The sequence below is a fragment of the Thalassotalea sp. PS06 genome (genome assembly GCF_007197775.1).
GTDB lineage: Bacteria > Pseudomonadota > Gammaproteobacteria > Enterobacterales > Alteromonadaceae > Thalassotalea_A.
This window is the reverse complement of sequence record NZ_CP041638.1, coordinates 57,672-173,014: the sequence shown is the minus strand read 5'-3', so window position 1 is coordinate 173,014 and position 115,343 is coordinate 57,672. Positions and strand designations below refer to the sequence as shown.

General features: G+C 44.3%; 102 protein-coding genes, 2 tRNA genes and 1 pseudogene (2 of these 105 cut by a window edge). 48 read left to right on the top strand and 57 right to left on the bottom strand.

The window, feature by feature from the left end; translation table 11 throughout:
- Positions 1-759, top strand: the 3' portion of a protein-coding gene (locus FNC98_RS00765; RefSeq protein WP_143579468.1) for an alpha/beta fold hydrolase. 336 nt of this gene lie to the left of the window's left edge; the window shows 759 of its 1,095 coding nt (coding positions 337-1,095); the start codon falls outside the window, past its left edge; the stop codon is at positions 757-759.
- On the opposite strand, the gene FNC98_RS00760 is transcribed toward FNC98_RS00765, so the two are convergent.
- From FNC98_RS00760 to FNC98_RS00750, 3 genes are read right to left on the bottom strand one after another with little or no spacing between them, the layout of a single operon-like run.
- The gene (locus FNC98_RS00760) at positions 713-1,618 is read right to left on the bottom strand and encodes a cation diffusion facilitator family transporter (protein WP_143579467.1); all 906 of its coding nucleotides are present in this window, start codon (positions 1,616-1,618) and stop codon (positions 713-715) included. The two genes, FNC98_RS00765 and FNC98_RS00760, sit on opposite strands and share 47 nt — an antisense overlap.
- A gap of 4 nt (positions 1,619-1,622) precedes the next feature.
- Entirely contained in the window at positions 1,623-4,691 is a 3,069-nt protein-coding gene (locus FNC98_RS00755) for an efflux RND transporter permease subunit (RefSeq protein ID WP_143579466.1), read from the bottom strand.
- Positions 4,692-4,694: 3 nt separating this feature from the next.
- Positions 4,695-5,747: an efflux RND transporter periplasmic adaptor subunit gene (locus FNC98_RS00750; protein ID WP_143579465.1), complete on the bottom strand. Its 1,053-nt coding sequence runs from the start codon at positions 5,745-5,747 to the stop codon at positions 4,695-4,697.
- A 185-nt stretch (positions 5,748-5,932) separates the two neighbouring features.
- On the opposite strand from FNC98_RS00750, the gene FNC98_RS00745 reads away from it, so the two are divergent.
- Positions 5,933-6,517 carry a TetR/AcrR family transcriptional regulator gene (locus tag FNC98_RS00745; protein ID WP_143579464.1) on the top strand — a complete coding sequence of 195 codons (585 nt, stop codon included), beginning with the start codon at positions 5,933-5,935 and terminating at the stop codon, positions 6,515-6,517.
- 16 nt (positions 6,518-6,533) lie between these two features.
- Here the strand turns inward: FNC98_RS00745 and trmL are convergent, their stop codons facing one another.
- From trmL to FNC98_RS00720, 5 genes are all read right to left on the bottom strand, one after another.
- Positions 6,534-6,998, bottom strand: a complete 465-nt coding sequence (gene trmL, locus FNC98_RS00740; protein ID WP_143579463.1) for a tRNA (uridine(34)/cytosine(34)/5-carboxymethylaminomethyluridine(34)-2'-O)-methyltransferase TrmL — start codon at positions 6,996-6,998, stop codon at positions 6,534-6,536.
- Between the two features lie 61 nt (positions 6,999-7,059).
- Entirely contained in the window at positions 7,060-8,067 is a 1,008-nt protein-coding gene (gene gpsA, locus FNC98_RS00735; protein ID WP_143579462.1) for an NAD(P)H-dependent glycerol-3-phosphate dehydrogenase, read from the bottom strand.
- Between the two features lie 5 nt (positions 8,068-8,072).
- Positions 8,073-8,588: a protein-export chaperone SecB gene (secB, locus tag FNC98_RS00730; RefSeq protein ID WP_143579461.1), complete on the bottom strand. Its 516-nt coding sequence runs from the start codon at positions 8,586-8,588 to the stop codon at positions 8,073-8,075.
- Between the two features lie 313 nt (positions 8,589-8,901).
- The gene (gene grxC, locus FNC98_RS00725; protein ID WP_143579460.1) at positions 8,902-9,159 is read right to left on the bottom strand and encodes a glutaredoxin 3; all 258 of its coding nucleotides are present in this window, start codon (positions 9,157-9,159) and stop codon (positions 8,902-8,904) included.
- Between the two features lie 10 nt (positions 9,160-9,169).
- Complete coding sequence (locus FNC98_RS00720) at positions 9,170-9,595, bottom strand: rhodanese-like domain-containing protein (protein WP_143579459.1); 426 nt, start codon at positions 9,593-9,595, stop codon at positions 9,170-9,172.
- A gap of 205 nt (positions 9,596-9,800) precedes the next feature.
- On the opposite strand from FNC98_RS00720, the gene gpmI reads away from it, so the two are divergent.
- The 3 genes from gpmI (at position 9,801) to FNC98_RS00705 (ending at position 13,405) form a co-directional block, all read left to right on the top strand.
- Positions 9,801-11,345 (top strand): 2,3-bisphosphoglycerate-independent phosphoglycerate mutase, encoded by a 1,545-nt coding sequence (gene gpmI / locus FNC98_RS00715; protein WP_143579458.1) that lies wholly within the window; start codon positions 9,801-9,803, stop codon positions 11,343-11,345.
- A gap of 43 nt (positions 11,346-11,388) precedes the next feature.
- Positions 11,389-12,495 carry a murein hydrolase activator EnvC family protein gene (locus FNC98_RS00710; protein ID WP_143579457.1) on the top strand — a complete coding sequence of 369 codons (1,107 nt, stop codon included), beginning with the start codon at positions 11,389-11,391 and terminating at the stop codon, positions 12,493-12,495.
- 127 nt (positions 12,496-12,622) lie between these two features.
- Complete coding sequence (locus tag FNC98_RS00705; RefSeq protein WP_260680404.1) at positions 12,623-13,405, top strand: divergent polysaccharide deacetylase family protein; 783 nt, start codon at positions 12,623-12,625, stop codon at positions 13,403-13,405.
- A 29-nt stretch (positions 13,406-13,434) separates the two neighbouring features.
- On the opposite strand, the gene prsT is transcribed toward FNC98_RS00705, so the two are convergent.
- On the bottom strand, positions 13,435-16,194 hold the full coding sequence (gene prsT, locus FNC98_RS00700; protein ID WP_185968020.1) for an XrtA/PEP-CTERM system TPR-repeat protein PrsT: 2,760 nt from the start codon (positions 16,192-16,194) through the stop codon (positions 13,435-13,437).
- Between the two features lie 559 nt (positions 16,195-16,753).
- On the opposite strand from prsT, the gene FNC98_RS00695 reads away from it, so the two are divergent.
- Both FNC98_RS00695 and xrt read left to right on the top strand, forming a co-directional pair.
- Complete coding sequence (locus FNC98_RS00695; protein ID WP_143579454.1) at positions 16,754-17,779, top strand: sulfotransferase family protein; 1,026 nt, start codon at positions 16,754-16,756, stop codon at positions 17,777-17,779.
- A 25-nt stretch (positions 17,780-17,804) separates the two neighbouring features.
- On the top strand, positions 17,805-19,160 hold the full coding sequence (xrt, locus tag FNC98_RS00690) for an exosortase (RefSeq protein WP_143579453.1): 1,356 nt from the start codon (positions 17,805-17,807) through the stop codon (positions 19,158-19,160).
- 20 nt (positions 19,161-19,180) lie between these two features.
- Here xrt and FNC98_RS00685 read toward each other — a convergent pair whose 3' ends face one another.
- The 3 genes from FNC98_RS00685 to FNC98_RS00675 form a co-directional block, all read right to left on the bottom strand.
- The gene (locus FNC98_RS00685; protein ID WP_143579452.1) at positions 19,181-20,011 is read right to left on the bottom strand and encodes a glycosyltransferase family 2 protein; all 831 of its coding nucleotides are present in this window, start codon (positions 20,009-20,011) and stop codon (positions 19,181-19,183) included.
- A gap of 237 nt (positions 20,012-20,248) precedes the next feature.
- Entirely contained in the window at positions 20,249-21,217 is a 969-nt protein-coding gene (locus FNC98_RS00680) for a glycosyltransferase (protein WP_185968018.1), read from the bottom strand.
- The gene (locus tag FNC98_RS00675) at positions 21,205-22,320 is read right to left on the bottom strand and encodes a glycosyltransferase family 4 protein (RefSeq protein WP_143579450.1); all 1,116 of its coding nucleotides are present in this window, start codon (positions 22,318-22,320) and stop codon (positions 21,205-21,207) included. The genes FNC98_RS00680 and FNC98_RS00675 overlap by 13 nt, the downstream gene beginning before the upstream one ends.
- Positions 22,321-22,428: 108 nt before the next feature.
- On the opposite strand from FNC98_RS00675, the gene FNC98_RS00670 reads away from it, so the two are divergent.
- Positions 22,429-23,505, top strand: a complete 1,077-nt coding sequence (locus tag FNC98_RS00670) for a glycosyltransferase family 4 protein (RefSeq protein ID WP_185968017.1) — start codon at positions 22,429-22,431, stop codon at positions 23,503-23,505.
- A 71-nt stretch (positions 23,506-23,576) separates the two neighbouring features.
- On the opposite strand, the gene FNC98_RS00665 is transcribed toward FNC98_RS00670, so the two are convergent.
- Positions 23,577-25,124: a hypothetical protein gene (locus FNC98_RS00665; RefSeq protein WP_143579448.1), complete on the bottom strand. Its 1,548-nt coding sequence runs from the start codon at positions 25,122-25,124 to the stop codon at positions 23,577-23,579.
- Positions 25,125-25,360: 236 nt separating this feature from the next.
- On the opposite strand from FNC98_RS00665, the gene FNC98_RS00660 reads away from it, so the two are divergent.
- Together FNC98_RS00660 and FNC98_RS00655 are read left to right on the top strand one after the other, a co-directional pair.
- Positions 25,361-26,440, top strand: a complete 1,080-nt coding sequence (locus tag FNC98_RS00660) for a GNAT family N-acetyltransferase (RefSeq protein ID WP_185968016.1) — start codon at positions 25,361-25,363, stop codon at positions 26,438-26,440.
- Positions 26,425-27,738, top strand: coding sequence for an O-antigen ligase family protein (locus FNC98_RS00655; protein WP_143579446.1), 1,314 nt, complete (start codon positions 26,425-26,427; stop codon positions 27,736-27,738). The genes FNC98_RS00660 and FNC98_RS00655 overlap by 16 nt, the downstream gene beginning before the upstream one ends.
- A 75-nt stretch (positions 27,739-27,813) precedes the next feature.
- On the opposite strand, the gene FNC98_RS00650 is transcribed toward FNC98_RS00655, so the two are convergent.
- The 8 genes from FNC98_RS00650 to FNC98_RS00615 form a co-directional block, all read right to left on the bottom strand.
- Entirely contained in the window at positions 27,814-28,821 is a 1,008-nt protein-coding gene (locus FNC98_RS00650; protein WP_143579445.1) for a hypothetical protein, read from the bottom strand.
- A gap of 91 nt (positions 28,822-28,912) precedes the next feature.
- On the bottom strand, positions 28,913-29,755 hold the full coding sequence (locus tag FNC98_RS00645; RefSeq protein ID WP_143579444.1) for a hypothetical protein: 843 nt from the start codon (positions 29,753-29,755) through the stop codon (positions 28,913-28,915).
- Between the two features lie 15 nt (positions 29,756-29,770).
- A complete protein-coding gene (locus tag FNC98_RS00640; RefSeq protein ID WP_143579443.1) occupies positions 29,771-30,397 on the bottom strand; it encodes a polysaccharide deacetylase family protein in 627 nt (208 codons plus the stop codon).
- Positions 30,394-31,545 carry a glycosyltransferase family 4 protein gene (locus tag FNC98_RS00635; protein ID WP_143579442.1) on the bottom strand — a complete coding sequence of 384 codons (1,152 nt, stop codon included), beginning with the start codon at positions 31,543-31,545 and terminating at the stop codon, positions 30,394-30,396. The genes FNC98_RS00640 and FNC98_RS00635 overlap by 4 nt, the downstream gene beginning before the upstream one ends.
- Positions 31,545-32,891 carry a phenylacetate--CoA ligase family protein gene (locus FNC98_RS00630; protein WP_143579441.1) on the bottom strand — a complete coding sequence of 449 codons (1,347 nt, stop codon included), beginning with the start codon at positions 32,889-32,891 and terminating at the stop codon, positions 31,545-31,547. The genes FNC98_RS00635 and FNC98_RS00630 overlap by 1 nt, the downstream gene beginning before the upstream one ends.
- Before the next feature lie 126 nt (positions 32,892-33,017).
- Positions 33,018-34,538 (bottom strand): lipopolysaccharide biosynthesis protein, encoded by a 1,521-nt coding sequence (locus FNC98_RS00625; RefSeq protein ID WP_143579440.1) that lies wholly within the window; start codon positions 34,536-34,538, stop codon positions 33,018-33,020.
- A gap of 6 nt (positions 34,539-34,544) precedes the next feature.
- Positions 34,545-36,593 (bottom strand): NAD-dependent epimerase/dehydratase family protein, encoded by a 2,049-nt coding sequence (locus tag FNC98_RS00620; RefSeq protein ID WP_143579439.1) that lies wholly within the window; start codon positions 36,591-36,593, stop codon positions 34,545-34,547.
- Positions 36,593-37,768 carry a glycosyltransferase gene (locus tag FNC98_RS00615; RefSeq protein WP_143579438.1) on the bottom strand — a complete coding sequence of 392 codons (1,176 nt, stop codon included), beginning with the start codon at positions 37,766-37,768 and terminating at the stop codon, positions 36,593-36,595. The genes FNC98_RS00620 and FNC98_RS00615 overlap by 1 nt, the downstream gene beginning before the upstream one ends.
- Positions 37,769-38,157: 389 nt before the next feature.
- Between FNC98_RS00615 and FNC98_RS00610 the strand changes: the two genes are divergently transcribed.
- The 3 genes from FNC98_RS00610 (at position 38,158) to FNC98_RS00600 (ending at position 41,559) form a co-directional block, all read left to right on the top strand.
- A complete protein-coding gene (locus FNC98_RS00610) occupies positions 38,158-39,306 on the top strand; it encodes a glycosyltransferase family 2 protein (protein ID WP_260680403.1) in 1,149 nt (382 codons plus the stop codon).
- A gap of 155 nt (positions 39,307-39,461) precedes the next feature.
- Complete coding sequence (locus FNC98_RS00605; protein ID WP_260680402.1) at positions 39,462-40,511, top strand: hypothetical protein; 1,050 nt, start codon at positions 39,462-39,464, stop codon at positions 40,509-40,511.
- A gap of 1 nt (position 40,512) precedes the next feature.
- Complete coding sequence (locus tag FNC98_RS00600) at positions 40,513-41,559, top strand: polysaccharide deacetylase family protein (RefSeq protein ID WP_143579435.1); 1,047 nt, start codon at positions 40,513-40,515, stop codon at positions 41,557-41,559.
- On the opposite strand, the gene FNC98_RS00595 is transcribed toward FNC98_RS00600, so the two are convergent.
- The gene (locus FNC98_RS00595) at positions 41,506-42,888 is read right to left on the bottom strand and encodes a TIGR03013 family XrtA/PEP-CTERM system glycosyltransferase (protein ID WP_260680401.1); all 1,383 of its coding nucleotides are present in this window, start codon (positions 42,886-42,888) and stop codon (positions 41,506-41,508) included. The two genes, FNC98_RS00600 and FNC98_RS00595, sit on opposite strands and share 54 nt — an antisense overlap.
- A gap of 219 nt (positions 42,889-43,107) precedes the next feature.
- Between FNC98_RS00595 and FNC98_RS00590 the strand changes: the two genes are divergently transcribed.
- From FNC98_RS00590 to FNC98_RS00570, 5 genes are read left to right on the top strand one after another with little or no spacing between them, the layout of a single operon-like run.
- Positions 43,108-43,713, top strand: coding sequence for an XrtA/PEP-CTERM system exopolysaccharide export protein (locus tag FNC98_RS00590; RefSeq protein WP_409574561.1), 606 nt, complete (start codon positions 43,108-43,110; stop codon positions 43,711-43,713).
- Between the two features lie 24 nt (positions 43,714-43,737).
- Positions 43,738-45,342 (top strand): XrtA system polysaccharide chain length determinant, encoded by a 1,605-nt coding sequence (locus FNC98_RS00585; protein WP_143579433.1) that lies wholly within the window; start codon positions 43,738-43,740, stop codon positions 45,340-45,342.
- A 1-nt stretch (position 45,343) separates the two neighbouring features.
- The gene (locus FNC98_RS00580; protein ID WP_143579432.1) at positions 45,344-46,426 is read left to right on the top strand and encodes an XrtA-associated tyrosine autokinase; all 1,083 of its coding nucleotides are present in this window, start codon (positions 45,344-45,346) and stop codon (positions 46,424-46,426) included.
- Entirely contained in the window at positions 46,380-48,002 is a 1,623-nt protein-coding gene (locus FNC98_RS00575; RefSeq protein ID WP_143579431.1) for a TIGR03016 family PEP-CTERM system-associated outer membrane protein, read from the top strand. The genes FNC98_RS00580 and FNC98_RS00575 overlap by 47 nt, the downstream gene beginning before the upstream one ends.
- Before the next feature lies 1 nt (position 48,003).
- A complete protein-coding gene (locus tag FNC98_RS00570; protein ID WP_143579430.1) occupies positions 48,004-49,356 on the top strand; it encodes an ExeA family protein in 1,353 nt (450 codons plus the stop codon).
- Between the two features lie 79 nt (positions 49,357-49,435).
- Here the strand turns inward: FNC98_RS00570 and prsR are convergent, their stop codons facing one another.
- A complete protein-coding gene (gene prsR, locus FNC98_RS00565; RefSeq protein ID WP_143579429.1) occupies positions 49,436-50,797 on the bottom strand; it encodes a PEP-CTERM-box response regulator transcription factor in 1,362 nt (453 codons plus the stop codon).
- A complete protein-coding gene (gene prsK, locus FNC98_RS00560) occupies positions 50,775-52,850 on the bottom strand; it encodes an XrtA/PEP-CTERM system histidine kinase PrsK (protein ID WP_143579428.1) in 2,076 nt (691 codons plus the stop codon). The genes prsR and prsK overlap by 23 nt, the downstream gene beginning before the upstream one ends.
- A 249-nt stretch (positions 52,851-53,099) precedes the next feature.
- Here prsK and FNC98_RS00555 point away from each other — a divergent pair.
- The 4 genes from FNC98_RS00555 (at position 53,100) to FNC98_RS00540 (ending at position 55,389) form a co-directional block, all read left to right on the top strand.
- Positions 53,100-53,176, top strand: a tRNA-Arg gene (locus FNC98_RS00555).
- 436 nt (positions 53,177-53,612) lie between these two features.
- Positions 53,613-54,248, top strand: a complete 636-nt coding sequence (locus FNC98_RS00550; RefSeq protein WP_143579427.1) for a single-stranded DNA-binding protein — start codon at positions 53,613-53,615, stop codon at positions 54,246-54,248.
- Between the two features lie 23 nt (positions 54,249-54,271).
- Positions 54,272-54,724 carry a thermonuclease family protein gene (locus FNC98_RS00545; protein WP_260680400.1) on the top strand — a complete coding sequence of 151 codons (453 nt, stop codon included), beginning with the start codon at positions 54,272-54,274 and terminating at the stop codon, positions 54,722-54,724.
- The gene (locus FNC98_RS00540) at positions 54,706-55,389 is read left to right on the top strand and encodes a TVP38/TMEM64 family protein (protein ID WP_143579426.1); all 684 of its coding nucleotides are present in this window, start codon (positions 54,706-54,708) and stop codon (positions 55,387-55,389) included. Before FNC98_RS00545 ends, FNC98_RS00540 begins: the two co-directional genes overlap by 19 nt.
- Before the next feature lie 87 nt (positions 55,390-55,476).
- Here FNC98_RS00540 and FNC98_RS00535 read toward each other — a convergent pair whose 3' ends face one another.
- The 3 genes from FNC98_RS00535 to ccoG are packed head-to-tail and all read right to left on the bottom strand — an operon-like array spanning position 55,477 to position 58,624.
- Positions 55,477-56,115 carry a thiol:disulfide interchange protein DsbA/DsbL gene (locus FNC98_RS00535; RefSeq protein ID WP_143579425.1) on the bottom strand — a complete coding sequence of 213 codons (639 nt, stop codon included), beginning with the start codon at positions 56,113-56,115 and terminating at the stop codon, positions 55,477-55,479.
- A gap of 44 nt (positions 56,116-56,159) precedes the next feature.
- Positions 56,160-57,134 (bottom strand): serine/threonine protein kinase, encoded by a 975-nt coding sequence (locus tag FNC98_RS00530; protein WP_143579424.1) that lies wholly within the window; start codon positions 57,132-57,134, stop codon positions 56,160-56,162.
- A 44-nt stretch (positions 57,135-57,178) separates the two neighbouring features.
- A complete protein-coding gene (ccoG, locus tag FNC98_RS00525; RefSeq protein ID WP_143579423.1) occupies positions 57,179-58,624 on the bottom strand; it encodes a cytochrome c oxidase accessory protein CcoG in 1,446 nt (481 codons plus the stop codon).
- A 149-nt stretch (positions 58,625-58,773) separates the two neighbouring features.
- Between ccoG and FNC98_RS00520 the strand changes: the two genes are divergently transcribed.
- On the top strand, positions 58,774-59,133 hold the full coding sequence (locus FNC98_RS00520) for a hypothetical protein (protein WP_143579422.1): 360 nt from the start codon (positions 58,774-58,776) through the stop codon (positions 59,131-59,133).
- Here FNC98_RS00520 and fdhD read toward each other — a convergent pair.
- The 3 genes from fdhD to hutG form a co-directional block, all read right to left on the bottom strand.
- Entirely contained in the window at positions 59,130-59,930 is an 801-nt protein-coding gene (gene fdhD, locus FNC98_RS00515; RefSeq protein WP_143579421.1) for a formate dehydrogenase accessory sulfurtransferase FdhD, read from the bottom strand. The genes FNC98_RS00520 and fdhD overlap by 4 nt on opposite strands.
- A gap of 71 nt (positions 59,931-60,001) precedes the next feature.
- Positions 60,002-61,393, bottom strand: a complete 1,392-nt coding sequence (locus FNC98_RS00510) for a formimidoylglutamate deiminase (RefSeq protein WP_143579420.1) — start codon at positions 61,391-61,393, stop codon at positions 60,002-60,004.
- Positions 61,393-62,271: an N-formylglutamate deformylase gene (gene hutG / locus FNC98_RS00505; protein ID WP_143579419.1), complete on the bottom strand. Its 879-nt coding sequence runs from the start codon at positions 62,269-62,271 to the stop codon at positions 61,393-61,395. Before hutG ends, FNC98_RS00510 begins: the two co-directional genes overlap by 1 nt.
- A gap of 259 nt (positions 62,272-62,530) precedes the next feature.
- Between hutG and FNC98_RS00500 the strand changes: the two genes are divergently transcribed.
- The gene (locus FNC98_RS00500; RefSeq protein WP_143579418.1) at positions 62,531-63,304 is read left to right on the top strand and encodes a DeoR/GlpR family DNA-binding transcription regulator; all 774 of its coding nucleotides are present in this window, start codon (positions 62,531-62,533) and stop codon (positions 63,302-63,304) included.
- Positions 63,305-63,343: 39 nt separating this feature from the next.
- A complete protein-coding gene (gene glmS / locus FNC98_RS00495; RefSeq protein ID WP_143579417.1) occupies positions 63,344-65,176 on the top strand; it encodes a glutamine--fructose-6-phosphate transaminase (isomerizing) in 1,833 nt (610 codons plus the stop codon).
- Between the two features lie 451 nt (positions 65,177-65,627).
- On the opposite strand, the gene FNC98_RS00485 is transcribed toward glmS, so the two are convergent.
- The 8 genes from FNC98_RS00485 to FNC98_RS00450 form a co-directional block, all read right to left on the bottom strand.
- A complete protein-coding gene (locus FNC98_RS00485; protein ID WP_143579416.1) occupies positions 65,628-66,506 on the bottom strand; it encodes an XdhC family protein in 879 nt (292 codons plus the stop codon).
- A 7-nt stretch (positions 66,507-66,513) separates the two neighbouring features.
- Positions 66,514-67,725 (bottom strand): vWA domain-containing protein, encoded by a 1,212-nt coding sequence (locus FNC98_RS00480; protein WP_143579415.1) that lies wholly within the window; start codon positions 67,723-67,725, stop codon positions 66,514-66,516.
- Between the two features lie 12 nt (positions 67,726-67,737).
- Entirely contained in the window at positions 67,738-68,625 is an 888-nt protein-coding gene (locus FNC98_RS00475) for an AAA family ATPase (RefSeq protein WP_143579414.1), read from the bottom strand.
- 51 nt (positions 68,626-68,676) lie between these two features.
- The gene (locus FNC98_RS00470) at positions 68,677-69,267 is read right to left on the bottom strand and encodes an SRPBCC family protein (RefSeq protein ID WP_143579413.1); all 591 of its coding nucleotides are present in this window, start codon (positions 69,265-69,267) and stop codon (positions 68,677-68,679) included.
- A 20-nt stretch (positions 69,268-69,287) separates the two neighbouring features.
- On the bottom strand, positions 69,288-71,702 hold the full coding sequence (locus tag FNC98_RS00465; RefSeq protein ID WP_143579412.1) for an aerobic carbon-monoxide dehydrogenase large subunit: 2,415 nt from the start codon (positions 71,700-71,702) through the stop codon (positions 69,288-69,290).
- Positions 71,703-71,713: 11 nt separating this feature from the next.
- Positions 71,714-72,190 carry a (2Fe-2S)-binding protein gene (locus tag FNC98_RS00460; protein WP_143579411.1) on the bottom strand — a complete coding sequence of 159 codons (477 nt, stop codon included), beginning with the start codon at positions 72,188-72,190 and terminating at the stop codon, positions 71,714-71,716.
- A 1-nt stretch (position 72,191) separates the two neighbouring features.
- Positions 72,192-73,055, bottom strand: a complete 864-nt coding sequence (locus tag FNC98_RS00455; protein WP_143579410.1) for an FAD binding domain-containing protein — start codon at positions 73,053-73,055, stop codon at positions 72,192-72,194.
- Positions 73,056-73,544: 489 nt separating this feature from the next.
- The gene (locus tag FNC98_RS00450) at positions 73,545-74,414 is read right to left on the bottom strand and encodes a DUF481 domain-containing protein (RefSeq protein ID WP_143579409.1); all 870 of its coding nucleotides are present in this window, start codon (positions 74,412-74,414) and stop codon (positions 73,545-73,547) included.
- A 307-nt stretch (positions 74,415-74,721) separates the two neighbouring features.
- Between FNC98_RS00450 and FNC98_RS00445 the strand changes: the two genes are divergently transcribed.
- Complete coding sequence (locus tag FNC98_RS00445) at positions 74,722-75,453, top strand: glutathione peroxidase (RefSeq protein WP_143579408.1); 732 nt, start codon at positions 74,722-74,724, stop codon at positions 75,451-75,453.
- A gap of 70 nt (positions 75,454-75,523) precedes the next feature.
- Positions 75,524-75,997, top strand: coding sequence for an LEA type 2 family protein (locus FNC98_RS00440; RefSeq protein ID WP_143579407.1), 474 nt, complete (start codon positions 75,524-75,526; stop codon positions 75,995-75,997).
- Positions 75,998-76,002: 5 nt separating this feature from the next.
- Here FNC98_RS00440 and FNC98_RS00435 read toward each other — a convergent pair whose 3' ends face one another.
- The gene (locus tag FNC98_RS00435) at positions 76,003-76,881 is read right to left on the bottom strand and encodes an EamA family transporter (protein WP_143579406.1); all 879 of its coding nucleotides are present in this window, start codon (positions 76,879-76,881) and stop codon (positions 76,003-76,005) included.
- A gap of 270 nt (positions 76,882-77,151) precedes the next feature.
- Between FNC98_RS00435 and FNC98_RS00430 the strand changes: the two genes are divergently transcribed.
- Positions 77,152-79,281: a hypothetical protein gene (locus tag FNC98_RS00430; protein WP_143579405.1), complete on the top strand. Its 2,130-nt coding sequence runs from the start codon at positions 77,152-77,154 to the stop codon at positions 79,279-79,281.
- Between the two features lie 49 nt (positions 79,282-79,330).
- Here FNC98_RS00430 and FNC98_RS00425 read toward each other — a convergent pair whose 3' ends face one another.
- A complete protein-coding gene (locus FNC98_RS00425) occupies positions 79,331-80,314 on the bottom strand; it encodes a helix-turn-helix domain-containing protein (protein ID WP_143579404.1) in 984 nt (327 codons plus the stop codon).
- A gap of 191 nt (positions 80,315-80,505) precedes the next feature.
- Here FNC98_RS00425 and FNC98_RS00420 point away from each other — a divergent pair, with 191 nt between their 5' ends.
- The 10 genes and pseudogenes from FNC98_RS00420 to FNC98_RS00375 all read left to right on the top strand — a co-directional run bounded on the left by FNC98_RS00420 (position 80,506) and on the right by FNC98_RS00375 (position 88,297).
- Complete coding sequence (locus FNC98_RS00420; RefSeq protein WP_260680399.1) at positions 80,506-81,993, top strand: FAD-binding oxidoreductase; 1,488 nt, start codon at positions 80,506-80,508, stop codon at positions 81,991-81,993.
- The gene (locus FNC98_RS00415; protein ID WP_143579403.1) at positions 81,986-82,669 is read left to right on the top strand and encodes a penicillin-insensitive murein endopeptidase; all 684 of its coding nucleotides are present in this window, start codon (positions 81,986-81,988) and stop codon (positions 82,667-82,669) included. Before FNC98_RS00420 ends, FNC98_RS00415 begins: the two co-directional genes overlap by 8 nt.
- Entirely contained in the window at positions 82,666-83,847 is a 1,182-nt protein-coding gene (locus FNC98_RS00410) for a saccharopine dehydrogenase family protein (protein ID WP_143579402.1), read from the top strand. Before FNC98_RS00415 ends, FNC98_RS00410 begins: the two co-directional genes overlap by 4 nt.
- Positions 83,847-84,320: a DUF2269 family protein gene (locus tag FNC98_RS00405; protein ID WP_143579401.1), complete on the top strand. Its 474-nt coding sequence runs from the start codon at positions 83,847-83,849 to the stop codon at positions 84,318-84,320. Before FNC98_RS00410 ends, FNC98_RS00405 begins: the two co-directional genes overlap by 1 nt.
- 13 nt (positions 84,321-84,333) lie before the next feature.
- The gene (locus FNC98_RS00400) at positions 84,334-84,729 is read left to right on the top strand and encodes a DoxX-like family protein (protein WP_143579400.1); all 396 of its coding nucleotides are present in this window, start codon (positions 84,334-84,336) and stop codon (positions 84,727-84,729) included.
- A 3-nt stretch (positions 84,730-84,732) separates the two neighbouring features.
- Positions 84,733-85,650, top strand: a complete 918-nt coding sequence (locus FNC98_RS16905; RefSeq protein ID WP_260680398.1) for a hypothetical protein — start codon at positions 84,733-84,735, stop codon at positions 85,648-85,650.
- An 88-nt stretch (positions 85,651-85,738) separates the two neighbouring features.
- Positions 85,739-86,419, top strand: coding sequence for a pirin family protein (locus FNC98_RS00390; protein WP_143579399.1), 681 nt, complete (start codon positions 85,739-85,741; stop codon positions 86,417-86,419).
- A gap of 142 nt (positions 86,420-86,561) precedes the next feature.
- A complete protein-coding gene (locus FNC98_RS00385) occupies positions 86,562-87,104 on the top strand; it encodes a redoxin domain-containing protein (RefSeq protein ID WP_143579398.1) in 543 nt (180 codons plus the stop codon).
- A 1-nt stretch (position 87,105) separates the two neighbouring features.
- The gene (locus tag FNC98_RS00380) at positions 87,106-87,744 is read left to right on the top strand and encodes a DsbA family oxidoreductase (protein WP_143579397.1); all 639 of its coding nucleotides are present in this window, start codon (positions 87,106-87,108) and stop codon (positions 87,742-87,744) included.
- Positions 87,745-87,822: 78 nt separating this feature from the next.
- Positions 87,823-88,297, top strand: a pseudogene (locus FNC98_RS00375) (NYN domain-containing protein).
- A gap of 17 nt (positions 88,298-88,314) precedes the next feature.
- Here the strand turns inward: FNC98_RS00375 and FNC98_RS00370 are convergent.
- From FNC98_RS00370 to FNC98_RS00360, 3 genes are all read right to left on the bottom strand, one after another.
- Entirely contained in the window at positions 88,315-89,502 is a 1,188-nt protein-coding gene (locus tag FNC98_RS00370) for an NAD(P)/FAD-dependent oxidoreductase (RefSeq protein WP_144035399.1), read from the bottom strand.
- A 202-nt stretch (positions 89,503-89,704) separates the two neighbouring features.
- Positions 89,705-90,232 (bottom strand): non-heme ferritin, encoded by a 528-nt coding sequence (ftnA, locus tag FNC98_RS00365; RefSeq protein WP_143579396.1) that lies wholly within the window; start codon positions 90,230-90,232, stop codon positions 89,705-89,707.
- Positions 90,233-90,342: 110 nt separating this feature from the next.
- Positions 90,343-90,816: a peroxiredoxin gene (locus FNC98_RS00360; RefSeq protein WP_143579395.1), complete on the bottom strand. Its 474-nt coding sequence runs from the start codon at positions 90,814-90,816 to the stop codon at positions 90,343-90,345.
- A 528-nt stretch (positions 90,817-91,344) separates the two neighbouring features.
- On the opposite strand from FNC98_RS00360, the gene FNC98_RS00355 reads away from it, so the two are divergent.
- On the top strand, positions 91,345-91,842 hold the full coding sequence (locus FNC98_RS00355; protein ID WP_143579394.1) for an NYN domain-containing protein: 498 nt from the start codon (positions 91,345-91,347) through the stop codon (positions 91,840-91,842).
- 43 nt (positions 91,843-91,885) lie between these two features.
- Here FNC98_RS00355 and FNC98_RS00350 read toward each other — a convergent pair whose 3' ends face one another.
- Both FNC98_RS00350 and FNC98_RS00345 read right to left on the bottom strand, forming a co-directional pair.
- Positions 91,886-93,088, bottom strand: a complete 1,203-nt coding sequence (locus FNC98_RS00350) for a carbohydrate porin (protein ID WP_221932905.1) — start codon at positions 93,086-93,088, stop codon at positions 91,886-91,888.
- Positions 93,075-94,466 carry an amidohydrolase family protein gene (locus FNC98_RS00345; protein WP_185968015.1) on the bottom strand — a complete coding sequence of 464 codons (1,392 nt, stop codon included), beginning with the start codon at positions 94,464-94,466 and terminating at the stop codon, positions 93,075-93,077. The genes FNC98_RS00350 and FNC98_RS00345 overlap by 14 nt, the downstream gene beginning before the upstream one ends.
- A 315-nt stretch (positions 94,467-94,781) precedes the next feature.
- On the opposite strand from FNC98_RS00345, the gene FNC98_RS00340 reads away from it, so the two are divergent.
- A complete protein-coding gene (locus FNC98_RS00340) occupies positions 94,782-95,993 on the top strand; it encodes an AraC family transcriptional regulator (RefSeq protein WP_143579392.1) in 1,212 nt (403 codons plus the stop codon).
- Positions 95,994-96,047: 54 nt separating this feature from the next.
- Here FNC98_RS00340 and FNC98_RS00335 read toward each other — a convergent pair whose 3' ends face one another.
- From FNC98_RS00335 to prlC, 5 genes are all read right to left on the bottom strand, one after another.
- Positions 96,048-96,809 carry a class I SAM-dependent methyltransferase gene (locus tag FNC98_RS00335; RefSeq protein WP_144035397.1) on the bottom strand — a complete coding sequence of 254 codons (762 nt, stop codon included), beginning with the start codon at positions 96,807-96,809 and terminating at the stop codon, positions 96,048-96,050.
- Between the two features lie 128 nt (positions 96,810-96,937).
- Complete coding sequence (locus FNC98_RS00330) at positions 96,938-97,306, bottom strand: hypothetical protein (RefSeq protein ID WP_143579391.1); 369 nt, start codon at positions 97,304-97,306, stop codon at positions 96,938-96,940.
- A 46-nt stretch (positions 97,307-97,352) separates the two neighbouring features.
- Positions 97,353-97,550 (bottom strand): hypothetical protein, encoded by a 198-nt coding sequence (locus FNC98_RS00325; protein WP_143579390.1) that lies wholly within the window; start codon positions 97,548-97,550, stop codon positions 97,353-97,355.
- A 193-nt stretch (positions 97,551-97,743) separates the two neighbouring features.
- Positions 97,744-98,451, bottom strand: coding sequence for a DNA-3-methyladenine glycosylase I (locus tag FNC98_RS00320; protein ID WP_143579389.1), 708 nt, complete (start codon positions 98,449-98,451; stop codon positions 97,744-97,746).
- A 21-nt stretch (positions 98,452-98,472) separates the two neighbouring features.
- Positions 98,473-100,542 carry an oligopeptidase A gene (prlC, locus tag FNC98_RS00315; protein WP_143579388.1) on the bottom strand — a complete coding sequence of 690 codons (2,070 nt, stop codon included), beginning with the start codon at positions 100,540-100,542 and terminating at the stop codon, positions 98,473-98,475.
- 240 nt (positions 100,543-100,782) lie between these two features.
- Between prlC and gorA the strand changes: the two genes are divergently transcribed.
- The 5 genes from gorA (at position 100,783) to FNC98_RS00290 (ending at position 107,438) form a co-directional block, all read left to right on the top strand.
- Positions 100,783-102,132 (top strand): glutathione-disulfide reductase, encoded by a 1,350-nt coding sequence (gene gorA / locus FNC98_RS00310; RefSeq protein WP_143579387.1) that lies wholly within the window; start codon positions 100,783-100,785, stop codon positions 102,130-102,132.
- 548 nt (positions 102,133-102,680) lie between these two features.
- Positions 102,681-105,428 (top strand): DNA polymerase I, encoded by a 2,748-nt coding sequence (gene polA, locus FNC98_RS00305; RefSeq protein ID WP_143579386.1) that lies wholly within the window; start codon positions 102,681-102,683, stop codon positions 105,426-105,428.
- A 695-nt stretch (positions 105,429-106,123) separates the two neighbouring features.
- The gene (locus FNC98_RS17035; RefSeq protein WP_185968014.1) at positions 106,124-106,312 is read left to right on the top strand and encodes a DUF3024 domain-containing protein; all 189 of its coding nucleotides are present in this window, start codon (positions 106,124-106,126) and stop codon (positions 106,310-106,312) included.
- A gap of 249 nt (positions 106,313-106,561) precedes the next feature.
- The gene (locus FNC98_RS00295; RefSeq protein WP_143579385.1) at positions 106,562-106,978 is read left to right on the top strand and encodes a hypothetical protein; all 417 of its coding nucleotides are present in this window, start codon (positions 106,562-106,564) and stop codon (positions 106,976-106,978) included.
- A gap of 235 nt (positions 106,979-107,213) precedes the next feature.
- A complete protein-coding gene (locus tag FNC98_RS00290; protein ID WP_143579384.1) occupies positions 107,214-107,438 on the top strand; it encodes a DUF6429 family protein in 225 nt (74 codons plus the stop codon).
- 118 nt (positions 107,439-107,556) lie between these two features.
- Here FNC98_RS00290 and FNC98_RS00285 read toward each other — a convergent pair whose 3' ends face one another.
- Both FNC98_RS00285 and yihA read right to left on the bottom strand, forming a co-directional pair.
- The gene (locus FNC98_RS00285) at positions 107,557-108,108 is read right to left on the bottom strand and encodes a dihydrofolate reductase family protein (RefSeq protein WP_143579383.1); all 552 of its coding nucleotides are present in this window, start codon (positions 108,106-108,108) and stop codon (positions 107,557-107,559) included.
- 57 nt (positions 108,109-108,165) lie between these two features.
- Entirely contained in the window at positions 108,166-108,813 is a 648-nt protein-coding gene (gene yihA, locus FNC98_RS00280) for a ribosome biogenesis GTP-binding protein YihA/YsxC (RefSeq protein ID WP_143579382.1), read from the bottom strand.
- A 287-nt stretch (positions 108,814-109,100) separates the two neighbouring features.
- On the opposite strand from yihA, the gene FNC98_RS16900 reads away from it, so the two are divergent.
- Together FNC98_RS16900 and FNC98_RS00270 are read left to right on the top strand one after the other, a co-directional pair.
- Positions 109,101-110,363, top strand: a complete 1,263-nt coding sequence (locus FNC98_RS16900) for a cytochrome c (protein WP_260680397.1) — start codon at positions 109,101-109,103, stop codon at positions 110,361-110,363.
- Positions 110,364-110,503: 140 nt separating this feature from the next.
- Positions 110,504-111,409 carry a phospholipase A gene (locus FNC98_RS00270; RefSeq protein ID WP_143579381.1) on the top strand — a complete coding sequence of 302 codons (906 nt, stop codon included), beginning with the start codon at positions 110,504-110,506 and terminating at the stop codon, positions 111,407-111,409.
- 577 nt (positions 111,410-111,986) lie between these two features.
- Here FNC98_RS00270 and FNC98_RS00265 read toward each other — a convergent pair.
- A tRNA-His gene (locus tag FNC98_RS00265) sits at positions 111,987-112,062 on the bottom strand.
- A gap of 199 nt (positions 112,063-112,261) precedes the next feature.
- On the opposite strand from FNC98_RS00265, the gene FNC98_RS00260 reads away from it, so the two are divergent.
- Positions 112,262-112,798, top strand: a complete 537-nt coding sequence (locus FNC98_RS00260; RefSeq protein WP_143579380.1) for a DUF1285 domain-containing protein — start codon at positions 112,262-112,264, stop codon at positions 112,796-112,798.
- Between the two features lie 17 nt (positions 112,799-112,815).
- Here FNC98_RS00260 and hemN read toward each other — a convergent pair whose 3' ends face one another.
- The 4 genes from hemN to yihI form a co-directional block, all read right to left on the bottom strand.
- Complete coding sequence (gene hemN, locus FNC98_RS00255; RefSeq protein WP_143579379.1) at positions 112,816-114,186, bottom strand: oxygen-independent coproporphyrinogen III oxidase; 1,371 nt, start codon at positions 114,184-114,186, stop codon at positions 112,816-112,818.
- 88 nt (positions 114,187-114,274) lie between these two features.
- Complete coding sequence (locus tag FNC98_RS00250; RefSeq protein WP_143579378.1) at positions 114,275-114,586, bottom strand: TraR/DksA family transcriptional regulator; 312 nt, start codon at positions 114,584-114,586, stop codon at positions 114,275-114,277.
- A gap of 15 nt (positions 114,587-114,601) precedes the next feature.
- Positions 114,602-115,108, bottom strand: a complete 507-nt coding sequence (locus FNC98_RS00245; protein WP_143579377.1) for a DUF2489 domain-containing protein — start codon at positions 115,106-115,108, stop codon at positions 114,602-114,604.
- Between the two features lie 12 nt (positions 115,109-115,120).
- Positions 115,121-115,343, bottom strand: the 3' end of a protein-coding gene (gene yihI, locus FNC98_RS00240) for a Der GTPase-activating protein YihI (protein WP_143579376.1). 353 nt of this gene lie beyond the right edge of the window; only the last 223 of its 576 coding nucleotides appear in the window; the start codon falls outside the window, past its right edge — the gene reads right to left on this strand; its stop codon occupies positions 115,121-115,123.

Genomic DNA, 115,343 nt, shown 5'->3' with positions numbered 1-115,343 from the left:
TTATCAGAACGGGAACAGGAAGAGCGACACCGCGGATATGTGCAATCCTTTGATCATTATGTTGAGGATTTACAATTGGTGTTGGAGCAGGCGATAGCCCCTAACTGTCAAGGTCCACTATTTTTATTGGGTCATTCCATGGGCGGCACCATCGCCAGTTTATACGGGCAAAAATATCCAGAGCGATTCCAGGCCATTGCCTTGTCAGCACCAATGTTTGGTATCGATACCGGAGGCATCCCAGACTGGTTGGCAACCACTATGGTTGGCCTTGGGAGCGGCCTGAATTCGGTGTTTAGCGATAAGGCCTGGTATTTTTTCGGTCATGGCCCTTATCAGCAAAAGCCATTTGCCGAAAACGAATTAATGCATTCTGAGATTCGCTATCAGATATTCAAAGATACCTGGCAACAACACCCAAAAGCGCAGCTAGGCGGTGTCACCTTTGCCTGGCTCAATGCTGCTATTGATGCCATGGATAACGCGTTAAATAATATTTCTCAGTTTAAAGCCCCGGTGCTGATACTGCAGGCTGAACAGGATACCGTTGTCGATAATCAGGCCCAGCAGGTATTTTGCGAAAAATTAGCGGCGTTGAACAAGACAAGCTGTGTGCAAGACGGGCCTGTCGTTATTAAAGGCGCCAGGCATGAAATATTATTCGAGTCCGATGACATGCGGCAAGAGGGTCTTTCGACCATTTTAGACTTTTTTAATGATTATCTCTCGACTGAGATACAACAGGATCTTGATGAATAATCACCTGGCAGTCGGTAAACTCGGCTTCCAGGGCCGCCTGCACTTTATCACTGATCTCGTGGGCCTGAAGCAAACTCAGCTGCTGATCGATTTCCAGATGAAATTGAATAAATCGATGTTGTCCGGCACGCCGGGTTTTCAGTTGATGATAACCCAGCACGCCATCGCAGTTTAATATCACATTATCGATTCTGGTCAGCTCCGACTCGGGTAACTGATGATCTAACAGTTGCTGAACGCTAGTGTAAATTAACGTTAATGCGCCATAGATCAAATAAACACCAATCACTATCGCCATCAGGCCATCCATAAAGCGCCAATCAAGCTGATAAAAAGCAAGTGCCATAATCACCGCAATATTCAGGAACAGATCGGATTTATAGTGGAGTTGATCGGCGCTAATTGCGACCGAGCCGGTTTGCTCAATCACGTAATGTTGAAAACGAACCAATGCCAAGGTGCAGACGATTGCGACAATACTGACGCCAATGCCCCAACTGGTATGGGCAATTTCTATAGGATTTAGCATCCGTTGCCAGCCAAAGGTTATCAGTAATATTGCCGAGATACTGATAATAACGGACTGGATAACCGCCGCCATATTCTCCGCCTTGCCATGGCCGAATCGGTGTTCTTTATCGGGAGGTTGTAGTGACCAGCGAACGATCAGTAAATTAGTGATGCTGGCGAGTAAATCAAAGCCGGAGTCCAGGGTGGAGCCAAGTAAAGAGGCCGAAGGTGAATGCCACCAGACTAAAATTTTGGTTACCAGCATCAATACAACGAGCGCAACCGCAAGGCGAGCTGCCAGAGTGACAAGGGTTTGGTAACTTCTTCTGTCTCTGGCAAGGTTGGTCATTGGCTTATCCGGTTTTTTCTACCTTAATTCGATATAGAGCGCTGTAAAGCACTGGCACCGCGACCAGAGTCAGAATAGTCGCAAAAGTCAGGCCGCCCATAATGGTTACCGACATGTCGGCGAAGAAAGGATCGAATAATAATGGCGCCATGCCCAGAATGGTGGTTATCGCCGCTAAGGCCACCGGCCGCAAACGGCTGGTACTGGCTTCCACGATTGCCAGAGGCTTATCCTTACCCTCTTCAATCTGCAGATCAATTTCTTCAATCAATACAATAGCATTCTTTATCAACATACCAAACAGACTCAAGAAACCGAGCAACGACATAAAACCAAAAGGCATATCGGTAAGCAGCAATCCAGCAACAACGCCCACCACCGCCATCGGCACAACCAGCCAGATGATCAGAGGCTGTCGTACTCTGGCAAACAGCAATACCGAAATCAGAAACATCACGAAAAAACCCATCGGCAAGCCAGAACCCAGTGCTTGTTGAGCTTCGGCAGAAGATTCAAATTCACCGCCCCACTCCAGATGGTAACCCTCTGGTAGCGGTATTGCCTGTATCGGCGCCATGATACGTGACAGTGCCTGAGCCGCCGTTTCGTCCATACCTGGTTCTGCCATTACAGTAATCGTGCGAATCCGATCACGACGATTAATCAAGACTTCCTCGCTTTCCAGGGTGATGCCCGTAGACAACTGCTGGAAAGGAATATATTTTCGCTGCTCAGAACTCCAGACCTGAACGTTTACAATATTCTCAACATCGCTATTACCCGGCTTATTGAGCTGGGCCAGACCCGGCTGATTAATCTTAGCAACAATCGGATAGCTGTAATCGCCATCCTGAATGGAGCCAAGTTGTAAACCATTACTGGAATACTGAATAGCATCAGAAAAATCAGCGCGGGATACTCCAGCTACCCCAGCGTTGAATTCATCAAAGTTGCTGTTTATCGCCAGGCCTTTTTGACGCCAGTCGTGGCGGATGTCTCGTATCAAAGCATCTTCACGCAAAACCTGTTCCGCCTGTTGGGCTAAATCACGGAGCGTGGAAGCATCAGATCCGGAAAAACGTACCCCAAGTTTGGCACCACCTCCGGGTCCAAACTGCATTCTCTCGAGATAGAAATTGGCACTGATATCAGCAAGGGCGAGCTTATCTGGCAGGGTCTTTAAATACGGCGCGATGAGTTCAGCATCTTCCATGCGTATTAATAATAACCCATAACTTTCGTTTCTGGCCTGGGGATTATAGGTGAGTGTAAAGCGATCAGCGCCAGCACCAATGTAACTGGTAATCGATGTTACCCCCTCATCCTTCATCAGGATCTGTTCTACCTCAGTAATCACCGATTCAGTGCGACGAATATCCTGATCTTGCCCACCCCAATAATGCACAAAGAAAATTGGCGCATTCGATGGCGGGAAGAAACCCTGCTTTACCTTACCGAAACTTGCATAGGCGCCAATGGTGATCAGCACTAACAAAGAAATGGTAATGGCACGATGGCGCAACGCCAGTCGAAGTAGCGATTGATAACGCTGATAAATGCCACCACTTTGTCCCTGCTGTGACCCATCGTTACCCACCTGATAAAAGTAACTGCCGAACAGCGGGGTTACGGTTACCGCCAATAGCCAGCTTAATAGCAAGGAAATCATAATAACGGCGAATAGTGAAAACAGAAATTCACCGGTCGCATCATCGGACAGACCAATGCCGGAAAAGGCGGCAATACCAATAACCGTAGCACCGAGCAATGGCCATTGGGTGCGTTTGACAATAAATGATGCTGCATCCACTGCCGATTTCCCCTGTCGCATTCTTAGCATCATGCCTTCCGCGACTACAATGGCATTATCTACCAGCATCCCCATGGCAATAACCATGGCACCAAGTGATATCCGTTGTAGTTGTAAATCAAACAACCACATCAATAATACCGTACCCATTACCGTAATCAGCAACACACTGCCAACGACCAGGCCAGAGCGCCAGCCCATAAACAGACATAGGGTCAGTGACACCACGGATACTGACAGGACAATATTAAGAATGAAACCATCCACGGCTTCATCGACAATTTGCGCCTGGTTATAAATTGGATTTAATTCAATGCCTAGCGGTAGGGATTCGAGGATTTGGTTAATTTTGGCGTCAACATTGTTACCTACTTCCACAATGTTGATATCATTTAACGCCGATATCGCCAGCGTAATCGCCTGCTGACCATTGTAATGAATGATGCTTGGCTGAATTTCTGTAGGCTCCACCGATAACCGGGCAATATCTTTGACCTTAATCGACTTATTTGAACCCGGTAATACCAGGGTCAGATTGTTGATTTCATTTAGCTGGTTTCGCGACTCTTCAACCAGGATCCTGACCTGCTTGCCTTCCACCAGAATGCGGCCGCCATGAAATGGTCGAAAGTTATCGCTAAATAAACGCACCACATCGGGAAAAGATATTCCTAAACCGGATAGTTGATACGGATCGATATTGGCAACAATCTGCTCTTGCAGGACACCATTAACATTAACCCGGGCAACACCTTCAGAGGTTAATAGCTCGCGGCGGATGATACGAGCAAATTCACGAACTTCCCGCTCGCTAAAATCTGGCGCGGTTAAGGCGTAGTAAAGACCAGCGACATCACCAAAGTCATCGACCACCTGAGGTTTACCCGCGCCTTTTGGCAAACGTCCCACCGCATCTCGTAGACGCTTCCTCAGCTCATCCCAGATCTGCGGTAAGGTATCGGCATCGTAATGGCTTTCGATTTCGACGGTTATTTCCGAAACCCCAGGTTTTGATATTGAGGTAAGCCGTTTAAGTTGCGGCATTTGCTGCAAAGCAATTTCCAGTTGTTCGGTGAGCTCTTCTTCAACCTGTTCGGCACTGGCCCCTTCAAATTGGGTAATCACCTGGGCCATTTTTATGGTAAATGCCGGATCTTCCAGACGACCAATCTTGCTTAGCGCCAGACTACCACCCAACAATAAAATCAGCACCATCAACCAGATATTGACAGGCGTTTTGATCGCATACTTAGCTATGTTCATCAACTACGGCGCCTTGTAAGGCGTGACCTGCTGGCCTTCAACCAATTGATTAACCCCGGCGCTGACAATTCGATCGGAATTTTCCAGACCTGAACCGACAATCACCCGTTTACCAATTACTTTCAGAACGTCCACCGCAACTTTCTGTACCGATTTTTGCTGTTCCTGATAACGCCAGACATAAAAGCCTTTGTCGTTGTCTCCCACTAACGCACTAAGTGGTAACACTAAGCCATTAAGCGGCTGATTATTTTCCAGGCTAACACTAACACGGGCACGGGCACCCGGAGTAATCGCCTGTTTGTCGACCGGTTGCATGGCGAACACTACCTGATAGGTTTGGGTAATAGGATCTGGCTGAGTGCGGTGTTCTACATATTCAATCGGGAATGTCGGCGCATCGCGGGTAAGCAGTGTTGCCGTGGCTGCAAGCAATTCATTATTGGCATTTGCCGAGAGGATCCGCTCAGGCACATTAAAGGTAAAATAAATACGGGATAAATCCTGCAAACGGGCAATCGGCTGACCCGACTGCACATAACTGTTGTTGTCTACCAAACGTTCCGAAACCTGTGCGTCAAATGGTGCCCTTAATTGGGTGTAGCTTAAATCCTGTAACGCATTATTGAGATCAATTTGCGCCAAATCGGTTTGCGTTTCAGCGTTATCAAACATGCTTTGCGAAGCCAGACCTTTATCAAACATGGTCTTGATCCGCCCTAAATCTTTCTCGGCAATGTCTAATCGTAGCTGCTGCTCTTCGACCCGCCGCTCAAATGGTGCGCGGTCGATACTGGCTAAGAGATATCCTGTTTTAATCTTTTTACCCTGTACCAAATCCAGCTGATTCAAACGACCCGAGACTTCAAAGCTAAGCTCGATGGTTTTCACCGCCGATACGGTTGCTGGAAAGGTATATTTATTTTGATGGGGAACCGGTTGTGCTTTGGTAAGTTGCACGACGACAGGTTTGGATACCTGCTCTGTTTGTTGGGCTTCCTGACCACAGGCAACCAGACCCGTCAGTGACAAGAAAAGACAAAATTTTCTGAACATAACCACTCCGATATCTCTGATTAAGATTAGCAGAGACTAAACAATGGCGAGAGGTTAACACATTTACATATTTTGTTAATTAGATAATTTCAATGTTTAATATTTTACTGGGTAATCCGGATAAGTTGATCTAAGATATCGGCAGTATTCGCTTTACCGCAATTAACGTTTTTCTGGTCGCCCCTATGCCAAATTCAACAAACAATCGTAAACAGCAGGTACTCGATGCTGCCCGAACTTGTTTCTTCCAATTTGGATTTAATACCACCAGCATCTCGATGATCAGCCGCTATGCGGATACATCGCGAGTGACCATTCATAAACTGTTTGCAGGAAAAGAAGACATATTCCGCCAGGTGGTTGAACAGCATTTTCACCGCACTCAAGAGAAAGTTAAACAATACCGGAATCAGCTCAACAACATCTGGCAGGTGGTGGAAAATATTGTTATGGCCCTCGGCCAACCGGTTTTTCAAGACATCAAGGACAGGGAAGTACACCAGGATTTAGTGCGATCCTGCTTGCGTTATGCAGAAGATTTAAGCCAAATGCAACGCCAGTTTGTTCGGGAAAACCTCACTGAATCATTAACCCTTGCCGAAAACAATAAGCAAATAAGCCTAGAGCATCTTGATATGAGCTGTGAAGAGTTAGCAGAAAGTATTGAGACAACCGTTTACGGATTATTGCATAGCAACATTGATCTCCAGGCTCACTATGCCCTGCAACAAATGCTAAAAGTGTTTCAGGCGGCAACTCGTCCTTGTTAACAAACAACCGCTGCAATTAAACCGCGTCGATAAACCCCTGTTGGCGCCAGGCTTCATAGCTGATGATGGCGACAGAGTTTGCCAGATTCAAAGAACGAGCATCTTTCATCATCGGAATACGAATACGCTGACCATCGGGCAAATTATCACGGATTTCATCGGGCAAACCATGGGTTTCTGAGCCGAATAGCAATACATCTCCCGCCTCAAACTTTACCTGATGATAGTGAATCGAACCCTTAGTGGTACAGGCAAATATGCGTTTGCCAGGCACCGCCTGTAAAAATGCCTGATAATCTTTGTGGCGTGTTACATTGGTTAGATCATGATAATCCAGACCAGCACGTTTAAGCTTTTTATCGTCAAAATCAAAACCCAATGGTTCGATTAAATGTAATCGACAGCCATTATTTGCCGCTAAGCGAATAATGTTTCCGCAATTTGGAGCAATTCGGGGTTCAAATAAGGCGATTTCAAACATTTACGACCTCAATGTAGAAAGGTTGGATTAGAATCATTGGACCCTGGTAACAGGGTCCAAATTAACATTCGCTGGTTGGGTTGCGACCGAGCAATTGCAAAGCAGCTTCTGATGCTGGTTTACCCTGATACAAAACCTGATAGATTTGCTCAACAATCGGCATCTCAACGTTTTCACGTTTTGCCAGCATATAGACTTCTTTGGTGTTGCGATAACCTTCAACAACCTGCCCTATATTACGCTGCGCTTCTTCTACCGATTCTCCGGCACCTAAAGCCAGACCAAAACGGCGGTTTCGCGACTGATTATCGGTACAGGTAAGCACTAAATCGCCAAGACCCGCCATGCCCATAAAGGTAGCAGGATTCGCACCAAGTTTTACCCCTAATCGGCTCATTTCCGCCAGCCCACGGGTGATTAAGGCGGTACGAGCATTCGCACCAAAACCGATACCATCGGCAATTCCGGCACCAATTGCGATTACGTTCTTAACTGCACCACCGAGTTGTACACCAATAAAGTCGCTGTTCTGATAAACGCGAAACGATTTTTGACAATGCAGTAAATTGGCAAGGCTATCGGCAAATTCCTGATCTTGCGACGACAATGAAATTGCGGTCGGTAATCCAGCTGCCATTTCTTTAGCAAACGTAGGTCCGGAAAGCACCGCTAGCGGGACTTCTTCACCCAGGATCTCACGGGCAACGTCCTGCAATAAACGTCCCTGCTCAGGATCCAAGCCTTTTGTCGCCCAGGCAATTTTCACACCCGGTTGCAGAAATGGTTTGATCTGAACCAGCATTTCCCGAAACGCATGACTTGGCACTACCAGTAACAAAATATCGCTGGCGGTAGCCGCAGTTTCAAGGTCCGCTTCCAAAGACAAAGATTCAGGAAAGGTAAATCCCGGTAGATAGGCTTCGTTGGAGCGGCTTTTTCGCATCGCTTCAACGTGCTCAGAATTACGCCCCCAAAGAAGCGTCTGCTGACCATTTCTGGAAAGACAAAACGCAAGAGCGGTTCCATAGGAACCAGCTCCAAGTACGCTAATATCAACTTGTTGCTTCATAGCAATTAAGCGTCAGTTGCAGTGCCTGCGCCCGCTTCCTGAGCGGCTTTCATGTCTGCTGCACGTTTTTGAACATAAGAAGCAAACAGGGCATCAAAGTTTACTGGTGCAAGGTTTAATTGTGGGAATGTACCACGAGCAACTAAGCTACTGACCACTTCGCGAGCATATGGAAATAGCGTGTTCGGGCAGAAAGAACCTAACGTATGAGCAAGCTGAGGTTCAGGCATGTTACCAACAGTGAAAATACCAGCTTGTTGAACTTCCGCTAAAAACGCTACTTGATCGTCTAATGTAGCGGTTACGGTAATCGCTAAAACCACTTCATAAGTATCTTCTGCTAACTTGTTAGAACGAGTATCCAGGTCAAGTTTTACTTCTGGTTTCCACTCTTTTTGAAAGATTGCTGGAGAGCTTGGCGTTTCAAACGATACATCTTTGGTATATACACGTTGAATCGCAAATGCTGGAGCCTGTTGGTTTTCAGTACCGTTTGCTGCTGCTTGATTCTCTTCTGACATAATTTTACTTCCTAATTTACTAATCTTGTCGTTTTTACGACCTTTATACCAATTACACTAAGTTTGTGCACAACTCAGAGTTAGGGCAGAGGTTCAGTTACAACATAGATTTCATTGGTATAGTCATTCTATATCGATGAAATATAGGGCCGTAAATGGGCCTCTGATAAACTCCCTTTGGGTGAGTTTTAAAGGCATTTATCCTGCGTTACTGATTTTGACAATGGAATAACCATTCTCTGCAATCAAAGCCTTGCCTATAAGCCTTTAAATTCTCACTGAGTGGGCAATAATTTAATGTACTTGGTATCATTTATTCACTCAGTAGTGTGTCCAGTTGCCCCTGATACTCAAGGGCCATTAGATCATCACATCCACCGACATGTTTATTATTTATAAAAATCTGTGGCACCGTATGGCGACCACCGCTTAATTCCATCATTTCAGCCCGACGGCCGGGCTCCATGTCCACACTAATCTCTTCAAAGGCCACCTGTTTGTGGGCCAATAAAGCTTTTGCACGATGGCAGTATGGACAATAGGCACTACTGTAAATAACGACCTTAGTCATAAAAACTCCGCTATTTACTGACAGGTAAATTTGCCGTTTGCCACGCAGACAATCCACCTTTGAGGTAACTCACCTTGGCAAACCCTGCTTTTGCAAGCTGATTTGCCGCTTTAATTGCGGTCATCCCGGCAGCACATACCACAATAATGGGCTTGTCTTTGTATTTTTCAAGGCTTGCCAGGTCATTGGCATTAATTTTTTCTGCCGTTAAGTGTTTTGAGCCGAAAATATGCCCATTACGAAAATCTTTATCGGCACGAATATCGACTACCACGCCCTCTTCGCGATTCACTAGCATGGTTAGTTCCTGAGTACCAATTGCCTGTACTGAAGAAAAGCGATTTTTAACCGTTGTGAAGATTAGTATCGTTGCGATCGCCAACCATGCCATAGTCAGCATTGGGTGATTACTTAAAAACTCGACGTATTGTTCCATAACCTTTGTGTTACCTGTTTCAAAGATGTCGACGCCTGCTATGGCGCCGGTTATACCAGCAAAGGGCACAAGTATACCGTTTGCTTATAAAGAATCCAGTAAATGCATAAATTTGCGGTTGATTCGAGCTTCTCTATGGCTCTATGATACGAGTCCGGTGTACAATTATCCCTCGCATCTGCAGTAAACCAAGATAGGTAAGTCAATGAGTAACAAGAAATCTATGGTATTAATCATCCTTGATGGATGGGGCTATCGAGAAAATCAGGATTCTAATGCGATTTCCCATGCCAATACCCCTGTGATGGACAGTTTAATGAAGGACTATCCAACCATGCTTATTGACACTTCAGGTATGGCTGTTGGTTTGCCAGATGGACAAATGGGTAACTCCGAAGTTGGTCACGTCAATCTGGGCGCCGGTCGAGTGGTTTATCAGGATTTCACCCGCATTACCAAATCTATCGAAGACAACGAGTTTCAGAATAATCCGGTATTAGCCGACACTATCGATAACGCCGTTGCCGCCGACAAAGCCATACACGTATTTGGGCTTTTATCTCCCGGCGGCGTACATAGCCACGAAGAGCATATCTTTGCGCTGCTAAAAATGGCGAAACAAAAAGGCGCGAACAAAGTGTATTTGCACGCATTTCTTGATGGTCGCGATACCCCACCTCGCAGCGCTCTTAGCTCCTTGCAAAAAGCTGAACAGTTATTCACCGAGCTTGGCAATGGTCGCGTAGCTTCTATGGTAGGTCGTTACTATGCAATGGACAGGGATCAACGTTGGGATCGTGTAGAAAAAGCCTATGACCTTATCGTTAGCGGAGAAGGCGAATATACCGCAGCAAACGTTACAGAGGGACTGGAAAATGCTTATCAGCGTGACGAAAATGATGAATTCGTTGCTGCTACTGCCATCCTAGATACCCACGGTAACAGCGTAAAAGTTGAAGACGGCGATGCGATGATTTTTATGAACTTCCGTGCTGACCGTGCCCGTCAATTTACCCGTTGTTTCACTGAAGCCGACTTTTCCGGTTTTGATCGTAAGCAGAAACCTGCGATCAGCGCTTTCGTTATGCTTACCGAGTATGCTGCTGACATCCAGGCTCCTGCAGCCTTCCCGCCAGAGGAGTTAGATAACGTCCTTGGTCAATGGCTAGAAAAGCACAATAAGACGCAATTGCGAATTTCTGAAACCGAAAAATACGCGCATGTTACCTTCTTTTTCAGCGGCGGTCGTGAAGACACCTTTATTGGTGAAGACAGAGAGCTTATTCCGTCACCTCAGGTAGCAACCTATGATCTACAGCCTGAGATGAATTCCGAGTTGTTAACGGATAAACTGGTTGGTGCCATCGAGAGTGGCGATTACGACTTTATCGTTTGTAATTATCCAAACGGCGACATGGTTGGTCACACCGGTAATTTTGATGCCGCGGTAAAAGCTTGTGAAGCGGTAGACAAGTCCATTGGCCGGGTAATCACGGCATTGAACAAAACCGGTGGTGAATGCTTAATTACCGCCGACCATGGTAATGCTGAAATGATGGTAAACAGTGAATCAGGTCAGGCACATACTGCTCACACGTGTGAGCCAGTGCCACTTATTTACGTTGGTCGCCCGGCGCAACCTTTAAATAAAGGTACGCTAAGCGATATCGCACCAACGATTCTTTCCTTAATGGCAATGGAGCAGCCCGAAGAAATGACGGGAACTCCATTGATGCAACTTAGTGACTAAGTTGTTAAGGCGTTTACGCGACACAGCCCCTGGCATATTAACAATGTCAGGGGGGCTCTTATGCCTGCTGTTTTCCAATACTGGTGTTGCTGCACCGGATAAAACTAAGCAGAATCTGGATGATCTCAAACAACAGATTGTCGCTGAAAAACAATCCCTGACCAAAGACAACAAACAGCAGCAACAATTACAGTCGCAACTGAAAAAAGATGATTTGGCCATTGCCAGCAATGCCCAGAAGATCAATGCCATCAGTAAAGATAAAGCTGAGGTTGAAAAACAGCTCGATAAGCTTGGCAAGCAACAAGCTGACCTTAACCGCAAAAGGCAGCAGCAAGAGCAGGTTCTTGCTGAGCAAATCCGCAGTGCCTACTACGCCGGTCATCACGATTACCTGAAATTATTACTAAACCAGCAAGACCCCAATGAGGTTAGTCGTAACCTCACCTACTATCAATATTTAAACGAAGCCCGTGTGGCTAGCATTGATGACTATAAATCAGTGATTAAAGACTTGCTTGATGTGGAGCGAGAGCAGCGTCAACAGGCGGACAAATTATCGCAGTTAATCGACGAACAACAGCAGCAAAAGCAAGCTCTGGAATCAAACCGCAAACAACGTCAGGCAACATTAAAACAAATAAATTCAAAAATATTATCTTCAAAGCAACGACTGACAAAGCTTGAAGAAGAGGAGAAGTCTCTTATTCAGGCGCTTGCACGTTTACAGGCAATGCAGCAGGAAGCCTGGGAGCTCAATGGCCTCGGAAAATTTAAGAATAAATTGCAGTGGCCAGTGCAAGGTCGTATCACCCATGCTTTCGGGCAACGAAAACAGGGTTACCTGCGCTGGAAAGGTGTTTTAATGAGTGCTCCGGTAGGAAAGCCGGTTTACACCATTCACAATGGCACCGTATTGTTCGCCGACTGGCTTAAAGGCTATGGCCTGGTTGTGGTAATCGATCATGGAAAAGGCTACATGAGTTTGTATGGCCATAATCAAACCTTGCTGAAAAAGGTCGGAGATCGGGTTGAAATTGGTGAGCCGATTGCCTTAGTTGGGCAATCTGGTGGTCAAAACAAAGCCGGTGTATATTTCGAAATTCGCCACAAAGGTAAACCTGTCAACCCCAAACACTGGTGTAAATAAACAGACAAAACCTATTAAAACAATAGTTTAAGCGCACTACAAAAAAAGTACCGGGTTTTCATCGATTTTGCCTGACATTATTGTTATCCTGCTGTAAACAAAACATTAAAATAATAAGAATTTTATTTTGCGCTTATACCTTTCCCTATTATTTTTATTGCCTTTTTCTGTTTTGGCTGACCACAAGGTCGCCATCGTCATCGACGATATTGGCTATCGCCATACTGACCGGGCAGCCCTATTACTACCTCGCCAGGTAGCGTTTGCCGTCCTACCTCATACACCACATGGCAAAGATTTAGCAAAGCAAGCCTGGCAGCAACAACGGGAGATCATGTTGCATGTGCCAATGGAATCTATTAAAGGATTAAATCCTGGACCCGGCGCATTAACGTCGACGATGTCAGAGCAACATATCCAGGAAACATTGCAGGCGCAGATTGACGATATCCCCCATGTAATTGGTATCAATAATCATATGGGGAGTAGGTTGACACAAATGTCGATGCCAATGGAATCTACAATGAAATTCCTTAAGGCCAATGATTTGTTTTTCCTGGATTCCAGAACCAGTAAATTTTCTCAAGCAGAGTATATTGCCAGACAACATGGCGTACCGAGTTTACATCGTAAATTATTTCTCGATAACAAACTCGATGAGTCTTACATTGAAAATCAGTTTCAGAAACTAGTAAATCTGAGCAAGCGTGATGGAACAGCCATTGCGATTGCCCATCCTCATCCAAAAACGTTGAAAGTTCTGCATCGCATGTTACCTACGTTAAGCAAACATCAAATCGAGCTAGTACACATTTCTACTTTACTGCAACCGTCAAAACCAGACACTCTTGTGGTTAAACAAAATACAGCGGTCGCCGAAAAAAAGACAAAAGAAAAGGCTACTGAGTAGCCTTTCCAGATTAAATTAATTGAGCCACATTAACTCTTATTGGCCAATAACTTTAACACTCTCTCTTTTTTTTCACTGGTTGCAACGGTTTCTAATACCTGTTCCGATTCACTTATCTTATTCAGATAAATCAAAACTTCAGCATAATGCAACAATATCTCTTCATTGCCCGGCAACGCTTCTTTAGCTTCTATCAGTAAAGTTTCGGCGGTGTCATATTGCCCCATTTTCATATGCGCCACAGCCAGGGTATCCATGACTTGCGGTTGCTGAGGTGCGAGTTGGGCGGCTTTTTTCGCACTGTCCAGGCCCAGTTCGTACTGCTCCGCCTGAATCGCTGACCAGGCAAGGTTGTTCAATACCACAAAACTATTTGGATAACGCTCGGCAATCTCTTTATAAATTGCTAAGGCCTCTGCCGGATTAGATTCACTGGTTAATTCCGCTTTAAGATTTTTCAGAGCCAGGTTTGAAGCGTCTTGCTCCAGGGCACCATTGACAACATCCAAGGCCGTGTCTTTTTCATCGAGACGTTGCAGTATCTGCGCATACAAAAAGCTGTTGGTAGGATCAGGTTGGCGCTGATGTAACGGTTGGGCGTATTCTTTCGCTTCTTCGTTTTCATTGGCCTGAAAGTGGAATTTAGATCTTAATTTAAGGTAACCAATTTCATTGACAGCACTTGGGTCAATGTCTTCGATAACATCTCGGGCACGATCCATGGAGTTTGAAAGCAACAGATAGTTAGCCTCGACCAACTTCAGGTTTTCCTGTTGTGGAAAGCGTTCCTGAGCTTTCTTAACCTGGGTGTATGCCTGCTGATACTTTTTCTGCATCTCTAAGGTGTAAAGATACCCCTGATAGGCTTCAAAATTATCGGCATTATTTTCTATCTGAGCCAGATATAGGTTTTCCGCTCTTTGATATTGTTTTTCGGCAATCGCCATTTTAGCGAAAACACGGTAATAGACGTCAGGGTTAGACTCATTATTTGCCATGCTCGCCAGTAGCTCGAGGCCTTCGCTTCGGCGGCCAACGTTATCTAACGCTTTGGCCTGTGCAATTTTCAGATTTACCTGATCAGGATGCTGTTTCGACAAATCCTGAAGAAAGTCGATAACTTCATTTTTGTTGTCGAGATTACTGGCATTAGTGATGATTAAATCCAGGCCGCCTCTATGATCAGGTTGGTGCGTCAACAATTGTTCAAGCCGCTCATTGGCCTCCTGAGGACGACGATTTTGGATATCAAACAACGCAAGGTTAAATAATGCACCCGGGCTATTTTCAACTTTCGTTAACGCGGTTTTAAATTCCGCCGTAGCTTTATCATTTTCACCCTGGGCTCGATAAACAACACCTCTGGCTAAATAACCCTGATCATCTTCAGGCTTTTGTTTAACCCAGTCTTCAGCAATATCCATTGCTTCGCGATAGTTTTTGCTTTTGACATAGTTAAGCAGCAAGGTTAACCTTGCCCGATCAAAATCCGGGTCAATTTCCAGAGCCCGTTTTAAATCATCAATACCGGTATCATCCTGCACTGATAATTTTAACGCTCCCCGCTGGCCCAGAGTCTGCGAATCATTTACATCCATTTCGTCGAGTTTTTCGATGTATTTACTCGCCTGCGACTTATCGCCTTTGCGGATCAGTGCCTGGGATGTATTAGCGACCAAGGTAAAATCCTGAGCAGTGATCTCGTCTAATTGCTCGATACTTGCAACCGCTTCATCAACATAACCGAGCTTGAGCTTAACCATTGAAAAAATTTTATTGCCGATGTGGTCATTGGGAATATCGTTTTCAATAATACTCAGATGGCGATAGGCGGATTCGTAATTTTGCAGATGATAGTTAGCAACACCAGCAACCAGATTGGATTTCACCAGATTTGGCTGACCGGTTAATGCAACCGTGGCGTATTCAACCGCACTCTTATACTCTCCCCTCAGGGTAAGAAGCTCAGCCTTGTACTCGTTGGCTATAGGCGAGTTAGGATAGATACCCAGCAAACCATCAACCTGAGATTCAGCGACATCCATTTGTCCATCACGGATCAACACATTAATGTAACTGAGCTGAGCTAGATAGTTGAAAGGATACTTGTCAACATAGGTTTTGTAAGTCTCGGCAGATTGCTCAAGCTGTCTATTCATTCTTTGCAGATTGGCAAGCACCAGAGTGGCATCGAGAAATTCCGAATCCTGGCTACGAAGTTCAGAGACAATATCTACGGCCTGAGGAAGTTGTTCATTGTAAGCGGCAAACCAAGCCTGGCTTAATTTGTAATATAGGTCTTTGTTTTGTTCGTTAGTAATAACCTTTGAAAGCAACTCCATGCCGGGTTCTACGTCACCTGCCATAGACATTGAAATACCGGCTAAAGCCTGTATTTCCTGTTGTGTAACCGGTGAAAGTTGAATGGCGGTATCAACATTTTCTTTGATTTCATCAAAATCCAGCAAGAAAACATTGGCTCTTACCAGCAGTGGCATTACCTGGTCAGCGTCATAATTAAGGTCTAGCGCTCGTTGTAATTCCTTTTGAGCCCCCTGTAATGAACCTTCGAGCAGGTACGATTTACCTAGTAACAGCCTTGCCTTGCCACTAGCCGGCGCTACCCGAACCGCATTTTTCAGTTCGATACTGGCGGCCTGATAATCATTGTCAGCCATCAGCTGCAGGGCGCTATCAATATACTCCTGTTCACTCTTATCCGGCTGGCACGCCGCCAGAGGGATGAGACAAATCAACAGGAATAACAGGGAATTTAACTTAGTTTTCATTATTCTTCCTTGCGATTGCTTGTTAAGCATTTGATTTAAAAGCCGAACAACCAATACCAACTAATACCAATCCCATTAAATTATTGCTCACTCAGTGAGAATTTAAAGGCGTTTAGACAAGGCTTCGATTGCAGAGAATGGTCACTCCATTGTCAAAATCAGTAACGCAGGATAAACGCCTTTAAAACTCGCCCGTAGGGAGTTAGTGAGAGGCCCATTTACTGCCCTATATTTCATTAATATAGAATGACTATATCAATAAAATCTATGTTGTAAATGAACCTCGGCCCTAACTCTGAGTTGTGCACAAACTTACTGGGATTGGTATAAGGTTGATATTAATCAGCAAAACTCGAATTTTAGTATAGGTTAAATTTTGCAACATATGAGGTAGATTTCAGATTGCGCTGAATTACCAGCAAGCAGACAGCGGAAAGCGCCTTTGGTGACGATAGTTTTTGCCGTTTAAAAATTCTTCTGCAACACATTCAACAACCTAGATATTTCCCTGATTCTGAACTAGAAATAAGTAGACAGGTAATATCGGACGTTTTTCACGATGAAGGAAAATAACAATAAGGTGAATACTGGCTCAATCCCCACTACCCCAGCATGCAACCCAGTGTTTATCGTTGGCTGCCCGAGATCGGGTACAACTTTGCTACAGGTAAAACTGTCAGCCATTGAAGAACTTGCGATCCCACCGGAAGATGATTTCATTTTGCGCTTTTACTATCTGCTAAACCAGGATTGCAAGAAAACCTTAACCGCCGCCGAAATCGAGTTTTTAATAGAAGATCTTTTTACCCATGACAACAACACCTTTAGTCAGTGGCATGTTGACAGAAAAGCCATTGAAAAGCTGATAGAAATGCGGCCATCAATTAATCTCAGAGGCTTAATTGAATGCATTTACCAGGCTTTCTTAAACCGTCTGGATAATAAACACCGCTGGGGCTGCAAAGTCCCCTATTTCGCCGCGCATATCCCGGTACTTCATAAAATTTTTCCAGAGGCAATATTCATCCATATTGTCAGAGATGGAAGGGCTGCATATCAGTCAATGTTAGAACGGCGATTTCACCCCAACTCGCGCCAATACCCCAAATCACCATTCAATATCGCCTGGCAGTGGCAACGATTTGTAACCTCTGCTCAGCGCGCCGGCATGGCGATCCCCCGCCAGTTTATCTGCATCCATTACGAGGATTTGTTGAAAGATCCCGAAAGCGTTTACTATCGCATAGCCAGGCTTTTAGACGTCGAGGTAGATCAATTGAATCAGGATTACTATCAAAATATCCTCGATAACCAACTGATAAGACAAGACAACATTGAACTGTATGTAAAACCTGAAATTGATGCCAGCAAAGCTCAAAGGTGGCAACAGGAACTCAGTCATTATCAATTAATTTGCTTTGAAGCGGTCGCTGGAAAAACTCTGGAGGCTATGGGCTATGAGCTATCCCGGCCAACGACATTTGTACTAAAACAATGGGGAGTGCGAATCATGGCGTCGGGTTATTTACTCATGAGGCAGAGTAAACAATGGTTGAAAAATACCCTGTTACAACCTGGCATATAAACCAAACAAGGAATTACTATTTCTCATGGAAGCTATTTTGAATCGTCAGTACCGTCCTCTTTACCTGCTCTTGGGTTTAATTGTGCTCATCGCGGCGGTAAATGTACCAATCCTCAAAACATTATGGCGACATAGTTTCGATGATGGTACTTATTCCCATGCTTATCTGATCCCGGTGATTTGTGGGTACCTTTTTTATGATGCAGCCAAACAAGGTAAATTAGAACTTAGAGAGCGGTTCTCATTACTATCATTATTCGTCTTGCTTGGGTCCTGTGCGCTACTAATTTTAACCGTTCGCGCACAAATTAGCCTTGGCTACTGGTTTTCGCTTCTTCTGGTAACAGCCAGTGCCAGCATGATGGTTTTCAATACTCGAATCGCGTTACTTTTTCCCACTGCCTATTTAATCTTTCTGATGCCTATGTGGGGTGCGTTAACGGGCATTTTGCAGGACATGTCGGTTGCGGCCGCTACCTTCATGTTGCAATTTACCAATATCCCGTTTTATGTCGAACAACAATTCATTAGTTTGCCTGCTGGTACATTTGAGGTAGCCAATGGCTGCAGCGGGCTCAGATATTTACTCGTCTCTTTAGCAATTAGCAGCTTATACATATACCTGTACATTCGAAACTGGCGATCAGGTGCAATCTTTTTTGGCTTTGCTATTTTTGGGGCATTATTCACCAATTGGATTCGTATCGTAAGCCTGATTTTAATTGGTCAATACACCAACATGGAAAGTGAATTAATGACTGACCACAACAACTTTGGCTGGTATCTATACATTCCTTTCATGTTTGCTTTGTTTTATCTGGGCAATAAGCTCGCTGACGATAACGAAAAAAGTGCCGATAATAGCGCTTCAGACACTTCGGTGAATAAAGTTTCCGCAATCCTAACCGCATTTCTGGTAGTTTCCAGCTCATCGACATTGTTAATGTCCGGCAGAGACACGGTAGATATTGCAACCGCTAGTGACCAATATCCAAGCGCTGACATCAAGTTTTATTCTCGTTTGCAACAACTACCTTTATCTGGCTTTGAACAAGTCGGTGTTGAACAAATCTATCAGTTTTTCTGTGACGATCTGGATTGTAAGCCGAGCTATTATGACAATGAAGTGTTACCGACTGGCTGGTATGTGGTGCAGTTTCGCGACCATGGAAAGAGTGTTGAATATATCTTGCAAAGAGGTCGCAAACAGGCGCACCTGCAGCTTTGGTATCAACGGAATGATTTTCGAACATCCAATGTCAGAAAGTTTAAGTTAATGCGCATCAAATCGATGTTGGAGTCTTCTGCCGACGACCGACTTGTCTGGCAATTCAGGTATTGTGATATGCAATGCGAACCATTGCTAGCAAATGAAAATTAACCGCTGAAGAGCCGGTACATTTAGCTATTGGTTGCTGAACGTAATGCCGGGAAAACCCAGGTCATGGTCTTGCCAAGGATGAAACAGCTTTTACGCTGCAAACCCTGCATTTTGCCACCGGCTGTCATCAACGAATAATACACAAATCTAGACAGGCTGCCAGGGTACTGGCGATACAAATTCCAATGTTTACGTAGCATCAACCAGGCGCCGGCGATAATCTTATGGCCGCTTGAAGTGGTGTTGCCATGATCCATGCGACGTAGCTTTATTAAGCACTGATTAATAAAGCCAACCTGGTATCCAGCGACAGCAAGGCGAAGTGTTAATTCCTGATCTTGCTTACAACGGAAATTTACATCAAATAGATTAATATCGAGAAGCGCCTGACGACGAATCATAAACGCACTGGGTAAGATATGGGTATCAATCAGCATATCGGCAACATTCAGACTTCCGGGTTTGTTTAGGTAGGTATTTTGAATACCCTGATGATTGAAAGTACATACTCCGGTATGACAACCATCGAAATGAGGATTATCGGTAAGAAACTTAACCTGCATCGCCAGTTTATTTTCCATCCAAACATCATCGGCATCGAGAAAGGCAATCCAGGGACCAACCGCCGCGCTAATGCCAGCATTTCGAGCCGCGGCCGAACCCTGATTTTTGAGTAAGTGGATCACGATAATATCGTCAAATTGACTTAGATACTTTTCCGACTCAGCGTCCTTACCATCATTTACAACAATAATTTCTGCCGCCTGGTGACTTTGCCGCCGGACTGACTCTAAAGCTTCTGGAAAATATTGATAATCCTTGAAAAAAGGAATGACCACGCTGACCTGCATCCTAACTCCTGTAAACTCTCAAACCCTGGTTTAACTGGTAAAGAAAACTCCAGTTGCTATTGTTTTCTTATAAGCTGCAATCTTTAGGCCACTATAAAAATATGAATATAATCAGTGGCTTAGTATTGATAGGCATTATATTCAAATCAGGTATGTAAAAATAACAAACAACCCCTTTAATCCGGTAAAAGCGGTTCTAAAGGGGCTTTGTTAATGAGGCTTTAGGGATGTGAAAAACTAAGGTAAATATCGCTCAGACTTGCTGATAGGATCCTCGAGCGGTTCCCAAACCGGATTGAACAGGTTATACAATCTTGCCGCTGCGCCGGTTAGTTTATTAGCAACCGGAATAGGCAAATACAGCCATCGACAGATTAAAAATACCCGCCGTCTGAATACCCATAAATACATGGCATCTTCTGAATAAAAGTTAAGCCCCCATCGGCGCTCAAATTCCCGTGCTGAATGCCAACACAATTTTTTCGACCAACGATGGAAAAAATAACGCATATCACTTAGTGCCATCCGTGTACCCAGATTATCGAAGATAACCACAGAATTAGGCTGAGATAATACTTTCTTACCCATGCGGTGCAATTGCAGACCAATATCGATGTGCTCTCGGATAACCATATCTGGAATTTCCAGAGTTTTCAGTATATCAGTGCGAAATAGTACGCCATGCAATTCAAACATATCGGATGCACGAATTTCTTTGGGCAATGCCTCAGGTAAACTCCGACGATAGCTCTTTGATTCAATGAGGTACTTAACGCCGGAAACATCGATGCTGCGAATTTCATTGGTATACAAATGGGTCCGCAACATAGCACCGGCATCGACGCCTTCTTTCTCTAACGTTAACGGGTTAACAACTGCAACGTCATCATCCTCAGCAACCTCAAGTAACGGCGGCAACCAGCCGGGTGTTGTCTGGGAATCATTATCCAATAGCATGGTAAATTTGGTATCAATTCGACCGCGAATTCTGGCAATTGCCCGCATAGGTGTCATCAGACCCAAAGAGATAATGGTGGCATTATCGTGAGGAATCAGTAGCTCTTCTATTTGCGCCCGTAACTGTTTGGGATAACCAAGATCCAGGACTATAACCTTGAACGGCATTGGTGTGTGTTCATAAACCAGGCGAATACATTCAAGTACGCCTGAATACCGATCCCGGGGTGAAATAATTATCGTGACCATAGTTTGCTCCATAATGAATCTCTGGAGGTAACCAAATCATTAAATAATAGCTGATATCGATTAATCATGTGCTCGAGCAAAAATTTTTGATGAACTCTGTTAAAGCCATTATCACCAAATGAATTACGAATCGTTTGGTCACCCTGAAGTAGTTCAATCGCAGCGGCCAGTTCTTTTGGCTGCCCGGGTTCCACCAAAAGTCCGGTTTGATTATTTAAGATAATCTCTTTAATGCCCCCAACGCTGGTAGCGATTACTGGCTTGGCAAATGCGCCGGCTTCGATAAAGACCAGGCCAAAAGCCTCCTCTAACGAGGGCTGAATGAAAATATCGCAGGCTTGCATCCATTCATTGGCTATATCGGTCTGGCCAATAAAATGCACACGCTCCTGCAGCTGATGTTGTTCGACGAGTTGCTGTAGCGATTGTTTTTCCTGCTCTTCGCCTGAGCCGGCAATATATAGGTGTACATTTTTATTATCGATATACTGAAGCGCGCGAATGGTGTGGTGATGCCCCTTTATTTCCCCTAGGTGACCGAGACTGAACAACACAAAGACATCGGCAGGAATATTCAGTTTATTGCGCACCATCAGGCGCTGATTTTCCTCTACTCTCTGGGTTTTTTCGACCCCGCCATGGACCACGCAGGTTTTACCAGAAGGAATAGAAAGCTGGTCAATCAGTTTAGTTTGTCGATCTTTAGAAACAGCGACAAACAGGTCGACAATGTAACGCAGACAAAAGTTCAGCAATGATGGCTGATATTTGCTCAGATCAGAACGATGCATGGTCGCAACAATTGGGATCCGGGTGATTTTACAAGCAAGTCCAGCGTAAAACTGGGTATATTCGCAATGAGCATGAACGACATCGATTTGATTACGGCGAATGATATCGACGAGTTGCCAGACTAAAGAAAAGTTATACCCCTGATGACGAGGAATAACACAAATGTCATCGACATTCAGCGCTCTGTCTGGTGATTTGAGAGAAAAAGGAAAGACAGTCATCCCTTTTCTACGCAGCCCTAAAACTGTGTCGACGAACCGCACGGTTCGACCACCTTTATCCAGGGACTGAACGATCTCCAATATATTCATTTTTTATATCCTGAGTGATCCCATAGATAACGAATAGTTGAACAAATTTATTTGTCAAATCTTAGGTTTTTTCTATAGTTAGGTTATGACAAGCAAAGAAGCATGAGCATGCGAAGTAAAACTAATAAGCTATCAGTATTGCACATGGTATCCAGCCTATTAATCGGTGGCGCCGAACGATTTGTACTGGACTTATGCCAGCAGCAGCGAAGCGACGGCATTAAAACCCAGATCTTTTCCTTTGGCCGCAAGGACGACCCTCTCGTCAGCGAATGTGACGCCTTGAATCTCAATGTGATATTTAATCGTGGCCACAAGTTTTTTGCGTTAGCGCGAATCCATCGCATCTTACGTAACGTTGACGTGATACACATCCATTCTCCACACGTTCTCAAGTTTATTGCGCCAATCCTGCCGTTAATTGGTCAACGTAAAATCATCTATACCAGACACGGGGCGGCACCACTTGAGAATCCAAGCTGGCAAGTACTCCATAAGTATTGCGAAAAATACATTCACACTATTACTTTTGTCAGTGAGGAAAGTCAGCAGATATTTAGTACTCATCATGGCTGGCACAACAAACGGAAATGGGTCATCGATAACGCGGTGCTGCTGCCAGAGATTTCTGGTGCGAAACAAGTAAATCCAGACAGATTGTCCCTGGGCTCGGTAGGACGGATGATAGATATCAAAAATCAAATCAATCTTCTCAAAGCGCTGGTCAAATTGTCCCCCGAGGTTCGTGAAAAAATCAGTGTCCATTTTTTTGGTGACGGTCCGTGCCTTGAGCAATTAAAGCAATTTAAGGATGAAAACCTGCCAGAAGCCAATATCGTATTCCATGGCGTTATCAATCAACGCGACCAGATATACTCGACTTTTGATGTATTGGTCGTGACCTCAGAAACCGAGGGCTTATCTCTTGCCATTATTGAGGCAATGGCCAGCCAATGCGCGGTTATTGCTACCGACGTTGGCGGTAACCCAAGGCTGGTATCGCACGAGAACACCGGCTGGTTGTTCGATTACAACGACAGTAATTCATTGGCTAAAATCATCGAAACCTGCATTAACGACAGAAAGACGGTTTCTGAATATGCAAATCGTAGTAAGGCGATGATTGAAGAAAACTTCTCTTTAAAAAATTGTGCCAATAAATACAAACAGCTTTATCTGAATTAATGGCAACGAACATGACGATTAATGAGAATGAGGGCATATGCTCCTCCTTCTTTTTTAATATGCTGATTTTGCTACTTTGCGACGGAGTCGCCGCCACCATTGGAACGTTCAAATTTATCCAGCTCTGCAAGTTTCCAGGACATACTGCCGGTAGAGTTGAACCACCAATTAAACTTGCGTAACGGTTTTATGCGCCAGCTATTCTTTTTCTTATCAACACCCAAATTTGTCCGACAACTATATAAAAGATCTTCCATGGTACCTTTAAAATAGTCACTGTCCTGCTGTTTTAGCATCGCCAGGTAACGGGCACTGACAACAAGCCCAGCTACATCACAGGCATGTTGCATATCCGAATGAGCCATGGGGTCTTCAAATTTTGAACTCTGTGCGAACATCAGGTATTTAGGCACTGTTCGACCTTTAATTTTGCCTTTCGGAGCCAGGTAGGTTCCCTGTTCAACGACATTTTTGCCTAGAGCGACAATCAATGTCGCCGCTTCATCCGAATCCGTAAGTTGCCAAAATTTAAATAATTGATGAGCAAGCAACGCATTCATCCAGGGAGAACACACCAAAACATTGTCAGCTTTGCCTTCATGCACACGATAAGGATGAGCCAAGCAATTAAGCCCGTGTTTTTGTGATTTTTTTAAGGTGTTCATCGAACCTTGAAGCAAAACCTGAATACGTTTTAAACTGTCCTTACTCTGGCTCATTTCCCAATGTGCCAAGGCATTGGCTAACGCTACCGACAGGTTACGCTCAGTCCAAAAATTTAGCCCTAATTGATACTGTGCGGGCCAGCGCAATGAGTTTTGGTAAAACTGTTCAATCAAGTCGATGTTTTTATCATCTGGATAAAACTGATGATCAAGTATCAACCCCGGAGATAGCAGATACTTAATATCATTACCTTTTTTCAAAGAGAAATAGCCAAACTCATTAATAAGGCTACGATAGGTTAAGGCCGACTGGTGAGCCATATGCTTAAAATAAACATCACCGGTTTGAAAGTACAATTGATAAAGCACATATACCCGGTCGTATAACCAGGGTGGCGAAGTAGTAAAATTACGTTTTACTTTCGGATCCTGATTGATCTGATCCATATCACCTAAACTGTATCCCAGTTGGCGATAGGCATAATCAAACCATGACGGTGCACTATCACCCGGAGCTAACATCGGGGTATATAGCGCTTGCTGTAGCCAGCCCGATGTAAAGTTAACATCGACAAAGTTTCCAGCTGGCTCCTCCCACGCGGTTAACCGAGAATCCCTGGAATCAACTAAATCAATCGCAAACTTTTCGCCTTTTCTCAATGGCTTCGCGAAGGTGAGAATCAACGTCCGTATCGAACGGGAATGACCGTCCAACGCAGGCCAAAGCATAGTAAATGATGCTTTAGCATCGTTTCGTTGTTGCGACGATTTTTCGAGTAACTGCCGCACCTTGATTTGGGTAGTTAATTCGATAGTATTTTTGGGGATAGGAATGGCAATATGAATGCCAGGCTTTGAATCGATAATTTCAATTTCCAGACTCTCAGATACCTGTCCCTCGACAGGCAAAAAACTCATTCCGAGAACCAGTAGAAGCAATCGTAAATACGTCATAATCCGTTACTTAATCAATTGTTATTAATAGAAAAGGCGAAGCCAGATAATATTCAGTGTAGTAGAAATTATTAACAAATTTGGGGCTGTAAAATATTTAGACAATTTAGTTGGGGTATTTCGAAAAATGCATCTATAACTATGTAAGGAGATTTAGTCGGATCATGGTTTTGGATTGCAGAATAATAACGACAGAAAAAGGGTTTGATCAGTTACGAGGGACATGGGATGCCCACATGATCAAACAACCCCATTTAAGTTTTTTTCTAGATTTTACCTGGCTCAACACATGGTGGCATACGTACGCGGGTGAAAATGATCACTTGTATATTGTGCTTTTGTTTGAAGGCGATTCACTGCGTGCTATCGCACCGTTTTATATCAAAGACCATACCTTAAGATTAATTGGCACAGGGGAAGCTGAGCAGGAAGAGGTTGCCAGCGAATACCTGGATATCATTTGTTCCCCACAACATTTTGACGTCGTAGGCACAGCGTTAGCCGATGTGATCATGGATTGTCTGTTCCGTCACCATCAAACTTCAGCTCCTTATTGCCAGAAACCGACAACTCAAGCCAAAGATATCGTCCTCAACAATTATCTGGAAAGCAGTTGTCTGGCGCGTTTTGCGAAAAGCATGGGACGATTCTTTTTTCACATCAGCCGATGTGTTGGCACTTCTTATACCTGCCAGCTACCTGCAAGTCAGGATGAGTTTCATCAACAGCTATCACCATCATTCAAGAAAAAATTAAAACGTCATCAGAATCAATGGCGACGAGCTAATTCAGGACAATGGGAAAGATATCGTTATCTCAGTGAATTTGATCAAGGTTTTGCGCATCTTAGTCGCCTTCACCAGCTACGTTGGCAAAGCCAGGGCAAGCAAGGTGTCTTCAGTGAGCCCAGGTTTGTCGACTTTCATCAGCAATTTATGCGCCAGGCACTGATGAACAATTGGTTGGAACTGTGGGTGTTATTTGCCCGTGGCCAAGCAATATCGGCAATCTATGCTATAACCTATAATGAGACGTGTTACTTCTACCAAAGCGGTTTGGATACGGACTTTAAACCCAACCTATCGCCCGGATTTTTGTCTCATTTCCTGCTTATCGAAAACTGTATCGAACGTCAGATAAAGTACTACGACTTTATGAAAGGTGCGCGGGAAAATTCATATAAACAATCTTTTACGAATATTAAACGAGACTTATTCGAATCTCGTCTGGTGCTAAAAAAAGCCAGTAATCTGGGTTTTGTGATGAATAATAAATTAAAGCAAGCTAGGGACTTTTTGTTATGGAAAAATCAGTAGGCCTATACGATAAGAACAATTCGCATCTTGGCTTTTTCTTCCTGTTCCTTTACACCATTGCGCTGTTTATTCGACCGCAGGAATGGTCGTATAACCCAGATCCAACACCATTTGCCCGCTACTTTTTAATGCTGGCGTTCCTGTGCTTTCTCGCTTCCCAACGTCCAAAGCAATGGGGTTACCAATCCTGGTTCTTACTTGGAATGTTATTTGTGATACCGGTCTCCGGGCTCTGGAATGGATGGCTTGGGGGTGGTGTCTTTGCTGCCATTGATTTCTTTATCTATGGATTATTGCCCTTTTTCATGTATGCCAGCCTGGTAAATTCGCCGTCCAAGCAAAATTGGATATTTTTCCTGTTTACCCTGACGTGCGTAATCATGCTGCACCACGGGTTCAGCCAGCGTGCCAATCCTCAGGGAATCGGCTGGTCTGGTGTAAGCCTGATACAGGACACCCGCATTCGTTACGTAGGGATTTTCAACGATCCCAACGATATGAGTATGTTCTTTCTCATGAACTTGCCAATACTCTTTTATCTGCGTTCTAACAGCAATAATTTCATTATGCGCTTCTTTTATCTGGCGTTGGTCGTAGGCCTCCTTTACGGCATATATATGGCCAACTCTCGGGGAGCACTGATCGGTTTAATATTTATGTGCCTGGCATACTGTTTCTTTCAGTTTGGCACCGTCAAAGCCGCATTAATTTCACTGATAACTCTGCCATTAACCTTTGTTGCCATGTCGTTATTTAGGGAAATAAGTACCGACGAAGCGTCAGCATATGGACGAATCGAAGCTTGGTATGAAGGGGTACAGATGTTTAAAAGCAGCCCTTTATTCGGGGTTGGTATGAACCAGTTCATTGAATTACACCGGCGGACTGCTCATAACTCGTATGTACTAATATTCGCCGAACTCGGGGTGATCGGATATACCTTGTGGTTTGCGACAATCGTATTGACCATGTTAATGCTGTTAAAAGTCATCAACGTCGATCGCGAAAAATATAAAGTTAAGCTGGAAAATAATAAAAGCTTGCAGAAAAACCTGATGCTGGCCAAGTGTTACTTTTATTCCATGGTCGGTTTCATGGCAACGTCATTTTTCTTAAGCCGAAGCTACATAGTATTTCTCTATATCTTCCTGGGTTTATCTTACGCCGTTTATACACAAGTCAGAGAAGAGATACCGGAAGTGCGGGTGACAGAAGATCCCAAAGCCGTTGGTAAAATCATTCTACTTGCCCCTCTAAGTATGCTGATCATGTACATGATCATTATCATCCTACTGTAATACCTAATTGAAGCTTCCAGAATATGCCGTTTTCTGGAAGCCTTATTGTCAATAAATTCTGGAAAGTAGCTGCACCTAAAGAATTGAAAAAACAGCGTGAATATCATGTTGTTCGAGATCTAGCTGCCACTCAAACGTCATACTCTGGGTATTAAACAAACAGATTCGAGTTGGCAGGCAACCTTGCCAGCCCTTGGCATAGAATCGATTTTTGAGCCATTCCATACCCATTTGCATTTTCGAGGGGCGAATGCGAGTGAAGCCAACTAAAAATCGGTTGTCATCGATAAAATATAATCCCCGACACCAACCAAGTTGCTTAGGGCCGGCTTGCGCTTTGTTCATATCAAAAACCTGAACCACACGCTGTAAATCCATATCAACTTTTGAAATAAATCCGTTCACATGGGTGAAGTATGCGTACTTACCAACCAGTATGCCATCATGAATGTTTCCGGAATCAAGACTAATAACTTCCCCGGTTTGCAGACACTGGCACTGACTTTTTTTCATATTACTCACCCAATATTTGCCGAGATATTCGAAGCAATGGTTGGGATGGACGGCGTGGGGCTTGGTGGTCAGTACTTTACGATAATCCGTGCGAGGATCAAATCGCTGCCAGATATCCATTTCCGTGCAGCTCCACTCATTTATTTTTTCACCGGATTCTGAAAACTCAAATACCGCATCCAGGCCGGTAGAGGTAATCAACAATGTCTCATCCCGAGTCGGGTAAACATGGTGGACATCATTAAAAACCGGATGGCTAATGCGATGCTGAAGGGAGAAATCCCGGGTAGAAAAACACAAGGCTTCTGTTTGGGTGGCAACCCATAATTTTTGCGAATGGCGAGTACCCGATTTAAACGTTATCGATGCCTCGTCATCATCAGGTAAACAGTCTTTAGGTGACGCATAATCAATGACTTCTTTAACGCTGATATCATCAGCAAAGCTGATTTCCAGGGCTTTGGCCGCAGCGTACCCAGTCCATTCTTTCATATCATAATGGAATCGGCGCTGCATGCCGCCGGTAATGATTAATTTCTCTGGTAATTTTGAATCCAGTTCAGTTCTCATTTACTCAACCTTCTGGTAAAGGGCACCCAAACACGCCAGAAATTTATGCGTGCAAGGCATCTCAGGTTTTCAAAATGCCTCCCTGGCTCGTTTACCGTACCGTCAAATAATGTTGATACGGCGACTCTTTAAGGCGCTGTTCTAATTGCGCATAATCGACAATAACTTTCGATAAATCCGGTTTAATCACTTTGTTAAAACGTGTCGTTACCTGATGCTCAGGTAACCCCAGGTAGCTAAACAGGCGGTTTAACGTATCGGTTTGCTTTTCGGCATCGCTAAGATGTTGTTCGTAGGAAATATCAAAATAGTCAAGCCCGACAAGCGCTTTTTGCTCCGCCGCCTGACATTTTTCACGGAATTTCACCACGCGCTCGACCTCATCGAAATTGATATCAACTAAAGACTGTTTTTTCTCACCCTTAGTGGTGTGATGATAGGTGCCCGTTTTCTCACTGCGTAAATCGGAAATCGCATGTTCCAAAAGATTATCGCGATGCAGGTATACGATTTTCCAGCCTTGCCCGGTAAAGTCCTTTAATACTTTTCCAGGGTCCTGTTTATGCGCCTTTTCCAATTGGTAAACCTTTACCTTAAAACCGACAGCATCGGTCTTGGTAAACGCCGTCAATCCACGGGCATAGCGCACCGGGTCACTGACATTGCGAACAACTGTCGACGCCAGAATTTCGCCGTAACAGAAAATATCAGGGTGAGAATTAATTAAATCTACGAGCACTGTACTGCCGGTTCTACCTTGTGCAAAAATCACGAATTTACAAGCATTTGGTTTTGGTTTACGCAGGTATGATGCGAGATAAATTCCCCAAATTCGCATCCGCTTAGGCATCTTTCTGAATATCGATAAGCCAAGATTGTTAAGAAAAAGTACCTTGCCCGATTTGGTATAAAAGTGCAGTAAACTGTCTTTCATTACTCTCTCCTGAATTCAGCTCAAAGGTTGGAAATTGAATCCCCGTTGCTTCCATACGGGAATCAGGGTTTCCAGCAATTCGAGACATTGATCGTTATCGTCATGAAATAAAATAATATCGCCATCACGGACCGGCATATCCAGTAACCGCTGGCGTAGTTCCTCCGACCCTTTCTGAGAATAATCCTGACTGTCTACAGACCACAAAACAACGGGTATTCTGCGCTTGATAAGTTGCCATAACAGACTGACCCGCCAGCGGCCATGAGGCGGTCTGAATAATATTTGTTCGGGGTTAATTTCAAATTGGCTCATCAGCTCATTGGTCTGAATAATTTCATCGAGCTGATCTTGGGTTGGCATATATTTAAAACCCTTATGATTATAAGAATGGTTTCCTACAACATGCCCTGCCCCCATCGCCGCGCGCACGATATCAGGATTGCGCGCCATGCGCTTACCAATAAAGAAAAACGTTGCCTTGGTTTCATGGCGAGACAATAGGTCCAGTACCCTGGGAGTTACCTTAGGTGTGGGGCCATCATCAAACGTCAGATACAAACACTTTTCACCTGATTTTCGCTTCGTATAGATTTTGTCATTAGGAAATAAACGCTGAATGATGCGCGATTTTAAACTCATATCGATACCACCGATTTATCTTCGTCCTTGTTTAATGCCTTTTGTATTACCTCTTCCACCTGCTGGATATTCTTACTCCAGTCAAATTGTTTAGCATGTTCGGCTATTTGTGGTGAGGACCAGTTTCTTTGCCAGGCGTTTTGCAGAGCCTGAGTTAACGGTTCGATGGTTTTTGCCGGTACCAGAATACTGGTTTCTTCCGATACAATTTCCGGAATTCCACCGACGTTTGTTGCCACGACAGGCTTTCCGCAGGCCATGGCTTCAAGCAAGATATTGGGTACCCCTTCGGCATAACTGGGTAACACCACAAATCTCGATGCACGTATTTCGGCGGCTACCTGCTGATGGCAAATAGAACCGAGAAAGCGCACCTTCTCAGATGCCGAATGCTGCTGCAGATATTCACGCATCGTCGCTTCCATTGCACCTTGACCGGCTATCACCAACTCGGCTTCTGGTTCTGATTGAATTAACTGGCAATAACTTTTAACAAGTTCCATCACTCCTTTATTGGCCTTCAAATTACCAACATAAAGAAGCTGATTCGATGGTTTCCGATCGCCAACATCCGGATAAAACACTTCCTGGTCAACGCCGTTATACACTAGGCTAATATTGCCCTCAGGAACGCCCATCGCTATCAATTTTTGCCGTAATGCGTTACTAACCACAAACACTTTTGCGGCTCGATTAGCCGCCCAAACAATTTGTTTGGCACGCCATTTATCTTTGCCAAAATCATTAACATCGCTGCCATGGACTTTGATGAAGAACGGGCAACCGAGAAACTTTGCCAACATTGCGGTTGCAACACCTTCTGGATAGGCCCAACTTGCAAACAGAGCGTCAGGTCGCTGACGCCGAATCCAGCCCAACGAGGTAAAAAGTAGGGAATACAGCATGAAAACACTGAAAAACGGATAAGCCACTTTCGGAGTATAAAAGAAGGGGCGATAACGGACCTGCTCTCCCCCTTCTCGTTTTTGCGCTTTTGATAATTTAAACCATTGCGGCCAAGCGACGGGGACCAGAATTTTCAGCGGTAAGCGTTTTGCCAGGCGCTGGAATTGTTGTTTGTTAAACGTTGCCCGGTTTGGGTCCCATGAAGAGGGATATAGATTGGTGATGATAATCAGACCTGCCATTATAACTCCGATATCGTCACACGATGTTTACCAGTGCTGGTCAGGGGAATATCATTCACCTGATGGTAAGCCACTTCGAGCTTTTCACCTAATGCCTGGCGAATATGGCCATCAATGGAATCGAGCACTGAAGACTCGAATTTTTCATTGGCGACAATAAAGATATCCAATGTCGACAAGGTTTTCTGACGTACCTGAAACCTCTCAATACCCTTATAGTCTTTTAGCAAATGAGGGAAAAACTCACCTGGGAGTATTTGCCCTTTCGGAGAACGGATGATATCCAGTTTGCGGCCGCTTACGTTTTCGAGAATTGGCAACGGGTTACCACAGTTACACTGTCGCTCAGAAATAACCCCCTGATCGCCATTCACATAGCGAATAAGTGGCATTCCGTAATTGAAAAGGTCAGTGATAACAATGTCACCTGTAGCGTTCTTAATGCGGTTACCGCTGTCATCTATGGTTTCGATAACCAACTGATCAATGTTCATGTGCAAGCCGTGTTGCTGAGAACATTCGGCGGCGATGAGCATAAATTCCCGGCAACCATAGGTGTTGAGAACCTGACAGCCAAATGCCTTTTCGATTTCCTGGCGCTGATACTCTAATAACGCTTCAGCCCCGGTAAGAATCACTGCAGGCTGATGTAAACGAATACCCTGCTCATTGATGTATTTAGCAAGGCGGTATAAAGGCGCAACATAAGCGACGACGGCGTTTGGCTTGTAGGCATTGAAATCAGCGACATAATCTTCAAAGTTATCTCGACTCAAGGCAAAAGAATTGGCGATTTTGCGATGATAAAAACGATGAAATAAATCGTCCTTTAGTTTTGCTTTCCAGCTTTGCTGGCCAAGTTCAACACCCCAGAGATACCAGGTTCTGGTGCCAATATTGACGCCACCCCAGCCGTAACCTCGCCACATAATTGCCTGGCGGGTTTCATAGCTACCTTTATCTAACTCAAAATGAAAGGGACGCCCGGTCGAGCCGCCGGTAGATTTCTTATAATTACTGGCACGTTTTGATTCAGGCACCAGCTGCTGGTAATGGTCTTTGACATTTTGCTTGGTCAACAGTGGCAGCTGTTCAAGTTGGTCAAGGCAGGTTAAGTCCTGGGGATGAAAACCGATGTCACGCCATTGCTGCTGGTAATAGGGAACATGTCGATAGCTGTAATCGACAAGGTTTTTAAGATTCTGTAATTGATACTGTTCAATCTTTTCCAGAGGCCATTGCAGACGCTGTTCAGCTGCCGACAATAGTGACGATGTGCGTCGCCCTTTGAAACGCTCGTACCCTGGAAATAAAACCGATTTGAAGAAAGTACTGTAAATATCCATTTCTACAATTCATTTATTATTGATTACTTGTCCATTGAGTATAGACAATTGCAATTAACTTGCTCTGCTCAGGGCAAGTTTTGTAAATAAAAGCAGTTCGTTACAGCAGACGCTCAGAAATAGCCGTTATTTGGTAACTTGTTTTGACTTTAACTGCCCCTGTCTGAACTGATTCAGCATATCGGCAAGTTTTTCCTTTACGCCTCTGTCCAGTAACAAGAAATAGTTAACCAGGGCCATCACCGGAAACAGGATTAATCCATAAACAATGAATGTTCCCCAACCCGGGGTTGCGTATTGTAAGATCCAGGTTTTAATCGGATATCCGAAGCCAAAAACAATCACTGCCGCTGATAAAAAGCGAAAATAAATCGGCCACAACCGAAAGCCACAATAGTGTTTGAGCAAATAGCATTTGATTACTAATTCAGAAACCAAAAATCCAATTGGAGTTCCCATCGCCACCCCAATCAGGCCATAGTCCTGGGCCAGATAAATCGACAATAAAATATGGACTATCGCACCTATCAGGTTCGCTACCGACAACCACTTGTGATTAGCCTGTGCCAACAAAACATTCTTAATGCCACTACCCGCCGCTATACAAAGATAGCCGAAGACAAAAAATCCGATAAGCTGGGTTGCCGGTAAAAATTGTTCTCCTACCCAAAGCGGAATAAACAGTGGACTTAAAACAAACAGGGGCATGAAGAATGTCGCGCAGATAAAGATGTTGAGGCTAGTAACCTGATGGAAAAATCGTTCCATATTCGCGCCGCGGGCAAACATCCGGGTAAATATCGGCTGGAATATGCCCGAGACTGAGCCGACAAATGCTTCTACATGATGGGCAAGACGATTGGCAATGCTGAACATAGTAACCGAGGCGACATCAAAGATTCGCGTCACAATCACCGGATCAGATTTAGCATTGATGGTCCGGGCTATGCCCAGCGCCACCACATGTTTAGAGAAATGAAACAGGTTACTGAATTCAGCGCGACTGATCAGCGACTTGCTAAAACGTAATTGCGGGTAGTTTTTGCGGACCCAATATAATTTATAAGTGTTGGTGATTGCGTCTGCAGCTAATGTTGCGGCGACGGCGCCAAAAATGTCCATCGACGGTAAGAAAACAAACACACCAAGCGCTTTCAGGATCGCATTTAGGGAAGAAATATTGGCATCAATATCAAATCTGAGCACTGCCGCATAAAAACCATGCAGGCAATTCATTAAAAAGCCCCAAATAATTTTTAATGTGAAAAAGTAAAAACAATAAGTGACGGTGACTTCCATCGGACCCGGTACCCCAAGCCATTGCGGAAACTGCGCAAGAACCAGTAATCCACCAGCAGCCAGGAGGCCAAGCGCAAAGAATAAAGCGATTGAAGTCGAGAAAACCCGGTTAACCTGGTCATTGTCATTTTCTTCAAGCGCCAAAGTAATATTGCGCTGCACCGCCACAGGAAACCCAAGGTTAACCACGTTAAACCAGGTGAGAACGGAGAGAATCAAAATCCAAAGGCCATAACCATCCTCACCAAGATGGTTAATCATAAATGGCGTTAACAATAACGAGATGAATAGCAGTACAAAGCGCTCCAGAAACCGGAACGCTGTACTTTTAAGGAGAAGCTCTTTCATCAATTATCAGTTCTTAACCTGCTCACCGGCAGCAATTGCCGCACTTACGCCTTGCTTCAGGCCAACCTGCGGTTGCCAATGCAAAACCTGCTGAGCTTCGCGGGTATCGAATTTCGGTGATGCGGAAATCGAACGTAAGCGATAAGAAAGGTGAGGATTACGTTTCAGGCCAATTGAACAGAGCTTATCCAAAACCCAAAACGCAGATTTATAAACCGCCAGCGGAACCGGAATTAACCGCTTTTTCCTGCCATTTTCATTGAGAAGTTCGATATATTCTCGCTGTGTTGGATAGTCATCATCGACCAGATTAAATATTTTCAGAGCTCCTTCACTGTGTTTGAGTGCCGCAACACAGGCATCGACGACATTTTCCACATAAACCAGCGGCAGGCGTCGGTCACCCATACCGATTGAGATCAGATAGTTATCTCCAAGAGATATCCCCAGGTCGTTCAAACAGGGATCTAAGCCCGGACCATAAATTAACCCTGGGCGGAAAATGGTAACCTGAGTACTTTCATGTTCGGCAGCGAAGCTTCGCACCGCCTGTTCGGCCTGCCATTTCGCATGGGAGTAATTACCACGGTTTTGCGGCTCGCGCTCGAACTGAAACGTTTCGTCTACTTTGTTGCTAAAGCGATAATCATCACCGTGATAAACGTTTAGCGTACTGATATAAATAAGTTGTTCGATATTGTGAGTTGAACAGGCTGCGAGCAAATTATTGGTGCCGGTAACTGTGGTATCTAAGTGATAATGCCAGCTACCCTGCATTGCGGCCGCCAGATGGAATACTTTTTTAACATTTTCACAGGTACGAGAAACCAGTTTGCCATCATAGATATCACCAATCACTACCTGTAACTGTTGTTCATAGTTCTGCCAACTTTCCGGCAGAGGTTTATTGGAATGCAGTAACACTCGAACGGTTCGTCCTTGCTGCAATAATCTGGAAACTAAAGATTGACCAAGAAAGCCGCGAGCGCCCGTGACCAGTACATCGGCTGGTGGTAATTGAATATCTTTACTTTCTTCTGGTTGAGAAATAAATGCCGTTTCCCGCTCCATTATTTCCAGATAACGCCGAGCATCAATGGCAAAGTCATTACTCATTTGTTCAGAATAGAAATCTTTAATAACTCTATCCAGACCAGCATAGGGATCGAGCCGCTTAAGCAGAAATTTGACCACTGCAGCCGATGTTCCCCATAGCAATTGCCAGGCACCATGCAGATTTCCCGTTACCCGGGAGATGGCATTAGGCAGTGAACTGACGCTTTGATAGCTAATGATGAAGTTACGAAAATCAAGGTTAACAGCGCCCCTTTCACATTCGATTTCCAGTTCATTTTTCAACGGTAAGGTATTCAGGTTCATGTGAGCACTGGCAAAAATCCCCCGCTGATTGTTCAGCAACAACTGGTAATCATGAACTTTGTTATCAAAAGCTGTGACCTGACTGGCTTGATAACTTAATGGTCCGGTGAACTGCTCCATAGCGCTGAACACGTGAGGCGCAATATCAAACACCGGGCCACCCGGAAGCTTTTCCATCCAGCGACTGGTAGGGTCATATTTACGGTTATCAAAGTAGTCAAAACTATAGCGACCCTTTACTGCTTTTACGGCGCCAAATTGTTTCTTTTCAATGAGCTGTCTCGCCTGCTCAACCATAGGATCAAAACTGCGCATATGATTGACCGTCAGCTTCAGTTTATTCGCCTCGGCATCCGACAATAAATCAGCAACTTCTTCACTGGTCATCGCCAGCGGCTTTTCAACCAAACAATGGATCCGGCTGGCCAACAGCTTTTTACACAATCCATAATGGCTGCCAGGGGGCGTTGTTATGTGAGCGTATTCGGGCTGAAATACATTCAACATTTCGTCAATGCTCTGAAAACTGGCACTGATATCCAGTTCCTTAGCGAATTGTTCGAGCCGCTGGGGATCAATATCGACGATAGCCAATGCTACTTGTGGATTTAGTTTACGTAATTTGTGCACGTGAATACGGGCTAAATTACCACACCCTATAATAACGGTTCTCATTATTGCTCCATGGAATTTTTATTTTTAAGAATTGCCTCTACATGCTGGCAGACTTTGCTATATCTCGATTCCCAAGTGTCCTTCTCTACCACTTTCTGACGCTGAACACTTGCTTGCGGGTTATCATTCGTAATTGCCAACTCGACCAATTTCGCAAATTCCTCATAATCCTGAGCGATATTGACAACCTCATGATATTTATCGATTTCCGGACAACTCACCGAAACAACTGGTTTTCCTGTTGCCAGATACTCCCGCAGCTTCAACGGGTTGGAATTAAACACCTGATCATTAAGCACATAAGGGATAATTGCGACGTCAAAGCGACGGGCAAAATCCGGTAACTGTTCATAGGCACGTTGGCCGATAAATAAAACATTGTCGGGAATATCGAATTGTTTAAGGTCGACGGTAACCCTGCCGATGAGTAAGCAGGTCGCCTGGGGAAGTTTGCGAGCGACAAAACATATCAACTCGATATCTATCCAATATTCAATCAATCCAAAGAAACCGATAACCGGGCCAGAAATATTTGCCAGTTCATCGGGAATTGGGCCAGGTTGATTTGCCTGAGAGAAATGGGCAACATCGACACCATGCGGGCTTAACAATACATGTTGATATTGCTTTCGTTTTCTTTCAAATAGCGGCATTGAAGGTGTGAAAATTAAATCCGCTTGTTGGCTTAACTGGTGATCGAGTCCCACGATTCGGTTCTGATTTACCCCCGGCAGTGATGAAAAATCATCAACACAGTAATAGATAATTGCTTGTGGATAGAGCTGTTCAATGACTTCTGCCAATGTTGGTACGGTACACCAGACTATTGGGCGAGAACCAAAGCCAAGCTGTTCGCTTCTCGCGGTTATTTTTGCGATAGCACGCTTTTTATTGAAACGGCTAATCCACCAGGTAGACGGGAATGGTAATAAAAACAACGTCAGCAGATTAAAGTCATTTGCTTGTTTGGCAGGTTTTGGCTTAAAGGCTTTCTGTAATCGGCTAAAAATCTTCTTCAGATCGGAGATAGAAAAGCGAGGCATGCGCAGCCCAGCAGCTTCAACATAAAGCAAATTATGTTGAGCAGCGAGTCGTTTTGCGATGTGATGACTACTGGTGCGATTGTCCGTACTGTACTCATTACCGATGTAAATAACATCCCATTTGTTATTCATTGCTTGATAATTCTGTGATTGTTTTAATTCTTGGTTACCTTTGAGTATATGGCAGATCCGAAAACCTGCTACTTTGATGCAAAAATAATTTTAAGTTCATTTATTTGCAGATATGCAGCAGGAAAAACCTTTTATTTAGGCGAGGTTAGCTAGGGTTTGGCTTTTTGCTGAAGTAACTAAAGCATCTTCGATGCGAGTATTATTGAGGCTTGAGGTAAGAATTCGCTACGATCGGATTATCACTAAACTATCGCCGCTAAAGAGGCAACAATTACGGCATTAAATGCAAGCAAAGAATCCTGTGGAGAATTATTTTTCGTTGTCGCTACTAAAATTCATTTCTTGATATATATTTTATTGAATAACAATGAATAAATCAGGGGATGAAAATGGAGTTCGTGTTTTGGATAGCTGTGCTAGCAATTCTTTATAGCTACCTGATTTATCCAGTTCTCTGCTTTATCTTTGCCAAATTCTTTGGAACCGAGACATCCGTATCCGCGCTTAACGACGAGCAATTACCTGCTGTCAGTGTAGTCATTGCCGCATATAATGAAGAGCATTGCATTGCCGAGCGTGTCGAAAACCTTCTCAATCAAGATTATCCATTGCAAAAGCTTCATATTTTTATCGGCTCAGATGGTAGCATTGACGCAACTAACGCCATTCTGGAAACGCTTGAACACCCCTGCCTAAATATAAGCTTATTTAGCCCAAACCGCGGAAAAGCGAGTACGTTAAACGATTTGCTGACTCAGGTTGAAACCGAAATCGTGGTTTTTTCTGATGCCAATACCCAATTTGAGGCCAATGCGATACGCGAGTTGGTAGCCGGTTTTTCCGATCCAAGTGTTGGTGCCGTTTGTGGCGAGCTCGAGCTATACAATCTTGGTACCAACGCCAACAAAGATAACCTTTACTGGCGCTATGAGCAGTTTATTAAATATCAGGAAAGTAAGCTTGATGCCCTGTTAGGAGCCAACGGCGCAATCTATGCCATACGCCAAGAGCTGTATACTCCAATTAGTGCCAACACCATAGTAGACGATTTTCAAATCGTGATGAATATAGCCAGACAAGGCCGCAAGGTAGTTTATCACCGTGGCGCTAAAGCCAGAGAAGAAGTGGCACCAAGTGCCCAGGATGAAGGCAAGCGTCGAATACGAATAGGCGCTGGCAACTATCAGGCATTCAGCAACCTGTTTTGGCTACTCAACCCCAAACAAGGCTGGCGATGTTTTGCTTATTTTTCCCATAAAGTATTACGTTGGTTTACCCCACATCTTATGGTATTAGCCCTGGTCAGCAATTTCCTGCTCGCTACCGAAACGTTTTATTTTGGATTCCTGTTACTTCAAGTCACTATTTATGGGCTCGGTATTTGGGGAATTAAAAAAATCGATCAAGGACAAACCACCCCCTGGTTCATCACATTCATTGCGTTTTTTTTGCGCCTGAACACCGCCTTAATGCAAGGCTTTGTTCTGTTTAGTCGACGAAACTTAACTGGCACTTGGCAAAGGACTTCCCGCTCATGATTTATTTGTTACTGGCATTGTTGATCGCTTTAATCGGGTGTGTAACATTGGTCATATACAAAAAAAACCTTAACCTCTGGCTAGGGCATTTTTTAAAAAGAAAGCTGACTGGCCATTGGCACCACTATGGAAAGTCCAACAAAACGACTCATGTAATGTTTTGTTTTGTCGACCACTACGAACCCCAGTGGGGAAAAAATATCAGTATTGAACAGGAACGTGCCCGAGTTGACCGTTGGTTGTATGAATATCCGGAAGTTGCACGCAAATTCAAAGACGCTGATGGCCACCCACCCAAACATAGTTTTTTCTACCCGGAAGAAGAATATCGTCGCGAGCATCTGGACAAAATTGCCTACATCTGTGCTCAAGGGTTCGGTGAAATTGAAGTGCATCTTCATCATCACGATGATACTAGCGAAAATTTGCGAAACACATTAAACCGATTCACCGAAACTCTGCATGAGAATCATGGCGCGTTTTGTCGAAATCCAGAAAGCGGGCATCTTGAATATGCCTTCATTCATGGTAACTGGTGCCTTAATAACTCCCGTCCCGATGGCAAATTATGCGGTGTCAATGACGAGCTTATCATTCTCAAAGAAACGGGTTGTTTCGTTGATATGACGTTTCCGAGTGCACCAAGTGACACACAGCCGGCTTTTGCAAACGAAATCTATTACGCCAAGGATAATCCGGGTCACCCAAACTCTCACAACGTTGGCAAACCTGTCGAGCGAAATGGTGAGCCCTGGGGCGATTTGATGCTGATTACCGGGCCGCTGGCATTAAATTGGCGACGTTTGAAAAAGAAGATTTTTCCACAAATAGAGAATTCAGATATACGTGGCAATATGCCACCGACAGCGGACAGAATCGACTTATGGATGAATACACAAATTAGTGTAAAGAATAAGGAAGACTGGTTATTCGTTAAGGTCCATACCCATGGCACCCAGGAAGAATCCATGGACACCCTTCTTGGTGAGCCATTTGCCGATATGTGTCGATATTTGGAAAATAAATACAATGATGGTAAAAAATATAAACTGCATTATGTTTCTGCCCGCGAGATGTATAACATAGTCAAAGCTGCGGAGGCCGATGTGCAAGGAGAGCCAGGCGACTATCGCGATTTTATTATTCCCAAACCCGAATATAAAGTTGCCGATATTTTCAAAGAAGAATTAAAGCATAAGGCATAGAATGGATTACAAAGCAGACATATTTAAATATTCCGGGCTGGGTTGGCTGTTATGGCGGTTTCGTCCTGATGGGCTCTATGGATTTAATTATCATCGCATCGGTGATCCTGCAGATACCCAATATGATCCAAATCTGTTTAGCTGCAGTGCTGAACAATTTGAAACCCACCTGAAATTTTACAAACAAAACTTTGATGTTGTCAGTACCAAAGAGCTAATTGCGCTGATGCGCAATGATACGCCAATCAAGGAACGATTAGCCGTAATCACTTTTGATGATGGCTATCACGATAATTATCAATATGCGTATCCACTGCTGAAAGCGGCAAATGTGCCGGCAACGTTTTTCATTGCGACCGATTTTATCGACAACCCGAGTGTTCCCTGGTGGGATGAGGTTGCCTGGTTATTGAAAAATACCCAGGTAAGTTCGGCTCTACTGAATAAATGGCAACTCCCTATTAAATGGCCAGAATTACCAGAAACGGAAAAAATTCGGGTTATGCTGCGGTATATCAAGCAAAACCATCGGGTAACGATGCCTGACAAGCTGGCGATGCTGCGCCAGGCTTGTGGCATTGATGAGAATGAAGTAACGATGTCACAATCTTTGTTTATGGATTGGAATATGCTTCGAGAGGTCATTGCTAATGGCGTTTCTATCGGCTCGCAAACCTGTAGCCATCAGATACTGTCTCACCTCGAAGAAGAGCAGCAGGAAAAAGAGATAATTAATTCCAAGCTGCGCCTCGAAGAGCAGCTTGGCAGCACCATAAATACCTTCGCTTATCCGGTGGGTGGTGAACATACCTATAACCAAACAACAATGAACTTATTGCGTAAAAGTGGTTATCAACTGGCCTTTACCTTCCTACACAACTACTGTACGAACTTACTGGAAAACCGCTTCGAACTGCCGCGGTTTTCCGTTGATAATCAATGCTCGGTGGGTGATTTAAAATACAACGTCAGTAAAAATATGTTTAACCACAGGTTATCGCCCTTTTCCAAGGATAACCACCTCAGCGGTTTGTATCAGGATAAGTAAGTCCATTAAAAAACTTCTATGCTTGATATAGTACAGGTCATACTTAAGTTTTTCCTGGGCATCTTCATCACTGGAGCCGTAAGGGTATTTCAATTGTGCCCAGCCAGTAAGACCTGACTTAACGTTATGGCGCTCGTAGTAGTATGGAATAACCTTTTGCAGATGACTCACAAACTCCGGACGCTCTGGGCGCGGGCCAACAAAACCCATATCTCCGATAACAACGTTATAGATTTGCGGTAACTCATCGATGCGGTACTTGCGGATGAACTTACCAACCTTAGTTACCCGGTCATCTTCTTCAGAAGACCATTTAATGCCATGGCGTTCAGCGTCGACTTTCATGCTGCGAAATTTCACGATTCGGAATATTTGGCCATTTAACCCAACCCGCTCCTGCCAGTAAAAACCCGGCGCACTGATGCCGTCTTCAAGCTTAATCGCCAGGTAGGCGAGTAACATTATTGGCCAGGTTAGCAAGAACAATATAAACGCCAAGGATGCATTAAACAGCCAGTCGAGGTTATTGCGAATTTCATTGGAAGATGAGAAACCCTCAGAAAAAATGAGCCAACTAGGATAGATCAGGTTAACAGCAATTTGTCCGGTTTCCGCTTCAAAGAAGTCAAGGATATCTGAAACCACGACACCTCTTAACTTACAGGAAAACAACTCTTCAACGGGCAAATTATCGCGGCGTTCATCAGTGGCGATGACAATTTCATGAATATTTTGACGAACGACATACTCCGACAAAGGCATGTCGAGATCGATGATTTTATCCTCTGGGATCTGAGCTTTTGCATCGCCCGGCATGCGACTGTAGCCAACCAGATTAAAGCCCTGGCGGTCGATTTTTCGACGCATTCGGTTTTCGATGATAGTCGCCCTTTCGCCAGAACCAAGGATTAATACGTTACGCTTGGCGAATCCAAGAAAGTTAACCTTCAAGAACAGGGTTCTGAGTAATAACGTCGTAACAAAGCTATATAAGCAGGCATTAAATAGCGTTTGCGTCAGGTAATAAGACTGTTTAAATAATGTCTGTACCAACATTAAGAATAAAAAGCTAAGCGCAGTGGCCAATATTAATCGACGCACCATGCCCCACCATTTATCTCTTAACTTAGGCTTATATAAGCCAAGTCCAAGAAACGCCAGCTGCATCACAAACGCAAAAAATAATGAGTAACCTAGTACCTCTAAATTATTGAAGTGCTGCAGCACAAACTGGTTACTTATGGCAAATGTAATGAAGAAAATAGAGAAGTCGGTAAGAATCAACAGCCTCAATAGGACTGCATAATAATTAGTGTTTTTATTTTGCACGAGAGCTACCCCGGATTCCTTTATTGTTTTGGTTAGTATGGGAAAAATCCCTTTTTCACCTTAACTATAGTTCAAGAAAACAGACCCCCAAGATTATTTTTCGATCAAAATTTGCGCAAAATTTAAATCTATGAACTAACCTTTGTATAAACCAAAAATAATCTTTAGCAATGAAGGCATTAAGTTATGGCGAAAGGAACTTTGACTATACGAAAGATAATGGTTGCTATTGTCTTTTTAGGGATAATAACTGGATGTAGTTCAAATCAATCATTACCCTCTGCAACAGTCCGCCCCGCTCAAACAGAAACCGCGGATTCCTACAACTATTTAATCGGTCCTGGTGATCAGTTGAATATCTTTGTCTGGCGCAATCCAGACGTTTCAGGCAGTTTTATTGTCCGTCCTGATGGCAAAATCACCACATCGCTGGTTGAAGACATCATGGCATCCGGTAAAACACCTACTCAGCTAGCTCGTACTATTGAAGAGCAGCTATCCACTTATCTGAGAGAGCCCATAGTAACGGTTACCGTAAACCGCTTTATCGGCCCCTACAGTGAACAGATTCGCGTTATTGGTGAAGCAGCACAGCCAAGAGCTGTCAGCTATGGCCAAAACATGACCCTCCTTGACGTGATGATTGCAGTCGGCGGCCTGACACAGTTTGCCGATGGTAACCAATCCGTTCTGGTTCGAGTCGAAAATGGCGAACAGAAGCAATACTTGCTCAATATTGAAGACCTTATTAAGGACGGCGACATCAGCGCTAATGTAGATGTGTTACCGGGCGATATTATCGTGATTCCGGAAGCATGGTTTTAATTTTCAATAAAAAGAACTCACATCATGTACGAACAAATTGAAAAAATTAAGGAAATACTGCTGGGTGTATGGGGCAAAAAGCACTACATCCTGATAGCAACCTGGATTATCTGTCCTGTCGGTTGGTTAGCAGTAAGTGCATTACCGGACAAATATGAGGCAACAGCACAAGTGTATGTTGATACACAGTCATTGCTGCGCCCATTAATGGAAGGATTAATGGTGGAAACGGACCCCGACTATCAAGTTCGCCTGATGGTGAAAACCTTATTGGGTCGCCCTAATCTTACCAAAATTGCTCGCATGACAGATCTCGATTTACAGGCAGAGGACTCTGAAGAGTTTGAAGCCATTATCGAAGATTTGAAAACCAATATGACGATCGAACCTGTTGGCAAAGAAAATATCTTTAATATTTCTTACGAAGGTAAAGATCCACTCATCGCGAAAAATATTGTCCAGGCGGCACTTACCGTATTCATTGAAAATACGCTAGGTGAAACCCGAAGCGATACGGATACGGCGCAAAAATTCCTGGATAAGCAGATTCGCGATTACGAAAATCGTTTGGTCGCCGCTGAAAAACGACTCACCGAGTTTAAGAAACGCTACACTGGCGTATTGCCAACCAACAACGGTGGTTTTTACAGCGCCCTGAATGCGGCGAAAAATCGCCTTCGGGAAACAAATCTACAATTGATGGAAGCCCAGGGCCGACTTGAATCCGCCCGCGGTCAACTATCTCAGGAAGATCTCTCTTCGGGGCAAGCCCTGTCAGAAAACATCCTGGATAATGATTCTATCGCCACTACCTATGATGAGCGTATTCAGGGCCTGAAAACCAACCTTGATACTGCACTGATAAGCTATACCGAAAAACACCCTGATGTTATCGAAATTCGTCGTCGCCTAGATGAGCTGAGCCGCCTTCGTAAAGAAGAAATCGAAGCTTACTATCTGGCTCTGACCACGGAAAGTGAAGATGGTGAAAGCGTTAATTTAAGTGCCGCCAACGCCAGCCCCGTGTATCAGGAAATGCGCATTTTGGTTAATCAGATAGAGAATGAAATCGCTTCTTTACAGGTTCGTGCAAATAACTATCAGTCTCAGGTTGATGAATTGACTGAAAAAATTCGCACAATCCCTGATATCGAAGCGGAGCTGGTAGCACTAAACCGCGGCTACGAGATCAACAAGAGCAAATATGAAGAACTATTATCCCGTAAAGAAACCGCATTAATGGCAAAACAAGCCGATGCGACCTCGGATAAAATTCAGTTCCGCGTTATCGACCCGCCGCAAGTACCTTCTGAGCCAAGCGGCCCATATCGCATCATCTTTTATCTTGCAGTGTTAGTTGTTGGTGTCGGCGCAGGTGCAGGTGCAGCCTTCATGATGACTCAGGCAAATCCAGTGGTAGTTTCTTCAAATCAATTGTCTCGCGCACTAAATATGCCGGTGATGGGCGTTGTAACCGCCGCGAGTTCGATTGGTCTGGTTGACAAGGAAAAACGCAAGACTCGGATGTTCATTATATCCAATGTGTTGTTACTGGTACTGCTTGCTGGATTTATTGGATATTCAACGTCCAGCCAGGCTCCACAAACTCAACAAACGAAGGTGTATTAATATGTCTACCATCGAACAAGCACTCGCTAAAAAACAGGCTGATTTGGCCAATAAAGCTAAAGAAGAAAGTGTAGACAAATCACCTGCGAAAAAGAAAGCAACTAAAAAACGTACTAAACCTGCGGCCTCCGCAGCTCGTGAAAAGGCTGAAGCAAAACCTGAAGCTAAAGAGGTTGAAACAGTCGCTACCGCAAACGACACGGTAGAAGTTAAAGAAAGCGTTGCTCCGGTAGCACCAGAGCCTGAAATTACCGAACCTGTCATGGTCAAATCCGATGAGGTTGAAGACGTTGAGACCATGCGTGCTACCGATCCCGATCCAGTTGTCGGTGAAGACGTATTAGAACTCGACCTACCGATGCTGGAAAACTTGGGTTACCTGACCGCTCAGGACCACTCCCACAATCATCGGGTGCAAGAAGAGTTTCGCGAGATCAAGCGTAACTTACTTGGTAATGCGCTAACCACTAAAGCAAACAAGGTTAAACACCCGAATCTGGTTATGGTTTCCAGTGCATTAGCAGACGAAGGTAAAACGTTTGTCGCCATCAATCTGGCTTTGAGTATTGCTGCTGAACAGGATAAAACCGTGTTGCTTGTCGACGCCGATATCTATAAACCAAGTGTATTACGCCATTGTGGTATCAAACCTCGTAAAGGTCTGATCGAATATCTGCTTGGCAATATTGAAGAAGCTGGCGACATTATCTATTCCACCAATGTCGACAAACTAAAAATCATGCCGACCGGCACACCGCACTATCTTGCCAATGAATTACTGGCAAGTGCGAAAATGACATCGCTAGTTGAGGAACTGGCGAGTCGTTATCCGGATCGTATCGTGATTTTTGATTGTCCTCCGATTTTAGGTCTGACTGAGACCGCTGCGCTTTCGCAATTAATGGGACAAGCCATTATTGCCGTTGAAGAAAATAAGACTCCGATTCAAAAAGTAAATCGAGCCTGTGCCATGTTAAATGAAGATTTAGCTAAAGGACTGGTGTTGAATAAAGCATTACAATCGCATAAGGAATTATATGGTACTAACAGTTACGGATACGATAATAAGACGATTATTCAATAAGATATCTGTACTTGCTGTATGCACTGTTTTAACCTTTTCTTCCTACGCAGAGACTTGGACGATTACGCCCAGGGTTTCTGTTGAAGAGGTCGTTACGGATAACGTTGAGCTGTCTCCTAATGATGAGACGATCAGTTTTGTTACGTTAATATCCCCCGGTATCAACGCTCAATACGTATCAGGCGGGGCCATTGCTAATATTGATTATGAATTTATTCAGGTTCTCTACAGTCATGACTTAGGAGCACGGGATAACTTCAATCAAATGGAAGCTTTTGGTCGCATCGAACTGTGGCCAGAAGGCTTGGCCGCATTTGCCTCATATTCTATTGATAACGTTGCCGAAAATAGCGCCCGAAATGCGTTGGCTGACCTCGTGGCGGGTAACACTGTGCAATTTCAAAGATTACGCGCAGGGTTAGATTATAACGTCACCTCTTCCACCGTTATTACCTCGGCACAACTGGCTTATCTTTACGACACGGCGCAGGATGCCATTGGTGATCGTGAGGGTTACAGTGGTTTCTTTAATACCCGCAGCGGAAGCGCCGCACGTAATGTTTTCTGGGACGCGACCGGACAAATTCTTGATACCTCTAACAATCGTCGTACAGGTCAATATTGGAATATGGACATCAATATTGGCTGGATAACCGGGTATAAGCTAAACCCGTTCATTCGTTACTACGATGAAGATACCGAAGGCAACCTGTTAGATACGCAAATTCAGGGTACATCTTCTCTCGGTTTCGGGATCCGTTGGCAGGTTACCAATAGTCTGGATATAGACGTCGCCTGGAACAAAGTTGATGAAGAAGATGCTAATGTCCCTGACGTCGACTTCCTGGATCCGCCAGAAGACTATGTCAGTGGTGCCATAAACTGGCAGCCATCCGCGCGCACCGCTCTGAGGGCTAAATACTTCCAGCGTTTTTATGGCGATGCTTATCAGGCCTCGTTCAGACACCGTATGCGAAAGCTCAATACAACCCTCACCTACAACGAGGCCATTGAGTTATTTGATCGCTACAACTTTGTCGAACAGGATCTGGAAGTCTGGTGCCTGGGTCTGACTCCCGGAGATTTTTCCAGCTGTATTGTCGGCCCTGATGAATCGTTTGATCTGACCGGATATACCTTTATCGGATTTGCCAACGATGTCGGATTGCGACAATCGGAAACCTACAGTCTGAATAGGACCTTAAATTTCAGCACATCATTATCGCTGAAACGCACTACCTACCGTTTAGGTATGCGCAAAACCAAACGTACTGAATTAGAGTTCGGTGATGATGATATCTATGAATATCTCAATGTTGGAGTCTCTCGGGAAGTGTCCAGAAATGTCACTCTCGATGGGAGTTTTTCATTTATTAGGAATGAATTTGACCGTGACTTCGATGAAGCAGAAGAACAAATCGATCATTACCGGATTTGGGCGGCTGAATGGGTTGAGGAATTAAACTCAACCCTGACCATGACCATTTACGGGCAACATTTAAACCGCAGTTCTAATCGGTTCTTATTAAATTACGATGAAAACCGTATTGGCATCAAATTGGTTAAAGAGTTCTGATATGTATGAAAATTTTTATGGCTTCAAAGCCAAACCATTTCAATTAAACCCTGATCCAAAATTCTTTTTTGGTTCAGCAAAACACACCCAGGCTCTTTCCTATCTGCAATATGGTTTAGAGCAAGGCGAAGGCTTTATCGTTATTACCGGGCCTATTGGTACCGGTAAAACCATGCTGGCTCAGAGTCTTTTGCATCGAATTAAAGATTCTTCAATAGAAGCGATTCAAATTGTAACCAGCAAGCTGTCGCCGGAAGATTTGCTGCGGGCAATTGTCCGGAAATTCAAAATGCCGGTAGAAAACCGCAGTAAAGCAAGTTTATTACAGGCGATTGAACAACATCTGCTGGCACTAAATAGTAAAGGCAAACGTGCACTGCTATTGGTTGATGAAGCGCAAAACCTGCCAGCAGAAACAGTTGAAGAAATGCGTATGTTGTCAAACTTCCAACGTAATAATAAACCCTTGTTGCAAAGTTTCTTATTAGGTCAGGAAGAACTGAAACCAATCATCCAAAGCCAGGGGATGGAGCAATTTCGCCAACGGATTATTGCTTCTTGCCACTTGCAGCCTCTGACAACTGAGGAAATTGCCCAGTATATTAAGCACAGGCTAGAATTAGTGAGTGAAGAACCGTTGCAAATTTTCGCGGATGATTGTTACGAATACATCAAGCAAAAAACCTTGGGGATTCCCCGTAAAATAAACCTGTTTGTCGACCGGGTCCTGCTTTATGGGTTTTTAAATAATAAGCGATTTTTGATTCGTGAGGACCTGCAAGCGGTGAGCGAAGAGTTTGCCGAAGAATTGAGTACCTCTCAGCCGACACAGGCTGATATCAATGCTGAAGAGCAAGTTGAAACCACAGCCAAGAAAGCCGAAAAACCTAAGGGCTTGAGCAAAGATACTCGTTTGGTTGATAAGCGTATTCTTAAATCGCTGAAGAAGATTTCCGATTACTTACAGGAAAGCATCGACCAAAAAATGAGTATTAGTCGTGACCTGGATAAGTTAATTGAGCAGAAAGTTGCGTTGGCAATGGAGCGCCAGCATTCCAGACCTGAAGTAATCAAGAAAACCATCGACCCTTCGACTGAGCAGGCTGTTATAGACTATGCCATCTCTCACCCCGATGATGGCCAATACAAAGCTAGCGAGGCATTACGTCAAGATGGCGTTTTTGTGTCCGGCTCCGCGATTCGCTCTATTTGGTTAAAGCACAATCTGGAAAACTACTCTAAGCGCGTCAAAGCACTTGAAGAAAAGGTAAACAATGAGGATATCGTCCTTAATGAAGAACAGCTTACTATTCTTGAAAAGCATATGGATGATGACAATCGGCCGACAGCTTAAACTTTAGGGTATCGCCCAGTAAACAGCCGGAACGTTAGTTCCGGCTTTTTTGTGTTACATTTTTGTGTCTCATGGTGAATTACGCTTCCTGAGACTTCAGTTGCATCGAATACTTTTCAACCAGTGCATAAAGAGTCGGACGAGTAACACCCAGTAATTCAGCGGTACGACTCATGTTACCGTCAGCGAGCGCGTACGCCTTGCTCACTGCACCGGATTCAGCCCGCTCCCTAACCGCGCGGAGGTTTAATTCCAATGGCGATGCCGACTCGTCGGCTTCCTCGCTAAACCCTAAGTCGTTTGCGGTAACCTGACCACCAGTAGCGAGTATCACCGCCGACTTAATTTTATTCTGCAGCTGGCGGATATTACCAGGCCAATGGTAGCTTTTCAGAGCATTAGCGGCAGAGTCAGAGAACCCCTGAACTTTGACATTGTAATCTTTGGCATACTGCAGCAAGAAATACTGGCCGAGAATTAACACATCGTATTCTCTGTCTTTCAGAGGAGGAATCGAGAATACCATTTCGCTGATGCGATAATACAAATCCTCACGGAATGTTTTTTCCGCCACCATATTTTCCAGATTTTGATTGGTCGCGCAAACCACCCGGACATCTACCGGAATTTCGGCACGTCCACCAATTCTTTCAATGATTCGTTCTTGTAAAAAGCGCAGGAGTTTTGCCTGTAGATTAAATGGCATATCGCCAATCTCATCGAGAAACAAAGTACCACCCTGGGCCATTTCAATTTTGCCTTTGGTAGTTCGATGGGCACCGGTAAAAGCGCCTTTTTCAAACCCAAATAACTCGCTTTCAAGTAAGGTATCGGGGATTGATGCGCAATTGATGGCGACAAAGGGTTTCTTTTTACGATTACTGAGTTTATGAATGGCATTGGCAACCACTTCCTTACCTGTACCACTTTCCCCCAGCAACAGTGCTGTAATCTCTGTGGGTGCGATCCGTTTGATACGAGTTCTTAAGTTTTCCATCACTTCACTACTGCCAATGATGCCGGAATCCACTCCTGCCAGCTCACGGATCACACGATTTTCTTTTTCGATAGTGGAAACATTATTAGCCCGGTCGACAATGACATTGATGACATCGGCGTCCAATGGTTTTTGGTAAAAATCATAGGCACCATTGGCTATTGCCTGTAAAGCCACCTTATGATCGTCATTGCCAGTAATCACCACCACCTTAGTGAATGGTGCTAGTGCCATAATTTCCTCTAAGGTTTTTAAACCTTCACTGGCATTAGCGGTATCCGGCGGTAAGCCGAGATCGAGAAGAACCACTTTCGGCTCATGCAGTCGGATGGCGTTGATCGCCGTCTGGCGGTTCTTGGCAAAGATAGTCTGATAATTAGAAAGGCTCCATTTCAACTGCTTTTGAATGCCTTCATCGTCATCAACAATTAATAATTTTTCCATGGTTGTTATATCCAATTTCCTGGTATTCACTTAGTGACATTTCGATGGTAAACGTCGTGCCTTTATCAACTTCACTTTGCACAGACATTACGCCGGAGTTTTCCTCAAAAAACTGGCGAGCTTCATAGACTCCGATACCCATTCCTGCGTTACCCTTAGTGGTCGAGAATGGGGTAAATAACTTGTCGCGAATAAACGCCTGTGTCATCCCACACCCCCTGTCACGTATACTAAGGATTAGTCTATTTTCCTGTTTTTTTCCAATTAGTTGCACGTGATCATCGGGTTTGCTGGCTTGTTGTGCATTTTCAATCAAATGCATTAAAACGCCGGCAAATCTCTCTTTATCCGCATACACATAAAGATCCGCTTCACATTCCATTTTCACCTGTGGTTTATGGACATTAGCAAGCTTGACCGATTCCACTAACAATGCCTGAACATTCACCTGTTGTTTCGGTTCTTTAATCTTCTCCAGTGATTTATTGGCGAGCTGGCGAACCACTTTTTGCAGACGCGAGCTTGCCGATTCAACAGTTGCGAACACATCACTGATAAATTCAGGGTTATTTTTATGGCGTTCGGCATTGGCGGTGATCAGGCCCAACTGCGCCTGAATATTTTTCAAATCATGCAATACAAAGGCTGACATTCGATGAAAGACGGCGAACTGTTGAGTTTGGGTAAGCTGTTTCTGAGCTTCCTGCAACGATAAATAATTGCCAAGCTGTTTGGTCAGTGCAAATAAAAAGTCCCGATCTTCCCAATTCAGCACGCCTTTATTGGCAGGTCTGGTCATCGCAAACACGCCGGTCAGGTGCTGTTGAAAAAACACCGGAACCAGAATTTCGATATTGTCATTCAACAAACAGATGTGATCTATTTCCAGGCCTTTATAAGTCTCAGGAGAAGATTTAACTTCCGATAAATCGATGATCCAGGCCTGCTGTTGAAAATAGTCGACCAGACTATCCAATTGTCCCATTGATGCCATGCCTGGTTTAAGCTGACCATAATTCATCACTTCAAAGCGATTAACGTTATTAAGCTGCAAATAGATACAGCCATCAAGCTGCAGGACTTCGCTTAAAGCGCTCGAAGCATTTTCATAAATATCTTCGCTATGACTGCGCTCAATGGCGGCAATAAGGTTTAGCCATTCCAGCCGGTAGTCGTAGCGATTGGCAAAAAAGTGTTTGGAGATAAAGACGCGTATCTTATTTCTTAGATTTTGCGTTAACAGGACCGCAAACAACACCAGCAATCCAAGGCACATAAAAGCAACACTGAGTAATTCACTCCATTGTCCGTCCAAAAAGCGAATGACGTAACCGGCAAAAGCAAGTAACAATAAGTAGACACCGCTGAGCACCAGAATAGAACTGTAGAAAACAATGTCTCTGGAGATGAACAGATCGGAAGACCAGTTTTTAATGCGTTTAGAGCTAAGCAGAATAAATGGCATCATCGCCGCGCTTAAATAACCGCGTAGATACCAGAAATTGAAATCCAGCTGATTTATCAGCGCTCCCTGGGCAAAGATAACAAAGTCGAAAACCAACATACTGCCAAGCCCGAACACCATCGGCCATACCGCCCATCTGGCTCGCTTTTGGGCATTTCGAAAGACTTGTTCAAGTAATACCAGAGGCCACAGATTTAGCGCCATAAAGCTGATAAATACCCAGGTAAAGTTTTGCTGGTTAACAATACTCACCCCCGAAAGTAGCGCCAGCAAAACCACAGCAATCAGGAAATGATGTACTTCTTTTTGCTTTAAAAGATTGCTAAATGATGAAGCGCGTAACTTAACGCCAAGAATTAATAAGGTGATTAATATGCTTTTCAGAGCTTCCATATAAAGCACATAAACCAGGCTAAAGCCTTGATACAGTTGCCAGACGCTCATACAGGCACAGACACAAAGAATGATACCTAACACACGAGTTAAGGTGCCACTTAAGGATTGCTGGCGCGACGCCATCGATAGCAGGAAGAAAATGAGATAAGCCAGACTACTAAGTCCGTAACCTATCAAGCCTAACAGTTCCATGTAAATTCAAGCTTATTATTATCGGTTTAAACCTAAATTTAATAGTAGTCGATAATTGTAAAATTGCCTGACAGCATCCAGATTGCAACCGCTGCAGCGCCATTTTGAGCGCCAGCGACCTACAGCAACTGTTTAAATTTAATACGAATAGTGGGATTAGCCTGAACAAGAGTTGACAGTCGAAGCTGTGCGTATAGAATGGCGATGCTTTTATTGCTATGATTTGCAAAAGAGCACCACTTCACACGACCACTCGTAGCTCAGCTGGATAGAGCGCACCCCTCCGGAGGGTGAGGCCGCAGGTTCGACTCCTGCCGAGTGGGCCATTCCCTATTCCAAGCCATTTCGAACGAAACCTATTAAATATTGAGAGAGAAGTTGCAAGAACACATGAGCAATAGGAGTAATATTTAATGAATAAAGGTTTATTGGTCAGATACCTTATCGTTTATCCACTTTACTACGTGATCGCAATGTTATTTGCAGTAATTTTGTTGACGTTTCTAATGGATTGGACATTTGATTTTGCTAAAAAAATATTTTTCATGTATGCAGGAACAATGTGGTTTGTTTGTTATTTCGCCCATTTTGATATTTTTAGATATGCGATTAGTGGTGATACTAAACGCTAGGCTTGAGTAAATACTTTTGAATCCAAAGCCAAACTATTCAAATTGATATTCTCCTCATTCCCTGATCAACGCCGCTTGCCTGTACCGGTAAAATCGCTATGATGTTACTTTTACTGCGAAAAAACACGTTATGGAACAATTACAAAGTGCATCCAAATGGCAACTGTGTCATATCACGTTAGCGGGAAACCTGGTTGCTAAGCCGGATATCCGTTATCGTGCTAATCCCGCCATACCGATTTGTGAATTTGTCATTGCTACCCATCAGCGCTGGTACGATAAAACATCGAACGGTTACAAAGAGTGGAGCACTTTCCATAACTGTTACGTACAGGGTGATATCGTTGAGCGCGAATTTATCCGTGCCGAGAAAGGCCAGCTTATTTTCCTTAAAGGTGCCCTTGCAGGAGATGGTAGCAAGCATTTGGTCTGGGTGAATGACATCAGCGTTGTAGGTAAAGGCATAGGTCAGAGCATCAATCAACTCACCATGCAGGCCACATTGGCATCAGACGTAAAGCTGATGCCGACACAAAATAATGCCACGATGGCAGAATTTACTATCGAATGCCTACAATCGGGAATGCCAGCAAAGCAAGCGAGTGTTCAACGCATCGTTCACATCTTTGGTAAGTCTGCTCAATATCTCGCTGATAAAGGGAAAATCGGACAACAACTGCTGCTTGAAGGGAGCCTGGCGCAACAGAACGATAATAAACAATTGCAGCTAATCGATGCTAAGCGGGTTATAATCTGCCCAGAATAATAACCATAAATGTAGTCAATCTCTTGCCGTATATAACAAAAACTCTCACCCTAGCTGGCTTCTTAATCTTGCTGGCTGTACTACCTTTTTCAGCTTTAAGTAAATATGGCACTGTAACCGTTGCCAGTATTGTCAGTGTTTACGATGGTGATACTTTTCGTGCCAATATCGCCAACTGGCCAGACATTATTGGCAATAATACTCCCATTCGGGTTAACGCGGTTGATACCCCGGAAATTCGTGGTAAATGTGACTCAGAAAAGCAGCTAGCGAAAAAGGCCAGGGATTTCACCCGTCAACAGTTACAGCGGGCAACTACAGTAGAGTTAAGAAATATCGAACGAGGCAAGTATTTTCGATTGATCGCTGATGTTTACATTGATGATGTGAACCTGGCGCAATTACTCATCGACAACGGTCTGGGAAGGCCTTATGTGGGCGATAAGAGGCAATCCTGGTGCGAAAACGCTTCCTGAGTGTAACGAATCTGAAAGCCTGGTGGTCATCCCATCGGCTGACGCTTAACCTTATCTTATTTTTTTTACTACTCGGTGTGGTTATCAGCGCCGGGATCCACTTCTCTGGATTAAGTCAGTATTTCAACCTGCAAACTCTGGATAACTTCGCCACCCAATTTCAACAAAACTTAACCCTGAATTTTCTCATTTTAATGAGCCTGGGAACGGCGATTGGTTTGCCCAGGCAAATCTGTGCGTTTAGTGCTGGCTACTTGTTTGGCTCGGCGTTAGGGATTTTGCTGGCAACTACCGCAGCGATTATTGGCTGCATCCTAACCGTGATGATAGCCAGGTACGGGTTGCGACAAATACTACTGCCTAAATTCCAGCGCCAGGTCGATAAGATTCATCAGCTATTGCAATATCGCACTTTTCGAAAAACCTTAATGGTACGGTTTATACCTGCAGGTAATAATTTTGTGTTTAACCTCTGCGTTGGCGCTGCTCGTGTGCCTCTAAAACCGTATTTCCTGGGTTCCTACTTAGGCTTTATTCCACAAATGAGCATTTTTGCTTTGATAGGTAGCGGCATCAAGGTGCAATCAAACCTGCAAATCACGGTCAGTGTAATCTTGGCGCTAATCGCCGCGTTGATTGCCTGGTCACTAAAATCCCGGTCTTAAACGGGTCTTAAACGTTAGACAAGGCCCTTCAAGATACGATCAAAAAAGGCGCCAACGGCGCCTTTTTCTGCTGACTTAACGTCAGGGTTAGTTCATCTGACTTAAGTAGATGACAAGGTTTTTGTAATCGTTTAGGAAATCAGAACGATCTAATTCATTGGCGTTTACACGGTACTTACCATTAACAACGATGGTAGGAACACCGGTTAGAGCGCGTTTGGCAACTAAGTCATCCTGATTTTTCTTTTGCTTTTTAGCCTGAGAGTTTACGGAAAAACTCTTGAACATCTTATCAAACTTCTCACCATCTACACCATTCATCACAAAAATCTTACGGATATCGGCTTCTGATGTGATAGGACGCTGCTGCACCTGGATTTCATTGAAGATAGCACCGATCAACTGGTTCTTTTGCGGCAACTGTTCGGCCACAACCAAAGCTTTGGTAATGTTGAATTGAACTTCTTCACTGGCAGCACGAAGGAAATCAACGTGGTTTTTCTCGAAGCTTACGCCTTCAGGAAGTGAACGGGCAAGATCCTGCATAAACGGCTCAAAACGTAAGCAGTGTGGACAATAAAATGAGAAATACTCACGAACTTCTTTTTTCGCAGAGGCAGTATCACTCACTTTGGTGTAGTGCTTACCCTCTACATATTTCTCTACCGCCTGGCTCCCAAACGCCGCTAGTGCGGTAACTAAAAATAAAGATACTAACTTCTTCATGTAATGTGATTCCTTACGAATTTCTATTATGAGTTTTTATACCATTATGGCATCAAACTCAAGGGTGGCTCCTGTAAACTGGCCACTTGTTCTTTTAATGCAAGTATTTGTTGTTCCCAATATTTCTCGGTATCAAACCAAGGGAAATTACGGGGAAATGCCGGATCATGCCAACGTTTAGCAAGCCAGGCCATATAATGCACGACTCTCATGGTTCGCAGCGATTCTATCAGTGACAGCTCACTAGTATCAAATGAAAAGAACTCCTCATACCCCGATAAGAGTGTATCCAATTGTAACAATTGCGTTTGCCTGTCGCCGCTGAGCATCATCCACAAATCCTGAATGGCGGGTCCGGTGCGACAGTCATCAAGATCGACGAAGTGAGGACCATCGTCAGTCCAGAGAATATTACCTGCGTGGCAGTCACCATGGAGACGAATCTGTTTGTTCGGTAAATAGCGAGCACTGGCAAATTCGATGGCTTGTTCCAGCACAGTAAAGAACGGCGTTTGCAGACTCAAGGGAATCATCTGACAATTCTGCAGGATCTGCCGGGCATCTAACAAGCTTTCCTGTATAGAAATCCCTGGACGATGTTCGAAACTCTGTTGCGAGGATACCGCATGGATACGACCAACAAAGCGCCCCATCCATTCCAACTGCTCGAGATTATCTACTTCGAAGATTCTGCCGCCGCGGCATGGAAATACGGCGAAATGAAATCCCTGATGATGAAAAATACTGCGGCCATCACGTTTTAGAGGCGCGACGATTGGTAACTCGTGTTCATCAAGTAAAAACGAAAAATCATGCTCTTCCTGAATTTGCGTTAATTGCCAGCGACCGGGTCGATAAAACTTGCAAACGAACTTACGGCGCTGTTCATCATGGAATTGATACACCCGGTTTTCATAACTGTTCAGGGCGAGCAGACCGCTATCTACCGAAAAGCCGGCCCCCTCAAGACCATCAATAATGGTTTCTGGCGCCAGCGATGAAAAATTAAAATCTGTCATATAAACCCTGATTATTGCAAACGAGTATGGGGGCGGTCCTTATTCTAAGGCCGACGATTAAAGAATTTACTCGACTGCTTGATGATTACATCGTTATCTTTTGGCTCGACCTGCTGCACGACAAAGGATACATCTGTCATATATTCCTTCAGTTCGTATGGGTCGACGGCGATACTGACCGTTATCGTTTCCTGCTCCGCAGCTTTTACAGTGATACGTTCTTTACCCTGCCACTGTTCGTATTCGAGCCCTTCCATCGATATTTTATATACGCTGTCATGTTGCGATTTGTTCAACACTTTAAGGGTATAAACGTTTTCAATCAAACCTTCATTGGTTTCCCTCGACAAGGCATTGCGATCTCGAATGATATCTAACTGCAATGGCACCCGGGTAGCTAAATCGGCAACAAAGAAACCTGTCATCACCAATAGTATCGTTGCATACATAAACAACTTAGGGCGCAGAATATGGACTTTCTTGCCGGTCAGCTCATGCTCAGTGGTGTAGCGGATAAGACCTTTTTCATAGCCCATCTTCTCCATTACCCCATCACAGGCATCAGCACATGCACCACAGTTGATACACTCATATTGCAGGCCGTTGCGAATATCGATACCGGTCGGACACACCTGAACACATAAGTTGCAATCGATGCAATCTCCCATACCAACATCGGCGGGTTTAACTTTTCGTGAACGTGGACCGCGAGTTTCACCGCGACCACTATCATAGGAAACAGTCAGAGTATCTTTATCAAACATCGCTGACTGGAATCTCGCATATGGACACATATGCAGACACATCACCTCTCGCATCCAACCGGCATTACCGTAAGTTGCGAATGTGAAAAACACGATACAGGCAGTCGCCATGACACTGGCATTGAAGGTGAAGAAATCCAAAACCAATTCACGCATCGGTGTGAAATAGCCGACAAACGTTATTGCGGTAAACAGCGCAAACAACACCCAACATGTGTGTTTCGCGGCTTTTCGCCAAAACTTATTGGCTGACATCGGCTGTTGATCCAGCTTTTTACGCTGATTGGCCGTCCCTTCAAACTTTTCTTCAAACCAGATAAAAATAAACGTCCAAACGGTTTGTGGGCACATATAGCCACACCAAACCCGACCCAAAAACGTCGTAACGAAAAACAACAAAAAAGCGCCAATGATAAATATCCAGGCCAGCAAAGTAAGATCTTGAGGCCAGAGAGTTAGCCCCCAAAGATTAAAACGCTGCTCACCAATATCAAACAGGATGGCTTGCTGCCCGTTGTATTGCAGCCAGGGCAATGCCGCAAAAAGAGCCAGAAAGAAAAAGTTCATTTTCTGACGAACGCGCTGAAAGAAGCCACTGACTTTCCTGACATAAATTTGGTCACGAGGTTTGTATTGCTCAACCTCAGCTTCGCGGGGACGGTGAACCTTGATTTCTTTAACCGGTATCGTTTTAACAGGTATCGACGTTGATTTGTTTTCTTCCATTAGACGAAAACCTCACCCTGGGACTATGTCATAAATTTGTTAAATTATACCTGAACACGTACCGTAAAGTATGATTTAACGCAAGATTTCTGGTGTTTTTATCGGAAAATTCGTTATCATGATGACAACAATAAGAAACAGGTTCGGTTATGAAAAAAATATTTATCTTGATTGTTGCAGCCGCAATATATTTACATTTCTATCCGTCTTCTGAACTGGGTTTATGGTGGCAACAGCAACTGCAATGGCTAGATGAACAGACCAGCGAATATACCGACACGAAAGTTCGCGTTCGTCCTTCCAAATTGGTAACGGTTTTAACACCAGAATTCAGTAAATATTCACGTATGGAAGAAGCCTATATCAGAGAGCTGGCTGAATCTCGGGAAAATATCAAAGAGTTTTACTTTGAATATTGTAACGAACAGAATGTAAATAGGCGCTTAAACCGAACTTTGCAAAATCGAGTGTGCGAAGTTATTGAGCAGAATCGACTGTTAGCTTCTTAAACTTCTGGTTTACATTTTCCCTGATGATAAACCACGTGCCTGCCCGGGCGGGCAAAGCCGATCAAATTCATATTGCCTTGCGTTGCCAGCTCCATTGCCATGCTAGTTGCCGCAGATACCGAGATAAGGGTAGATAATTTCTGCTGCAGACATTTTTGCACCATCTCATAACTGGCACGACTTGAGGCCATTACAATCCCCTGTCTTTGCTCAACATTTTTTACTGCCAGATAACCAATAAGTTTATCCATAGCATTATGTCGGCCGACATCTTCGCTGACATGGATAGGATTTCCCCGAGCGTCAAAAAAGCCACAGGCGTGAACGCTGCCACACTCTTTATTTAAAATCTGTGCGTTGGAAAATTTCTGCAGAATTTCTTCGATCAATTGCGGTGAAGGTAGAGGCTCGGTTGCAAGTGGCGGCAGTTCAATATTCACCATATCTAAAGATTCTTTACCACATAGTCCGCATCCACTGACACCAGTGAGACTGCGGCGTCTTTGCTTAAGCCGATTAAATTGGCGGGAATTAAGTTCGATGTTGAGCTCCAGACCATTAACTTGGGTAATTAACTCAATATCAAAAATATCTGCGGGATCGTCAATAATGCCCTCGGTTAGGGAAAACCCAACCGCGAAATACTCCAACTCAATTGGCGTTAGCATCATCACCGCATGCGTCAGCCCGTTGTAAACCAAAGCTATAGGTTTTTCTTCAATGAGAGAGTCGTCACCAGAAACGCTTTTATACTCACCTGAATCTGCCCTTCGCTCAGTAACCGGTGCAACCACCATTCCGGAATCGGCACCTACACGCTCTGTGGTTAACCGAAAACCTGAGACTTCTGATTTAGACTCTTTAATAACTAACTCCCTGCGGAAAGCTGTTTAATAACCTGAGCAAATTCATCGGTACTTTGCTGCTGTGCCGGATGCTGGTATTGCTGAATGACCCATTGCCCTAATACCATCACATCACGCACCGCATTGCTCGCACTGGCAAAAATAAAACTGTCCATTCGGTAATCATCACCACCAGCGTACAGACGTAATTTATCCTGATCAAGCACCAGCAGATCCGCCTGGCGGCCGATTGCAATTTCACCGGTATTACTGGCGGTACTGATAGCACCTCCCTTGGTACTGTGTTGCCACAAACACCTACCGACAGAAGGTGTCGCGGTGGTTGCAAGAACGGCACGTTGCTGTTTTTGCAATCGCTGCGCATATTCTAGCAATTTCAGCTCTTCGCAGGCATTTACACTGATATGACTATCTGAGCCAATCGCTAATCGACCGCCAGCTTCCAGAAACTCAACGGTTGGGAAAATACCATCACCAAGATTAGCTTCCGTAGTTGGACAAATGCCGGCAATCGCACCCGTCTCAACGATACCTTTAAGCTCGCTGTCATCAATGTGAGTGGCATGAATCAAGCACCAGGACGAATCAATATCAATATTGTCTAATAACCATTGCACCGGACGTTTTTGATAGTGGACAAGACAATCGTTGACTTCTTGCATTTGCTCAGCAATGTGAATGTGCACCGGCGCCTTGTCATCCAGACTTTTTAAGTGCGCAACCGCACCCTGTAAAGATTCTAAATCCACTGCGCGCAGTGAATGCGGTGCAATGCCGACATTGGCGTTGGATTGAGTTTTGGCATGCTCGATACAATCGCTAACTAACTGGTTAAACTGCTCAACCGAGTTGATAAAACGTCGCTGGCCATGAGTAGGCGCCAAAGGACCAAAACCACTAAAACGATACAGTACCGGCAACATGGTAATGCCGATACCGGATTCACTGGCAGCCTTAAATACCGCCTTAGCCATGGTGCTCAGTTCAGGGTATGGTTTTCCTTCTGAGTCGTGATGCAAATAATGAAATTCAGCAACTCGGGTGTAACCGGCTTTCAGCATTTCAATATAGAGCTGCCGGGCAATAACCTGAGCTTGTTCTGGCGAGATATGATCGACAAACTTGTACATGATCTTGCGCCAGGTCCAAAAGCTGTCGTTACCTTCACTGCCCTGTTCAGAAAAGCCAGCAAAACCGCGCTGAAAGGCATGGGAATGACAATTCACCATACCTGGGATCACAGGGCCCGATGCGACAACCGCCGGCTCGGTTTTACCATCAATAATATCGGCAATAATGCCGTTATTGATAATCAGGGTTTTATCGTGCTGCCAGCCGTTATCAAGCAGAATATCTTTCGCAAATAAATGCTGGGTTGCGGCATGTTGATTCATTATGGCTTAACTCCGGATTTGCTAACATGATGAGAATTGCTGTGGGAGCCTGGAGTAATATAGTCAATAAATGCTAGTAGCATTTGCTGCAAAAATGGAGTCACCGCCTCTGCTTTATCTTGGTTGTATTTACTGACTGCATCCTGACTTTCCGCACTATCACTTGCAGAACCTGGTAGTACTTCATCCATGTAAGTTCGTTGCGATAACTCCAGTTGCACGGTTTCAATATGCTTGTCTAGATTGGCGTAGGCGCGAGTGATATAGCCACCTTTAAAACGACCATCGATGACTTGTGAATAGGGTGAAAAGTCTAATTGTTCCAATACATTGTGAAATTCATGGGTACAACTTTTACCTTGATTGGTACCAAAGTTAAAGTCCGGTAGCTGGCCGTCAAAGAAGCGCGGTACCTCAGAGCAAATCGAATGTGCTTCAAGTAACAAAGCCTTCCCATGATTTTTCTGAATCTCAGCTAAGGTACTCTCGACCGCCTGGTGGTAAGGCTGCCAGTAGGTTGCAATTCGCCGTTGTATTTCTGCTTCATCGGGATTCATCCCCATACGATAGAGAGGCTGACGTTGAAAGTTAGTAGTGGGGCATAATTCAGTACTATCTGCACCTGGATATAGGTTTATCCCGTCAGGCGAGCGATTTAAATCAATAACGTAACGGCTGTAATTAGGAATGATTAAATAAACGCCTAAGTCTCTTGCAAATCCATATAGTCGGTCTAAATCCCAATCGGTGTCGGCGACACTTAAACCTGCGTTAGTCATGGTCGAGCGGATTTCATCAGGAATCTGGATACCATTGTGCGGCATCGAAATAAGGATGGGTAGAGAGCCTTGTTGTAGCTGATATATGGATTGAGTCATAACGTTCTAAAAACTTTAATAATGCCGTGCAAGTTGTATATACAATTACCAGTAATGTAGCATTTTTGCGCCCTCCGGGAAACCCAAACACCACAAATCCGCGACAAAACACCTAACACGATACTGGCACAATGCTGGCTGGTTACGATTAATTACCTTTATTTACGCGTAAATAAACAAAAGCATTTTGCATTTTTTTCGATCCTTTGCTTTAATTACAACTTTCGAAACGAAACTTAAAACAACACATTCGAAACTTATGTCGAAACGTAATACCCAACAGCGCCGCCATGTAATTTTAAGCCATTTAGCCGAACAGGGCGAAGTCAGTGTCGATCAGCTGGCCATACAATTCCAGACCTCAGAAGTTACCATACGAAAAGACCTGGCAGCCCTTGAAAATAGCGGCCTGCTATTACGTCGTTATGGTGGTGCCGTTCCCCTGCCCCAGGAAATCATCCAGGCAGAAAATAGTGAACAAGTTTCGAAACGAAAGTTATCCATTGCCCGGGAAGCAGCACGTCATGTCAAAGATCATAACCGCATTATCATCGACAGCGGCCGCACCACTGCCGCTATCGTGCCAGAGTTAAGCCAAAAGCGTGGCCTGGTAGTAATGACTAATTCACTTTCCATCGCCAATCAAATCCATGAGTTAGAAAACGAACCAACATTATTGATGACCGGTGGTACCTGGGACGCCCGCTCGGAATCTTTCCAGGGAAAGGTCGCGGAACGGGTGTTGCGCTCATACGATTTTGATCAGCTATTTATCGGCGCTGATGGCATCGATTTGCAACGAGGTACCACAACCTTCAACGAACTGATTGGCCTCAGCCAGGTAATGTCCGGTGTCGCCAGAGAAGTCATTGTGGTAGTGGAGTCAGAGAAAATCGGTCGCAAAATTCCCAATCTGGAACTGCCATGGGATGCCGTCGATACCCTGATCACTGACGCCGATATAAGTACAGCGGTACAGCAGCAAATTAAAGCGCACAACGTCAATGTCATATGTGCGCAAACCTTAGATTAACGATTTTAAATAACCAATTTTAGTAACAGGAAACGAATTATGTGTGGAATTGTTGGTGCAGTAGCTCAACGTGATGTAGCTGATATTCTGGTTGAAGGATTACGTCGTCTAGAATACCGCGGCTATGATTCAGCCGGTGTTGCGATTATTAATCAAGACAACGAATTACAAAGGGTTCGTCGTTTAGGTAAAGTACAGGAGTTGGCCGATGCCGTTAATGCCAATCCATTAAATGGTGGTACCGGAATCGCCCATACTCGCTGGGCAACCCATGGTGTACCAAGCGAAGAGAACGCCCACCCCCATGTTAGCAGCAATAACATTGCTGTAGTACATAACGGCATTATCGAAAACCATCAGGAGCTGAAAAACCTGTTGATTGAACAGGGTTATGAGTTCACCTCACAAACCGATACCGAAGTTATCGCCCATTTGGTGGATCACTTATTAAAAACCGAGGACAGTTTATTAGCGGCTGTGCAAAAAGCCTGTAAGCAATTTGACGGCGCCTACGGTACCGTGATTATGGATCGCCGCGATCCAGAGCGCGTAGTAGTTGCTCGCTCTGGCAGCCCACTTGTCATTGGTTATGGTCTTGGTGAAAACTTCCTGGCCTCAGATATGATGGCGCTTTTACCCGTTACCCGTAAATTTGCTTTCTTAGAAGAAGGCGATGTTGCCGAAATTACACGTTTTGAAGTAAACATCTTCGATAAAGACGGCAATGCCGTCGAACGAGAAGCAAGTGAAGCTCAGGTGAGTCATGATGCTGGTGACAAAGGTGAATATCGTCACTACATGCTAAAAGAGATTTATGAGCAGCCAACGGCAATCCGTAACACCCTAGAAAATCGCATTGTCGGTAACGAAATCAATACCGAAGCTTTCGGTGAAAACGCGAATCAGATTCTGAAAAACATTGATCACGTGCAAATCATTGCCTGTGGCACCAGTTATCACTCGGGCATGGTCGCTCGCTACTGGTTAGAGCAATACGCCGGGGTCTCCTGTAATGTTGAAATCGCCAGTGAGTTTCGCTACCGCAAGTCATTCGTGCCGAAAAATGCACTATTAGTCACCATCTCACAATCCGGCGAAACCGCTGATACTCTGGCCGCACTTCGTCTGGGCAAAGAGCTTGGTTACACTTCCAGCCTAACCATTTGTAATGTCCCAGGTTCGTCATTAGTCCGTGAATCAGACATGGCGTTTATGACCAAAGCCGGTGCAGAAATCGGCGTTGCTTCCACCAAAGCCTTTACCACGCAATTGGTAGGTTTAATGATGATGACCATCGCTATTGGTAAAAACAAAGGCATGGCCGCAAAAATCCAACAGGAATTATTGCAATCATTAATGAGCCTGCCGGCAAAAATTGATGAAGTGTTAGCATTGGCAAAAGATATCGAAGCGTTAGCGGAAGATTTTGCCGACAAGCATCACTCATTATTTTTAGGTCGCGGTGATCAATATCCAATTGCGATGGAAGGTGCGTTAAAGCTTAAGGAAATTTCCTATATCCACGCTGAAGCGTACGCCGCCGGTGAGCTAAAACATGGCCCGCTGGCACTGATTGACGCTGACATGCCGGTTATTGTGGTCGCACCAAACAACGATTTGATTGAAAAGTTAAAATCGAACGTTGAGGAAGTTCGTGCCCGGGGCGGTTTGATGTATGTATTTGCCGATACCGACGCAACCTTTTCCAGCGATGACACCATGAAAGTCATTCCTGTGCCGCATTGTGAAGAAGCCATTGCGCCAATCGTTTATACCTTGCCGCTACAGCTACTTTCTTACTACGTAGCGATCATCAAAGGTACCGATGTTGACCAGCCTCGTAACCTGGCAAAATCCGTTACGGTTGAGTAGATAGTTATCTTAATCAAGAAAAATTTGTCGGCAGACAATAAAGGTTGATCACAAACAATAAAGCATGATCAAAAACAATAAAGACTGATCATTTTAAACCTCCTGTTAAACTTGGGTTAGCAGGAGGTTTTTTATGCTCGATCCCGATAAGCCACTAAACAAAAAGATAAAAAACGACTACAAGATAAAAGAGGTGAAGGGTGTGGTGATTCTTATCAACCTTTTATTCAGGTAGGAGAATTTAGTAGCTCAGGTGTGTTAATTTGCACTTATAACTGATCCACAATTTGCATTGAAATCTGATCCACCATAGGCGAACTTATATCTTAAAAATCAGTCTGTTGTTGTTGGATTGATGGCTCACTTTCTAATGCAATATTTCGTTAAAACTGGCTCAATTTAGGATGCAAATCAACACGCAGGAGCAGTTATCGAGGAGCAATTTTCGGTGCTATCCTTTCGCCTTTTGAGAACAGCAGCTGCCATGTGCAGGCTGTGTGCTTCCATCTGTGCTGGCACCAGTGCGCTGGCAGGCCAAACGTTGATGATTTAAGCGCAGTATGATCTCGGCGAGAATGGAAATGGCGATTTGTTCAGGGGTAATGGCTTTGATATCGAGGCCCGCAGGAGATTTAATTCGAGACAACCGCTGTTGGCCAACGGCATCAAGTTTGCTGGCTAACCGGGACTTCACTTTTTCCGCCTTTTTTTGACTGGCAATAAAGGCGAGATATTGATGCTCAATACTCAAACCATTGGCTAAACAGCTTTCATCACTATAACCCTGGCTCGCGACAACCACGTAAGGCTGACGCCAGTGTTGATATTCTTCAAGGTTATCGACCTCGACAGTGGTCACATTCTCACCACGGATTTCTTCCATGACCTTGATGTCAGCGTAAACTTCAAAGCCACTATTTCGACCAAGGTTAATTAGCGCTTTGGCAACGGGTGACTGTCCCAATACAAGCAGTTGTGGCAACGCAATGAAGGGGTCGATAAACACCTGTACTTTGCCTTCACTATGACAGGTTTGTGGAAAGGTCGAGACGCCGGGAAGTTGCTCGCTAATTTGCTCGCCAATATCCAGTAATCGACTTTGCTGGTTTTTCAGGCAATCTCGAGACGCTTTTCTCACTGCGCTCTGAACACAGCCGCCACCGACCCAACCAAACATTTCACCCCGGTCGGTCACCAAAGCCTTGCAACCAACACTTGCCGATGAGGGAGGCGTTACCTGAACCACAGTGGCCCAGCAAAAGTTAACCCCCTGAGCGATTAGTTGTTCAGCCTGTTGTGCGAGTTGGATAGCGGATAACGTTTCTTTCATAACTTAATTATAGAGCAGTAAAATGCTCCTCCAGGGCTTGTAAACTTTCAAGATTATTGGCGGGCGCAAATACATCCAGTAACGGTAACATCGCCGCCATGGCCTGAGCTTTTGGCTCATAGCCAGGACGCCCTAGTAGCGGATTAAGCCAGATCAACTTACGATTATGGCGTTTAATATCCTCAACCTGCTTAACCAGGTGTTCAGGGGCGCCAGTATCTAAACCATCACTGACAATCACTGCCACTGTCTGTCGGTCGGATACGGTTCGATATTTTTGGTTAAAGGTTTGCAGGCTATCACCAATCTGGGTACCTCCAGACCATCCCTGAGACACCAAAGCCAGGGAGTTTCTAACCCGCATTAAATCGGTTTGTTTCAGGGCCTGAGAAATCGGTAACAGATGAGTGTGAAAAGCAAATACGGAGACATCGCGAAAAGCGGATAATAAGCCTCGGGCAAAACGCAAAAACATAAAGCTATACATCGACATAGAACGGCTGACATCAATAAACAACAGTAACTTTGGCTGCTTTTTACGCGGGCTTTTGTATGCCAGGTTGATGGGCATGCCACCAAAGTGCAGGTTTTTACGTAGGGTTTTGCGAATATCCAGACGGGCAGCTTTTTTGGCAACTTTTTGTCGACGCACAACACGCTTTTTCATTTTTCGCGCCAGGTTCTCCACTAATCGCTGCATTTGCTGCATCTGCTCGGGGTCGGTCAGTGATTGGAAGTCAGCTCTGGCAAGGCTGGAAACTGCGCTTGCGCCCTCGCGAGTACCACTGTCGAGTGCCTGTTGGTCCTGCTCACTGTCGACACCGGGTTGATCACCGGCACTCGATTTTTGATGTTGAGACTGGGTGTCATCCTGAGGAGCTTTTTCAGCAGAATTTTGCTCTTTCTTGCGCTGCATCGGGGCTTTATCACTAGCCTGAAAGCGACTACTGGTATTGCCAGCAAACCAATATAACTGGTACAACTCAGGGAATTTTTGCCAATCTTCTTCACTACTGCAAAGTAAGGCTTGTAGATGCCATTGAAACTGGCTTTTTGAGGTTAGATTTACACAACCGAGACTGGCAAATAAATCCACTTCTTCTTTGATACCAACCACAAAGCCCTGAGCTTTGAGAAATTGAACGAATCCTGCGATACGCTCAATGAGTTGCTCAGAAACTTCCCATGCGGGTTCAAGAGATTGCTGATGATTTGCCATAATCCAGTCCGGCTAAAGGCTTGTTGCAATCAGACGCTGTAGCTCTACATCACTCAGGGCCTGCAAATCTTCACGGGTTTTCAGTAAACACACTAACGAGTCTTGCAGTAGCTGTGGGTCCTGATCGAGGTTGTCGATATTCAAAGCCAATAACGCGCTGGCCCAATCGAGCGTCTCCGCAATACCAGGGATTTTTCTCAGGCTTTTTTTACGAATGTCCTGAACGAAAGCAACAATCTGTCTTGCCAATTGCTGACTGATATCGGGCACACGGGCTTTGATAATCCGTAGTTCTTTATCAAATGCCGGATAATCAACGTAATGGTAAAGGCATCGGCGTCGCAGTGCATCACTGAGCTCTCGAGTACCATTTGACGTTAAGATCACCTTAGGAATGCTGCGGGCTTTAATAGTGCCGAGCTCAGGAATGGAGATTTGAAAATCGGCGAGTAGTTCCAGTAAAAAGGCTTCAAATTCTTCATCAGCCCGGTCAATTTCGTCAATTAATAGCACCGGTGATGATTCACGACTTATCGCTGCCAGCAAAGGCCTTTCCAATAGATATTTGCGGGAGAAAATATGTTGTTCCGTGTTTGCAGATTCAGACGAAGATTGTTCGAGAAGTTTGATCGAGAGCAACTGGTGCTGATAATTCCACTCGTAAACGGCCGCATTGATATCCAAGCCTTCATAACATTGCAGACGAATTAATTCAGTGCCTTTCGATTTCGCCAGAGCGTTGGCAATTTCAGTTTTGCCAACGCCAGCGTCGCCTTCTAACAATAAAGGCCGGTTGATGCTTTCCATTAGCAGCAAGCTCGCACAAAGCTGACGGTCGGCAATGTAGCCTTGCTCCGCCAACTGCCGTTGTTGCTGCTCAAGATCGAGAGTGTCTGTCATCAATAATTACCCAGTTATTGTTCTGTTATACGAGGTAAACAAACAACAGGATTAAGCTTTTTTGCTACCGAATAACCCGGAAAACCAGCCCGTGATTACTGACCAGGCAAGCGCCAGACCATTTAACTCTTGAGGTTGTTGAGCAAGCTCTTGTTTAGCTTGCTCAGCCACAGTCTCATCCGGTCCCATCGCTGCCACATTGTTCTCAAAGTTTTTGCCGAATTGATTAAGGATCTGATCAGCAACCTGAGTCATCATGCGTCCACCCAGGCTCGCGGCTTTGCCGGTGACCGTCATCTGGGCATTACCTTGCAACTCACAACTGCTGTCATCAACCGGTATTACCCGAGCCGTTAAATCCATCGCCGCAGAGGAAGTACCTTTGCTGTCCTGGCCTTTACCGACAAGTCGTAACGTATGGGTTTCGGGGTCGATTTCTTCAACAATAATGTCGCCATTAAATGCCATAGTCGCCGGACCAATTTTGGCCTTAACTTTACCCTTGTAATTCTTGTCGTCGATAGCCTCGGTAATTTCTGCCCCTGGCATGCAAGCTGCGACCTTATCTATCTGCTGCAAAAAGGCCCAGGCGTTAGACGCCGGGCCAGGTAAGGTGAAGCTTTTATCCATATCTACTTTCATTATCAGTTCCTCAACTTAGACTAGCTACGCTTGTCCAGATCCAATTCGCGAATATGTTTCCACAATCGATAAGCATTGTGAGGCATGTCCAAGTGGGTCGTCCCTAAATGAGAGAATGCGTCAACAATCGCCGATGTGAAGGTAGGAATACTGCCCACATGAGGAGATTCGGCGACACCTTTAGCACCAATCGGATGGTGAGGTGACGGCGTAACCGTGTAGTCGGTTTCCCAGGTAGGTGTTTCCACAAAGGTTGGAATGAAGTAATCCATCAGGGTATTACCGAGGATATTGCCCTGCTCATCAAACGGTAATTCCTGCCCCATCGCCACCGCAAAACCTTCGTTTAAACCACCATGGATCTGGCCTTCGATGATCATTGGATTAATGCGGGTTCCACAATCGTCCAATGCATAGAAACGGCGCACTTTCGTTACCCCTGTGTATTTGTCGATATCAACCACACACAAGTAAGTACCAAATGGGTAGGTGAAATTCGGTGGATCATAATAGTCCACGGCTTCCAGACCCGGTTCCATACCTTCAGGTCGGTCGTTATATGCTGCCCAGGCTATTTCCTTCATGGTTTTTTCCTGGCCCGGAACCCCTTTTACTTTGAAGCGGTCAACATCCCACTCGAGATCTTGCTCGCTTACTTCTAACAGGTGTGCCGCAATTTTCTGAGCCTTGGCGCGGATCTTTCTTGCTGCCACGGCGGTTGCCGCACCGCCCACCGGCGTAGAACGTGAACCGTATGTACCCAAACCATAAGGCGCGGTATCGGTATCCCCTTCTTCGATGCTAATTTCATCGGAAGGAATACCCAGCTCACTGGCAATGATTTGCGCATAGGTTGTCTGGTGACCCTGACCTTGTGTAATAGTACCCATGCGGGCAATCACTGAACCGGTTGGATGAACACGGATTTCGGCACTATCAAACATGCCAACACCCAGGATGTCACAATTACGGGTAGGACCGGCGCCAACAATTTCGGTAAAGGTAACCAGGCCGATGCCCATGAGTTCGCCTTTTTCCCGTTTTTCCTGTTGCTCACGGCGTAAACCTTCGTAATCACAAGCCTCCAGCACTTTATCCAGGGCGGTATGGTAATCGCCGCTATCAATTTCCCAACCAAGGGCGGTTTCGTAGGGAAATTGTTCCGCTTTAATGAAGTTTCTACGACGGATTTCGGCTTTATCAATCCCTAATTTTTGCGCCAGCACATCCATAGTGCGCTCAATCACATACACCGCCTCAGTTACCCGGAACGAACATCGGTAGGCAACCCCACCTGGGGCTTTATTGGTATAGACACCATCAACATTTAAATGGGCGACGGGAACATCGTAAGAACCGGTACAAATATGCATTAAGCCAGCAGGGAATTTTGAAGGGTCGGCACATGCATCAAAGGCGCCATGATCGGCTAAAACATTGACTCGCAGAGCTTTAATATGACCTTCACTGTCAGCGGCTATCTCCCCAGTCATGTGATAATCTCGGGCAAACGCTGTGGTTGATAAATGCTCCATGCGATTCTCAACCCATTTAACCGGCACACCAAGAACAATTGAGGCGACAATAGACACCACATAGCCCGGATAAACGCCAACTTTGTTTCCGAAACCACCGCCAATATCGGGAGAGACGATACGCACCTTACTTTCTGGAATACCAGAGAGCATAGATACAACGGTACGCACTACGTGCGGTGCTTGTGAAGTGATGTACACCGTTAGATGTTCATTTACTTTGTCAAAAGATGCAACACAGCCACAGGTTTCCAATGGGCTTGGATGAACCCGCGGATAATACATATCCTGCTTAACCGTCACTTCCGCCTGCTCAAATACCCGGTCGGTCGCGTCTTTATCACCTGCCTGCCAGTTAAAAATATGGTTGTCGTGAACGCGCTTACTATGAGCACCGTCCATCTTGCCAACCAAATCTTCACGCAGCACGGGCGCATCTTCATCCATGGCTTTGTGAGCATCGACCAGTACTGGCAGCTCTTCGTATTCCACCTCAACCAATTCGATGGCGTCGGCAGCGATATAACGGTTGTCAGCAACGACTACGGCAACTTCCTGATATTGAAAGTGCACTTTTTCATCGGCTAAAACGGCTTGCACATCACCGGCCAGGGTTGGCATCCAATGAAGATTTAATGGTTTTAGGTCATCGGCGGTTAACACCGCATGCACACCAGGCAAAGCGAGAGCTTTTTCTTTGTTAATGCTCTTGATACGAGCATGGGCATAAGGACTGCGAACCATATCAGCGAACAACATCCCGGGCATTTTAATGTCATCGACATAATTACCCTTGCCTTGAATAAAACGGGCATCTTCTTTGCGCTTGCGAGAGCAACCGACACCTTTTAACTGATCTTCTGCCTCGGGAGCATTGTTGGCATCATTTGCGTTATCCATAAATGTTCTCCTTAAGCTTGCTGTAATTTCTTGGCAGCGCTCTGCACCGCCTTAATGATATTTTGATAGCCGGTGCATCGACACAGGTTACCGGACATTCCCCAACGAATTTCTTCTTCCGACGGGTCTGGGTTGTCCTGTAAAAATCGATAAGCGCGCACCAACATCGCTGGGGTACAAAAGCCACATTGCAAGCCATGTTCTTCAACGAAAGCCTGCTGTACGGCATGAAGCCCCTCGGCGCTAGCGAGCCCTTCTACGGTTAACACATCACCACCATCGGCTTGCACCGCCAATAGGGTGCATGACTTAACTGATTTACCGTTCAGGTCGACGGTGCAGACCCCACAATGGGATGTCTCACAGCCGATATGGGTGCCAGTCAGCTGGATATTTTCACGAATGGTATGAACCAGTAACTCTCGAGGCTCTACCAGGGCTTCGACAGGTTTGCCGTTTAAGTTAAAGGAAATATGATGTTTGGCCATGTTAGTTCCTCGCCCGTTGCAGAGCATCTTGAATCGCGCGGCGCACCATCTCTGCCGCCATATGGGATTTGTATTCTTCGTCGCCACGAAGGTCAGCTGCAGGTTCGCACGCCGAAACAACTTGTGCTGCCGCTTGCTCAATTAAGGCTTCGTCAATCACCTGCCCTTTTAAAATATTTTCCGCCTCAGTGGCACGAATTGCCATCGGCGCAACATTGGTTAAACCGATGCGAATATCAGCACATTTATCACCATCAAGGCTTAATACAACGGGTGACCCTGCTACCGCATAATCACCGGTTTTTCGCTTTAACTTGTGGTAGCCAAAACCCTGGTTGTCTTTAAGGGCTTTGACTTCAATCGCTACGAGAATTTCGTCTTCGGCAATTTCATTCCAGTAAGTGCCCAGGAAAAAGCCGTTAGCGGGCTGATTGCGTTTTCCGTCAGGCCCCTGGATGACTAGGTTGGCATCTAGCGCTAGCATCACTGCTGGGTGGTCATTACCCGGATCGCCATGGGCGATATCGCCGCCGATAGTGCCGCGATTTCTCACTTGAGGATCAGCCACCAACTTCGCTGCTTCCACTAATAACGGACAATGTTGCTGCAGAATATCAGAGGCAATGATCTCATTTTCTGTGGTCATGGCACCGATTCGAATGGTGTCACCATCAAGTTCAATGCCCTGTAATTCCGGGATGTCATTGATGTCTATCAGGTACGGTGGTTCGGCAAAACGAAGCTTCATCATCGGCAGCAGGCTATGGCCGCCGGCAAGTAATTTTGCATCTTCGATTTCGGTGAGTTTTTGAATAGCATCTTCGACACTCGATGCCTTATGGTATTGGAATTGGGATGTTATCATCTGGCTTATTGGCCTCGCGATTTATCAAGTGCTAGCAAAGCTGGTTATACCAATCCCATTAAGTTTGTGCACAACTCAGAGTTAGGGCCGAGGTTCATTTACAACATAGATTTTATTGATATAGTCATTCTATATTAATGAAATATAGGGCAGTAAATGGGCCTCTCACTAACTCCCTCCGGGTGAGTTTTAAAGGCATTTATCCTGCGTTACTGATTTTGACAATGGAATAACCATTCTCTGCAATCAAAGCCTTGTCTAAAAGCCTTTAAATTCTCACTGAGTGAGCAATAATTTAATGGGATTGGTACTAGGTTCTATAAAAGGCTAGACGGGCAATGTCTAAAGATCAAAAAATCTCCTGAAATTTAAGGGCCTTATCAGAACTTTACGGCGAGACAAAATGAGCCGATTTCCCGAACGTAAAAATAGGGGCACTGGATCACTTCAAAATCCTTTTTATACTACGACATCAAGCAGCGCCCCTGATTAAAAGGTCGCCCCAAGTATCAGCATCGGTCCCTGAAATTGATATTCCACATCCAGCCCACCATTATCGCGGTTATCATCGACAGTCACTTCGTAATAGCGCCATCCTGCATTGGCATGCCAGGTGTCGGTAAACTGGTACTTAAAGCCTGCGTGCAAGTCGATTAACTGGCCTTCAATGTTATCAATTTTAATTTTGAAATAATGGGCATGAGTGTTAAATGCGAAGTTCTCGGTCATCTGAAAATCTGCAGAAAGACCAATATCAGGCAATGGTGCGGTAACATCAGAAAATACCGAGTTATCCGGGTCCGTCTGAGCACAACCCAGGCCGTCAGGACTGTTATCACATACCTCAATCTGCCCCTCGAAGCCTAATTCAAAATACATGACATGGACACCGAATGAGATACCTAAATCGAGACGGTCGCCATTGTAAAACTTATAACCATAACCAATCCTTGAGATATCGACATTCATTGATGTCGTAAGTTCGGCATTACCATCAACAATGTACGTTTCTCCTTCGTAATCAAACTCAAAAGGCTCGACGCTGCCCCTACTCGTGGCTTCACGATGCAATCGTTTGTAGTCGAAATAGATATAATGGCGATCATTAAAGGCATAGTTAAATTTGAAATAAGGAAGGAGTTCTTCTTCCTTGAGTTCCAAATCTTTTTCAAAATCCAGATTAAGATCGACTTGCTCCTGAAGCTCATCCAGAGCACTGCGAGCATTAAGGGAAGAATCGGTTTTGGCGTAGAAGGCACCAAGTTCGATGGTAAATTCGCCTGCGGTTACGGATACAGGCACAGTTAATAACGGGACCAGGACGGCAGCGAAACAGCCCTTGCACACAACAGAGTTCATAACTACATCCTCAATTGCCAGAATTCGCCTGTTAGAACCCTAGTCGAACAATGAGTTTCACGCAAAGTTAAGCGTTCTCAAGCCCCTATTCCCGATCGTGAATTAGGCTCTTAAGCTGTAGATTTAACTATAGTTAAAGCAATAACAAAGGCATCAAATAATTCATAGATTTATTAAATCAAAATCAAACAAGTTGATTACTAAATGCGATTAAAGGAGCCTGATTTTAGTGGTTTTTTTGATCTCAATGTGAAAGCACCAGCCTTCATCTATGCTGTAAGGACAACCGTGAATTGCGGAGACCGCCATGTTTGAAAATAGAGAAGGCAAAAAAATCCCAAACGTTAAATTTCCCATGCGTGTGGACAATGAGTGGAAAATTGTAAAAAGCGAAGAACTATTTTCCGGTAAAACCATAGTGGTATTCTCTTTGCCTGGGGCATTCACGCCCACCTGTTCTTCCACGCATCTGCCGCGCTTTAATGAGCTGGCAGCGACATTCAAAGACAATGGTGTTGATGAAATCGTCTGCATCTCTGTTAATGATACCTTTGTGATGAATGCCTGGGGTGCAGACCAGGAATGCGAAAACATCACCCTAATTCCAGATGGTAACGGCGAATTCACCGAAGGCATGGGCATGCTCGTTGATAAACAGGATTTAGGATTTGGCAAAAGAAGCTGGCGTTATTCGATGTTAGTCAAAGATGGCATTATCGAGAAAATGTTCATCGAACCAAATATTCCCGGCGATCCCTTTGAAGTATCTGACGCCGATACCATGCTCGAATACATCAATCCCGAAGCCAGCAAACCCCAGGCAGTCAGTATCTTCTCAAAACCTGGCTGTCCATTTTGCATCAAAGCCAAAGAAATGCTTACTGCACATGGTTACCGCTATGAAGAAATATTGTTGGGCAAAGCCATTACTTTGACATCCCTTAAAGCCATTACCGGTCAGGAGAGCACGCCACAGGTATACATTGATGGGCAGCATATTGGTGGCAGTGATGATTTGAGTAATTTCCTCAAGGCTTGATAGGGTTAAGGCTTGCCTTTCAGACACATCCCTTCACATAATAAGAAATTTACCCAAAAGGTTGTTTTTGATGTTAAAGAATTCTCTGGTTCGATGTACTGCTCTGATTTCATTATGTGCAGTACTCCTGTCTGGATGTGCTGGACTCGGGTTCAATGTAGAAGAGCCGGAAATTGATGTTGTCGGTGTGCGCATGCTGCCGGTTAAAGGATTGTCTCCAAAGTTTGAAATCACCCTCGAGGTATTTAACCCGAATGATTTTGAGTTAAATTTTTCTAAGGTCAGTTACGAGTTTGTCGTTAATGGTGCATCGTTGTTTACCGGCAACCGTTATCAGGTACCACCGTTAGAACCCTTCTCAACCCAAACCATTACCCTCAAGGGCAAAGCGTCGCTTCTCAATAGTCTTAAGGTGCTTAAACAGTTTGCAGACCAACCTAATAAGGCTGTGGACTATGAATTTAATGCGCGGCTAGAATTCGCCAATCTGTTACCCGATATTCCGATTAATAAAACTGGCACTTTCGATCCATCCGAGTGGTAAAGGCATTAGCGATACGAGTCGTATCGCTTTTGCATCAGTACCGACAATGCAACACTTAAAATGATGCAACCACCGCCCAATAATAAACGAGTGAAATCAACTTCCTCACCGAAAAGCGTAAATGCAAAGATAACCGCAAACGGCATATACGCATTGTTCATCACCGCCAAGGTTGTATTGGAAACCTGAGTCGCACCTTTGTTCCAGCAATAAAAGCCGAGCCCTGAAGATATTACGCCCAAATACAGTACCACCCAGATTTGTTCGCTTGCTAGCGACATACGTTCAAAGTCGCCAAAAACAATGGTGTAGGATGATGCCAACAGCGCAGCACCCAGGTACATCCAAATCATATTTACGCCGTCACTTGATGGTTTGTCAGTATTTGCAGCAGGATCAGAACGACAATATCTGACGTACAACACCTGACCGCAACCAAAAGCCAGATTGGCCACCTGCAATAACAAAAACCCAGTTAATACGCTTTCATGATTTACAGATTGAACCACCATAATCGCCGCACCAATGACTGACAGCAACACCACCAGGGCGTGTTGATAATGGAAATGCTTTTCCAAAATGGCGTTGAGGCTGAATACGTAAATAGGGGTGAAAATTGTGAACACGGCAACCAGATAACCGGGTAAATATTGGTAAGACTGAATGTATGCAATATACATCACACCAAATTGCAAAGCGCCGAGTGCCATTAACACTAACGCATTGCGATTTCCCCGCTGCCAAAATAGTAGAGGCAAAAATGTGATGAAGCATAAACCTAATCGCAAAGCAGCGATAAGTCCTGAATCAACACCCGCTAATTGTCCCTTAATCAGCCCAAAAGAAAAGGCCCAAAGTAAAGATACAAAAATAAGATACGGCATAATGTCATGAAGCCAATAAATTGAATTTTATCTGACTCACATTACAAAAAATCCCGATACAAAAAGCAACTTTTATCGCCGTAATATTTATCTCGTTAACATTGAATTTACAGGCAAAAAATGTATAAAAAACAGGCACAAAATTATTGTTCAGTATGCGTCACTGTTGGTTTTGAAGCCAAAACAGACTAATAAACTCTTTTCACTTTTAACTAAAGATGGTTAAATAAGTTCATGGTTTTCAAACGAAAACAATAATAAGGCGCTTTTATGAGTACAAAGCCAGAATTAAACCAAGAAATAGACGAACAGTTACAACTGTTAGCCGGTGACATCTTTATTCAGTTGGAAGATAAGTTTGCTGATTTAGTAGAAAAGCTCAATGTTAAAGCAGAGCAACAAAAAGTTCAGGCACTGGAAACCCAGAAAAAAGAGCTAGAACAAAAGTTCACTGCCGTTCATGAAAAACTGAGTCGTTCTAAGCATGATACGGTCAATCTGAAATACAGCGAAATTGAACAGCTGAAACACAAAATTGATCAGTACGAAGTTAAATATGACCAACTCAAAGAGCGCACTCAAAAAGCCGAAAACCAATTAAAAGCGAAAATCACCAGCGAAGAAAAACTGCAAAAAGAACTTCGCTTGATCCAAGAAAATCGCGAACTTCTGCAAAGTCAACTCGACCCACTTAGCAAAGATAAAAATACTCTAAGCAAGGCCAACGTCAAGCTGCAAACCCAGTTGGACAAAACCGCCGCACAACTCAAAGAGCTCAAATCGGCCCATGGTGTCGAATTAAAAAACCTGCAGACCGAATTAAAATCACTTCAGGGCAATGAATCCAAATCCCTGGGTCAACAAAAAGCGCTGAATGACGAATTAAAAGCGTTCAAAGCAGCATTAGTCAAAGCCGAGAAAGAAGCCCAGCAAGCACAATCAAAGTTATCTAGCCAGAGCGCAAACCATAAAAAGACCATTGATGACTTGCTCGACGAGCATTCAAAGCAGCTAGCAGCGTTACAACAATCCAGTTCTGGTAAAACCGAGCAAGTAGAATCACTGCAGTCGCAGTTAAAGGCGTTACAAGCAAAAAATGCGGGCCTAAACAAAGACATAAGCGAATTAAAGCAGCAGTTCACCGAAACTCAGTCGACCCTTAAAAAGCAACAAACAGAACTAAATAAAGCGCAAAAATCTCAAGATAAAGCGGTTGAACAGGCAATAAAAGCGCAGGCAGATGAAATCACCCAATTGCAAAAACAGCTAAAAACCAGTGACGCAGCAAAACAAAAAGCCCAGCTCAACGCCGATAAAGAGTTGGCAAAATTTGATCAACAAAAAGCTCAGCTACAAGAGGTAAAATCGGAACTTGCGATAGCTCAAAAAGAGTTAGCGCAGGCGAGTAAAGAGCTGCAAAAACAAAAGCAAATTCACGAAATCGCTATTGCCAACCAGAAAAAGTCATTCGACGAACAAATGTCTGGCATAAAAGAAGATAATGAAACCCTGGCACAACAATTAAAAGGCAATTTGTCGTCAGAATCGAAGCACCTGTCAATTATTTCAGATCTGGAGACCCAGTTACGAAAACAAGAAAATGATTTCGATGCGCAACTGAAGAAGAGTCGCACAGAAACTCTCGAACAACGCCAGGGGTACGAAGACAATATTACTGCACTCCAGGAAGAAATGGCTGGTTACCAGGCAAAACTTTCCGACCTTGAAGATGTTGAACTTGCACTGAAGCAAAATGAGCAAGAGAAGAAAAGCCTTTGGCTTCAGAATAATACATTGAAAGACAAGGTCAGCCAAAAAGAAGAGAAACTGACCGATCTCGAAGCAGAGTTCCGTAAGGTTAATGCTCAGTTGATGGCGGTAAAACAAAAGTCGGAAACACAGCTAGACCAGGTTAAAGAAGGTCAGCAGCAAACCATTAATTCCCTGAAAAAGGAAACCGAAGCGCTGTTATCGGACAAAGTTGGGGAAATCCGTGAGCTCAAAGAACAGATTGAAGAATTGCAGCAATCTGGTGATAAACAACGAGCTAATGCCGATGCAATCATTAACCAACTTAACCAGGATAAGAATGTTCTGGAGAGCCGGTTATTAGAAGCCCGCAACGATAATTCCTCTGAACGTCAGGAAATTGAAGATTTGAAACAGCAACTTGCTGAAGAAAGAGAAAAAATCTCTGATTTTGTGCAAAAAAATGCGGAAATCAAGAATCGCCAGGAAGATAGTAACGCGCAGATCCGTGAAACTCTTAAGCAGTTACGCGATGAAAACGCAGAACTTCAGGCACGATTATCAGAGGATGTGAGCCGTTTAGAGAATCAGGTGACTGAGTATCGATTGAAGTTCGAATACGCTCAGAAACAACTGGCGCTTGCGGAATAATTAACGTTCGGCAGGACATTTGTCCTGCCGTTTTTACATTTGCACTGAGCTACTGAACATCCGTCATCTCAGCAGCCTCTGACAAAAGCATTTCTGCATCATCAAACTGACCGGGGTCAATGCCAAGCTTTTCACAGATCGCCGGCATCAGTTTCAATATCGCCCGCTGGTTCTGCAGCATTTCATTCATATAAACATCTGGGTGTAAGCGATAACGATTGGCGCCTGTATTCTCTTCTTTAGCCGCATAACCGATATTTTCATGGTTATCATAAATAAGGTTTAACAGTTCAGCCCTTAACGGCACATTGTGCTCAAAAGCGGTTTTCTTCACCAATTCCAGCCATTGTCGATATTCATTCAGTGTTTTGTGCTTAAAATCATTAAAATCCGGCAATAACAATGACTGACGGGCGCTCTTGCTGAACGCTAAATCGAGTAGACAAGGTTCAATGTTGCAAGCCTCTGTATCCATCAGATTCAAATCCCAGTTCTCGATGATTTCGCTGATGTAGGCTGAATAAAACCCATAAAGATGAATTAATGCTTTAAAGCTATCGAAAATAACCTGAACTATGGGATGCATTGTAAATTCTATCGGTAGTTGCGTGCCTTTTTGCGAATATTTTGCATAATCAATCGCAAGTGCAGCGGGAAACGCCTGAGGTATTTCAATGCCAGCTTCTAACAGAGTCTGAAGTACTTTCCAGCACAGAAAATCATCTTCAACTAAGGTTAATGGCTCGATGTAATATCCAGTATCGTTGAACTCTAATGATAATGAGGCCAGAAAACGCACCAACGTGTCCCATTGGTCAGCTTGCTCATTGCCGCCAGTCCAAACCACGATATCTGGATCCCGTTTACCAATTCCCGACAAGGATACCAAAAGGGCCTCCATTTCCTCGGAAATATACTCACCAGATTTCCACTTACTGATTTGCGCACCTGATACGCCAAGTTGTTTTGCCAGCTCTTTTTGGGTACAGCCTAAATTTGCCGTGACCAACTTTATTAGATTTCCGCCATTCATTTAATTACCTCTAACCACAATTAACTAATGACTTTTGAATTTTTACTTAATTAATCACATTGAAAAAGTTAAGTAAATACGTCTTTTTAATTTAGTTAATAGCTCTTTTGAATTGAACATTCATAACCCCTTGAATATCCTGTTTTTGTCTGTATAAATAGGCAGATAGCTAAAGTAACCGATGGAAAAATATGAAACGGATTTTAATATTTTCAATTAAAGGATTCGGCTTTTTGGTACTCCTGGCGGTGTTATACATTTCCTGGGTTTTCATCGATACGGCATTAAATCGTCCTCAACCGGTTCCTCCTTCAACAACCGTAAACGACATCACCGGATTAAACTCCATCGCTGTTAATTCAGTTATTGCGCCAACTTCCCTGAACGATATTGTTAACTCGGTAAAAACCACATCAGGTAAAATTTCAATCGGTGGTGGACGCTATAGTCAGGGTGGACAAATTGCCACAGAAAATAGTCTGCATCTCGATATGCGGCAATTCAATCAAGTTTTGAATCTCAATGCTGATAAAAAGCTAGTTACGGTACAAAGTGGAATAACGTGGCGAGATTTACAAAGCGTTTTGGATGAGCATGATCTTTCCGTGAAAATCATGCAGTCCTATGCCAATTTCACGGTTGGTGGCTCATTGAGCGTAAATGTCCATGGTCGTTACATGGGCGAAGGACCAATAATTCGCTCGGTTCAGTCGATAAAGCTGGTACTTGCCGATGGGCAAGTCATCGAAGCTTCGCAAACGGTTAACCCAGAATTATTCTTCGCGACGATTGGTGGTTATGGAGGCATAGGCATTATCGGTGAAGTAACACTCCACCTTGAAGATAATACACGGGTAAAGAGAAGCTCCACAGTTATGGATATCGCCGACTATCCGAACTACTTCAAAAATTCCGTGCTTAATGATGGTGACATTGTCTTTCACAATGCCGATATCTATCCGCCGAACTATCAGTCCATGCGCGCGGTAAACTGGAGTGTTACCGATCAGCAAGTAACTCAGAGTAAACGTCTTGTAGATACACATCAGCAATACATACTGGAGCCAGCTTTGGCGGAACTGGTTGCCCGTCATGATAGTTTTAAATGGGCCCGTCAATACCTACTCGAACCAATCCTTTATCGATTCGACACGGTTCATTGGCGCAATTATGAAGCCAGTTACGACGTTAATCAGCTAGAACCCAATAGTAGAGAAGATTACACCTATGTGCTCAGGGAGTATTTTGTTCCTGTCGAAAACTTCGCAACCTTCACCGAATCGATGGCTGATATTTTTCAGCTTCATCAGGTAAATGTTCTCAATGTTTCGGTAAGGCATGCGCTGCCGGATACCGGTTCAATGTTGGCTTGGGCTGATAACGAAGTGTTTGCATTTGTGGTTTACTATCGTCAAGGCACCAGCGAAGCCGCACAGCAAAAAGTTGCAACCTGGAGCCGGGAAATGATTGATTCCGCACTAGACGCTAATGGCTCTTATTATTTGCCTTACCAGTTGCACGCAAGCGATGAACAATTTGCCAGAGCTTACCCTAAGGCAAAAGAATATTTAAAGGTAAAACAAGCTGTTGACCCAAAGCTCAGATTCAGTAATAAATTACTTGAACGACATTTCATATCGCAAATAAATAATCTGGGCAGTAGTTCAACAGATGAATAAATACATATCGGTACTGTTACTAATTTTCAGTAGCCATTCCATCGCACAACAAAGCACCTGTTTTGGCACCACATCAAACGGTTATATCGAAAACGCCGTAAAACTTCCTGCCGATGGCGATAACTTTGTCGGCTACAGCACAGTAGCAAGAATTGCCGGACGCACCTATGTGCACTCGAAGGTCAATGACATTGTTGTCGATGCTTATCATTGGCTGGAAACAGAACAACCAGATAAAGTCTATAAATATGCGGAAACCGGTTTTGCTGAGGGCGGACAGTTCAAGCCCCATAAAACCCATCGTAATGGCCTGTCCGTTGATTTTATGACACCGGTTGTCGACGCATCCGGTGAATCGGTGCATCTGCCAACCCACCCTTTCAACAAGTTTGGTTACGAAATCGAATTCGATAGCAACGATAGATATGAAGACTATCAGATAGACTATGATGCCCTCGCCGCTCATATCGTAGCGCTGCATAAATCCGCGAAAAAGCATGGTGTCGATTTATGGCGGGTAATTTTCGACCCGCAATTACAACCTAAACTTCTGGCTACCAATTATGGCGATTACCTAAAGGCCCACATTCAATTTTCCACTAAACGTTCCTGGGTCAGACATGATGAGCACTATCACGTTGACTTTGCTATTGCTTGTCAGGACATAAACAAATGAAAAACGTTGTGATATTGGGTGGTTATGGAAACTTTGGAAAGCGCATTTGTGAAGCGTTAATCGATTTAGATGACGTGATAATTTATATCGCAGGTCGCAATCCAGAAAAAGCCGAACGACTTAAGAACCAACTTCAGCCGAAAGCCAAAGCTGTCGTTAAAACCGCCACGCTTGATATTAACGATTCAAAATTTGCTAGCGAGTTATCGGCATTATCCCCCGATTTAGTTATTCATACCGGCGGCCCATTTCAGGGACAAGACTATGGTGTCCCTGAGGTCTGCATTAACGCAGGCGCGCACTATATAGATTTAGCCGATGATCGAAGATTCGTATGCGATATCACCAATTTAGACACTCAAGCCAGAGATAAAGGCGTGTTGGTAGTAAGTGGCGCCAGTTCTGTACCCGGTTTGTCATCTGCAGTGATTGATCATTATCGAGAAGAATTCAGCTCGATAAGCACCATAGACATTGCAATTGCTCCGGGAAATAAAGCAGAACGAGGTCTGGCAACCGTCGCCGGCATACTTTCCTACACAGGCCACCCGTTTCCGGTATTTCGAGACGGGATCTGGCAACAGGCTTACGGTTGGATGGACCCGAAAGTGGAAGACTTTGGCGCATTTGCACGAAAACGCTACCTTGCCAATGTCGATATTCCGGATCTGGAACTCTATCCCGATCTCTATCAAGTAAGCGAGCGGGTGAGCTTTCAGGCAGGCCTTGAGTTAGGTATTTTGCATTACGGAATGGTCGCTATGGCGTATTTATGCAAAATAGGTCTGGTTAAAAATTGGCAACCATTAGCCAAGCCCATCGTTGCCGCCAGCAATTACTTTGGTTCATTTGGCACCGATAAAGGCGCGATGCGAGTCAAAATAGCCGGTATCGATCTGCAAGGACAAGACCAAGAAATATCTTGGACCTTGTATGCCCCTGATGGCAATGGTCCATATATCCCAACTCTTTCAACCATTATTCTGGCGAGAAAACTTCTTTGTGACGAGGCAAAAACATCTCTGCCCACCGGCGCAAAGCCTTGTGTTAATCTATTGGAGCTAGAAGATTTTAATCCCTATTTTGACACCTATAAGATTCATTATCACAGTCAAATACGCAAACAAAACTGGGAGCAAAACCGGGAGCAAGATCACAATGCAGGACAAGAGATCTGATGGACTATTATCTAACCCTTAAATTTCTCCATATCATTGCTGCCGCTATCGTTGCCGGTACGGGAACCGGCATCGCATTTTTTATGTTCATGGCCTATCGCTCAGACAATCCAACCGTTATCCAGATAACCGCCAATCATGTAATTATTGGTGACTGGCTGTTTACCACACCAGCAGTCATCACCCAAATCACTACAGGCGTATTACTAATGAAATTGCAGGGTTATTCTTTTTCATCTCCCTGGTTTATGTGGGTGTTAACCCTAATCCTTGTTATCGGTGCTTGCTGGTTACCAGTTCTGAGGATCCAATATCGGTTAAGAGAATTAGCAACAGAATCGGTAATTGCGGAAAAAACCTTACCGGAATTTAAAAGGCTCATGCGCTGGTGGATAGCACTTGGTTTCCCTGCTTTTATTGCCATCTTAATCATCTTCTATCTGATGGTATTTAAACCGGTTTCGGTTGTGTAGGGATGAATCGACGATGACTCAACACAATCAACAAACACTGATAACACTGGCCATTTATTCTTTAGCCATCGTCTGGATATTCACCGGCCTGACTTCAATATTTTTCGCCCCGGAAATCGGCTATCAGTTATTACAACAAGCCGGATTTTCCGAGTCCTTATCCGATTTGGCTATATATAGCGGCGCTATCATAGATATCATGCTTGGTATTTGGCTGTTATCTCGCTATGGGATCAGACTTTGCTGCACGATTCAGGTGATCATAATCGTTTCTTATACCCTACTGCTGAGTGTTATCGCTCCTGAATTTTGGTTACATCCGTTTGGCCCGGTCACCAAAAACTTACCCATACTGGTATTAATAATGTTCGTTTATCTATCTGCAAATGAAGTACAGGAAAAAGGCTAGGCCATGCGCGATTATTTGCAAAAGGGACTTTCAGTTTTAAAAGCTGCCGCCGATAAAGCGACCGATGAAATTGCCGCTGGGCTTTCTTTGGTTCAGGAAAAAGTAAATGGCCTGCCTGTTTTTGTTTCTACGGAAAAATCAGAAAATTATGGCGATCAGCAATTTGATGAAAAGCATTATTTCGTGGTTCCGTTTAAACCTTCCGAATATCAATTTGCCCTGCACACGATGCGCTGTTTACCAAACGGTGTTCCGGAAATAAATAACCTGCCAAAACGCCGGGTATTTCACTTTGCCGATGAGCATGCTGAGGTCATGTTAAAAACCTACATGGCTCAATCGGCAGAAGAGATCGTCAGTGCCCGAAGCGCTAGTGAGCCAAATAGTCTGGAAGCTCTGGCCGATGAAATCGATGCATTAGATAAAAAGCTCACCTACGGCATGTTGCTGGTTGGTGGCCTCGCGGCCATATTCAATCCACTGCTTGGCGCCGGCATTGCGGCGAAAGCGCTGTTACCTGGTATAGGAACATTACTTAATAAATATGGTCTGCGGGCAACCGGAGAAAAGCTCAATGAATATCAATTGAAGCAAAAAATCAAAGAAGCTCAGGATAATGTCGATAAAGAGTTTTCTGATGCCAATACTTTGAAGATCATCAATCCTATTCTCGCGCAATTGGCTCGGGTAATTCGTACTGATGAAGGGGAATATGATCCCTTATTGGAAGCGGATTTAATCAATAGTCAGATAAAAGATTTGAAAGGCGAGCGCTGGCGTGAGTTAACCCAAACCGCTATTTGCCATGTGTATAAAGAGGTTTATGAAAAGCCCTCGCTGCATAAACAGGCAGGCCTGGGCCCGGAAGACATTCGCTGGCTCAAAGTCTTATTTGATGCTCAAAAAAATCCGCGTGCCTGAGTAATCTTGCATTAGCATTATTTCGTAACAACGAGAGTAATTAAACACCAAGGGCGGCCACCCCCCTCCCTCACCAGAGATACAAGCAATGGATATTTTACGCTATGCCGATCTGCCGCTAGGCGGCTTTGCCGGACTCAAAGAAAAACGTATGGTAACCGATGAGCGAATTTTCGGTGATCACAAACACCCTAAAGCTTTCAACGGTATTGGTAATTTTGTCTATCTGGCAGATGCTAACTTTCTGCCTTTTGGAGAAACCGGTATGCATCCGCACCGGGAGATTGATGTGATTTCGGTGATGGTCGATGGTCGTATTTCTCATGCAGGTTCAATGGAGCACGGACAGCAACTCGATGCCGGATATACGCAAGTGCAACGCGCCGGCGGCAAGGGCTTTTTTCATAATGAGATCAATCCGGATAAATCTGAAAACCAAATGATTCAGCTTTGGGTATTACCTGATAATCCGGGAGAACCTGCCGGTTACCAGGTGTTTGAACCCGAAGTCGGAAAACTGCAGCAGGTATATGGCGGCGACAGAACGCAGGTAGAGCGTTTCCATAGCAATACCTCGATTGCCGTGGCAAATCTGAAAGCAGGACAGTCGATTTCTCATGCAGGAGCAGCAATGGCCTACTTGAGTAAGGGTAACGGTCAGTTTAACGATAGCAAGGCAGAATCGCGAAGCTTGTACCGTGTTGAAAAAGGAATCGATTTTACCGCATTAGACGATGCCCAGCTTATCATCATCTACACTGGACCTTAATAAAATCTAAGCTGGATTTATCAACCTGGAAGATGACCAATGGTGTGGTGTTTGAGTTCGATACAGCAAAATAAATTAACGATGACTACTATTAATCGACAGGCTGTTCATCAACTGCTAACTATGTTTTCGAGGATTATCTATGGCATCTGAATATACCCAAAAGTTACACCCTGGTAGCACCTTTCCTGAAATCACGGTGTCGGTTCGTGGCGGTGGTTCTAAGACCCTTGGCAAACCTGAAAACGGTCACGACTGGCAACTCGTCGTGGTTTATCGCGGCAGACACTGTCCACTGTGTACCAAATATCTTAACCAGCTACAGACCTTTAAAGAGGATTTGGCGAAAACCGGTGTTGATGTAATTGCCGTTTCGGGTGACAGCGAAGCGCAACTTCAAGAGCATATGTCGCGTTTGGAAGTCGATTTTCCACTTGGCTTCGGTCTGACTATCGAGCAGATGAAAACCCTCGGTACCTACATCTCTGATCCCCGCTCCGAGCAGGAAACCGATCACCCATTTGCAGAGCCTGCACTATATGTTGTCAATGAAGAAGGTACGATTCAGGTAATCGATATTTCCAACAATCCGTTCGTGCGCCCTGAGCTTCAGGCACTGGTGAATGGTCTGGCCTGGATCCGTAATCCAGACAACAACTACCCGATTCGAGGTATGCACAAATAATATGGCGACACTTCAAATCGATATCATTTCCGATGTGGTATGTCCCTGGTGCGTGATTGGCTACGGTAGGTTGAAACGTGCAATTGCCGAACTTCAGCCTGCGGTAGACGTATCCGTTACCTGGCACCCGTTCGAATTAAATCCGGATATGCCAGAGACAGGTGAAAACCTGCGCGAGCATTTAGCACAAAAATATGGCACCTCGATTGAGGACAGTGTCAAAGCCAGAGCTATGTTAATGGAACACGGTAAGGAAATAGGTTTCAACTTCGACTATTTCGATGATATGAAAATGCTTAACACGCTTAACTGCCATCAGTTATTGCACTGGGCGAAGGATTCCGGATTACAGAATGCGCTCTCGGAGGCTTTATTCGAGCATTTCTTTTCCAACCGTGGTGACTTTTCTCAGGGTGCACTGCTTGAGGTCGTTAAAGCCGTTGGCCTGGACGTACAAGATGCGAAATCCGTTCTCGAAACGAACCGTTTCGAAGCGGAGATCAAAGCCATGGAACAACAATGGCATCGGCAAGGTGTTCATGGCGTGCCGCTGTTTATTTTTAATAATGAGAAAGCCCTTTCTGGGGCCCACGAGGTTGATACATTCAAACAACTAATTTTAGATCTACTGGCTAACTAGATCTTCAGTTTTATTATTTAAAATATTCGGATAGAGTATTTCAATCATTCTATGTCTTGAAAACAAGGATTGTTTGAAATGAAAGATAAACAAAAAATCGCTTTATTAATTGATGCTGATAATGCCCCAGCCGCCAAAATAGAGGTTATCCTATCCGAGTTGGCCTCTTATGGTGTTGTCAATATTCGTAAAGCATATGGCAACTGGAAAAGCTCAAATATAAAACCTTGGGAAGATGTTTTTGTTCTTAGATGAGCCTGAAAATACCGAAAAAGTTATCACAAAACCTGCGCAAAGCATTAAAAGTGATACAAAGTTGATGAATTTACTTCGTCAAGCGATTGAGGCTGTTGAAAACGATGAAGGATGGGCAATGCTTGGGCCAATCGGAACTCATATCGCTAATCATGCCTCCTTTGATCAGCGCAATTATGGCTATAAAAAACTCAGTGACCTTTTCGCCGCCATAGATCTGTTCGAAATGAAGAAGACCAAAGGTTCAGTTTTCTGGATCAGAGATAAGAAGCGAGCAAAACAAAATGGTCACTCCTAAATTGTCAATACACAGCTCTATACCACCTGCCCCGCAGCCCAGCCTGAGCTCCATGACCACTGGAAATTGTACCCCCCGAGCCAGCCAGTGACTTCGGTAACCTCACCGATAAAATAAAGTCCGGGGGCTTTTTTCGCTTCCAGGGTTTTTGATGAAAGTTCATCACTATCTACGCCACCTAATGTTACCTCGGCGGTGCGATAGCCTTCCGTGCCATTGGGTTTGATTCGCCATTGATGAAAATGGATGTGCAGGTCCTGATATTCCTGATGATTTAGCTGGTTGAGGTTCTTTGCCGGGATCTCGCCAGCAGCATCAAGCTTTTCAATCAGGCGCTTAGGAAGCAGCTGCGTTAGTGCATTTTTCAGGCTACGTTGGGGATGTTTTTCACGAATGGATTGCAAGGTTTCCTGCAACGACATGTCCGGCAATAGATTAATACTCACCCATTGCCCGGCCTGCCAATAAGAGGAGATCTGTAATATCGCCGGACCCGATAAGCCGCGATGGGTAAACAGAATATTCTCGCGGAACATTTGCCCGGATTCGCTGGTAACTTCGCAATCGACACTAATACCGGATAAACCATCGAAACGGGCTTTATCCTGATCATGCAGGGTAAATGGAACCAGAGCGGCACAGGTTGGCAATACGTTTAAGCCAAACTGTTCGGCAATTTTATAACCGATAGGGCTGGCGCCAAGTTTTGGCATGGTCAACCCGCCGGCAGCAACCACCAAAGATTCGCACTGATAGTCATCGCCTGACGTTGTTACCTGATATCCGCCCTCTTCCAGAGCTTCCACCTTCAGTACTTCCGATTGCATCTTTATGGTTACACCGGCCCAATCACATTCGGTGGTCAGCATTTCGACGATATCGTGGGCGGAATTATCGCAGAACAATTGCCCAAGGGTTTTATGGTGGTAATCAATACCATGACGCTCGACCATATCGATAAAATCGTATTGGGTATAGCGACTCAGCGCCGATTTTACGAAGTGCGGGTTATGACAAAGAAAGTTGTCCGGATTGGCATTCTGATTGGTGAAATTACAGCGCCCTCCGCCGGAGATGATAATCTTGCGGCCGGGCTTTTTACCCATATCAACAACGGTAACACTACGACCTCGATAACCCGCATTTAGCGCACACATTAACCCTGCAGCGCCGGCACCAATCACCAATACATCAACCTTTTTTATGGTCAAAACAACCTCTAAAATTTACTTATAATCCCTGGCTAACACCATCCGTGGCTCGCTCAGGATAAATAAATGGACTTATGGCATGTCGAGATATCATGGATGGCAATATCTCGACTAAATACATCCATGCATAAAAAAGCCCTTGTTAAGGGCTTCATATAAAACCAAACTGTGTAAAGCTTAGCTTAATTATTACCGATTAAGCGTCTGCTGTTGGCGTTACCGATGTTGGGCCGTTTTTAGCCAGCTCAGCTAAATCTTTGTCAACGAAGAATAATGCGTGACCATCATCACCAACCAATTGGATTTTATCGATGATGGATTTGAACAGGGTTTCTTCTTCATGCTGCTCAGCAACATACCACTGCAGGAAGTTAAACGTTGAGTAATCCTGATTGGTAAACGCAAAATGCGCCAACTCGTTGATTTTTTGGGTGACTAAACACTCGTGCTCAAATGTCGCCTGAAATACTTCTACCAGGGATTCAAACTCATGTGGTGGCGCATCGATTGTGCCTAAGATTGGTAGAGCACCAGTTTCGCTCACATAGTTGAACAGACGATTCATGTGCTGCATTTCTTCAATGGCATGTTTACGCATGAATGCGGCGGCACCTTCGAAACCTTTATCTTCACACCAAGCACTCATCTGCAGGTATAAGTTAGAGGAGTAAAATTCTAGATTAATCTGAGCATTTAACTGCTCAACCATTTGCGTTTTTAACATAAGACTCTCTGCTCTTTTACTGATGTGACTACAGGGCCATAAAAAAATCGCCCTATCATTGAGATACGGCGATCTTAACGCATTGGTTTATAAAACGGAATTGTTTAACTTTATAACAGCGCCAAAATAGTTTCAGCGTCACTGACCTCAAACTTACCCGCGGCTTCAACATTTAAATGGGTGACAACACCATGGTCGACAACCATCGCGTAGCGCTGCGAGCGGATACCACCAAAACTCGCGGTATCCATTTCAAGGCCTAATGATTTGGTGAAGGTAGCATCACCATCGCCCAACATCAGGATGTTTTCGGCGTTCTGGCTTTTGCCCCAGGCACTCATCACAAACGCATCGTTGACGGAAACGCAGATAATAGTATCGACGCCTTTGGCTTTAAAGTCATCATATTTAACTACATAGCCGGGTAGGTGTGCTTCAGAACAGGTTGGTGTGAATGCTCCTGGCACGGCAAACAAAACTACTTTTTTATCGGCGAATAGATAATCGGTTGAAAGGTTATTCATGCCATCGCTGGTAAGCTGTTGCAGTTCTCCTGCAGGGATCTTGTCATTAACCTTGATCATAGAGACCTCATACGTTTATTGGTGCGCAAAAATTGTTAAGAAAATGTAAAACAGTTAATACCAATCACGTTAAATTATTGCTCACTCAGTGAGAATTTAAAGGCTTTTAGACAAGGCTTTGATTGCAGAGAATGGTTATTCCATTTTCAAAATTAGCCAAAATCAGTAATGCAGCACAAACGCCTTTAAAACTCACCCGAAGGGAGTTAGTGAGAGGCCCATTTACTGCCCTATATTTCATTAATATAGAATGACTATATCAATAAAATCTATGTTGTAACTGAACCTCGGCCCTAACTCTAAGTAGTGCACAAACTTAGTGTGATTGGTATAGGAGTATAGAAAATCTAGCGGGCAGAGGCGAATCAATTTAGCCATCAATGGCAGTGATAATCCAGCCATTCAGGTTATCTCGTTCTTATTCAGGTTGTTGGCAATGACTTAGCAATGACATACTAGGGCTGTGTTAGAATCTAAATAAAACGCTAGCATAAAGATCACCAGCGAAATCCAGGCAGAGGACAATCAATGAAACAAATGACACCCGAAAAACGCATTGCGGTGTTGGTGGACGTGCAGAATATCTATTACACCTGCCAACAGGCATTTAAACGTAACTTTAATTACAATGCGCTTTGGGCCTTTATCTCTGAAAAAGGTGAAATCGTCCACGCCAGCGCCTACGCCATTGATGCCGGCGATGAAAAACAGCAGCAATTTCAGCGTATATTGCAGGCCATAGGTTTTGACGTAAAACTAAAGCCTTATATTCAGCGCCGCGATGGTTCGGCGAAAGGCGACTGGGATGTTGGTATTACCCTTGATGCATTAGATTATGCTGAAGATTGCGACACCATTGTACTTCTCAGTGGCGACGGTGACTTCGATTTGCTGGTGCAAAAACTGCAAAGCAAATACCAGTGTCAGGTGGAAGTTATTGGTGTAGAAATGCTTACCGCAAATTCGTTGTTACGTGCCTGCGACCGCTTTATTGCCATTAACGAGAACTTGCTGATGCCAGGTTAATCATTAATCTTTGCTGTGCTCTGCTCATTCTCCGACCTGAGGCTTACCAAAACACCCGGGCTCTTAAGCCATATATCATCGCTAAATCTTCATTGGGATTATTGGCCGGATTTTTTATAAATTGAATGTCCGGAGATAACTCTACCGAACCAAAAAGTTTGAGCAAATAAAACACTTCGAGGGTGTACTGATCTTCTGTGGCGGTATCGGCCCAGTTGACTGCGGCGCCAAGCGTATTACCCTCACCGCCCAGGCCATAATAGGCAAAGCCGGTACTTATTGATTTATCAATTCCTAGCAAGCTGCCGTTTTCCGCCCAGCTCGCGCGAACAAAGGGTAACCAGGCGCCAAACATTTTTGATGCAGAGATATTTACCCCGGAATCTTCCGCCTGATTCATAAAGATACTTTCGTCAGCATCCCAAAAAGTTACGTGCACATTATCGAGAAAAATCTGTTCCTGAGATGAGGTCCAGCCAAACTCAATGCTTTTGAATAAGTTGCTCTCATCGAGCAAATCTGAAAACGGGCTTGTCGGATCCGATTCCATATCGGTAATACCGGCGATGACAAAGAAATTCTCGCCCAGCATGGTCGCGCCAGCAACACCAAGCGTCGCATCGCCTGGCAAGGCAATGGTGTTATTACCGGTGCTAAACGCAAAGTTCACAAAACCTGTCCAGGGACTGGCCACCGCATACACATCAAGATAATCGGTTGCGTCTAAAAAGCCCGCCACTATGGTTGCCCTGCCATCATTGAGTTTTTGTTTCCAGTAAAGGTTGGTTACCCGGCCTTTTTGATCGGAAAAAGGTGGTGCCTGCAAACCAAGGCCACCGACATTGAATTCAACAAACCTGGGTTCTAAATCGCTGTAACTGTGTCGGTGTTCAACTTTCCAGACAAAGCTGCCGGTGCTGCCGCTGTCTTTGCCAGTTAAGTCCCAGCTGCCGTAAAAACGCAACATACCGCCAGCTGCGCTATCATCAGTGCCAGGTAGATTGTCGCTGGTCCCCAAAGTGAGTAAAGAATAATCCAGAGCCAGATTCACACCATCCGCGGCCAACCGTTCTTTTAGCGGAAGAACTCGATTTTTCTTATCTTCTTCAATGCGATTCTCAACCGCTTCAGGGCTACCAAACCCTACTTGGTTTTTGGCATTAGCTACTTGGGCATTGCTCATAAATAACAAAGCCATAAGGTATGAAGATGCTTTCAGGGCAGCACTGAAGTTAATTGTTTTCATCTTCGTACCTCAAAATATTTTTAATGATTCGACCGTCCTTAATAATGACTTTAATGGTGTCGATGGGTTGCGGCGATTCGGCGTCAATCCACTGTTTATTGGCTCCGAGCAGGGAAATATCGGCTAGCGGGTTTCCGGCAACGAGAAGCAAATCTGCATAAGCGCCCTGCTCTATCACCCCCAACTTCCCTAGCTTGTATGGATTGCGACGATTAGTGAGCAGCATGAGCTCTCCTGCCACAGACGTGGCGCTTTTCAGGGTTTCAAAGTTACCGAAAATTCGCGCCCGTTCATAAAGTTCAAAGCGACGCTGTTTGGTTTGGGTTTCGACATCGCCCAGTGCATCGGTAGCAAAAACCATTTTCGGTTTGTATTGTTTCACCAGTTTTATAAAGTCTTTGGAATCTTTCTGAATTTCAATAATGCCGGCTTTGGCATAGGGAGGATTGAATGGGCTATCACGTAATTCCTTGGACAATCCATTCATCTGCATGGCGATAAATACACCTTTATTCACCACTTTTTTCATTGTTGCTTCGTTAATTGCGGGAGCGTGCTCAAGGCTCATTCCGCCCGCATCAATAAAGCGATTAATTTGCTTTGGGTAAAAAACATGTGCGGCAACATAGGTATCCCAGTCTTTTGCCGCATCAACAATGGCTTTCATTTCCTGAGGGCGAAACTGCAGGCTATCAATGGGATCAAATTCGCTACCGTTACCGCCACCGGCCATGATTTTAATTTGTGTTGCGCCATTTCTAAGATTATTGCGCGTAGCGGCTAATACCTGAGGCACACCGTCGGCGATATAGTAGTAGCCGAGGCGCTGCATATGCTCATCAGATTCACTTTCCAAATAAGGATGGCGATCGGTGCGTTCACGGATATCGCCGTGACCCGATGTCTGGGAAATGATCGCACCAGACGGATAAATTCTAGGGCCAGGAACCACACCAGCATCAATGCTGCGTTTTAATCCCATTGTCGGGCCGCCAACGTCTCTTACCGTGGTAAAGCCATCCAATAGCCAGGATTTCGCCATTGCCGCCTGACGGACGCCAATTTCCACCCAGTCAAAATGATGTTTGAGATTACTCAGATTATCGACAATGGCTAGATGGCCGTGGGATTCAATGAGCCCCGGCATTAAGGTATAACCTTTACCATTGATTCGTATTAGCTGGCCTTGATAGTTAATGCTTTTGTCGGATATTTTTTTGATTTGTTGGTTTATAACCAGGACATGATGATTGGCTTTAATGGCATCCTTTTTACCATCAAAGATATTGACGTTTTCGATAAGAATTGCGCGCTCTGCGATAGGCTCTTGCGCTTGTTGCTCTGTATCATCTTGAGCAAACGTAGGCGCCAACGTCATAAGCAACAGACAAAAGCAGAGCCTTGAGGCGCGCCACCATCTACGGAAAAAACACTCGGATCGTCTTAAAAATCTGTAAAGTTTTTTACTCGCCATTCGTCAAATACACCGTAAAAGCGACTGAGTTAGAAATCGATAAAGAACGGGTCAACTTTGATACTAATCACACTAAGTTTGTGCACAACTCAGGGCAATAATTTAATGCGATTGCTATAAGACTAGTAAAATTTGCCAAAATATTTAGATAAAATTTGAAAAGCGACCAGCTTATGCCAAAATTTTATTATCTAATTCATTCACTTAACAAGGTGCCAAGTGCTTAAATTTGCGACCACCAACGCAGAGCAGTTATGGGCCTTCACACGATACATGTACTTAGCTGGCATAGATGTAAGTCATTACTTACATGAGTGCGAGCTTCCAGACAGTCTGCTTTATAAAGGCGACATCAAAATTTCTACCCACCTGGTTTATCAGTTTGTAGAGCAGGTAGCTCAGGCCGAGGGCATTACTAATATTGGCTGGAAGTCAGGGTTGAAGAGCGGCTATAAAGGCTTGCGAGGGCTGGCAGAACTCGCGGTAAAAGAGAAATCCCTGAAACAATGTCTGAAACTTATTCCCAGGTTAACCTACACCGGCGCCTCCCACGCCGACTTTTTCATGTTAACACGTAACCACCGAGTAGAGTTTTGTCATATCGGTGGCGTAGTAAAATATTACCCGGGCTATTATCAGGTAGAGAGTTATCTGGTGATGGTGTTGTTAGATATCATTCATCACTTCGTTCCCGCGAATTTTGTACCTACGCAAATTCGCTTGAGAAGTCCAAAGCCCGAAGACTGGCAGCAACAATTTGACGATTTACTTGAAGCGGCTGAAACTCTGTCCGATATGCGCCGATTCAACTTAAACCGAGATTTAATTACCTTCGACAATCCGCATACGGCAATTGAGTTTTCCAGCCATTATCTTTCTTGTTTGCGCCATCCTTCGATGATAACGACTAAACCGGCAACAGAATCGAATTCAACAGCTATCTCTGGGCTTGTGGATCAGGGTGAAATCGTTACTAAAGCGGCAAAAGAAAGTACCGCCGACTCTGATATGCAAGCTCTTAATGCGCCAGTTTGCCGTAAATCCTATCCAGATTTGGCAAACTTAATCGACATTCTCTTACCTTATTTCGGGCAGCAAATGCCAAGCCTGGACAGCGTAGCGCTCATGGGCCATACCAGCCCAAGAAACCTGCAACGTTCATTGAAAAGCAGAGGCTTAACCTTAACTTTATTAGTTCAGCAAATCCGTCAGGAATTAGCGGTAAAATTGCTAATGAAAGGCGATTCTGTTCAGGATATTGCCCGCCAGCTTGGATACCAGCACAGCACCCACTTTATCCGCACTTTTAAACAATTGTCGGGAATCACGCCGAAACAGTTCCAGAAGAATCCACATCACCCTTTGCCAGTGATCACCGACGTGACCCACTCAATTATGGAGCAGACCCGGTTTCCTGGCAGCAATGTCTAATATACAAATGGGATGGAACTTAAACTGTTAATTACGAATGCCCGGGTGGCAGTTCTAGGCCTTGGGAATGCCCTTATTTACATAAACATCAAAACGATTTTTCTTCATCTTAATACTGGTTGATGGCTTCTTTGCTGCCAGAGGTTCTGCATAGTTTGGACGCTTAACTACAACCCGATATTCGGCAATCGCCAACGCTTTATTCAACAATTCATCGGCATCAGGATCTTCACCTACCAGGGACTGGAATACCCGCATTTCTTTTTTAACTTGCGCTGATTTTTCCCGATGTGGGTACATGGGATCTAAATAGACGACATCGATACCCTGCAAGGCTTGAGGCAGTTTTTCAACATTCATCGCATCTAATGAGGACGCATGAATCAATTGCATATGGTTGGCGACCATCTCGCCAATTTCGTCATCGTGTTTGGCCCGTTGCAAGCCATCATTAAGTAAAGCTGCTACCGGTGTCTGGCGTTCAATCATCACCATGTCGCAACCTAGGCTAGCCAATAGAAAAGCATCTCTGCCCAGACCCGCCGTAGCGTCTAATACCTTTGGAGAAAAGCCATGCTTCAAGCCAATCGCCTTTGCGATATCCTGGCCGCGACCACCACCAAATTTTCGTCGATGGCCCACAGCACCGCTGACAAAATCGACGACAATACCGTCTAACTTCGGTTCATCGGTTTTGTGTAGCTCCAGTTGATTATCCGTAGCTAACAGATAGAAAGGTGCTTTTACTTTGCGAATATCCCGTAGCTCGCCACCATATGGGATTCCCCAGGTTTCGCTAACCTGCTCCGCTTGCATAATATTGTTAAAGCTATCCGCGAATACTAAGCAGTTTGTGATTGCATTTACCGACACTTACGGATCCCAAAATTCTATTCACTGCACGCATTATAAGTTATGTCAGCGCTTCCACTAAACAATAATATCTAAGAGATGTTTTTCGCTTTAGCTGCGTTTAATTTCATCCAATTAAAATGATTAAAAACAATGGCTAAAAGTAATACGAAACCCAGGCCGATAAAACTAAACAAAATATCAAACCAATCGAATACCCTGCCACTCATATTCAATTGGATAAACTCGTAGCAAACTACCCCTAAAAAGTAGCCGGTTATTAATTTGATAAATTTAGTGTGATAGCGAGAAAAGAAAAACAGTAAAGCAGCAAATATTACGATTGCCATAAAGTTTGGACCGCTCCCTGATACAACATCAGCAACGTTTGAGTCTTCAACTCGCGACGTTTCAATAATGGATAATCCGATATAACTGAGCACAACTAATAATAATGACACTATTTTCATACTATTTTGGGGAGGCAAAGCCTCCCCACTCCTTTATTTAAAACATCGAAACGACAGGATCATATTCCCAAGCCTCTTTGAAGTACTCCACTACGGCCTCCGCAGCTGAATCGATGCCTTCTTTACCGCCCAGGGTATCGTATACATAATTGGCACCAACACCTATCCCAACACCAATTAGAACGGGGTTACCACCACTAACCTGTTCTGCGTCTAATAAATTTAACTCTTCCATTATCATTTCCTTATGACTTGATTTGATTTGATTAATTGATCTGTACAGATCACCGTTATCGATATCGCTATCGATAATTTAGCTTGAGTAATGAAATCAAAAAATGACAGATACAAATATAATAAACAGCCAAAACCCAATAAACACAATGGTTTAAAGGGTTATTTATGGCTGAAATATTTTTGATCCGGAGTTAAACCTGGACGGAATTATCACCGCAACTGTAAGAAATGAGTCGGCTTAGGGTCTGCATGCTAAGACCAGATTCTTGCTGCCACTCATTGAAGCAGCGTTGAATAGTATTAAGACTGGATTTGGTTGTCAGGCCGCCGTCGATAAGCTTGTGCTCGCGAAAATAGCTTTCAACGTCGCGGCTTAACAAGAAGGTGTCTTTACCCAGAGCGCGCAACGCATATGGGCCGGTATTACCGCCCAATCGCTGGCCATGTTTTTTCAGGTAAGCCCACAAACCAATGATATCCTCTTCTGGCCAGGCAGCAACGAACTCCGCAAAGCTTGCATAGCCATTATCCTCCACCTGCACATCGTAAATCATCTGGGCATTAGCCTTGATGGTCTGCACCTTTTTAAAATTACGGATGATTTTCGGATCCTGAGCTTTATTCTCAAGCATTTCCTCACTCATCATCATGATTTTAAAAATATCGAAATTGAAAAAGTGTTCTTCAAAGTCTGGCCACTTTTGTTCGACCACACGCCAGACAAAACCAGACTGGAAGACTTTTTTAGTGAAGTGCGCGAGAAATCTGTCGTCGCCAACTTGCGCCAGCTCATCATTGTTGGTCGCTTCGGTATGATAAGGCGTCAGAAGAAGGCGCAAATTTCCCTCTCCTCCCTTACGATCCGCAGCCCGCTGATAAATACTACTTACTTTTTCCATGGTAATACCAAGAGCGCCGAATTAAGCGCCGATCCCCGAATGGCGAAGTAAAGCGTCTACCTGAGGTTCACGGCCACGGAATGCTTTGAACAATTCCATTGGCTCGGCACTACCACCTTTTTCAAGAATACAGGTTAGGAATTCCAGACCGGTTTCGCGATTAAAGACACCGTCTTCTTCGAAGCGAGAATAGGCATCACTGGATAACACTTCCGCCCATTTGTAAGAGTAATAACCGGCGGCATAACCGCCAGCAAAGATGTGACCAAAACTATGTTGGAAACGGTTGAATTCTGGTGCTTCAACGACAGCATACTGTTCGCGCACTCGATTAAGCACATGCTGAATTTCATCACCTTTTGCCGGGTCATATTCCGCATGAATTTTGAAATCAAATAAGCTGAATTCTAACTGACGCAGCATTTGCATAGCTGACTGGAAGTTCTTCGCGGCTAGCATTTTATCAAGCATTTCCTGTGGTAATGCTTCGCCAGTTTCGTGATGCGACGATAAGAATGCCAATGCTTCCGGCTCCCAACACCAGTTTTCCAGGAACTGACTCGGCAGCTCAACCGCATCCCATGGCACGCCATTAATACCAGCAACGCCCGCGGCATTAATTTGAGTTAGCATATGGTGCAAACCGTGACCGAATTCATGGAACAGGGTTACCACTTCATCATGGGTAAACAACGCAGGCTTATCGCCAACCGGTTTGGTAAAGTTACAGGTTAAAAACGCTACTGGTAGCTGCACCGAACCGTCATTTAATTCACGACGACCAACACAATCGGCCATCCAGGCACCGCCACGTTTTTTCTCACGGGCGTATAAATCTAAATAAAAACTACCGCGCAGCCCGCCGTCTTTATCGAAAACATCGAAGAAGCTTACATCTTTATGCCAGACATCGACGTCATCACGTTGAGTAATCGTTAAACCATATAGGCGATTCACTACTTCAAATAAGCCGCTAACGACTTTATCTTCCGGGAAATATGGACGCAGATCTTCATCGGAAATCGAATACTTTTGCTGTTTCAGCTTTTCCGAATAATAAGCTAAATCCCAAGGTTGTAGCTGGGCTTTGCCATATTGTTTTTCGGCGAACTCTTTTAATTGCTCAAGGTCATCACCACCCTGGGTTTTCGACTTGGTTGCCAAGTCTTCTAAGAATGCCAAAACCTGCTGATTTGATTCTGCCATTTTGGTCGCCAGTGATTTCTCTGCATAGTTATCAAAACCCAGTAAACCGGCGACTTCATGACGCAGATTTAAGGTTTCAGCCATAATTGCTGAGTTATCGAACTCGCCGCCATTTGGACCAAGCTCAGACGCTCGGGTCACATAGGCGCGATACAGCTTTTCGCGTAGCGCTTCGTTGTCGGCATACATCATCACCGGCAGGTAGCTTGGAATATCTAAAGTAAATACCCAGCCGGATTTTTCCTGCGCCTCGGCTAACTGCGCAGCGCCTGCTTTGGCATTCTCCGGCAAACCTGACAGCTCATCTTCGTCGGTCACATTGACGCTAAACGCCTGGGTTGCATCTAATAGGTTGTTGCTAAATTGCGAAGATAATTCGGATAAGCGAGTCTGAATTTCACCATAACGCTTTTGCTGCTCAGCCGGTAAGCCGATTCCGGATAATTTAAAATCACGCAACGCGTTAGTAACCACTTTTTTCTGAGCGGCGTTAAGTGCCGCAAATTCTTCACTTTGAGAAAACGCTTCATAGGCCTGGTAAAGACCTAAATGTTGTCCAACCCAAGTGCCATATTCTGACAACATAGGTAAGCAAGCATCATGGGCTTCACGGATTTCGTCGGTACTGGCGACAGAGTTAAGATGAGAAACACCGGACCAGATTTTCTCGAGCACATCATCGACCGCTTCGATATCCGCCACTAAAGATTGCCAGGTAAACGGCGCGCCAGATGCAACTACGGCATCGATGGCTTTCTTAGAATCGGCAATGGCCTTCTCAACTGCAGGTTGAATATGTTCCGGTTTAATTTGTGAAAAAGCTGGCAAGTTATTGTTTGCCAAGAGTGGATTTGCTGATGAATATTGGGAATTTGCCGTAGTCATAATCGCTCGTTTAGATTTTATTTACTTAGCTAATTAATAAGTGCAGGGCGACAGATATTCAAGAGTACATGGCCGATTTATTGTCTTATCTGAGCAGGGTTTTCTGATTAGCAGGAAAACTAAGAAAATTTATTTCCCTTTGCCGCGGTCAATTAAGCTTGTCTTTCGCTTGAAAACCAGCTGGTTAGACACAATGATCAACTACTATTACAACGTCTTCCAAGAATCAGGAGTATTTCAATGAGTAAGCATTTCGACTATATCGCCTTAGGTGCAGGGAGTGGCGGTATCGCTGCAGTTAACCGGGCCGCTATGTATGGTAAAAAATGTGCCTTAATTGAAGCCAAAGCCTTGGGAGGCACCTGTGTAAATGTCGGCTGCGTACCAAAGAAAGTAATGTGGTATGCCGGGCAAATTGCCGATGCCGTGCATTTAAGTGAAGACTATGGCTTCGACCTGACCGCAGGGCCTTTAAACTGGAGCAGGCTGGTTGAAAGCCGCGAAGCGTATATTTCCCGAATTCATACCTCTTATGAAACCGTGCTTGGCAGAAACCATGTCGAAGTGATTAATGGTTATGGTCGCTTTGTCGATAAAAATACCATCGAAGTAAATGGTGAGCACTACACTGCCGATCACATATTAATCGCAACCGGTGGTCGCCCTTCTATTCCAGATATTCCCGGCGCGGAATACGGTATTACTTCCGATGGATTTTTTGCTCTTGAAGAACAACCTAATCGAGTTGCCGTTGTTGGCGCTGGCTATATTGCCGTTGAGATAGCCGGTGTACTGAATGCTCTCGGTAGCGAGACACATCTTTTGGTGCGCAAGCACAAACCTTTGCGCGATTTTGACGATTTAGTCAGTGATACGCTGGTTGAAATCATGGAGCAAGAAGGTCCAAAACTGGAAACCGGTGCGGTACCAAAATCCGTTGAGAAAAATGCCGATGGTTCACTCACGGTGACACTGGAAAATGGCAAAACCTTCACCGTCGACTGTGTTATCTGGGCGATTGGTCGAGAACCTGCCACCGATACCATTAATATTGAAAACGCCGGCATTAAAGTAAACGAAAAAGGCTTTATTCCAACGGATAAATTTCAGAATACGGATACCGCAAATATCTATGCAGTTGGTGACAATACGGGCCGGGCACAACTAACACCGGTCGCGGTTGCCGCTGGTCGCAGGTTATCTGAACGTTTGTTTAACAACAAAGAGAATGAACACCTCGATTACAACCTGATCCCGACCGTAGTATTCAGCCACCCAACCATAGGTACGATTGGTCTTACGGAAAACGAAGCCAAGGAACAGTTCGGGGAAGATGACATCAAGGTTTATACCTCGCAGTTTACTTCTATGTATACTGCGGTTACTCGTCATCGCCAGCCTTGTCGAATGAAACTGGTTTGCCAGGGCAGCAATGAAAAAATTGTTGGTATGCACTGTATTGGCTTAGGCAGTGATGAAATGCTGCAAGGGTTTGCCGTTGCGGTGAAAATGGGTGCCACCAAAGCGGATTTTGATAATACCGTAGCGATCCACCCTACCGCTGCCGAAGAATTCGTGACCATGCGATAAACAAGACAATCTGAATGGGTTTGCTGTCAATATTCAGCAAATCCAGAATCCGGCTAATTTTTTCTTTTTAAGAAATCTTTTTTCAAACAAGATGTTGTTCGTTAAACCAGGAATCTAGGGGGGTCTGGAACGAGTTAAAATGCACTGTCAAAATTTCTTTAAAAAAATGTAAAAAAGGCATTTTTTTTTGAAAATCTTTCTGATACTATCTTTCCCTGTTGTACGAAAAAGCAGCATCCTGCCGTATCTAACGATGCTTAAAAAGCGAGCGAACCAGAATTTTTATCCACATCTATTTGACCAATAATAATAAATAGAAACGGTTTCACACTTCTTTCGCCGCCCCGTAATATCAATACATTCAGAAGCACCACACTAATTCATTGTATTTTTGAACTGGTGGGTGAACTAATTGTTCAACAGACTTATCCACAACCTTCCTTGCCCATAATTAGTGCAAACCACGTTGATTTATCGAAAAGTTTTACCGCAAAAACCCAATTATATGGCATCCTTATAGGCATTCTTTCCATATCGCAAAAAATACCATGTCACAATCATCACCTTATATCCTTGTCGACGGTTCTTCTTATCTGTTTCGTGCCTACCACGTACCTTATTTGCAGGCTTTGTCGACTGCCGATGGCCACCCAACGGGAGCCATAACTGGCGTATTGAATATGCTTAAAAGTCTTAAAAAGGATTATCCTGACGGTAAGGTTATTGTGGTATTTGACGCGAAAGGCAAAACCTTTAGGAACGACCTCTATCCGGAATATAAAGCGAACCGCCCGCCGATGCCTGACGACCTGCGTTGTCAGATTGCACCATTACATAACATTATTCGTGCCATGGGTTATCCATTGTTGGTTATTGAAGGCGTTGAGGCTGATGATGTTATTGGCACCTTGGCTGAACAGGCCAGCGCCCAGGGTTTAGAAACGGTTATTTCAACCGGCGATAAAGATATGGCGCAACTGGTAACGGAACACGTTACCCTTATCAATACTATGACCAGTGTCACTATGGATGTGGATGGTGTTATTGAAAAGTTTGGCGTTCGTCCGGATCAAATCATCGATTACCTGGCGCTGATGGGCGATAAAGTCGATAACATTCCCGGTGTACAAAAATGTGGCCCGAAAACCGCTGTAAAATGGCTTACCGAATATGAAACTTTAGATGGCGTTATCGCCAATGCCGATAAGATAAAAGGCAAGGTTGGTGAGAATCTTCGCGCAGCGGTTGAACAGTTGCCTTTGTCTTATGAATTGGCAACCATCAAGACAGATGTAGAGCTTGAGCAAAACCTGGCGGATATCAAATCCACAGACCCTGAAGTGGATACCCTGCGCTCTTTACTGGAGCAATTTGAGCTTAAGCGCCTTTTGGCTGAATTAAACGCCGGCGCAGTAGCTACCGATTCTTCTGCCAGTGCAGACGTTGCCGAAGAAGAAGAGTTAACGCCATTAAATGAAGATATCCCGAGCAATTATCAGATTATCTTTAGCGAAGATGAGCTAGATAACTGGGTGAAAAAGCTAACCGAAAGCGGCAGCTTTGCATTTGATACTGAAACCACATCACTCAATTATATGCAGGCTAAACTGGTGGGGCTTTCTTTTGCCACTGAGCCAGGTGAAGCGGCATACATCCCATTCGGTCACGATTATGAAGGTGCGCCTGAACAGTTAGATATCGACCTGGTGTTAGGCAAACTAAAACCTTTGCTAGAAGATAAGTCGTTAATAAAAATTGGCCAAAACCTGAAATACGATGCCAATGTCCTGAATAATTACGACATAGCATTAACCGGTATCGGTTTTGACACCATGTTGGAATCCTATTGTTTAAACAGTGTCGCTACCCGCCATAATATGGACGCGCTAGCCGAGAAATATCTTGATTATAAAACCGTTCACTTTGAAGATATCGCCGGTAAAGGTGCGAAACAGCTAACCTTTAATCAAATTGATATCGACAAGGCTGGCCACTACGCCGCTGAAGATGCAGATATCACCTTACGATTACATCAGGTGCTTTGGCCAAAACTCGAGAAAAGTGAAAAGCAATGCTCGGTATTTAAAGATATCGAGCTTCCACTGTTACCAGTATTGGCGAGAATGGAGCAGCACGGTGTGCTTATTGATGCTGACCTGTTAACCGAGCAGAGCCAATACATTGCAACCCGCCTTGATGAAATTGAAGTGGCGGCACATAACATTGCCGGTAAAAGCTTTAACTTAAGCTCACCAAAACAACTGCAAACCATTTTATTTGAAGAGCAGCAGATCCCGGTTATTAAGAAAACGCCAAAAGGTGCGCCATCGACTGCCGAAGAAGTATTACAGGAACTGGCGCTAGATTACCCATTACCTAAGCTGATCCTTGAGCATCGCGGATTAGCCAAACTGAAATCCACCTATACCGACAAATTACCTTTGATGATCGACAACAATTCTGGTCGGGTACATACCTCATATCATCAGGCGGTAACAGCAACGGGTCGTTTATCGTCAACGGATCCGAATTTGCAGAATATTCCGATTCGCTCTGACGAAGGTAAGAAAATCCGTCAGGCATTTATCGCCCCAGAGAACCACAAGGTTGTGGCAATCGATTACTCACAAATTGAATTGCGGATTATGGCACACCTTTCCAATGATCCAGGTTTACTAAGTGCCTTTGCCCAAGGCCGAGATATTCACCAGGCGACCGCTGCGGAAATTTTTGGTATCGAACTTGAAGAAGTCACTAGTGATCACCGTCGCAGTGCCAAGGCCATTAACTTCGGACTCATTTACGGCATGTCTGCGTTTGGCTTATCTAAGCAGTTAGGAATTCCTCGCGGCCGGGCTCAGGATTACATGGACAAGTACTTTGAACGCTACCCGGGTGTGCTTACTTATATGGAAGACACTCGCCAGCTGGCAAACGAACAAGGCTATGTTGAAACCTTATTTGGTCGTCGTCTGTTTTTACCAGAAATTAAATCCCGAAATGGTGCCCGCAAAAAAGCCGCAGAGCGCGCGGCAATCAATGCGCCTATGCAAGGGACAGCCGCCGACATCATTAAGAAGGCGATGCTGGCCGTCGACGCCTGGATTATCGAGCAAAATGACCCTCGCATTAAGATGACAATGCAGGTACACGATGAATTAATCTTTGAAATTCATCAAGATATCGTTGATGAGGTTACTGACAAGCTAGTTCAGATCATGAATGATGCGGTTGAATTAAACGTTCCATTAATCGCCGAATCGGGAATTGGCGACAATTGGCAACAAGCCCATTAAAATGGAAAATTAGATCAAAGGTGAAATATAATTACATAAATACATGACTTTAAGTGGTTAAATAACGCTCAAATGCGTTTTAAAGACAAAAAATTACAAAAAATCACGAAAAAATGTAATTTTCATTAGAGTAATGACTTTACAAACTAGAGTGGCTACTCTAAAATACAATCATTCCTAACGGAATTCTTGTTGTAATAACTTTTGTTTTCTAGCTTCCCCATAAGCTTATAACCGATGCCAATGGCATCGGTTTTTTTTTGCCTACACGGATGTAGGCAGCTCGAATTTGTCGGGAACTGAAATTCGACTGTGCATGGAAAGCACTTCGTCGGAATATTACCATCCATGATATCCCGACATTCCGTAAATCCCTTTACATCGTCGGAATATTACCATCCATGATATCCCGACATTCAATAAATCCCTTATATTTCCTTACGATCCATGGAAGGTGTTGGTTTGGTTTGTCGCCTGTTCCTTGCTAATGTATAACCAACTGATATTTTGCCTTTTTACTAAGCGTTTAATTTTCCAAAGGTATATATGCCAATAAGTGAAGTTGAGTCGAAAAAGCTGAAAAACAGCTAACTGAATATTGTTTAAAGCGCACCAGACCTGAAATAAAAGATCAACTTGAAATTGTTTTTCGCATAGAGGATAAGCTAGCTTTTATTTCAGAAAGAAGATCTGTTTTGAATAATCCCGGCGAGAAAAGAGATTTTGATATTGCTCGATTTAAATTCTCGGTTAAAAACAGAAATTGGACACTTTACTGGTGCGATCGTAATGGAAAGTGGCGTGTATTTGATGAGGTTAAGCCAAACAACGATATTTCATCCTTCTTTGATTTAATTGATAGGCACCCAATTTTTTACGGATAAAAATATAACAAGCAATGTAGTGGGTGCTTTTAATCTTTGTTCCGCTTCGATACGCAGCTTAAACCTTGAAATAGTTGAAACCGACAAATCTAGTTGAGATACGCTTTATTTTAATAAAATCACAACAATACTGATTTCTGATGGAGGTTACTCTCATCTTGAACAAGTTTCAGAATGAGGTGCGCAAACCAAGTCTGGTGTGTATTTGATACCTAACAACTTACTTAAAAATGGAAAATTGAGAGTAATATGAAAATAAAGTTTAGTGATATTCTGGAGCTGTTTGAAATGGTGAATTTCGGCTCCCCACACTCGAATGAGGGGTATATCAATAAATCGACCGGAAAGACTTACTTCTACTCGGAGTTTGGCGACAATGAAGAAGAACTTCCAGACGATATTGATGAGGAAACGTATTTGTTCATCCCTCACAAAAGTGAATTGAATCAGGGAAACGATCTTGCCTTCGACTTTACTCTGGAACATTTACCTTCACATTATGAAAACGTTCGTTCGATCTTTCGCCAAAAAGGGGCTTACGCTCGGTTTAAATCACTGTTGGAATCTTCCGGAAAAATTGAGCTTTGGTATAAATTTGAAGCTGACCAAACTGAAAAAGCGTTACGCCAATGGTGTGAAGTTCAAGACGTAAAATTTATCGACTAATCAAACGGCTATCGCGATAGGAACAATGTCATCACCAATGTCGGTTGAGATTCCCTATAGTATCAGGGAATGACTCAACCAATGGGCCTTTCCTGAATATTAAAACCATTAAGCAATTTCCTCCTTAATCGTTCACCAGAATGCCGACTATTCGGGTAAGCCATATAATCAATAAGCAATGTCTATAATTTTCGCTTGTGAGAAAGTTTTTAACCGATCAAAGCCTGGAGGTAACATGGAACTCGATGAAGATAAAATTGATGATGCAGCTCTCGCACTATTGTATTTGACCTTACACGATACATTCAGAGCCTGGAAACAACTAGACTGGGAAATCACAGATAGGCTTTTTGAAAAGGGGCTTATACACGACCCAAAAGGCAAAGCTAAATCGGTCTGCTTCACTGAAAAAGGTTTAGCCAAATCGGAAGAGCTTTTGAATAAATTGTTCGCTAAATAGTAGTAATAAGATAACGGCGCATTAGTATCCGCTCGGATTCCCTGTAGTATCAGGGAATGACTCAAACAATAGGGCTTTTTCTGAATTCTGTACACTGTGCACTTTGATCACGGGAGTTTCAACTCCCGTGATCAACCTCATACTTCAGCTGCACAAACCCAAAGTCATAGACATTTGAATTCACCAGCTTGAGCTTTTGTCGCTGCTGTAAACCGTTAAATAGAGGAATGCCCTTTCCTATCAGGATTGGGATTAGAGTGAGTTCGATATCGGTAAGTAAACCGGCGTCGATAAATTGCCGGATGGTATAGCCGCCATCGACATAGATACGTCGGGCGCCTTTGTTGGCAAGCTTGAGGCAAAGCTCTGCGATCGGTTGAGAACTGGCGGATACCTTATCCTTTAGGTGATCGGGAATCGATACGAATCTTGAGCTTAATACAATAACGGGTTTGCTATAAACCCAATCGCCGCCGAACGAGAGTACTTTTTCATAGGTATGGCGGCCCATAACCAGATAATCGATGCTACCCATAAAGGCCGCAAAGCCACAATCTTCGCCTTGGGGCACCAGTGCATTGGCTTCATTGAGCCAGGATAAATCACCACCCTCGCCAGCAATAAAGCCATCAACGGAAATGGCGATATAAGCAGAACATTGCAATTGCATGGTTAACCCATTGAAAACGCTAATATGGTTAACCTAAGTATAGAGAATGTTCGCGAGTTACTCTTGCTCAGTTTGCGGGTCTTCGGCTTGTTGCTCTTCAAGGTAGGCAAACCAATCACAAATGATTTGGTTGGCGGTATCTAGTCCAAGACGGTTAAGGGATGAAAACGCCTGAACCTTGATATTTTCGTGGAGTTTTTCACATTCTTTACGTACTTTCAGAACTTCGGCGCTACGTTTACCGGACTTTAGCTTATCGGCTTTGGTTAACAACGCCAGCACTGGCAAACCACAATCATTAGCCCACTCGATTAAGTCGGTGTCCAAGTCTTTTAATGGGTGGCGAATATCCATGAGTACAACCAATCCTTTCAGACTCAGGCGTTTTTCGAGGTATTCTGCCAGGGATTTTTGCCATTTCTTCTTCATTTCCAATGGCACTTTGGCAAAACCATAACCGGGCAAATCGATTAAACGACGATTATCACCAATATCAAAGACATTAATAAGCTGAGTGCGACCTGGGGTTTTACTGGTACGGGCCAGGCTTTTTTGATTGGTAAGAGTATTCAGGGCACTGGACTTTCCGGCATTGGAACGACCTGCAAACGCCACCTCAATACCAGAGTCTTCTGGCAAACGACGAATGTCGGGCGCGCTTAAGGTGAATGTAGCTTTGTGAAGGTTGATTACCGGTGTTGTCAAAATTAAGTCCAAAAATGAAATTTACTTGGGCTAAATTATATCCTTTTTTAAGGGGACTGTTGACCTTTGCACGCCAGCTTTTATGTATTTGTTCGAATATACTTCAGCGAATTGGTGAAAAAGGCCATAAAATATTGTTAAAAGACCCTTGGTTCTGTAAGAGAATTTTTATTTTAGCCATTACAGAACTGTTTCTTTTGGTGTAAAATGTCGGAAATTTTTTATAAACGCGTTATGAATTGTAATGCTGCGCAAGCATTACGGTTCGAAAAACAGGCAGAAACTCTATGAAAAAAATCATTCTCTCAGCAATCCTGGGTTGCGGTTTGATGGGTAATGTATTGGCTCAAGGTGATGCAGAAGCTGGTAAAAACAAAGCTGCTGTATGTGCCGCTTGTCATGGTGCTAACGGTATTGGTACCACTGATCAGTATCCTAACCTTGCAGGTCAGCATGCCGATTACATCGCTAAGCAGCTAAAAGCTTTTAAAGACGGTTCTCGTGTAGATCCGGTTATGGCGCCAATGGCTGCAAACCTATCGGATCAGGACATGGCTGATTTGGGTGCATATTTTGAGGGTCTGGGCAGTAGCGGTGGCGAAGCAGAGACCGCAACAGCAGGTGGTGCTCCGGCAGCGCCAGCGGCTCCAGCAATTGTCGCTGATGCAGCAATGGGTAAAACCTTATACGAGAAAGGCGATGCGAGCCGCGGTATTACTGCTTGTATCACCTGTCACGGTAAAGATGGTGACAGTGAAGTACTGATCAACCCGAATCTTTCCAATCAGCACCCTGAGTACATTGTTAAGCAACTTAATAGCTTCAAAGAGCACGCAGCAACTGACGGTGCTTCTGGTCGTGTTAATGCTGCGATGAACCAGGTTGCTGCAAACCTTACTGAGCAAGACATTGCTGATATCGGTGAATTCTTAAAAGCACCTGCTGACGTAAAAGAAGCAGCGAAAGCGAAGAAAACCGTTAAAGTAAATCACGTTGGTGATGTTGCGCTAGGTAAAGAAAAATCTGCCACCTGTGTAGCTTGTCACAGCGCTGATGGTAACAGCATGGTTCCAATGTATCCGAAGCTAGCGGGCCAAAGCGAACAGTACTTATTCAAACAGTTAATGGACTTCAAAAAAGCCGTTGATACCAACAACGAAGAAGGCCGAGTTGATCCGGTAATGGCGGGTATGGTTGCGCCTTTATCTGAGCAAGACATGCAAAACTTAGCTGCATACTTCGCAAGCCAGAAAGTATCAGCAAGTGCTGCGCAAGCGAATGAGCGTGGTAAAGACCTGTATCTAGGTGGTGATGCAAGCCGCGGTATTACCGCATGTGTTGCTTGTCACGGTGTAGACGGTCAAGGTATGGCTCTGGCTGGCTTCCCAGTTATTGGTCAACAACACACTGACTATCTGAAACTCCAACTTGGTAAATTCCGTGACGGTACTCGTGGTAACGACATGAACGGTATGATGCGTAACATCGCTGCTAAGTTAACTGACGAAGACATCGACGCTGTTTCACAGTACATGTCATCACTGAAATAAGCAGCAACGCTTAAGTAAAAGCCAGGGTTATCCCTGGCTTTTTTGTTTCTACATACTGATGAGGCAAATTTTATAATATTCAATTCAGATGCTGTTGAGATATAATCAGCACACCTTATATGCTTGAAAAGAATAACTTAATGAGTCATCAATTACCTATCTTTGCTTTTTCCCTCATGACACTTTTATTCACCGCTAGTGAACAGGCTGCTGCTTCTGACGATGACCCCAAGTATACGAAACAACAGGAACCAAATGCTCAGTCTCGCTATGACACTCGTTACTTTATCCTTAAGCCACATAAGCGGAATTATATTTTGCCAATTACGGCTACTGATAACTTTAATGAACAAGCCTATGAAAACGTACCCGAATTTTCTGATAACTTTGAAGACATTGAGGCAAAGTATCAGCTAAGTCTAAAGTTCCCCCTTGTCAATGAGGGCTTCCTATTCGAGCAGGACAGCCTGCACTTTGGCATTACCCTGCAATCGTGGTGGCAGATCTATGCGGATAATATTTCTAAGCCATTTCGAGAAACGAATTATCAGCCGGAAATCTTTTACCGAGCAAAAACGCCGTGGAAAGTACTGGATGGCAGTGTGACCCTTGGCATAGGTTTGGAACATCAATCTAACGGTCGCTCACAATTACTTAGCCGCAGCTGGAATCGGATGTATGGCGAAGTCATTTTTCAAAAAACCGACTTTAAAGCCACCTTCAAACCTTGGTATCGCATTCCTGAAAACGAAAAAGATAGTCCAACCGATCCTGAGGGTGACGATAACCCCGACATCCGTGATTACATGGGCAATTACCAACTAGAATTCGAATACCTTTGGGGTGATACCGGCATGGAAGTAATGCTTAGAGAAAACTTTAAGACCCATAAAGGTGCTTTTGAAATTGGCCTTACATTCCCAATCTGGAGTGGGCTTCGAGGCTATTTGCAATACTTCAATGGCTATGGCGAGAGCCTGATTGATTACAATCATAATCAGCAGAAAATCGGCCTTGGTATCATGTTAGATACATATTTCGACTAACCCTGCAGTCAACTAGGTGCAACGGAATCACGGGTGATGTCGCATCGTGGATCACTTGCGCTTTCTTTGAGAATTTATTCTGACTTTGAATTTTGAAAATGGGGTGGCTGATGGGACTTGAACCCGCGCCAATCTGTATTTGCGGAATCACGGGTGATTTCGCATCGTGGATCACTTGCGCTTTCTTTGAGAATTTATTCTGACTTTAAATTTTGAAAATGGGGTGGCTGATGGGACTTACACCCACGCCAATCTGTATTTGCGGAATCACGGGTGATTTCGCATCGTGGATCACTTGCGCTTTCTTTGAGAGTTTATTCTGACTTTGAATTTTGAAAATGGGGTGGCTGATGGGACTTGAACCCGCGCCAATCTGTATTTGCGGAATCACGGGTGATTTCGCATCGTGGCTTATCGACACGTTACTTCAAAAAATATACTAATTGGGAAATTTTAAAATGGGGTGGCTGATGGGACTTGAACCCGCGCCAATCTGTATTTGCGGAATCACGGGTGATTTCGAATCGTGGATCTCTTGCGCTAACTTATTTAATTTCAGGGATCTATGAGAAGAAAATGGGGTGGCTGATGGGACTTGAACCCACGACAACCGGAATCACAATCCGGGGCTCTACCAACTGAGCTACAGCCACCACTGAGAGGCTTTCAGGCAAAAGGACTACCGCCTGAAACAGTGCGCGGGATTGTATATTAACTTCACTGACAAATACAAGCGGTGTTCCAAAAAACTTGTCCTTTTTCGCGAATTTATTTACCTCTTGCACAATTGGTCATCGGAATCAGGTCAGTTTCTTTTATACTTTGACCTATCTACTCCGTTCAGGAACTAAGATGTCATTAGAAAAGTTGGCGAAAACACTCAATACGCGAACAAATAATGGGCCTCCCATTGAAAAGTGGAATCCACCATTTTGCGGTGATATTCCTATCAAAATAGAAAGCAGTGGCAAATGGTTGTATCAAGGCAGTGAAATTTCCCGTGCCGCCATGGTAAAGCTATTTGCCTCTGTACTTTGGTTTGAAGAAGACGAATATTTCCTGGTAACCCCAGTCGAAAAAGTCCGTATTGAAGTCGAGGACTTACCCTTGGTTATCACTCAATGGGAAAATACCGGTGATAGTAATGCGCCTGTCATTCAGGTATCAACCAGTCTTGGAGATACCGTCGTTATTTCCCAAAGTTATCCTCTTGAGCTCGATGATAAGGGCTTGAAAGTCAGGATTCGTCGCAACCTTTGGGCCAGAGTTCATCGCAATGTCTATTACCAATGGGCGGAATTAGCCGAAGTGAAAGCCGATGATAGCTCCGGGCGCCAGCAAGCCATCATTAAAAGCTCAGGCCAGGAATATACGTTAGGGGACTTTTAGGTAACTACCAGGCTTTCCTAAACGATACTCGAGTAACGGCTTTTCGCTAACTGCGGCTTAATATACTGATCAAAAGACATGCAGATATTACGGACAAACAACCTGCCAGCATCAGAAACCTGAATTTGTTCGCCGTCTTCAATTAACAGACCATCGGTTTTCAATGGGGTTAAGCTTTGCAAGTCATCTTCAAAATATGCGTCGAAATCGATGCGGTATTGGCTTTCAATGCGTTTCTTATCTAAACGGAAATTACACATAAGCTGGCGGATAATATCTGAGCGAAGTACATCTTCTGTAGATAAGCTCACACCGCGCGCCAAAGCATGTTCATTGGCCTCAATCGACTGATAGTAATCGGTAAGTTGTTTATGATTTTGCGCCAGGCTATTACCAACGGCACTAATGGATGAAACACCTAGCCCCAGCAGATCGCATGAATCATAAGTGGTATATCCCTGAAAGTTTCGATGTAAACGCCCTGCCCTTTGTGCAATTGCCAGTTCATCATCGGGTTTTGCAAAGTGGTCCATGCCTATGGCCTGATAACCCGCGCCAACAAAGGCGGTAATTGCCTGCTCCATCAATTGCATTTTTTCTGAAGCGCTAGGCAACCACTGGTCTTTGATTTTACGCTGCGCCGCAAATCGCTGTGGTAAATGTGCATAGCTAAATAGTGAAATACGGTCTGGGTCCATTTCGAATACCGCAGCAATGGTTTGTTCCATGGTCTGGGTACTTTGATGCGGTAAACCGTAAATCAAATCGAGATTAATCGAAGAAAAACCAACCTCTTTGGCTTTACTCACTAAAGCCTTTAAATGCTCCGTCGATTGTTGGCGATTTATCGCCTCTTGAACAGTTTCATTTACGTCCTGAACGCCAATGCTAAGGCGATTAAATCCAATCCGACGTAAATGCTCGATACGCTCCGTTGTCATTTCTCTGGGATCAATCTCGATGCCCATTTCCACTTCTTGTGCGAATTGAAATTGCTCTTTTAGATACGCAGTCAATTCTGTTAATTGCTCATCATTGAGAAACGTAGGCGTACCGCCACCCAAATGTACCTGACATACGCTGTGACGCGGAAACAGTTTAGCCTGAGTGGTTATCTCACGCTTTAAAAAACTCAAATATAACTGCGCTTTTTGCTTTTGCCGGGTAACAATTTTGTTGCAGCCACAGTAGTAACAAAGCTTGTGGCAAAATGGGATATGGATGTACAGAGAGAGGTCTTTGCTGTCACTATGTTCGATAGCACCTAGAAAATCGTTTCTATCAAATGCATCGGTAAACTCCAGAGCCGTCGGATAAGACGTATAACGAGGACCTTGCAGGTTATATTTAGAAACGAGTGATTGTTGAATTGGTGATACAGCAGACATAAATCAGACCGGGCGTTAAAAAACGCCAGTCTAATTGATATTTATGTTGGGATATTTGATCTAAAACAAAGGCGACAGCTAAAAACAGCTAATCCGCGCAATGGATGCATTTAGTGGCAGCAGGCTGCACTTTCAGGCGCTCGCGGGCGATGTCTTCGCCACAATCCTGGCACACACCATACGAGCCGTTCTCAATGCGAGTAATGGCATTAGACAACTGCTGGATTTCGATTTTCGCTTCAACTTCCAGGGCGTTCAGTACTTCATCATTCTCTCGTTCACCGGCCTGTTCCGACCAATCCGCATTGCGGCCTTCGGCAAAATCCTGGTGAATTGAGGTCACCCGTGACTGTAATTCGACAATTCGTTTTGTGAATTCCACTTTGAGAAGTTCTGACATAAACCAGCCCCTTTATTATTTGCTTTGTGTCAGATCTCGCAATGTCGTTTGACGGTTCTCAGCATCGGGGATTAGGCGTTGAATATCAGCAAAAATATCGGCTTCTAACTCTTCCTCATAGCCCATACGCTCAAGATCCAATGTCAGTTTTTCTTTCTTGGAAAGCTTCTTTCTTTCCTCGAGGATCGGCATATGCGAAATCTTGTTGTATAAGCTAAATATAGCAGGGAATCTTTCAGTTGGTTTTTGCAGAGGCTCTTCCATGGACTCAAGCAGTACCGACAAGCGCCAGCAACCTTCTGATAAGTCACATTGTTTTTCCTGCATCGCCTTGCAGATGATTAAAATGCTAGAAATTATCTTTTCGTCTTTCTCGGCACGCTTGCGTTGCTGCTCAAGTGCTGCAGCCTGCTGTAGTTTGTTCTGATCGCGAAGCTTGAACAACAAGTAGCTCGCATAAGCGGCCAAAGCAAAGATTATCAGGGCTGCCACAACCAGCAGCACAATCATTGAAGTAGACACGTGGTTGGTACCCTATTTTTCTTCGTCTTGATAATCGCTGAAGTCATAATCATCCAGCTTGTCCCAAAGTACGTCTTCGCTAACCTGTGAGCTGTCTTGATCCGAGTCTTCGTCTTGCTCTTCAAGACCCAGTTCTGCCACTAACTCCTGATAACGATGCATTCCACGCTGCAACTCTTGCTGTTCAGCTTCAGTTAAAGCCTCGCCAGCTTCGTCACGTGCCGCCAGCATCTGC

What these genes read in the sequence shown, in the direction of transcription:
- FNC98_RS00455 (WP_143579410.1), bottom strand. Translation starts at nt 73,055, where the DNA reads ATGATAACATCCCAATTCCAATACCATAAGGCATCGAGTGTCGAAGAT.
- FNC98_RS00750 (WP_143579465.1), bottom strand. Translation starts at nt 5,747, where the DNA reads ATGTTCAGAAAATTTTGTCTTTTCTTGTCACTGACGGGTCTGGTTGCC.
- FNC98_RS00755 (WP_143579466.1), bottom strand. Translation starts at nt 4,691, where the DNA reads ATGAACATAGCTAAGTATGCGATCAAAACGCCTGTCAATATCTGGTTG.
- FNC98_RS00535 (WP_143579425.1), bottom strand. Translation starts at nt 56,115, where the DNA reads ATGAAGAAGTTAGTATCTTTATTTTTAGTTACCGCACTAGCGGCGTTT.
- FNC98_RS00510 (WP_143579420.1), bottom strand. Translation starts at nt 61,393, where the DNA reads ATGAATCAACATGCCGCAACCCAGCATTTATTTGCGAAAGATATTCTG.
- gorA (WP_143579387.1), top strand. Translation starts at nt 100,783, where the DNA reads ATGAGTAAGCATTTCGACTATATCGCCTTAGGTGCAGGGAGTGGCGGT.
- FNC98_RS00295 (WP_143579385.1), top strand. Translation starts at nt 106,562, where the DNA reads ATGAAAATAAAGTTTAGTGATATTCTGGAGCTGTTTGAAATGGTGAAT.
- FNC98_RS00325 (WP_143579390.1), bottom strand. Translation starts at nt 97,550, where the DNA reads ATGGAAGAGTTAAATTTATTAGACGCAGAACAGGTTAGTGGTGGTAAC.
- hutG (WP_143579419.1), bottom strand. Translation starts at nt 62,271, where the DNA reads ATGACTCAATCCATATATCAGCTACAACAAGGCTCTCTACCCATCCTT.
- FNC98_RS00460 (WP_143579411.1), bottom strand. Translation starts at nt 72,190, where the DNA reads ATGGCCAAACATCATATTTCCTTTAACTTAAACGGCAAACCTGTCGAA.
- FNC98_RS00680 (WP_185968018.1), bottom strand. Translation starts at nt 21,217, where the DNA reads ATGGTCACGATAATTATTTCACCCCGGGATCGGTATTCAGGCGTACTT.
- FNC98_RS00355 (WP_143579394.1), top strand. Translation starts at nt 91,345, where the DNA reads ATGAAACAAATGACACCCGAAAAACGCATTGCGGTGTTGGTGGACGTG.
- FNC98_RS00590 (WP_409574561.1), top strand. Translation starts at nt 43,108, where the DNA reads ATGGTTGCTATTGTCTTTTTAGGGATAATAACTGGATGTAGTTCAAAT.
- prsR (WP_143579429.1), bottom strand. Translation starts at nt 50,797, where the DNA reads ATGGAAAAATTATTAATTGTTGATGACGATGAAGGCATTCAAAAGCAG.
- FNC98_RS00550 (WP_143579427.1), top strand. Translation starts at nt 53,613, where the DNA reads ATGGAACAATTACAAAGTGCATCCAAATGGCAACTGTGTCATATCACG.
- FNC98_RS00410 (WP_143579402.1), top strand. Translation starts at nt 82,666, where the DNA reads ATGAAAAACGTTGTGATATTGGGTGGTTATGGAAACTTTGGAAAGCGC.
- gpmI (WP_143579458.1), top strand. Translation starts at nt 9,801, where the DNA reads ATGAGTAACAAGAAATCTATGGTATTAATCATCCTTGATGGATGGGGC.
- FNC98_RS00380 (WP_143579397.1), top strand. Translation starts at nt 87,106, where the DNA reads ATGGCGACACTTCAAATCGATATCATTTCCGATGTGGTATGTCCCTGG.
- FNC98_RS00360 (WP_143579395.1), bottom strand. Translation starts at nt 90,816, where the DNA reads ATGATCAAGGTTAATGACAAGATCCCTGCAGGAGAACTGCAACAGCTT.
- FNC98_RS00625 (WP_143579440.1), bottom strand. Translation starts at nt 34,538, where the DNA reads ATGAAAGAGCTTCTCCTTAAAAGTACAGCGTTCCGGTTTCTGGAGCGC.
- FNC98_RS00575 (WP_143579431.1), top strand. Translation starts at nt 46,380, where the DNA reads ATGGTACTAACAGTTACGGATACGATAATAAGACGATTATTCAATAAG.
- FNC98_RS00645 (WP_143579444.1), bottom strand. Translation starts at nt 29,755, where the DNA reads ATGAAAGACAGTTTACTGCACTTTTATACCAAATCGGGCAAGGTACTT.
- FNC98_RS00685 (WP_143579452.1), bottom strand. Translation starts at nt 20,011, where the DNA reads ATGCAGGTCAGCGTGGTCATTCCTTTTTTCAAGGATTATCAATATTTT.
- FNC98_RS00720 (WP_143579459.1), bottom strand. Translation starts at nt 9,595, where the DNA reads ATGGAACAATACGTCGAGTTTTTAAGTAATCACCCAATGCTGACTATG.
- FNC98_RS00450 (WP_143579409.1), bottom strand. Translation starts at nt 74,414, where the DNA reads ATGAACTCTGTTGTGTGCAAGGGCTGTTTCGCTGCCGTCCTGGTCCCG.
- FNC98_RS00335 (WP_144035397.1), bottom strand. Translation starts at nt 96,809, where the DNA reads ATGCAAGCGGAGCAGGTTAGCGAAACCTGGGGAATCCCATATGGTGGC.
- FNC98_RS00670 (WP_185968017.1), top strand. Translation starts at nt 22,429, where the DNA reads ATGCGAAGTAAAACTAATAAGCTATCAGTATTGCACATGGTATCCAGC.
- FNC98_RS00675 (WP_143579450.1), bottom strand. Translation starts at nt 22,320, where the DNA reads ATGAATATATTGGAGATCGTTCAGTCCCTGGATAAAGGTGGTCGAACC.
- prsT (WP_185968020.1), bottom strand. Translation starts at nt 16,194, where the DNA reads ATGAAAACTAAGTTAAATTCCCTGTTATTCCTGTTGATTTGTCTCATC.
- polA (WP_143579386.1), top strand. Translation starts at nt 102,681, where the DNA reads ATGTCACAATCATCACCTTATATCCTTGTCGACGGTTCTTCTTATCTG.
- FNC98_RS00475 (WP_143579414.1), bottom strand. Translation starts at nt 68,625, where the DNA reads ATGACAGACACTCTCGATCTTGAGCAGCAACAACGGCAGTTGGCGGAG.
- FNC98_RS00655 (WP_143579446.1), top strand. Translation starts at nt 26,425, where the DNA reads ATGGAAAAATCAGTAGGCCTATACGATAAGAACAATTCGCATCTTGGC.
- xrt (WP_143579453.1), top strand. Translation starts at nt 17,805, where the DNA reads ATGGAAGCTATTTTGAATCGTCAGTACCGTCCTCTTTACCTGCTCTTG.
- FNC98_RS00650 (WP_143579445.1), bottom strand. Translation starts at nt 28,821, where the DNA reads ATGAGAACTGAACTGGATTCAAAATTACCAGAGAAATTAATCATTACC.
- FNC98_RS00445 (WP_143579408.1), top strand. Translation starts at nt 74,722, where the DNA reads ATGTTTGAAAATAGAGAAGGCAAAAAAATCCCAAACGTTAAATTTCCC.
- FNC98_RS00480 (WP_143579415.1), bottom strand. Translation starts at nt 67,725, where the DNA reads ATGGCAAATCATCAGCAATCTCTTGAACCCGCATGGGAAGTTTCTGAG.
- grxC (WP_143579460.1), bottom strand. Translation starts at nt 9,159, where the DNA reads ATGACTAAGGTCGTTATTTACAGTAGTGCCTATTGTCCATACTGCCAT.
- FNC98_RS00260 (WP_143579380.1), top strand. Translation starts at nt 112,262, where the DNA reads ATGTCATTAGAAAAGTTGGCGAAAACACTCAATACGCGAACAAATAAT.
- FNC98_RS00530 (WP_143579424.1), bottom strand. Translation starts at nt 57,134, where the DNA reads ATGACAGATTTTAATTTTTCATCGCTGGCGCCAGAAACCATTATTGAT.
- FNC98_RS00605 (WP_260680402.1), top strand. Translation starts at nt 39,462, where the DNA reads ATGTTTTGTTTTGTCGACCACTACGAACCCCAGTGGGGAAAAAATATC.
- FNC98_RS00710 (WP_143579457.1), top strand. Translation starts at nt 11,389, where the DNA reads ATGTCAGGGGGGCTCTTATGCCTGCTGTTTTCCAATACTGGTGTTGCT.
- FNC98_RS00285 (WP_143579383.1), bottom strand. Translation starts at nt 108,108, where the DNA reads ATGCAATTGCAATGTTCTGCTTATATCGCCATTTCCGTTGATGGCTTT.
- FNC98_RS00400 (WP_143579400.1), top strand. Translation starts at nt 84,334, where the DNA reads ATGACTCAACACAATCAACAAACACTGATAACACTGGCCATTTATTCT.
- FNC98_RS00415 (WP_143579403.1), top strand. Translation starts at nt 81,986, where the DNA reads ATGAATAAATACATATCGGTACTGTTACTAATTTTCAGTAGCCATTCC.
- FNC98_RS00290 (WP_143579384.1), top strand. Translation starts at nt 107,214, where the DNA reads ATGGAACTCGATGAAGATAAAATTGATGATGCAGCTCTCGCACTATTG.
- FNC98_RS00250 (WP_143579378.1), bottom strand. Translation starts at nt 114,586, where the DNA reads ATGTCAGAACTTCTCAAAGTGGAATTCACAAAACGAATTGTCGAATTA.
- hemN (WP_143579379.1), bottom strand. Translation starts at nt 114,186, where the DNA reads ATGTCTGCTGTATCACCAATTCAACAATCACTCGTTTCTAAATATAAC.
- trmL (WP_143579463.1), bottom strand. Translation starts at nt 6,998, where the DNA reads ATGTTTGAAATCGCCTTATTTGAACCCCGAATTGCTCCAAATTGCGGA.
- FNC98_RS00405 (WP_143579401.1), top strand. Translation starts at nt 83,847, where the DNA reads ATGGACTATTATCTAACCCTTAAATTTCTCCATATCATTGCTGCCGCT.
- FNC98_RS00425 (WP_143579404.1), bottom strand. Translation starts at nt 80,314, where the DNA reads ATGAATGGCGGAAATCTAATAAAGTTGGTCACGGCAAATTTAGGCTGT.
- FNC98_RS00440 (WP_143579407.1), top strand. Translation starts at nt 75,524, where the DNA reads ATGTTAAAGAATTCTCTGGTTCGATGTACTGCTCTGATTTCATTATGT.
- FNC98_RS00630 (WP_143579441.1), bottom strand. Translation starts at nt 32,891, where the DNA reads ATGGATATTTACAGTACTTTCTTCAAATCGGTTTTATTTCCAGGGTAC.
- FNC98_RS00635 (WP_143579442.1), bottom strand. Translation starts at nt 31,545, where the DNA reads ATGGCAGGTCTGATTATCATCACCAATCTATATCCCTCTTCATGGGAC.
- FNC98_RS00615 (WP_143579438.1), bottom strand. Translation starts at nt 37,768, where the DNA reads ATGAATAACAAATGGGATGTTATTTACATCGGTAATGAGTACAGTACG.
- FNC98_RS00520 (WP_143579422.1), top strand. Translation starts at nt 58,774, where the DNA reads ATGAAAAAAATATTTATCTTGATTGTTGCAGCCGCAATATATTTACAT.
- FNC98_RS00585 (WP_143579433.1), top strand. Translation starts at nt 43,738, where the DNA reads ATGTACGAACAAATTGAAAAAATTAAGGAAATACTGCTGGGTGTATGG.
- FNC98_RS00745 (WP_143579464.1), top strand. Translation starts at nt 5,933, where the DNA reads ATGCCAAATTCAACAAACAATCGTAAACAGCAGGTACTCGATGCTGCC.
- fdhD (WP_143579421.1), bottom strand. Translation starts at nt 59,930, where the DNA reads ATGGTGGTTGCACCGGTTACTGAGCGAAGGGCAGATTCAGGTGAGTAT.
- FNC98_RS00640 (WP_143579443.1), bottom strand. Translation starts at nt 30,397, where the DNA reads ATGAGTTTAAAATCGCGCATCATTCAGCGTTTATTTCCTAATGACAAA.
- FNC98_RS00420 (WP_260680399.1), top strand. Translation starts at nt 80,506, where the DNA reads ATGAAACGGATTTTAATATTTTCAATTAAAGGATTCGGCTTTTTGGTA.
- FNC98_RS00760 (WP_143579467.1), bottom strand. Translation starts at nt 1,618, where the DNA reads ATGACCAACCTTGCCAGAGACAGAAGAAGTTACCAAACCCTTGTCACT.
- FNC98_RS16900 (WP_260680397.1), top strand. Translation starts at nt 109,101, where the DNA reads ATGAAAAAAATCATTCTCTCAGCAATCCTGGGTTGCGGTTTGATGGGT.
- FNC98_RS00345 (WP_185968015.1), bottom strand. Translation starts at nt 94,466, where the DNA reads ATGACGTTGGCGCCTACGTTTGCTCAAGATGATACAGAGCAACAAGCG.
- ccoG (WP_143579423.1), bottom strand. Translation starts at nt 58,624, where the DNA reads ATGGAAGAAAACAAATCAACGTCGATACCTGTTAAAACGATACCGGTT.
- FNC98_RS00270 (WP_143579381.1), top strand. Translation starts at nt 110,504, where the DNA reads ATGAGTCATCAATTACCTATCTTTGCTTTTTCCCTCATGACACTTTTA.
- FNC98_RS00580 (WP_143579432.1), top strand. Translation starts at nt 45,344, where the DNA reads ATGTCTACCATCGAACAAGCACTCGCTAAAAAACAGGCTGATTTGGCC.
- FNC98_RS00435 (WP_143579406.1), bottom strand. Translation starts at nt 76,881, where the DNA reads ATGCCGTATCTTATTTTTGTATCTTTACTTTGGGCCTTTTCTTTTGGG.
- FNC98_RS00610 (WP_260680403.1), top strand. Translation starts at nt 38,158, where the DNA reads ATGGAGTTCGTGTTTTGGATAGCTGTGCTAGCAATTCTTTATAGCTAC.
- FNC98_RS00600 (WP_143579435.1), top strand. Translation starts at nt 40,513, where the DNA reads ATGGATTACAAAGCAGACATATTTAAATATTCCGGGCTGGGTTGGCTG.
- FNC98_RS00470 (WP_143579413.1), bottom strand. Translation starts at nt 69,267, where the DNA reads ATGAAAGTAGATATGGATAAAAGCTTCACCTTACCTGGCCCGGCGTCT.
- FNC98_RS00570 (WP_143579430.1), top strand. Translation starts at nt 48,004, where the DNA reads ATGTATGAAAATTTTTATGGCTTCAAAGCCAAACCATTTCAATTAAAC.
- glmS (WP_143579417.1), top strand. Translation starts at nt 63,344, where the DNA reads ATGTGTGGAATTGTTGGTGCAGTAGCTCAACGTGATGTAGCTGATATT.
- FNC98_RS00385 (WP_143579398.1), top strand. Translation starts at nt 86,562, where the DNA reads ATGGCATCTGAATATACCCAAAAGTTACACCCTGGTAGCACCTTTCCT.
- FNC98_RS00500 (WP_143579418.1), top strand. Translation starts at nt 62,531, where the DNA reads ATGTCGAAACGTAATACCCAACAGCGCCGCCATGTAATTTTAAGCCAT.
- FNC98_RS00390 (WP_143579399.1), top strand. Translation starts at nt 85,739, where the DNA reads ATGGATATTTTACGCTATGCCGATCTGCCGCTAGGCGGCTTTGCCGGA.
- prsK (WP_143579428.1), bottom strand. Translation starts at nt 52,850, where the DNA reads ATGGAACTGTTAGGCTTGATAGGTTACGGACTTAGTAGTCTGGCTTAT.
- FNC98_RS16905 (WP_260680398.1), top strand. Translation starts at nt 84,733, where the DNA reads ATGCGCGATTATTTGCAAAAGGGACTTTCAGTTTTAAAAGCTGCCGCC.
- FNC98_RS00465 (WP_143579412.1), bottom strand. Translation starts at nt 71,702, where the DNA reads ATGGATAACGCAAATGATGCCAACAATGCTCCCGAGGCAGAAGATCAG.
- secB (WP_143579461.1), bottom strand. Translation starts at nt 8,588, where the DNA reads ATGTCAGAAGAGAATCAAGCAGCAGCAAACGGTACTGAAAACCAACAG.
- FNC98_RS00350 (WP_221932905.1), bottom strand. Translation starts at nt 93,088, where the DNA reads ATGAAAACAATTAACTTCAGTGCTGCCCTGAAAGCATCTTCATACCTT.
- FNC98_RS00660 (WP_185968016.1), top strand. Translation starts at nt 25,361, where the DNA reads ATGATCAAACAACCCCATTTAAGTTTTTTTCTAGATTTTACCTGGCTC.
- prlC (WP_143579388.1), bottom strand. Translation starts at nt 100,542, where the DNA reads ATGACTACGGCAAATTCCCAATATTCATCAGCAAATCCACTCTTGGCA.
- FNC98_RS00665 (WP_143579448.1), bottom strand. Translation starts at nt 25,124, where the DNA reads ATGACGTATTTACGATTGCTTCTACTGGTTCTCGGAATGAGTTTTTTG.
- FNC98_RS00695 (WP_143579454.1), top strand. Translation starts at nt 16,754, where the DNA reads ATGAAGGAAAATAACAATAAGGTGAATACTGGCTCAATCCCCACTACC.
- FNC98_RS00320 (WP_143579389.1), bottom strand. Translation starts at nt 98,451, where the DNA reads ATGGAAAAAGTAAGTAGTATTTATCAGCGGGCTGCGGATCGTAAGGGA.
- FNC98_RS00430 (WP_143579405.1), top strand. Translation starts at nt 77,152, where the DNA reads ATGAGTACAAAGCCAGAATTAAACCAAGAAATAGACGAACAGTTACAA.
- FNC98_RS00485 (WP_143579416.1), bottom strand. Translation starts at nt 66,506, where the DNA reads ATGAAAGAAACGTTATCCGCTATCCAACTCGCACAACAGGCTGAACAA.
- gpsA (WP_143579462.1), bottom strand. Translation starts at nt 8,067, where the DNA reads ATGAAGCAACAAGTTGATATTAGCGTACTTGGAGCTGGTTCCTATGGA.
- FNC98_RS00620 (WP_143579439.1), bottom strand. Translation starts at nt 36,593, where the DNA reads ATGAGAACCGTTATTATAGGGTGTGGTAATTTAGCCCGTATTCACGTG.
- ftnA (WP_143579396.1), bottom strand. Translation starts at nt 90,232, where the DNA reads ATGTTAAAAACGCAAATGGTTGAGCAGTTAAATGCTCAGATTAATCTA.